The organism is Methylomusa anaerophila, from assembly GCF_003966895.1.
In the GTDB taxonomy this organism is placed as follows: Bacteria; Bacillota; Negativicutes; order Sporomusales; family Sporomusaceae; genus Methylomusa; species Methylomusa anaerophila.
The window spans coordinates 3,052,572-3,167,914 of the sequence record NZ_AP018449.1; the positions used below are offsets into that span (position 1 = coordinate 3,052,572).

The window sequence follows — 115,343 nt, forward strand, 5'->3', positions numbered from 1 at the left end:
TTACTGCGAGCTGTTGCCCAAATATGAAATCCGGATTTATCCTGCCATATATAATATCCCTCCGACCCACCGGAAGAAACCCGGGCAGGTTTACGGTTTACACCGGCTCTTCCCGGCTCAGCAAAAGTACTGCTTGTCAAGGCAATAAGCAATAGACCTATTAACGCGAGCACTAAGCTTTTTTTCTTCATAATCTAAATTAATACCATCCTTCGCCTTCCTAATTGTTGATATAATTCTATTTTAAGGGAAAAGTCGACAAATGCCAAGTCCCTGTAAGAAGCTGTTTTTCTTTGACACAGGGATTTGGTGACGAATTATCGCGATCAGCCAATTGCTAACACATTTAGCCAATAATTCATATTATGTTGTAAGCGATCTATTTTTTATTTAAGACCTCGGTATGCTTACCTGAGAGGACGCCTCTGCCGAAAATGACATTTATCCAAATTTGAGAACATGTTTGCAATCAATAAATACACAGGGGTGTATATAAAATGCCTAAAAGATTTATTTCATGGGAACCTCCCCAAATTGAAGACTGGGATGACAAATGGGAAGAGGAAAGGCAATATTGCCCACCTACTCTTTGTTTTCCTTATTGCCGGCCGCATTGCGGCCCTGACTGTCCTCCCGGCGCCGGTATCTGTCGCCCCCGAAGATCCCCTATTGTATGTCGACCTCAGATTTGTTATCCCGATTGTTATCCTAGATATAATTATTACCGATGAAGCTGCCTATTCTCGCGCCAACCTATACTGTTGGCGGGCGGACAGGCAGTGGATTGGATTTACCCTTTAAACCTAACAAAAAATGTTGTCCCGGTATTGCCTGTATCAAGGGTAATGGTGGCACCGTGGCGGTGGGCAATACTGTAGCAGATGGATAAGCCGAGGCCTGTTCCCTGTTCTTTGGTGGTGAGGAAGGGGGTGCCCAGCTTGGTCAGCATTTCTTGAGGGATGCCTGAGCCTTCATCTTGTACGGCCAGTACCACCGCACCCGTATCTTTGAAGGTGCGGATTGTCAGATGTCCACTGGTTTGCATGGCTTCCAGCCCGTTGCGGGCCAGGTTAAGAATTAGCTGTCGGATTTCCTTTTGGTCAATGCAAATATCCGGAATATCACCTAATTCCAGGTCGATCTGCTTATTGGTGACAATGGCGTCAGCCTGTAGCAGTGGATGCAGGACGCGGATAATATGATTAAGACTGGCTGTTTCCATTTGTACCGCCTTATTTTTAGCCATTGAGAGAAATTCGGTAATAATGGAGTTAGCTCTGTCCAGTTCCTCAATCATTACGTTATAGTGTTCCAAATTGGCGCTGTTTTCACTTCGCCGGCCTAATAATTGCAAAAAACCCCGCACCGTGGTCAGGGGATTCCGTATTTCGTGACCAATGTTGGCTGCCATTTCTCCTACCAGATTGAGACGGTCAAGGCGGGCCAGTTCCTGTTCGACTTTTTTACGCTCACTGATGTCACGGGCGATGGCCAAAGCCACCGGCAGGCCGTTTAGCCGGAAAAATTGCAAGCTTACTTCAACAGGGATAGTTGTGCCATCTTTTGCAACATGAATAGTTTCAAAAATAGTTTGATTGTTTACATTTGGATTAATTATGGAATAGGCGGGTAAAGCAGTGCCGGTACGTAATTTATAATCAATATCCGCAGGAGTCAGTTCCATGAGTTCTTCTTTGGCATAACCTAAACGCTCACAAGCTATATTATTAACTTCGATAAATTTTCCGGTAGTTATTTTGTCCCGGTCATCCCACTCATTTCTGTATATTTCATAGAGAAAAATGGCGTCGGTGGCGTTGTTGACCAACATACGGTATTTTTCCTCACTTTGCCGCAGCAAGGCCTCAGCCTGTTGGCGTTCAAAAATTTCTTGCTGAAGTTGGCGATTGAGGACTAATAAATTTTGGGTACGGTTTTTAACTGTCGTTTCAAGCTGTTGGCTATGGTTACTAATGGTCGCTGCCATTTGATTAAAAGTATCGCATAGTTCCTGCAACTCACGGGGGGCTGAGGCAAGCTGCTTGGCTATGAAAGACATACCGCCCGGTTTTTGCATTTGCCTGGTTCCCTCGATTAGACGGCCTATTGGGATTTTAATGTTGCGGGACATGACCAGTGACAAGGGCAGACTGAGCAGCAGGACGAGCAAAAAGCCCAGGAACATATGCAGTAATTGTTGATAAATAGGGGTTAGCACCTCAATGGCATTGATTTCACTGACTATGGCCCAATTGTGGGTTGACAGCCGGCGATAGGCGCCAAAAACCGGCTGTTTATCGTAACCGGTGTACACACTGGTGTCTGTATTACCTTCCAGGGCCTGATTGACAGCCAGGGTATTTATTTTATATTGCAACCTTGGTAACGGTAATGGCAGTGAAGCTGAATTTTCCCCATTCACATCTCCGGCGCCACTGAGGAATAAGCCGTCCTGATTAACCAGGTATGTCTTGCCTGTTTGGCTGAAAATAAATTCTTGCATCAAAGCATCTATAGCCGACAAGTTGGCGATACCGGCAAGCAGGCCTTGGAAATCGCCGCTGTAGCCATAGATTGGTGCGGAGAAGATAATTTTCGGCTGGTTATCGGTTTTAGTTTGGATAATATCCGATATATAATTTTGACCGGAGAGGGCTTTTTGAAAATAAGGCTGGTCGCCCCGATATAGTTCGGGGCCATGTTGCATGTCAATTTCAGTAAGACCGACTTGGTTTACATAAATAATATTGTCGAAATATTTATGGTTATGGAGAAAGGTGGTAAAATCGCTTACCATCATTTCTTTGTCTACTTTTTTGATAGAGTCTAAGTTAGCCAGGCTGTTGATATCTTCATGACAGATGTTGAACCATTTGTCAAGAGCATATTCCTGTCTGACAAGCGACTGTTCCATTTGTTGGAACGTTCTAGCTGTTTCACTGTTTACTTCCCGGACAGCAAAAATGATCATCAAAAGCAGGCTGGGCAGGCAAATTAGCAGAAATCCCCAAGTTCTCAAATAACTATCCAAACTTTTGGAGCCAAATATACGACTAGCATAAACTGATAGCTGTTTTACCATATATGCTGGGCACTCTCCTTACGGGTGACAGAAAGTTATGTAAAAATAGTGTTGTAAATGTAAACTGTTTCAACAGCTATTAAAAGATACCCTTCGGGAGTTTTGTCGAAATATAGTAGTCGTAAATAAAAATTTTTTGGCATTTTTTAGAGGAATAAGCGGATGGGTATAGGGAATTCTGCTTAAGCGCTATTTACTACCGCTGTTTGCCAAAGTTAATTTTACATAATACTCGATAATCTCTCGGCGGCGGATGATTCCGATAAAGATCTTGCTGTCATCTACTACCGGGACAAAGTTTTGAACGATAGCTAAGGACAATAGATCCTCCATTTCTGAACTAATTCGTACCGGAGTGTTGGTCACTCGCCGGGAAATTTCTCTAAGCATAATCTTCTCAGTACCGGCAAAGGTTAAGCCTTGCGTATTCTTCATTTTCCATAATAAATCTCCTTCAGTAATTGTTCCGGCGTATTTACCATGTTCGTCAATCAGGGGAACAGCCGTATAACGGTGGTATTCCATTTTCTCAAGCGCTTGCCGCATGGTACAATTCAGAGGCAAATAAACTACTTCCTTTTTAGGGATCAGGAAAAAAGAAATATTCATAAAGTTACTCCTCTCCAGTATCTTTCTAAAGAATCTTACAAGATAATCTATTTTTAGTTAAATTTTACAAATAAAATTCTATAAAGGGAGAAAATTATCCTCTTACAATATTAGCACAAATTTGAGACAAGTGACAAAGTGACAGTTATTACAGTTGGGCGTTCCAATAGGAGGGATGCCTAATACCCGGATATCAATTCTTTAACGCGACATAGATAGAATAATTAAAATAGAAAATTTGTAAGTTGTGACACCGTATAGCTTGCTTTTTTTATCAAGTTAGTGTATTCTAAGTTTGGGGACTACCACGAGTGGTGTCGTGGTAGGTGGATGGTGAAAGGTGGGCAAGAGCGAGAGCGGATCGGAATTGGCTCTCGCTTTTGTCTTTTATCAAGGGTGTCAAAGGGACGGTTTATATTCTGGCAAATAATAAACCCATATTTTTCGAGAGCAATTACAAGATTTGTATAATTGCCCGCTATTTTCCTGGGAATAATAATACTATACTATGTAAAAGTAACAAAAAAACAGTGTCAAGAGAGTAGCGATGAAAAAGGGGAACTATACACAATATGAATAAAAAATCCGTAGGTATTTTAGGGATAGGTTCATATGTACCGGCGAAGGTGGTCACTAATAAAGATATAGAAAAGATGGTGGATACTTCCGACGAATGGATTGTTGAGCGTACAGGTATCCGCGAACGGCATATCGCTGCCGCAGGCGAGGCCACGTCGGATTTAGCCGCTATAGCGGCCCAAAGGGCATTGGAGGATGCCGGAGTCGGTGCGGGAGAGATCGAACTGATCCTTGTTGCCACCGCTACCCCGGACATGTATTTCCCGGCTACTGCCTGTTTGGTGCAAAGCAGTCTGAAAGCAGTAAATGCGGCCGCTTTTGATCTTTCCGCTGTCTGCTCCGGTTTTGTGTACGGTCTCGTGACAGGCAGTCAGTTTATCATGGCAGGCACTTATCGTAAAGTTCTGGTTATCGGCGCGGAGACCTTTTCCAGAATCACTGACTGGACTGATCGTAGTACATGCGCAATATTCGGCGATGGGGCGGGAGCTGTTGTTTTGGGTGAAACCTCGCCCGGGTGTGGAGTTTTAGGCATACATTTAGGAGCGGATGGTGCCGGCGGCGATCTTTTAAAAGTACCTGCCGGTGGCTCACGGCAGCCTGCATCGGCCGAAACGATTTCCCAACGTTTGCATTTTGTCCACATGAACGGTAATGAGGTATACAAGTTCGCAGTCAAAATTATGGGTGAAGCCGCCAATAGAGCTCTCGAAAACGCCAATCTTTCGCCGGCGGATATAACGTATCTTGTACCGCATCAAGCTAATATCCGCATTTGTCAGGCAGCTGCTAAACGCCTTGGTTTGCCAATGGAAAAGGTTTTAGTCAATATTGATAAATACGGTAATACATCGGCGGCCTCCATTCCCATTGTTTTGGATGAGGCACTCAAAAGCGGCAGAGTTAAAAACGGCGATATACTTGTGCTAGTCGGATTCGGCGGCGGGTTGACTTGGGCAGCCAGTGTTGTCAAATGGTGTAAAGGATGATTCCTCTGGATAGTGCTGATCAAATAGAGCGTGGGTATAAATTAAACGAGGCTGTCTCACCTTTGAGACAGCCCCTGTTTTTCAAAAAAATTAAAATTTGTGATTAATGCCAAATCCTATTCCGTCAAATGTGGGTAGCCCATCCTGATCATAAGATTTATAGCCGAGATGAAGGGCAGTTTGTCCGTCCAGCTTATAGTTTACACCGGCTTGCCATTCAGTATAATTACTACTTGCCGTAACAGAAAGGTCCCCATCCAGGTTGGGGGCCAGGTTGGTGAGAGCTCCCAGACCGTAGAAAAATTTGCCGGAACCATTGTCAAAGTCCCGGTTGCCGGCAATGAGGCGGATATTTGGATCCAGCTTGTATTGAGCATATAGATCTGTCGTTTCAAGATCAGCGGTATTCCGTTCAATTCCCAGAATGAACTTAGCAGAAATTCCGTGTTCCAAATTAAAACTGTCATTTGTAACATCATGATTCAAGTTGTAGTGATTATACCCGATACTGGTCTGACCTTCTTGAACATCAGTGATTGGGGCGGCAAAACCAACGCTGCTAACCAACATAGCCCCGGCTAACACTGCCAAAATCTTATTTTTCATAATGGTATCTCCTCCTTGTAATTCCCCGTAATAATCGAAATGCTTTTTTCGAATTTCCCAAAAGATGGGTCTATATAAACGCTTGGCTATGCACCGGGTTATTTGCTTTAATGCTGTAAATTTTGTAATTATTGCCTATAATAACCGGTGCTGTGCCAAGCGGAATATATATTATAATATATAATAATCTTGATATGTTACAGAATTGTTACAGGAATTTAACGAAAATATAAATGATGTGGGCATAACAATCTATAGGGAATGGACGCATTCAAGAGTGGGCAGTTTTTTAATGCGACGTATATACTGCTCAAAAAGAAAAAACTTGTATACCTATTAACAAGCTTGCAGGATTTTCCTTAAGGAGAAAGAAAAATATCAAAATGAAAGTTCCTAAGCTAAATAATTAAAGGAAAGCGCGGCAATGAAAAAAACGTCTGTTATTTTGCTTGTTATTTCGGGTCTGGTGGTTTTGACAGGCTGGGCCATAACGCAATATTACTTTCAATCTTCCGCAGCAATCGGTCCGGAACCTGTGCCGGTAATAATTTCTTCCCCTCCTGCCAACAAGGCAGCGAATAGTCTGCCGGAGCCGAAAGATAGTCTTTCGGAGTCGAAAGAGGCCGAGCCTGCTTCCGGAACCCAAGTCTCAAAGGAAACATCAACGCCTTCTCAACATGTTGCAGTCGATAAGGTATTTACTATGGATGCCGAACCACCTAATCTTGCCGATTATAATTATTCGATAAAAAAGGATGAAAAAAAGGGTGTTGAAATTATACCAGGCGTGACGGTAGGGAATAAAGCGGTTGAAGTAAAATTGGACAAGGCCAGTGATAGGTCGCTTGAGATTGAACGAAACCCATCCAACTCCAATAATCAATATCAGGTAATGTGGAAGAGTAAGTATTAAAAGATCCGCCGCTTCCGTAGCTCATCGGAATAACGGCGGACTTTTTGTTTTTTCTTATGACGGCGAGAGTAAGTTCAGGGGCTGGTTTATATGATAAAATATAAGAATGATAGTCATTGGATTGCAGGACATTGGCTTGGAATGGACAAGATATAATAGTAGCCAAGCAGATACGAAGAGGAAAAGAATTTGTGGGATGGTTTGCTGGTGGTGACGGGAGCAGCCAATCCTAATTAGACCAGGTAAGGATTGAAATTATGACGGAAAAAAAATCCCCTAACGCGGCTAATCTTTTTTTAAAAGGAACGTTTATTTTGACGGTTGCGGGTTTGGTCGTCAAAGTCATCGGGTCTCTAAATTGGATTATTCTATCCCGGGTATTGGGCGGCGAGGGTATTGGAATTTATCAGATGGCCTTTCCCCTATACCTGTTGGCCCTGAGCATATCGTCAGCAGGCATTCCGGTTGCTATTTCCATTATTACGGCAGAAAAGATCGCTTTACAGGACTATCGAGGGGCTAATGGCGTTTTCCGGTTGTCGCTAATTCTGCTAACTTTTACTGGCATGGCCTTGAGTTTACTATTGTTTTTCGGCGCCGGCTGGCTGATCGATCACCGGATAATCCGGGATGCCCGGGCATATTACTCTTTAATTGCCCTTTCGCCGGCGATATTCCTCGTAACCATACTTTCAAGTTTTCGCGGCTATCTTCAGGGCTGGCAGACGATGACTCCTACGGCTATTTCGCAAATCATTGAGCAATTGTTTCGCGTGGCAACAATGCTTATTTTCGCCGCCGCTTTATTGCCGAGAGGGTTGGAATACGCTGCCGGCGGAGCAAGTCTGGGGGCGGGGGTGGGAGCCTTAGCGGCCTTAGCAGTGTTGGTTTACTATTATTGGCGGTTGAAAATAAATACTAAGCACGAGCAGTTTAGCCAGGGTGAGTCCCGTTACGAGTCCCGTTACGAGGAATCAAGCATCAGCATAATCCGCCGGATAACAAAACTATCTATCCCCATTTCTCTCAGCGGTATTATGCTGCCTTTAGTCGCGAATCTTGATTTGCTTGTCGTACCGGTAAGACTTGAAGATGCGGGTTATTCGGTGGAACAGGCGACGGAATTATTTGGCTACTTAACCGGTATGGCCGTACCGTTGGTTAATCTGGCCACTATCCTTACCGCTTCTTTGGCTACCAGTTTAGTACCGGCAATATCAAAGGCTTATTCGCTGGGTGAAAAACAGCAGATTTTACAACGGACGGCCGGAGCTATGAGGCTTGCCAATCTTACTGCCGTACCTTTTAGCGTACTTCTGTGGATACTGGCCGAGCCGATATTAAGCGTGGTGTATCATGCACCACGGGCGGCAGATATTACTAAGGTTCTGGCAATAGGAGTATTTCTTCTGGGGATTCACCAGGTCACGACAGGCGTACTGCAGGGATTGGGGCGCACCACAATTCCGGTCATTAATATGGGAGTGTCTGCTGTCGCTAAGGTGTTTCTAAACTGGACTCTTACGGCTATACCCGCATTTGGCATACAGGGGGCAGCATGGGCGACATTGGCGGATATTGGCCTGGCAGCAGTCCTGAACCTATATTTCGTTTACCGTTTTACCGGGTTTCATATAGATATCGGCGAAACATTGAAATATGCTGTGGCTGCAGTTGTTATGGGGGCAGTGATATATCTAAGCTATAACTGGCTATTGCTGGTAACGGGAAATGAACTTTTTGCTATGGCGCTGGCGATTTTGGGCGGCGGAGTTGTCTATGGGGGCATTTTGCTTGCTACCGGCGGTTTAAATAGGCGGGATATCGAAAGAATACCTTTAATTGGTATTTTTCTAAAAAAATCGTAACCTTGTTTCGTGAATGGTCCGTATGGGCTTCGCCAGGAGGAATCTGTGCCGCCAACTGATAAGCATGAACTATTTTGCACCGGCGGTTTCCCCGTGTACTGTGAACAGGTCATTGAGTGGTCGCCGCACTGCTTACAACAGTAGATGTAGCGGTAACAGAAATTACCGGGGAAAGGAGAGCGAAAAAATTTTTCGCTATTTCTTCAATATCCTTTGGTAATCCTAAATCTGTAAAACTATTTAGGCTGGCTGTTTGAAGCGCAAGTAAAAGGTCCGGCGAGATAACAAGCGTCTGAATCGTGCCGGTAGCAGTAGTGGGAGGAGTAGGAATAGGGACAGCGGAAACAACAATATTTATAGCATTACCTGGATTCATCAATACCGGCAGGTTTAAGTAAACAAACACTGTCAATACGTTTTCAAAATCCGGTTTTAAAGCCAAGCTATTCACTCCTTAATAATACTGTGAATTTATTATATGAGGATGAATTTCTTTTGTTCGAACAACCCGGAATTCGCCTATACCTTGCCTGTTGGAGAGCGCGAATTTAGGCCCCCTGCCTTATGAAAGTGAGGCAGGGGGCCTAAATAACAAGGGCAATAGCTGTTGCTGATTTTGTAAAACAAAAAAAACAGATAGCGCAGTGGTATCTATTCCTGGATTTTGCACACAATATATGCTGTAAGTTGAGAAACTTAGGAGGCCATAAGGGGGCGTCTTATAAATCAGGGGGCGATGTTATGGGTGGTAGAACTCTTGATCAATTTTATAGCCGGCAACAAGCTAGAGCAAAAAAAGTAAAAAACTCAAAAGACACTTCAGCTAAGGATCCGGATAACAAGCAAGAAAAATTATATGACCAGCAACCCCGGCCTGCACAAGACTAGCAGAACCAACCGCTAAACTGCTAACTGCCGTCCGAATTATCTTCATTATTTTCGGGCGGCAGTTTTATTGTGTATGCTTTTTGCAAGTAAGCTCGATTTGGTTTCTACACAGTTTTTCTCAACCGGTTTACAGCTTCTTTGACTCGTAATACTTTTCCCTTCAGCCGGTCATACATTTTCGCAAAAGTATAACCGCCAAATAACGGCAGGGCAAAAGCAATAGTCACTATCAAGCTAAACACAATGGTCAATGGATTGTGAATGCCTAAACCGGGAGCGGCAAGTAAAAAAGCCAAGATGACACTCGTAACGCTAAGTCCCGCAACAGCACCCCACAATACATCGAAAGGAAAATGCGCGCCGATATATACTCGTGTTAGCCCTATTAACCCGGCTAAAATGAAAAATAAATGGGTTAATCCTCCCCAGTGATAACTGAAGATCACTGCTAGACCGAAGGCCGTTGCCGTATGGCCGGACGGGAAAGAACCGTGGGTAAGCCGTTTGCCTACCACATTCACGTTGGGCAATACACATGCCGGTCTTGATTTGGGAAAATATTTTTTGATAATTTGGCAGACTACACCGGCAGCCAAAATGGAAGCAACAGATTGTGCGTACCATAAGCCAGTTATACCAAAGCCATAATGGACGGCGGTCATAAGTAAAAATATAACCCATCCTTCACCAAGTTGACTTAGGGCGAACATAAAAACATCAAGCTTTTTGCTGCGAAACGGGGTACTATTGATAACCGTAAACATTAAAAAATCAGCTTTTTCCATGGAGCACCTCCATCAAGTGTCGGCTACTATTTTACACTTATTCTATAGATGATTGCCATACCAAACAAGGCAGCTCAGGTTAATTTTTAGTTAAATAAATATTATTTTTAAACAATAGTACGCCAGTACACCGTACGTTAATTTAAGCAAACTATACTAAATTGTTATCTTTCGGCATACATTATAGCAATAGTCGGTTGAAGAATTTTGCTAACAGTATCAGCGCACCCCTTATTGCTCAAATTCAATGTTGCGAATTTTAAAAAAATTATTGACTAAATAGCAAAAAAGGTATATTGTGGAAATTAGAGTATGAGGTAATTGGAGAAAGGAGTAGCCGACCGACTCAAATGAACTGAATGTTAATAGTTCAATTTTAGGAGGTGCTTAATTTTGTCCGAAGATATCTCTAAAATCGCTGATCCCTCAACTATAGGCCTGGCATCATTTGGAATAGGATTATTTGTTTTGGCATTCGTAGTTGCAGGCATTGGAGGAACAGTCCCCCTGGGAGTTATTGTTCCTCTGACCTTAGCCGTGGCGCTTGTCCACTTCTCTGCCGGTACGTTTGGCTACATCAAAGGGGAATTGTTTTCTGCCTTGGCCTTCAATCTTTACGGATTGTTTTGGTTTTCTTTCGGAATTTTGCAATTGGGCGTGGCATTGAAGTGGTGGGCGCCTGACCCGATTATTCTCCAGTGGTTCTATCTGGCCTGGACGATTTTTACCGCTTATGTTTTTATAGCCACTCTCGTCACCAACACAGCTTTAATACTGGCAATTGGTACATTGTTGATTGTCTTTGCCCTTTTATTCTTGTCTGCACTTTTGTCTTCCCAGTCGCTGGCGGTATACGCCGGCTATCTCGGAATTTACACCGCACTTAATGCTTTATATATCTCTGCAGCTGGACTGCTAAATACAATGTACGGGCGCACAGTGCTACCGGTGGGAACTCCCTGGAAAAGTCCCACACTCCCCACGGCCCAGACACGGTCGTTATAATACCGGTAATCCCGGATTGCCCAGTATTTAATTAGTCAATAGTTTTGCCTTTTTACCTCTTTATTGTGACCCTGGCTACATTTCTCCTTACCTCATACTTCTTTTTTTTTACCCATTTTCGTTTTTACCTGTATAGATCGCAGCAAAGAATTAACAGCGAATTGACAGCCGTTATTAAGAACTATCTATTCCAGATAGCACATATTCCAGATAGCGCTTGACGCTCGGTTTATTTACCTATATAATAATAAAGTAAATAAAAAGTAGGGCGATGGAGTTCGCCATAACCCCGCTTTGGCGGTGATGACTCCTACCATTTGTATGGTAGGAGTCCATTTTTTAGGTTTATTGTTTAATCCCATATTTGTGTGGGCGGACATAAAACACTGGGCGAATTCGCCTTGGAGCAGGAAGGGTGAAAGTGGAATGAGATTTTTAGCGGTTGCCACTGGCGGTTGTTTGGGAGCTTTAAGCCGCTACGGTATGGGACAGTGGTTTGCTCCCTTTGTCCGCGACACAGGCTTTCCCTGGGGAACGCTGGTAATAAATTTACTTGGGTGTTTTGTATTGGCGCTGTTTTTGACGGTGACAGTTGAACTGCTTGTTGTCAATCCGTATCTGCGGTTAGGTTTCTCCACCGGTTTTCTGGGTGCGTTTACTACCTTTTCTACTTTTACCATGGAAAGCATTCTTTTATGGCAAAACGGTCATATCTGGTATACAGCGATGTATATTTTTGCTAGCGTATTTTTGGGGATAGCAATGTCCTCCCTCGGGTTTATCGTTACCCGGGGCTTTGCAAAAATCAGGGCTAAGCAGGAATTAAGTGAGGCGGATGAGCTGGTTCTAGAAAAGCGGAGGGGATAATGATGGAGTTGTTGTTAATCGGAATAGGCGGTGTTTGCGGGGCAATAGCAAGATACACCATTGGCTTGGTTGTTGCCAAGCACTCCTCGCTGTCATTTCCGATAGGAACTTATATGATAAACCTAACGGGAGCCTTTCTGCTGGGAATGTCCACAGCCCATACCGCAGCGTTGCCTTTAGCGCAGACTGTTTTGGAACGCTATGGGTTACAAATCGGCTTCATAGGCGCTTATACAACTTTTTCCACATTTGGCTACGAAGCTATCCGTTTACTTGAAGACGGTGAATGGCGTTACTTTTTTAGCTACGTTGCCGGCAGTACCATATTAGGGTTGCTGGCCTGCGGTGCAGGCTACTCTATATTTGGCGGTTAGCATAAAGGAGGGGGCAGGGTATGATTTTACAGCCTGGTAAATACAAATTGTTAAAAATTTATGTCGGCGAAATGCAAAGTTTTGCCGGCAAGAGTCTGTATCATGCGTTGGTTTTAAAATTAAGGGAAGCAGGTATTGCCGGAGCAACTGTCAGTAGGGGCGTCGAGGCGTATGGCGCTGCCAGTATAATCAAAAAGGTGGGTATTCTGGACTTATCCGCCGATTTGCCGATGATTATTGAAGCAGTGGATACGGAAGAGAAGATCCAGGCAGTGCTGCCGGCTATCTCCGCTATGGTCAAGCAGGGTTTAATTTTTCTGGCTGACGCTGAGGTAATTAAACACGGGTAGAAATTCTATAAAATACGAACACTGCTGTTTACATACGATGGTAAATGGATAAACAGCAGTGTTTTTTATTGTACTCATAATATTCGCAAAAGGTAGCAGAATAAAGAATAAATAGCGGAGGTGCTTTAAGATGCTGCTGAATTGGATGATGATGAAGTTAATGGACCCGGCGATGGATGAAACAACAGTGAAACTACTGACGGAAGACTACCCCGACAATCCTTTTCTCATGGCGACAGTTGTGGAAAAGTTATCCCCACGGGCTTTGATAGAAGCTGCCATGCGGGCGGAGGCGGGTAAAGAACTTTCGCGGCCACTGGGAAGCCCTATCGTATTATCACCCTGGGATAAAATATTATTGAACCCCAGGCAATTGTTTAAGCTGCCTTCCCTGGATTATACGAAAGTAAATACTGAGACTATTATCGGGCCAAAGGCTAAAAGACCGTTAAAGCTGGAGATGCCGATAATGATTACAGGCATGTCGTATGGAGGATCACTAAGCTTGCCGATGAAGATGGCCTTGGCCAAAGGGGCGTCAACAGCCGGTACTGCAACCAATACCGGCGAATCGGCAGTTACCGACGAGGAGCGTGATTCAGCCAACTTGCTTATCGGCCAGTATCACCGTGGTGGGCAACTGAGTGGTCAAGAGCAATTAAGCCGCCTTGACGCTATTGAAATTCAACTGGGCCAGGGAGCCTGGGGCGGCGCCGTAGATGAACCGATACGGGGGGAACACATCGGGGACCATTTGCGAAAAGCTTGGCATCTCGATAAGGGACAGGATGCCACTGTTTATGCCCGCATGCCAGGAAAGAGCAGTACTCAGGATTATATCAAAATGGTCAATAATATGAAATCCCAGTATGATGTTCCGGTTGGTGTTAAAATCGCCGGCAGCGATTATATCGAATACGAATTGGCTGTGATTGCTCAGACTCAGGCCGATTATATTGTTGTTGACGGCTCGGAGGGCGGTACTGCAGCCGCCAATCCTACACTTCAGGACAATGTGGGTCTGCCCACTTTCCACACTTTGGTCAGAACAGTTGACTGGCTAACCAATAACAATCTAAGAGATCATTTCAATGTAATAGTGGCCGGAGGGATGACTACGCCGGGGCATTTCCTGAAAGCGTTAGCCCTCGGTGCGGATGCCGTCTATATTGGTTCAATCGCTTTGATGGCTGCCATGCATACCCAAGTGGTCAAAGTTCTGCCTCAGGCGCCGCCGTCGCAGCTGGCTCTCTACACCGGTAGAATGACAGACAAACTGGATATTAATAAAGCGGCCGGTCATTTGGCTAAATTCCTGACTTCCTGCATTGTCGAAATGCAGCTTGCCGTCCAAGCTGTCGGCAAAAACGCCCTTAAAGAATTGAACCGAGAGGACCTGGTTACAGTAGACAGGGATTTGGCCCAGTTCGCCGGCCTTCGTTACGCCGCAAGTCACCGGGAAGCGCCAAATATGAATATTGCACGGCACCCTCAGCCAACCGTGCAAAATATGCTGCAATAATCGCTGTTACTTAAACCTTTTCTAACTTGGGCAGTTTTACAGCTATTGAATCCAGTGGATGGGTGGTGCTTATCATGAATCAACCGCAGGTGAGAGCAGTAGGAACGGCTGTACCGCCATACGCCCTTGGTCAGCAAGATATCAAAAAGGCAGTATCGTTATTATTCCGGTCCATTGAGCACCTTGAACGGTTATTGCCTGTGTTTGAGAATGCCGCAATCAAAAGCCGGCATTTGGTTCAGCCGATTGAGTGGTACGCCGAGCAGCATTCTTTCGCCGAATCTAATAAAATATTCGAAAATACCGCCCTTGATTTGACGGAGAAGGCTTCAAGGCAGGCGATGGACAAAGCCGGTGTGAGTCCGGAAGACATTGGCATGGTTATTTTTGTATCATCGACAGGTATTACTACCCCAACGTTAGATTCCAAATTGGTTCAGAAATTAGGGCTTGCCCCTCACACCCACAGGTTGCCGATTTGGGGACTAGGCTGTGCCGGCGGAGTAGCGGGCTTGGCCCGTGCGGCTCAGCTTGCCGGCAGTTTGCAAGGCAAATTGGTCTTACTGGTAACTGTAGAACTTTGCAGTCTGACCTTCCAGCGTCATGACTATTCGAAGGCAAATCTCATCGGCACCAGCATTTTTGCTGACGGCGCGGCGGCAGCAATCGTTGGCCCTGATGGAAATGGTCCGGTACTTTACAATAGCTATAGTACATTATTTCCGGATACCGAAGATGTTATGGGCTGGGATTTGGTCGAATCGGGGCTGAAAGTGCGTTTTTCCCGTGATATTCCCAATATTGTGCGCAAGAAATTACCGGAATTGTTGGCCAAAGCTAAAAAAGAGTGGGGGATTGATCCCGGCTCTATCGGTCATTATGTGGTGCACCCGGGAGGCGCCAAGGTTCTGCAGGCATACAGTGAGAGTCTGGATATTCCGGACGATAAGTTAAAACATGCTTATGACATATTAGCCAATTACGGCAACATGTCCAGTTCATCGGTGCTGTTTGTACTGGATAAATTTATGACAGAGACCAAGCCCACAGGCGAATATGGAGTTATGTTAACTTTAGGCCCAGGATTCAGCGCCGAGCAGGTGTTATTTAAATGGTAAGCGAGGGTATATGGATACTGGCTGTTTTCATCATGCTTGAGCGCCTGATCGAACTTGTTATAGCCAGACGAAACCAGATGTTGGCTTTGGCAGCGGGAGCAAAGGAATATGGCGCTAAACATTACCCTCTTTTTTTTTTATTACATAGCGGCTGGCTATTGGGCTGGATCGTAGAAGGCCATATACGGGGAAGATTATCCGAACTCTGGTACCTCTGGTTCGGGGCCTATCTGTTAGCCCAAGGTCTACGATACTGGTGTATAACAAGCTTGGGAACACATTGGAACACCCGCATTCTCGTCATTCCCAACGGTAAAAATATCCGGCATGGCCCGTACCGATACCTTAAACACCCCAATTATCTGGCTGTGGCCATCGAACTTATCAGTGTGCCAATGATATTCGAAGCAGTCATAACCGCCCTGTTCGCCACCCTCGCCAACGCATTTCTATTGCTACGTATTAGGATACCCACAGAAGAAAAAGCACTAAAACTATTGAAGTAAATCACAGCAACATTTAGGGCTGTCTCGCTCCATACCGAGACAGCCCTAAAAAAACGCTTCTTGTATTTACTCAGTTTATCAAAAGCCACGAACTGCTTAGAAATCGTCAGATACCGTTGCATATGAAAAATACTTATTGCAATGAAATTTGCTAATTACAGATCGACTATCATAGTCAGACCGACTAGGCGCGACGACGATTCTGATTTCGTTAGCTATGCATAATAGTTTGTGCGAGGACCGGAACGGAAGCGTACTGGTTGTACGCTGGAGTGAGGACCGCAGAAGCACGATTCTGATTTCGTTAGTGTTATCAACGCGGGTTAATTTGTCGCAGATAACAGCAACGCAGATGGTGCGGCGCCGCAGATGGCGGTTTATAAGCAGTTCCCCACTTAATGCTGATATCTACGCTTTTAAATGACTCGGATAGGTAGAACATAACACAACACAGTTATAAAGAAGGAAGCGCTACCGGCAAGAACAAACAGATGCCATATTGCATGACTGTAGGGAATTCGGCGGGCAAGGTAAAATATAGTTCCTACCGTGTATAAAATTCCGCCGGCAATTACCCATACCAGGCCGGCTGTAGGTAAGGCGGCTACGAGCGGTTTTATGGCGATAACCATAAACCATCCCAAAATAAGGTAACAAATGGTGGAAAGAAGCTTAAACCGTCTGGCGAAAAAGAGCTGAAAAACTATGCCGATGCAAGCCAACGCCCAAACAGCGCCGAAGATAGTCCACCCTAAATTTCCATGAAGGACTATAAGGGTAAAGGGAGTGTACGTACCTGCAATCAATAAGTAAATTGCCGCATGATCAAACACTTTGAAGATATACTTTAATTTTTCGTTTACAGCACTATGATAAAGTGTCGAAGCGAGAAATAACAGAACCAAGGAGGCACCATATACACTAAAACTTAGCAGATGCCAAATGCTGCCACTCTGATAAGCCTTTACAGTAAGCGCAATAAGCCCGGCTATAGCTAAAATGGTTCCTGTCCCATGGGTAACTGCATTAAGTCTTTCTTCCATGTGAATTCCTCCTTACTTAGGATATTTTGCCGCTTAGATAAAGTTCCATGAAATACGATACTAGCTTAACCAATATTAGTTTTGCTATGTAATCATCCCTGCTATCCAGCCATTACGATTTTAAGCAATAGTTGCATAATTAAGTTTCGGTCAAATAATTCAAAGAATTAAAGAACTCGAAATTGACAAAGTAAGTATAACAAAATTTGCCAATCTATACAATTAAGGAATTCTAAAATTTTCATTTTGTGGGGTTTGTTGAAAAAATAACACCCGCTTCAGAGGAGGCGGGTATTTGTTTTAGGATTGAATAACGATACGGTGGTAATTCTTTTTACCTTTTCTCACCAAGAGGCCATTATCTTCAAACATATCTGGACTTAGAAGGGTTTCGGTGTCGGTAATTTTATTGTTGCCGATATAAAGACCGCCCTGAATAATCAGGCGGCGTCCTTCACTTTTTGAAGTGACGATACCGGTAAAGGCAAGAACGTCAAGAAGCTTGGTGCTAATTAAAGCCGGCTCAATTGTGACGGTAGGCGCGTTATCCAGGGCGCCGGCGCCGCCAAATAAGGCCTCGGCGGCCTGTTGAGACTTAAAGGCTGCCTCTTCGCCGTGAATGAGCTTGGTGACTTCAAAAGCCAGAATTTTTTTAGCGATATTGACCTCTTTGTCGGTAAGCGATCCCAAACGTCTTACCTCATCCATGGGCAGGAAGGTTAACAGGGCGAGGCATTTTTCCACATCGGCGTCATCAATGTTGCGCCAATATTGATAAAAATCGTAGGGCGAGGTTTTTTCCGCATCAAGCCATACGGCGCCTTTTTCCGTTTTGCCCATTTTCCTGCCGTCACTGGTAGTTAAAAGAGTAAAGGTCAGGCCGTAAGCCGGGTTGCTTTCCTTACGGCGGATAAGGTCTACGCCTTGCAGAATGTTGGACCATTGGTCATCGCCGCCTAGTTGCATTGCGCAATTGTAGCGACGGTGGAGTTCTAAAAAGTCGTAAGCTTGCATCAGCATATAGTTAAATTCGAGGAAAGACAGGCCCCTTTCCAAACGCTGCTTGAAGCATTCGGCAGTAAGCATCCGGTTAACGGAAAAGTGGACCCCAATTTCCCTTAGAAATTGCACATAGTTAAGTTCCATTAGCCACTCAGCATTGTTAGCCATTATGGCTTTACCATCGGAGAAATCAATAAAGCGCTGCAACTGTTTTTTGAAGCGTTCGCCGTTATGACGGATATCGTCCTCTGTCAGCATTTTGCGCATATCGCTCTTGCCGCTGGGATCACCGACCATGGCGGTGCCGCCGCCGATGAGACAGATAGGGCGATGCCCCGCGCGCTGCATGTGAGCCATGGACATCATGGCCAAAAAGTGTCCGACATGCAAACTGTCAGCGGTTGGGTCAAAACCGACGTAAAATGTAATTTTCTCTTTTGCCAGAAGCTCCTTGATTTCTTCTTCATGGGTTAATTGCTGGATAAAACCCCGTTCTTGCAATGTGTCAACGACTGACATTTCCTTTAGCCTCCCGATATATTAATGTAAATATAGCAGTAGACGGGAGAGTTGTCAATATTGGGCATTCACGAGATTCGGGACTATTAACCGGCAGGGAAAGACCGTTAATGTACCGAATTACTAATTTCCACACAAAAATTATATTTGACGATATTTGGCGGGCCTGTTGACTTGGAAGACGAATGGTCAAACTGGCCAGGGGGAAAATAAATACAGTTTAAACAACTAACAACTAACAACTGACAACTGACAACTAAATTAACTAAATAATTATCAGATATGAGGCAAATTAATTATGGAAAAACATATGAGATTTCTAATTATTCGCTTAAGCTCAATCGGCGATGTATTGCATTCCACTCCCGTTGCCAGGGCGCTGAAAACAGCATTACCGGCATGCCATATTACCTGGCTGGTGGGAGAAGTGCCGGCGGAATTGCTGTTTTACAATCCTTTCATTGATGATGTATATGTCTGGCCCAGAGAACGATGGGAGAAGGCTCTGCGTTCCGGAGATTTTGGCGAAGCCTGGCGATTATGGCGACAACTTCAGGTTGATTTGCGGGGCAAGAATTTTGACGCGGTTCTTGATATTCATGGTTTGTTCCTGACAGGTATGATCGCAGCAGCCAGCGGTGTCCGGCGGCGTATCGGCATGAGCGGCGCCAGGGAAATGAATTACCTGTTTATGAGTGAAACAGCAACTGGTACGGCGGACTCCCGGCATTTCATACTTCGCTACTTAAGTGTTTTAAAACCTTTAGGTATTCATACAACTGACGCCCAAATGAATTTGTTTTTATCCGCTGAAGCGGTTAGTTTTGCTGAAGAATTTCTCCAATTTAACGGCGTAAAAAAGAACAAATGCCTAATAACTATTAATCCGTCAACTACCTGGCCGGCGAAAAACTGGCCTGCAGAACACTTTGTGTCTGTTATCAACAGGCTTGGTGAGCAGGCTCAGGTGCTATTATGCGGCGGACCAAGCGACCGGAAGCTGGCTGATGAAATTATACGCCAGGTAGAAGTACCTTTAATTGATGCTGTCGGCAGGACCAACTTGCTTCAGATGGCGGCCCTCCTGTCACGGTCAACCATACTGCTGACAGGCGATACCGGACCGTTACATATGGCAGTTGCGTTAAATGTGCCGACAGTCAGCATTTTCGGCGCTACCGACCCGGCGGTGTATGGTCCGTTTACAGGCCCTCACGTTGTTCTCCGGGCAAGCACGGAATGCTCTCCGTGCAATAAACGTAAATGTCCCCGGCAGGATGTGGCCTGCATGCGGTCTGTATCCCCCGACTCGGTGATTCGGGAGATCGGAATTATATTGAAAAATTTGGCGTATAATGGGGCAGGAAGAATGTAACGGATTTTATCCTAACTTTACAAGAAGTTGACAGGAATAATTTATATGGCCGCGAATCAATAGCGTGAAGAAGTCTTGAGGGAGAGGGGACATGTTTTGAGTATGCCTAAATATCTATTTCTTGCCATGGCTATTATCCTGCTTTTGGTTACAGTTAAAGCGGAGGCAGCGCTGCAGAAAAGTTCGTTAGCTATTTATGTAGACGGCCGGCAGATAGAGACAAATACAGTGGCCTACGTAGACAATCACAAGGTATGGGTCGCCGCCGAAGCAATCGGCAAATTTGGCCGGGATAAAGTAAACCTCGATACTGCAGCCGGCAGAATACTTATTGATTTTTCCCGGCCTGATTTTCGGCTGGAAAACGAAGAATTGACCAACTTAGTACGCTCGGGAATCCGGCTTAATTTTCCGGTAAGAACAATTGGCGGTAAACCCTATATTAATCTACATAGTCTGGAACCGTTATTTGACATCAGTTATCACTATTATTCGGTTAACAATTTACCCGCGTTGACGGTTGGCCTCCAAACAACTTCGCTGGATGTTCAGCTTAACAAACCAAGAGTATCTAAAGCCATTCCCGGTAAAATAAACTTAGTCTGGGATTATATTTCCGATAATTCCCGCAACCTTGCCGAGGAGAAACACATTGAAGGGCTGGATGTCCTGTCCCCTACCTGGTTTGCCATTGTGGATGAAGACGGATTGGTTGCCAACAAAGCTGATCTAAAGTACGTGGAGGAAGCTCATGCCAAGAATTATCAAGTTTGGGCGCTTATTACCAACAGCTTCGACAAGGAATTGACCAAGGAAATTCTGGCAAACGATAAGGCGAAAGAGAATATTATTAAGCAGATGATTTTCTACTCTAGTTTGTATAATTTGGACGGAATCAATATTGACTTTGAGAATATTTACGATGATGACAAAGATAGCTTATCGGCTTTTGTTCAGGATCTGACCAAGGCATTAAAGAAACAAAATGTAACCGTTTCTTTAGATGTAACTGTTCCTTCTAATACATCCGACTGGTCCCGCTGTTATGACCGGGAAAAACTGGGGAGTATTGTGGATTATGTTATGGTAATGACGTACGATGAGCACTGGCGGACAAGCCCGGTAAGCGGGCCGGTAGCTTCCTTGGACTGGGTGGAAAAAGGCGTCGCCGCCACATTAAACTATGTTCCCAAAGAAAAATTGCTGCTCGGCATCCCGTTTTACACCCGGGAGTGGGAAGAAACCACGGAATACAGCAGAATTAAGGTAAAAGCCAGGACTTTGTCAATGGAGCAGGCCGAAAAACGGGTGAAAGAGATGAACGCACCTATGACATGGCTGGATGATAAGGGCCTCTATTATACCGAGTACAGTAAAGACGACAAGTTGTACCGTATTTGGCTGGAAGAAGAAAGGTCCGTCAGTTTAAAAGCCGGTCTTGTAAGCAAGTACGGGCTTGCCGGGGCGGCTTCCTGGCGGAAAGACTTTGAAATGCCGCAAATATGGGAAATATTGAAAACAGAATTAAAGCCTCAGGAACCGCAAGTTGAAAAAAAATCAAAGTCTTAGTTGATTTTTTATTAATTTAAAGTTTTTCAACTCCATTTCTTTTTGGCAGAAAATGTGATACCATAGGAGCGGAGTAAACTGGACTGCTACTAAAGTCGGTATTCGGCAGAAACTGAACTGGCGGAATTTCCGGTCTTACTCTAAATAATCGGCTTATATCCCATGCGGGAATAAGAACGGAGGGGACGACCATGGAAAAAACGGCGGCATTAAGAACCGGCAGCAAGTTTGGCAGCAGGCAAATCGCTATCATCGGCATGCTGTCGGCAGTTTCTATCATTTTAGGGCTGTCCGGTTACGGATTCATTCCATTGCCCACTGCTAAGGCCACCATAATGCATATCCCGGTAATAATCGGCGCTATTCTGGAAGGTCCGGCTGTAGGGGTCATGATTGGCTTAATCTTTGGCCTGTTTAGCATTGTACAGAGCCTCACTGCCCCCAATATTTTATCTTTCGCCTTTATTAATCCGCTAGTGTCTGTACTGCCGCGCATGCTTATCGGTATCACTGCTTATTATACTTATAAGTATGCTTGGGGAAAGCATGAAGGTTTTCGCATCGGTCTGGGCGCAGCCATAGGATCATTAACCAACACATTTGGCGTTCTGACAATGATTTATCTTTTATATGCCGCTGAATTCGCCGCCGCCCGGGGGATTGGATTTGATGCAGCTGCCAAAGTAATCTACGGGATTGCATTAGTTAACGGTTTACCGGAGGCGATTATTGCGGTGCTGATAAGTGTTCCCGTTGTGCTGGCTATTAGGAAAAGGAAAAGGGTATAAGACTGTGCCATTGCCCCGCCTGCCGGATATAATTTCCGCAGGCGGGGTTTCTTGACTAGGAATGCAAAAGAGCACTCTCCTGCGTAAAGGATAGTGCTTTAAATTTTTTTATTGTTCAGTGTTTAATTCATTTGCCGGCAAGGGTGTAATCAGTACTTTATCCACCCGAATATGGTCCATATCAACAATTTCGAATTTATAACCGTTCCATTCGAAGTATTCTCCCGTGGCGGGAATTTGCCCCAAATAGCAGGTAATAAAACCGCCTAATGTATTATATTCTTCTTCATCAGGCAACTCATCCAGACAGAAGATGCTCTTCAATTCATCAATGGCGATAAGTCCGTCCAACAGCCAGGAGCCATCTTCCCGCTTTACCATCTGCGGATTGGCTTGCTCGTCTTTAAAGGGTAGATCGCCGATAATTTCTGTAACGATATCATATATTGTGATGAATCCCAGTACCCCGCCATACTCGTCCAGGACGATGCCGTCGTGAGCGCCGGCGCTTTTAAACATCTCCAATATTTTTAAGGCGCCGGCGTATTTGGGTATGAAAAGCGGCGTCTGCACGCATTTTTCCAGATCAATGGTTCTGTGTTCCAGACTCTGAGCAAAAAGATCCTTTGTGTATACAACGCCAACAAAGTTATCAAGACTGCCCTTGGCTACAGGGAAGCGGGAATGTTTGCTTTCGGTAATGATTTTAAGATTCTCTGCCGCTGTGTCCTCCAAATCAAGCCAAACCATTTTGGTGCGGGGTGTCATCAGCGCATTGGCTTTGATCTCGCTGAGGCGAAATACCCGCTGCAGCATATCCTGTTCGGCCTTTTCAAACGTACCGGCTTCCGTACCCTGGTGAATTAAACTTTTAATTTCTTTTTCCGTTACCGGGGTTTCATCAAAAGGACGTGACCGTATGATTCGTGTGGCTGCACCTAGTGAGCCACTAAAAAAATGAATAACCGGGGTAGCCAGCCAGGAAAAAAAGCGTCTACCTATGTCACTCGTGTCCAATGTGTGAATATGCGCTCCTCTCATAAACAGAAATCTGAATTCTCCAAAAAAAACAACTTATCAGTATCCATTATATAGTATATTTATCCAAATAAGCAAAACAAATCTGCGCCCATTGCCCCGGGTATTAGCCTGAGACAGGCTAATGTATAAACTTTTTACCGAGTTTGCCGCTCATTGCGTCATGGACCTCGCTGACGGTAATGAAAGCTGCCCCCATAAGATGGGTCTGTTTAAAACATGTGCCGAATTACACCGCAGGCCAGCCGTTTCCCTGCTCCGCCTGCCGGCTGGGTCTGATAGTCGTCGGGACCTTGATGAATAATCACAGATTTTCCGATTACGTCTTCCACCCTGAATTTGTTGGTAAAAAATGCCATGCAGGCATAGCCGTTGTTAGAAAAGAGAACCGGGAAGTCGCCGGCGTGGTTGCCGTGAGGCTGTTTAGTGGGATTCCAATGTTCTCCCGCTGCCAGGAACGGGTTGGCCGGATCACCCACTTGGCAGCAGCCTTTTTGGTGAATATGAAAACCATGGGGTCCGATTTGGGGCTGGTTGCATTGAGCCGGCTCAAAGGGAGGAAGTCCATTTACTTTTACAAAAACTTCCGTACCGCCGGCTATGGAGGTAAAGATGACGGTGCCATTGATATCCGGCGCCAACGGTCCCCCTTTTACACGGGCGATGGCCACTGCAGCTTCGTCGCATTCAAAATAGCCGCAGGTATGGACGAAATTGCAGCAGGGGCAATTATAGTCACAGTCCCAATAATTGCAATTGCATTGCTTTCCCATAGTTACCTCTAGTTGCCTCCTTTCTGTTTTTTTTCACATAATATTTCTTAATTTATATTATGACTGTTGGTACGGACAGGTGACAAAACAGGATTATAAAGAAATATCAAACCGTCCGTCAAAAAGTGATTGACTAAACTTATGAGACCAGCATATAATATAACATATGAACAATTGTTCATATGTTTGAGGTGATTATATGAGAGAAGAAGAATGCGATGTATGCGAACAGCTTTGTGAGCATCCACAGAACATTTGCCTGGCTAAGGCGGAGATGCTTTCAGACGAACAGGCTCAGCAACTGGCTGAAGTTTTCAGGATTCTGGGCGATCACACTAGGGTGAAAATTCTTCACGCCTTGTCGCGGCGGGAACTTTGCGTATGTGATATCGCTGCAGTGGTTCAAATGGGGCAGTCGGCGGTATCGCACCATCTCCGGCTGCTGCGCAGTTTGCGGCTGGTGAAATACCGCAGGGAGGGCAAGATGGTCTGGTACTCACTGGATGACGATCATGTCTCCCTGCTGCTTTCCCAGGGCATCGAACACATAGAGCATCGATAGAGGAGGAAAAGATGGACAAAGATGGAATACAAGCGGCTTGTCCGGATAGCTGTTGTTGCGCTGCGACGGCAGCGGTGGTTCAGCCGCCAAACGTGTCAAGCAATGGGTGCAGTTGCGGTTGTTCGGGGGAAGTTATGGCTGGAGCTGCGGAGACGGCAGTAGCCGCTGACAGGACGCAGCGTGTCAGCAGCACCTTTGACCTGGACGGATTGGATTGCGGCGACTGCGCTGCCAAGCTGGAAAAGGGCATCAGCGGCATCAAGGGCGTCATTGATGTCAAAGTGAATTTCACCGCCGCCAAAATGAAGGTAATTTATGACGGATCGTTAATACAGCCCGGAGAATTGGTGAAGGCGATTGGCGGCTTTGGCTATCAGGCGACACTTGTCAAGGCAACTCAGGCAGGTGAGCAAGCCGCTTATAAAGCTGAACCGGGCGATAAAGCGGCTTACACGCCACCGGCTAAGGCAACGTGGTGGAAAACTCCCCGAACCCTTGCGACTGCAGGGTCGGGCGTACTGATAGCAGTTGCCATGATTCTGCAATGGACCGGTATGCAGGAACAGGTACCGACGTCTTTGTTTGCCTTGGCAGCAATCACCGGCGGTTATAATGTGGCCAAAATCGGCCTTTACGGACTACGCTCGCGGACACTGGATATGAACTTTCTCATGACGGTAGCCATCGCCGGTGCGGCAGTCATCGGGGAATGGAGTGAAGCCGCTGTTGTTGCCTTCCTTTTCTCCTTCGGCAATATGCTTCAGGCCTATACTATGGATAAAACCCGTCAATCAATCCGGGCCTTGATGGAACTGGCTCCTCCCACAGCGCTGGTGCGGCGCGACGGTCAGGAGCAAACCCTGCCGGTAGAAAATATTGTCATAGGTGACACGATTATTGTTAAACCGGGTGAGCGCATCGCCATGGACGGTATTGTACGCCGCGGCGCCTCGGCAGTCAACCAGGCGACAATTACCGGTGAGTCCTTTCCCGTTGATAAACAGGCTGGCGATAGCGTCTACTCCGGTACGGTAAACGGGCACGGGGTGCTGGAAATCGAGGTAACTAAGATTGCCGCCGATTCGACACTTGCCAAAATCATGCACTTGGTGGAAGAAGCCCAGGCCCAAAAGGCCCCGTCCCAGCAGTTTGTTGATGTGTTTGCCAAATATTATACACCGGCCGTCTTGCTGGCTGCCGCCGGCATCATGGTCCTACCGTGGCTTGCCTTCGCTCAGCCCTTTGCGCCTTGGTTCTATAAGGGACTGGTGTTGCTTGTTATATCCTGCCCCTGTGCCCTGGTCATTTCCACGCCGGTTTCCATCGTTGCCGCCATCGGTAATGCGTCCAGGCGCGGGGTATTGATAAAAGGCGGGGCTTATCTTGAACAAATGGGCGGCACCCAGGCGATTGCCTTTGACAAGACCGGAACCTTAACCATAGGCCATCCCGCCGTTACTGATATTGTGACAGCTAACGGCATGAGCGAAACAGACTTATTAACGCTTGCGGCGGCTATCGAAAGATGGTCGGAGCATCCGCTGGCCCTGGCTATTGTGAACAAGGCAAAAAACCTTAACCTCAAGCAGGTGACAAACTTCAAGGCGCTGATAGGACGCGGCGTTCAGGCCGACATTGAAGAACAGACGGTATACATCGGCAATCGCCGGTTATTTGCCGAGCTGGGCCATAGTCTCACCCGGTTTGAGCCTAAACTGGCGGAACTTGAAAGCCAAGGCAAGACTGTTATGCTGCTGGGTACGAAAGATACGGTTTACGGCATGATCGCCATAGCCGACACATTGCGCGATACCAGTAAAGGCGCCGTTCAGTCGCTGCGGGAAGCAGGCATGCAACATATTGCCATGCTGACGGGAGATAACAAGCGTGTCGCCGGGGCTATCGCCGAGAAACTTGATCTTGACGCCTTTTATAGTGAGCTTTTGCCTGCAGATAAAGTTTCGACTGTGAAAAGCATCGCCCGTAAATATGGCAATGTCGTAATGGTCGGCGACGGCGTTAACGATGCGCCGGCTCTCGCGGCAGCCAATGTAGGCGTTGCCATGGGGGTAGCCGGCTCCGACACCGCGCTTGAGACGGCAGATATTGCGCTGATGGCCGACGATCTGGGCAAGTTATCCTATGTAATCAAGCTTAGCCGCAAGACGGTAGCAATCATCAAGCAAAATATCAGCTTTTCAATCCTTATCAAAGGGGTATTTGTAGCAGCCACATTCTTGGGGATGGTAAACCTTTGGCTGGCGGTCCTGGCCGATACGGGCGCCGCCATCCTGGTAACACTGAACGGCATGCGGCTGATGCGCCGGTTATAATAACTTGCTAAAACAGCAGCGAGAGGGTTTTCCCTCTCGCTATTTTATTATCATCTGGAGACGGAAGGCACTGTCTCTGCTGTAAGACAGGAAGATTAATAAATTAAAAAATGAATAAAATTAGTTGCTTGTTCCTCCGCGTGTAGTTATAATTGAAAATGATATTTATTATCAATTATTATAAAAGGAGGCCATAGCAATAATGGAGTTTTTGTCCCAAGGTTTAAGTTTATTTCATAAAGGCGGGCCGGTCATGTACCTCCTGGCGGTGTGCTCCCTGGCGGTAGTAGCCATTACGGTGGAGCGGTTTCTGTATTTCCGGAGTCAGTCTGCCGATACGCAGGATTTTCTTGCTAAACTGGAGCCATTGCTGGAACGGCAGCGTCTAAGCGAGGCGGCGCAATTGTGCGAGCAAACGCCAGGAATTGTCGGTCAGGTGGCGGCACAAGGAATACAAACCTATCAGCGGGGCGGTAATATGGAAAGTGCGTTGGAAGGTGCAGCCACGCTGGCGGCGGCCCGTTTGCGCGAATATTTGAATTATCTTAGTGCTGTCGTCACTTTGTCACCGTTGCTGGGATTGCTGGGGACGGTCATCGGTATGATCAGTTCCTTCAGCGTCCTTAATGTGAAGTCCGGTCAGCCCATGGCCATCACCGGCGGGGTCGGTGAAGCACTGGTGGCGACGGCTGCCGGTTTAAGCGTAGCCGTTCTGGCTTTTATGGCTCACACCTATTTTACCCACCGTCTAGACCAGTTGGTAACAGACGTGGAACAAACGGGCATGAAAATAATCAACTGTTTAACCGCAAAAAAGCCGCTGCGGAGGGAAACTCATGAAATTGCGTAGTCTGCGGATAGACGGCCAGCCGCAATTGATGATTATTCCCATGATTGATATTATATTTTTTCTGCTGGTTTTCTTCATGATGAGTACGTTATATATGGTGGAGCAACATACCATCCCCGTAAATTTGCCGCAGGCATCAGCCGTCCAGCAAGATAAGCCGCGCAGCATCAACGTCACCGTCCTGCATGATGGACGGGTTATGTTCGACCAGGAAGAAATTCCGCTGCCGTTGCTGCAAAAACGCATCACTGCGGAGTTGGTTAAACAAGCGGATAATGTGTTTGTATTGCGGGCCGATAAACAGGCTGAGTATGGCAAGGTTATTGCGGTACTGGATGAACTGAAGCTGGCAGGGGCGCGCCGGGTGGCAGTGGCTACCGAATTGAAGGCGAGGTAGGCATATGAAACATGGATTCCGCTGGCGCCGGGCCGTAATGATCTCGGTTATTTTTCATATTTTCCTTTTGGCGGGTTCCGGCTATATGGCTGCCCGGTTGGTTACCATACCGGCAGTTATAGAACAATATATTGAATTGGATATAGCAAATGAACCTCAGATTGAAGAGCCCAGGCAGAATACGGTGGCAGCTGATCCTCAAACGCTGCCGGCCAGTGTAGCGCAGCCTGTCCCGCCTGCGTCTGCAATCCGGCAGGCCCGACCTGCAACTCCTGCGCCCCAGGCAGCGTCGGTAGCTGATACGTCCCCAGCGGCAGCCGAAACTCCGGCAGTGACCGGCGATAATGAAATACATAACGCGCCGGCAGTACCTGCCGGCAGCGGTAGCAGTACTGCCGGCAATACGGGCGGTGGCGGCAACGGCGGCGGGGTGAGTCCGCCTAGTATTTTAGCCAAAGTAGAGCCGGTTTACCCAAAATCAGCCCGCCAGGCCGGTATCGAAGGGACGGTAGTGGTTAAGGTGCAAATTCTGGAAAACGGCCGGCCGGGCAGTGTCGCGGTAGCCCGTTCGTCAGGATATGAAATGCTGGATGACGCGGCTATAGCCGCCGTACGGGAGTGGCGGTTTGTCCCGGCCAAAGACCGTGACAGCGGTCAGGCTGTAGTATGCTATACCACCATGCCGGTTTCCTTTCATTTAAATTGATGCCGGTTACCTGTCTGTTAGATCCGGACATCAGGTCATTGTTGCACAAAGATGAGACAATAGGAAGGAGTTTAGGGAAATGCGCATTAAAATCGCTGAGGTTTTGAGGAAATATCCTGGTAAAGTGCCGAGTAGTATTGCGGCTGAATTGGGGGTGTCAGAGATGGATGTAATCAGAGCTATGTCCTTCGAAGATGCCCAAGAAGTGTCGGCTGCCTGTTTTGACGAAATAATGACGGCCGTAGCAGACTGGGGAGTTGTCACCCTGCTTGTTGCCAACGAGGCGGCGATTCTTGAAGTGAAGGGACATATACCGCCTGGCAGTCATGGCTTTGGGTACTATAATTTTAAACATGGTCAATCGCCCATCGGGGGACATATCAAGGCGAGCGCCATCAAAAGCATTTTTTTTGTTAATCGGCCTTATCGGGGCCTTGAGTCCATGTCGATCCAGTTTTTCAACAGTGAAGGACAAGGGATATTCAAAATTTTTCTATCGCGGGATCAGAAACGCCGGATTATTCCGGAACAGCGGCAAAAATATGCTGAGTTAAGGGAAGTATTATTGGAACAAATGGATGAGACGATGCCGATTTCTGTGTAGTCAATGCATGATACGCCGTAATTGCGTCTCAATAAGATATATTTTCGTCCGATAGCGATATTGGTTTGATAACTTGTCTTGCCATACGTATTCACTTTCTTGACTCAAGGCAGGATTAGGTCTGTCTCATGGTTTTGCTCAGAGGTTAATTTCGCACAATTCACAATTAAGGAAGAGTGCTATGCATGGATGGAAGACGGAGAGACAAGGTAACAAAGAAATAGAAGAACACTGGTTGTTTTATAACAACAGGCCGTATTTGATGTATTCGCCCCCGCATAATATTAACTGTTCTCCCCTACCCCAACAATTTGGCAGCGGGCATGTGAAGCAACTGTTGGCCTGCCCTTTTGCCCAAATCAAAGACTCGGAACTTACGTTTTGCGATACTGTGTGCGGCGGCGCCAATTTTAGCATACCGCGTATCGTGCTATATTTTTGCCTGGCAGGGGAATTTGTTCTGGAGGAAAAAGAACTTGTTGTAGATACCTCTAATTTTGCCGCATTCAGTGCAACCAATCTAAGGCGTGTAATGTTCCCGCCCAATCTTCGGCATAGGATTGTCACTGTGGAAATCTATCCTGATAAGCTCAGGGATTTCAGCGGTGATTGTTTATCAGATGCAATGCGTAGTTTTCAAGCACCAAACACAGCTTTTTCCACACATAAACTGTCACCGGCTATGAAAACCGTTCTGCATCAACTGATCCATTGTCCATATCATGACTCGGTAGGAAAGATTTATATGGAAGGGAAGCTGCTTGAATTTATGGCAGTTTATCTAAATGAGATCATCTATCAAAAAGAAAGGATGCCAAGCCGTTGTCCAAACCTTTCCCGGCAGGATGTAAAAAGTATTTATGAAGCCAAGCAAATTTTAGATCAAAACGTTGTCTCGCCGCCAACCCTTGCCGGTTTGTCAAAACTGATTTGCCTGAATGAATTTAAATTGAAAAATGGTTTTAAGCAGTTATTCGGTCAAACCGTGCATGCTTATGTTGTAAACAAAAAGTTGGAACTGGCAAAGCAACTGTTTGAGGAAAAGAATATAAATGTGGGGGAAGCAGCTTCTTATATCGGCTATTCGAATGCCAGTTACTTCGCACTGGCATTTCGCAAAAAATTTGGCATTAGTCCGAGTGAATATCTATTGCAAAAGGAATAAATAAGAGTGTAATTTCGCGATTGTATCATTTTTGGATACAGTCGTTTTTTTATTAAGAAGATAAATACAAGCTAAATGGATAAAAAATCCGGTTACTGTTTATTAAATCCGTTTAGAGGTAGAGACGGCCTGGATATTTTAGTATGATTTTAAGTGAGAGAGATAATCATTATCAATATATGCAGATTTGTCAATGGGAGGTGAAATCAGTGGATGGTGCTATTGACTTTAAGGCATCCAAGCCTGATCCCAGAGTGTGGATGCTGCTGGTTGTTGTCGTATCCTTATTGACCTTCCTGGGCGGGAGCCGCGTTGAACTTTTTATTTTATTTGCCATACTAGCCGTGATCATGGCTTTTCAAAGGATGACAGTAACGACTATTTACTTTTTGGCATTGTATACGGCATTACTGGCCGTCAATGAATTTCTTTGGTTTATCCCAATCCAACCGGTCAGCATGCTGGTGGCGATGATTATTTTACTGCTGTGCAGGCTCATTCCTATTTATATGGCCTACATAATTCTGTTGGAAAAGACGCCTATGAATGAATTGATTATAGCATTGGAGCAGATGCGTGTTCCTAAGACGCTGATTATTCCGTTAGCTGTGGTCTACCGTTATATCCCCACAGTGAGGTGCGAAATAATGTATGTCAAAGACAGCTTGAAAATGAGAGGACTGAATCCATCCTTTGCCGGGATGCTTTTACACCCGGTAACGACGGTCGAAAAATTTATGATTCCTTTGCTTATTCGCAGCGGCAAACTGGCGGATGAGCTGGCGGCAGCGGCTCTGTGCAAAGGGCTGGACGCAGAACGCCGAAGGACATCCTGCACCGGGGTCCGGTTTGATAAGCAGGACGCCGTCTGCTGTGTTGCAGGCCTGGCAGTTGCCGCGGCATTCATTTTTTTACACTATCATAAATTCTTTGACCGTTTGGTTAGGTAGAAAGGAGAAGGCGACTTTGAAAAATAAAAGGCGGCTACCGGTGCGGGGAATGGGCTGGATAACACCGGGTCGAAAAAAACGGTGATTCAGTTCCGTAATGTGCATGTGACTTACCGGAACAGTAACCAGGAAAGTCTTACCGGTTTCAGCCTGAATGTACAGCAAGGCGAATTTGTGGTCTTAACCGGAAAAAGCGGCTGCGGCAAAACAACGGTTACCCGCTTAGTCAACAGTCTAATACCGAATTTCTTTGACGTTGAGTTAAAGGGGGAAGTATCCGTTGGCGGTCTGGACATAAAAACGGCTTCAATTCGCGAAATATCACGCAAGGTAGGTTCGGTTTTTCAGGACCCGCGATCCCAGTTTTTTACCTTGCATGTTAGGAGCGAACTTGCATTTCCCAGCGAAAACTATGGGGTTGAAAGGCATGCGATGCAGACGCAAATAAAGAAAACCGTTCAAGATTTAAGCCTTAATGGACTGCTGGCGAGATCCATCTTGGCGCTTTCCAGCGGCGAAAAACAAAAAGTAGCCGTGGCATCTGCCTATACATTGGAACCGGAAATTTATGTTTTAGATGAACCATCCGCCAATTTAGACGAAATAGGAACGGATCAACTTTGCGATATACTGAAAACACTCAAAGCCAAAGGGCGTACCGTCATTGTTTCTGAACATAAGCTTTCCTATTTAAAAGATTTGGCCGACCGTGTGGTTTTCATGGAAGACGGGAAGTGGAAGGAGGAATTTAGCGGCCGGGATTTTTTTGCAAAATCTAGCGGGTGGTTCCGGGACAGGGGACTGCGTTATTCTGATAAGACAGCCCTGCAACCGGCAGCCAATGCGTTCTGCCGTCAGGAAAACCCGACCCCTTTTCTGCAAGCAGTGAATTTATCCTTTGGCTATAAAAGAGGAAAACCCATTCTGGATAACATTTCGTTAAGCGCTTATCGGGGTGAAATTACCGGTATCATGGGAAAAAACGGCATTGGGAAGAGCACTCTGCTGCGAGTGCTGATGGGGCTGGAAAAACCAAAGGGGGGAGAGATACTTATTGAGGGAAAAAAGGCCGGGAGGGAGACGCGAATCCAAAATTCATTCTATGTTATGCAGGATGTGGATTACCAGCTTTTTGCCCCCAGCGTATGGGAGGAGATGTTGCTGGGATGTAAAGCGTTTCCCGATATAGCGGCGCAAGCAGAGAAATATCTTCGTTTTTTCCAGCTTGAAAACTATAAAGACACCCATCCCGCGTCTCTTTCCGGCGGGCAAAAACAGCGTCTCGCGATTGCGCTGGCCTGCATGCGAAACACGAAACTTTTGTTTCTGGATGAACCTACCAGCGGGCTGGATGGAGAAAATATGGCAAAAGTTAGCCGGATTATCAGAAAACTGGCGCAAGAAGGGCGGTGTATTTTTGTTATTTCACATGATTATGAATTTGCCGCGAATACCTTTGACAAAATTTTATATTTGGCGGCAGACGGCAGACTGACCAGAATGACCTGCAATAACCAAGAATAAAGGGGGAGTGCAATCATGGCGGCAACAAGGAATAACAACCAGACTGTCCGGCATTTGATCACCATTGGCATTTTTAATGCCTTGATCGTTGGCATCTTTATGCTGATGGGATTTACCATCGGACTAATTCCTTTGATTTTAATCTTTATGCCGGTTATTTTAGCCATTCCGGGAGGAATTATTTTTATGCTGATGATCGCAAAAGCGCCGATGCGCGGGGTTTTTGTCATCAGCGGCGCCCTAATGGGTTTGGTCTTTTTAAACATGGCGCCGGCCGGTGTGTTTGGAATGAGCATTTTTTTGGGGGGAGTTCTGGGAGAGATTGTATTTGGTTATATAGGCAGGGGGAAGTTTGTCGCGGCGGCAACCGGTTTTGCCTGCTACATGCTGGGATTTGCTGTGGGGGAAGGTTTTCCCCTTACCTTTATGAAGAACGCCTATGCAGCGCAACAGGCGGCAAATGGAACAGAGCAACTGGCTGTACTTCAAAAATGCCTGGATTTAATGAATCCGGCAATGCTTGCCGTGATCTGCCTGCTTACGGTGATTACGGCCTATTTGGGCAGCTTATGGGGAAAGCGGCTGCTGCTCTCGAATTTTGAAAAAGCCGGTATTGTATAACCGGTTAACCGGTGAAAGCTGCCGAAAGCAAAAGACTATTTGGCGGTTTTATCATAATGATGAGGTGATATTGTGAAGAAAAAGCAAAAACAACGTTTGGTCAGCGCACTGGTGAGCGGGGCTTTGTTACTGGCCGGATCAACGGTGTTTGCCGACGAACAGGAATTCAGCCTGGATGAGTACGTGGTGACTGCCAACCGGATGCCGGTAAAAAAGACGGAAACAGCAGCCAGCGTGACTGTCATTACCCGCGAAGAAATTGCCAGAAGCGGGGCGGCCAATGTACCGGATATTTTTAAAAAGACCAATGTAATGATGTCGGAAGACGCTACCGCCAGTATTCCCTCCATCAATGGCGACGACCGTGTGCTTATTTTGATCGACGGCCGCAAGCTCAACCAGGAAGGCGGTCAGCGTATGGGCCGATTCGGCGCGGATCTTTATTATTTACCCAGTGTGGATAGTATTGAACGGATCGAGATTGTCAAAGGGCCTGCTTCCGCACTATATGGCAGCGACGCAGTCGGTGGCGTGATTAATATTATCACCCGTAAAGGTTCCAAGCCGGATACTCATTACACCCTGGAAACCGGCAGCTGGGGCTTGCGCCGGTACAACCTGAATACGGAAAATAAAGTCGGTGATTTCAGCTACCGCATCAATTTCGAGCGAAAACACCAAGACGACTATCGCTATAAAAATTCCCGCAGCGGGGAAGTTGAGCGGGCTGTGAATACTGCCGTTGACCAGGATTCATTGAATATACGCCTGGATAAAGATCTGGGCAATAATCGTTCCGTTACCTTGACCGTCGATCATATCGACGGCCGGAAAGGATTTAATGTCATACCGGATCAGACGGTGCAGCCTTATTATTATTTCCCCAATGGGGTGAAAGCCTATGTGGAGAACGACGTTTCCCTGACTTACCGCTGGGAGCAAGGGGAAAAAACCGATAATTTTATCAAATTGTACCGCAACTATCTTACTTATAATTATGAAAATATGACCAATTTATATGGCATCGATGTAAACTGGGGCCGGTTTACCAATCAGACCGACGGAGCGGAATGGCAGCAAACCTGGAAGTTCAGTGACAATTATACATTGCTGGGCGGGGCTTCCTGGCGCCAGACCACGTACGATAATTCCGAACAGGGGATCAGCGACAAAAAAATAACCAACCGGGCCGGTTTTCTGGAAAATCACTGGCGGCTGCCCCAAAACTGGTCTGTGACGGCAGGGGTGCGGTATGACAGTTACAGCCTGTTCGGCAATAAATCCACTACCCGCATCACGGTAAACCGGGAAATCAACAATACCACTAATGTTTTTGCATCCTGGGGACAGGTTTTCAAAGTGCCGTTTATTGATGAAGTATATGGGAACGGCATCGTTGTTCCCAATCTGAATCTCCGGCCGGAAACCGGCGATGTGATCACGCTGGGGATGAACGCCAGACTGGCGAAAGAAACGGAACTTCAGGCCAGCGTGTTTACCAGCCGTGTTGAAGATGCGATAACCTATCAGAATCTGGGTACAACCGCTTTTCCTGTTTATCAGTATGCAAACGTGGCTGAGCAGAAAAGAAGCGGGCTGGACCTCAGTCTGAAGCGGCAATTATCCCCCCAGTGGCAAATAGCGGCCGGTTATTCTTATGTTAAAGTGGAAGAAAAAGAACATGGCGCCGGCAGTTATCAGGATGATATTAACAACAGTCAGCCGAATGGTTACCGGTTAAGCCTCCAATACGGGCAGGACAAATGGAATGCCGATCTTAGTCTCAGAGGGGCAACCGGGCGCAATCTGAAGGCGTTTTCCTCAGAAGATTACTGGGTGGTTGATCTGGGCGTAAACTATAAGATAAATCCGGATACCCGCGCTTATCTCAAAGTATATAACCTGGCGAACGAAGCTTATGAATTGCGTGGTTCCTACAAAACTTCCGATATTACGGGAGCCTATCCCATGCCGGCAAGGCAGTTCGTTTTTGGCATAGACCAGCGTATTTAGCCTATAACGCCGCTGTTGCCGCCCCCAGCAGCGGTGGTGAGGGACAATAAAAGATAATGAAAGAAATGAAAGATATAAAAAAAGACATGTTTGAACTGAGGAGTCGATAATGGAACCGCAAAAAATAGCCACTCCGTGGCTGCTTACTTCTCCTATGGTCAATGAGAAGCTTCGCCTTTTCTGTTTGCCTTATGCAGGCGGAGGCGCCTTGATTTACAAGGAATGGGCCAAGGCTTTTCCCGCTGATGTGGGAGTATATCCAATACAGCTTCCCGGCAGGGAAAACCGGCTGGCGGAACCGCCGTTCTATAAAATGAGCCAACTGGTGGAGGCAATTTCCGCCGCGATTGTTCCGTATTTGCAACGCCCGTTTATCTTTTTCGGTCACAGTTTAGGAGCGAGAATTGCTTTTGAACTGGCGCGGAATCTGCGGAAAAAATGGAATATTCGGCCCTGCCGCCTGCTGGTTTCAGGAAGCCGTGCGCCGCAAATAGCGGAACCCAAGCCCATTCATCATCTGCCGGATGATGAGTTTGTAAAGGAACTGCGCCGATTGTCGGGCACACCCGAGGCAATTTTGCAAAACAGAGAGCTTATGGAATTATTCATCCCGATTTTACGGGCGGACTTTACTGTTGACGAAACATATGTCTATTCGGAGGATGTGCCGCTTGCCTGTCCGATTTCGGCATTCGGCGGGAAAGAGGATATGGAGGCGAACCAAAAAGAGATTGAGGCCTGGGCGGGCCATACCTGCGGTGAGTTTACTCTTGAAATGATTGAAGGGAATCACTTTTTTCTGCAGACGCGAAAGGATATTCTTTTGCGGTCTGTCTCGCAAATTCTATTTCAACACTTAAATTTGACAGGCGCGTAACCAACTAATTCGAAAACGGGACGATAACAGACATTTTTATCGCCTATGCCGGACTGTAAAAGCCTCCAAAAGAAATTCAAGGAAAATTGGAAAATCGGAAAAACACCTATGATTATCGGGGGAGGGGACAGAATGAACGCAAACGAGGAATGGTTTGACAATGCTGTAAAAAAATACGAACAACTTGGTTATTGGGAACCATTAACGCTTGGACAACAATTAAGATTATGGGCTGAAAAATATCAAAACAGAGTCGCGCTTGTTGCCGATGATACCAGACTCACCTATTGGGAGCTTGACCGCAAGGTTGATGAACTTGCTGCCGGCTTTTTTGATATGGGAATAAAGAAAGGCGACAATGTGGTGGTGCAGCTCCCGAACCGTATATCTTTCGTCGTCACATGCTTTGCCCTGTTTCGTATGGGAGCTCTGCCGGTTCTTTCCCTGCCTGCCCACAGGGAGAGTGAACTTGACGGGGTTTTTGGACTTGCAAAACCGGTTGCTTATATTATACCGACAACATTTCTTGGCTTTGACTACAAAAAAATGGCAGATCAATTAGTGAAACAGCATCCCTGCGTCAAATTTATTATCACCGATGGTAAAAGCGAAGGCGGCATCAATCTTGCCGATATCAGCAGGCCGCCGGTAGACCTGGAATCACCTTCATACGGAGATATTGCCCTTTTGCTCTTATCCGGCGGGACGACCGGCACACCTAAGCTGATTCCAAGAACCCATGCCGATTACGCGTATAATGCAAAAGCTTCCGCCATACGCTGCAAACTGAACCCGCAAAGCGTCTATCTTGCCGTTTTACCGATTGCCCATAACTTTCCCCTTTGCTGCCCCGGAATCCTTGGGACACTGTCAGTCGGCGGCAAGGTGGTTTTGTGCAAAACCACCAGCTGCGATGAAGCCTTGCCGCTTATTGAGAAAGAGAGGGTGACAATAACCGCGCTTGTTCCTGCGATGGCAAATTTATGGCTGGAGGTGCTGGAGTGGGATACCTCAAGCGATATCTCAAGCCTTGAAGTCCTCCAGGTAGGCGGGGCTATGTTGGATGAAAATCTTGCGAAACGCATAATGCCGGAAATACAGTGCCGGCTTCAGCAGGTTTTCGGTATGGCGGAAGGCCTCATTTGCTCCACTTCCCTTGACGATCCTGATCATATCATCCACAGCTGCCAGGGGCATCCAATTTCGGATAGTGATGAAATAAGAATTATTGGTCCAGACGGAAACGATGTGGCGGCAGGAGAATATGGCGAACTTCTTGTGAGAGGTCCCTATACAATAAGCGGTTACTACCGGGCGCCCGAACAGAACCGCAAGGATTTTACCCCCGATGGTTTTTATCGTTCCGGGGATAAGGCAAGAATCACTCCGGATGGGAATTTACAAATCGGGGGGCGCATAAAAGAGCAAATCAACCGGGCCGGCGAAAAGATCATGCCGGCTGAAGTAGAGTCTTATCTATGCTTGCACCCGGATATAAAAGACGCCGCCTTGATTGGCCTTCCCGATGAAAATCTTGGCGAGAGAAGCTGCGCGTATTTGATAACCGACAAGGAAGAAATCAGCCTTACGGACATTCATAAATTTTTTAATGACATAGGGGTTGCGCGCTATAAAATGCCGGATCAAATCGAACTCATAGATTTCTGGCCGTTTACCAGCGTTGGCAAAGTCGATAAGACAAAACTTAAAGCGATGGCGGCGGAACTTGACCGTAAAGCAGAACATGACCTAACATCCTACAGCGAAGAAACAATTGATTTTGCAGGAGATGCCCATTATACGGCAGCACAGATTGTCGAGTCCGGCATCTTTGCAGACTATCTCCTTTACGAAAATAAGGAAGAATTGTCTTTGGGGATGGGAATTCATGCCTTGTTATCCGTCGATTCTGAATATACAACACTAAAAACAGAAAATAAAACGCTGCAGTTGGAAAATGGCATGTTAAGTGAAACCATTGCCAGAGTCTTCTTAGCGGTTCGGCTAAAAAACTGGCGTGCTTATGGAACTGCCAATTTCGGACTGTCCCGCTATAATCACAAACTGCCGCTTCTGTCTGAAGACAACTGCCTTCTGAAACTGTTTATTCCTGAAGTTGAAGTGCGGTTTATACAAGGCTCAATCCTTTTAAGAGCCTTGGGAGAGGACCGCTTTAAAGAGTTTGGCCAACTGGTGAGGAAGATATTGGATGCGGGACATAACAAAAGTATTGAAAATTGCCTTGCTAAACGAGTAAACAGGCGAAAATTGGAAGTACCGTGGGTAAATACCCATAACGCTGAAGAATACATGAAAATAGTGGCGGATGCTGTGGGGGAAATCCGGGAGCGTAAATATCAAAAAATAATTTTGGCCAGAAAAATCCCCCTTAATCAGGAACTGGATATGGTTGCCAGTTATATTGCGGGCAGAAAGGTCAATTCTCCCGCGCGATCCTTTCTTCTTAACCTCGGCAGTTTGAATGCGGCCGGGTTCAGTCCGGAAACGGTTGTCGAAGTTGACAGCCAAGGCTGGGTAAGCACCCAGCCCCTTGCGGGAACCCGCGCAAGCGGCGGCAGTGAGGAAGAGGGGAACAAGCTTAGAGATGAGCTCTTAAATGATCCCAAAGAGATTGCGGAGCATGCGGTTTCCGTAAAACTGGCGTTGGAAGAAATGAAAAGCATTTGTGATTCCGAAACCATTGCCGTGAGTGATTTCATGTCAGTTGCCAACAGAGGGACTGTTCAGCATATTGCTTCCAGATTAAAAGGAAAACTTAAACCCGGCTATAACTCATGGCATGCGTTTAATGCCCTTTTCCCTGCCGTTACGGCTTCAGGGATACCCAAAAAAGAGTCTATTGAGGCCATAGGAAGATTCGAGTCTCACCCCAGAAATCTCTACAGCGGCTGCGTAATGACTTTTGACAGCGACGGCGTAATGGATGCCGCCCTTGTTTTGCGGACTATTTTTCAGAAAAATAAGAACGCGTGGCTTCATACCGGCGCAGGCATAGTTGGCATGTCCATACCATCCAGGGAGTTGGAAGAGACCCGGGAAAAGCTAAGCAGTTATTCCAGACAGTTGGTGTGTCTCCAGTCGTAAAGCAGGATAACGGAGGCAAAGACAAGGCCAATATTAAGGGAGAGGAGTTAGGGGATGAAAAATCAGCCAGACAGCAAAAAATCTTCGTTTAATATATCTCCATTGAGCTATGAAGAGGTAAGGATGGAGATTACGGCCATGCTGCCCGCGCCTGTAAAGTTTGATGATGATCATAACTTGATCGAATTAGGCTTGGATTCATTACGGATTATGAGGATGGTAAACAAGTGGCGGCGGCGAGGAGCGGCAGTTACGTTTGCCGAATTGATTGCCGCACCCCGTCTGAGCGACTGGTGGTCTTTACTGAAAAAAGATGACACGGCGCTTTCGGCAGCTCATGCGTACGAAAAAGTGAATGAAGGGCATGAGGCTGTGAATGGACCCTTTCCGCTTACGGATGTCCAATATGCATACTGGATTGGACGACGGGACGATCAGCCCCTCGGCGGAGTAGGATGTCACGCTTACCTGGAGATAGACGGCAGGGATGTTAAGTCGGAGCGTCTGGAATCAGCCTGGGAACAATTACTGATGCATCATTCCATGCTCCGGGCAAGATTCCTGGCTGATGGGCAGCAAGAAGTACTGAATGAGCCTTTTACCAAAGCGCTATTGGTACATGACTTGCGTCTTTATCCGGAGGACGAACTCACATTGGAACTAAAGCGTATACGCGACCGCCTGTCCCATCGCCGTTTAGCCGTGGAACAGGGAGAGGTTGCCGGCCTTGAACTTAGTTTACGGCCAGGGGGGCATACGCGTATTCATTTTGATATTGATCTGCTGGTAGCGGACGTGCAAAGCCTGCAGATTATTTTACGGGATTTGGCTGCCGCCTATGCCCGTGGCTGCCGGCCCGCGGCACCGGTCAACTGGAGTTTTGCCGGCTATTTAAAACAAGAAGGGCAACGCCGGGTTTCAGACCAAAAAAGAGCCGCCGAATATTGGAGGCAGCGTTTGGCGACTCTGCCCGCGGCCCCTGGATTACCGTTAAGGGAAAAGCCGGAAACAATCAAGACTCCTGTTTTTAAGAGAAGAACTTATTTCGTAAAAGAAGCGGCTTGGACTCTTTTGCAAAAACGAGCCGCGGCTTGTCAAGTCACGCCGGCCATGGTGCTTTTAACCGCTTATGCGGAAATCCTTGACCGCTGGAGCACAAATTCGCGATTCCTCATTAATATGCCGTTGTTTGACCGTCAAACCGGGGAAGCCGGCATTAAAGATATTGAAAATATTGAAAATGTTGTTGCTGATTTTACAAACTTGCTTTTGCTCACTGTTGACTGCAGTTCCCGGCAATCGTTTTTGGACCGGGTACGAAGCATTCAGGCCCAGTTTCATACGGATGTGGCCAATGCGGCTTATTCCGGCATACAACTGCAACGCGATATGGCCCGTGTCCGCCAGGGGGAACGGGATTTTGCGCCTGTCGTTTTCGCGTGCAATTTAGGCACCCCGCTCATCAATGCTGAATGCCGCGAAACCCTGGGCAAACTTTCCTTTATGATCTCACAGACGCCTCAGGTATGGCTTGATTTTCAGACATATGAAATGGATGGCGGCCTTTTATTGGCGTGGGATGCCGTTGATCAATTGTTTCCCGAAGGTTTGATTGATCAAATGTTTGCCGCATATACCCGGCTTATTAACTGGTTGGTGGCGGATAACAATGACTGGCAAGCTTCGCCGGATATTTTTCCCGGTTTGGAACAGCAAAGACGGGACAGGGATGTTGAATGGTCCAGGCCGCAATCAAGCCAGTGCCTGCATACCTTATTTTTTGATTTGGCCGCCAGGAGTCCGCAAGAAACCGCACTGGTCGATAGTCGTTCCCATACGTATTTTTCCTACGGCGAACTATCCCGGTACGCCTTGCGGGTGGCGGCATTCCTCAAGGAAAAAGGCATAAAGGAAGGCGATCCTGTCGCCGTCACCCTGCCGCGGGGAATAGGACAAATTGCCGCGGTCCTTGGCATATTGGCAATGGGGGCTTGCTATGTGCCGGTCAGCATCGGGCAGCCGTATGCCCGTCGCGACCGTATTCATAAAAAAGCAGCAATTCGTTATGTACTTACCGATCATGAACAAGCGCAAACCATTGAGTGGCCTGCCGCTACCGTCGTACTTAATATCGCCGCAGCAGCGGACAACCCTCCCCTGGCTGCTCCCGTTGCAATATCGCCGGCGCGTTTGGCCTACATAATATTTACTTCCGGTTCCACAGGAGAACCTAAAGGGGTTGAAATTAGCCATTACGGGGCGTGGAATACAATTTTTGATATCAACCGGCGCTATAAGGTCGGCGCAGCCGACCGGATTTTAGCTGTTTCGTCCCTGGATTTCGATCTTTCCGTCTATGACATATTCGGGTTGCTGAGCGTGGGAGGCTCACTGGTGTTGATTGCGGAGGATGCGCGCCGTGATGCCGCCCACTGGTTGAACCTGCTGGACAAGTATCAGGTCACCGTATGGAATTCAGTGCCCGTTTTACTTGATATGTTGCTGGTAGCGGCGGCAAGCCAGCGGCAAAACAACTTGCCGCTGCGTCTGGCAATGCTTTCCGGCGACTGGATTGGCTTGGATTTGCCGTCACGGCTGAAAAGGGCGGCGGAGCATTGCCATCTGGTTGCAATGGGGGGAGCCACAGAGGCTTCCATCTGGTCCAATTTTTTTGATGTCAGCTTACCGCTGCCTGGGCATTGGACCTCCATTCCCTATGGTCGTCCATTGACCAACCAGGCGTACCGGGTGGTGGATGGCAAGGGGAGGGATTGCCCCGACTGGGTAGCCGGAGAATTATGGATTGGCGGGGCCGGCGTGGCGCAAGGATATCGGGGAGATCCCGAACTTACTGCGGAACGTTTTGTAAGCTGGCAGGGTTGCCGTTGGTATCGAACCGGCGACCGGGGGCGATATTGGCCGGACGGAAATATTGAATTTTTAGGGCGTGAGGATTTCCAGGTCAAAATCCGGGGTCACCGGATTGAGTTGGGCGAGATTGAAACGGCATTGAAGCAGCATCCGGATGTACGTGATGCCGCGGTCATAGCAGTAGGTGATCTTCAGGGAAATAAGCATCTTGCAGGCTATGTGGTTCCTGGCCGGGAAAACGGATCGTCACTTTTTGAAAGGGAAAGCGCTGAAGCGGAAAAACCCAAAGCGCTTTGGAACGCTTTGGTAAATGCGGGACGCGCGCAGACGCGGCAGGCTTTGCCCCCGGAGATCAAACCCGAAGATTTCCCTGTTTTTTGGGAGTATACGGAGTATTTGAGTATTCATTATATTTGCCGTGCCCTGGGAGAAGTAGGCGCTTTTCTTACGCCGGATGAGAAATACACGCTTGAAAGTTTGATGTATCATTGCGGAATTCAACCCCGTTACCGCGCGTTGGTGCAACAGTGGCTGAGAATACTGGCGGACAAAGGATTATTAAAAATGGACGAAACGGGCGCCTTTAGCAACACCCGGACTTTACCGGCAGAACTATCCGAAACTATAAAAGAAAACAGGGCATATCCGGCATGGGAAAAACATACCCGTGGTCTTTGGCGCTATTTGCATCAGATCGGCCAATATAACGCCGGCCTGTTGCAAGGTCATATTGACCCCCTGGAACTTTTCTTTTCCGAGGAGCTTTGCCTGTCTCCCGACGATCTTATGCAGACCCTTCCCGGGACGGATTACACAAACAGTATTGCCGGAAAAATCATGGAAACCGTCGTTCAAAATCCATCCGGAGCTGGACCGGTACGGGTGCTGGAAATAGGTGCCCGCTGCGGCAATCTGACCAAATCTTTGTTGTCTTTACTAACGCCGGACGAGGCAATTTATACTTGCACTGACCATTCCGCCTTCTTTACCAATACTGCTAAAAACAAATTCAAGAATTATTCCTTCGTTCAATACCAGGTGTTGGATATGGATCAAGATCCGCAAATTCAGGGATATGAGGCCCATAGCTATGATGTAATTATTGCGGCAAATTCCTTGCACCGGGCCCGGAATATCGAAACCACCCTGACGCATATGCGGTCTCTCCTGGCCCCCGGCGGCTTGCTGTTGTTGCTGGAGATGACCCGTAACAGCCGTTTGCAACAAATCAGCACGGGTTTCCTTGAGGAAGGCTTTACGCGTTTTGAAGATGAAAGACAGGAGGAACACTCGCCGCTTCTTTCCGTGGAAAAATGGCAGAACATTTTGCAGTCAAGAAATTTTGCTGAAGTTGCGATCTTCCCCGGGCAGGGCGAGCCGGCAAATATTTTCGGACAGCATGTCATAGTAGCTCAGGCGCCGCAGAATATCCAACGCTTCAACCCGGAAAAACTGTTCGGATTTTTGCGTCAAAAGCTGCCCGATTACATGGTTCCTTCTATTTTGCTACCCCTGAACGAACTGCCGCTTACCGCTAACGGCAAGGTGAACCGGCAGGCACTGCCGACGCCGGATAACCTTAAAAAGGCGAATCCGGAAAAGGTTTTTACAACTCCCCGGACGCCGGTTGAACGATCCCTTGCGGCTATCTGGAGCCAAATTCTTGCGATTGAGCAGATCGATATTACAGACAACTTTTTTCAACTGGGGGGTGATTCGTTACTTGCGACCAGGCTGAGCGCCATGGTGCGCAATAAGCTTGATGTCGAACTATCTTTGGGGACCATATTTGAAAGGCCGACCATTGCTGAACTGGCTAAATGTGTGCAGGCGCTTACGGAACAAAAGATAGAAAATTCCGATTCCGTTGCCCCCTTGCCGCAAATCATTCCGGTTCCGGATCAGTGGCACCTTCCCTTTCCTTTGACCGATATTCAGCAAGCATACTGGGTTGGCCGGAGCGGCGTCTATTCATTGGGAAACGTAGCCACCCATTGCTACTTTGAGATCGAAGGGGTTGATTTGGATATTGAACGGCTCAATAGAGCCTGGCAACGCCTGATTGACCATCACGGCATGCTGCGGGCTGTGGTTTTGCCCGACGGTCAGCATCAGAAAATTCTGGAACAGGTTCCTCCCTACCGCATCAAAATCCTAGATTTACGGGGAAAAGGGGCGGAAGCTGCCGAGGTTGGGTTGAAAAATATACGGGAAGAAATGTCTCACCAGGTTCTCGCTGCTGACAAGTGGCCCTTGTTTGATGTGCGGGCATCCCGTTTTGGCGAAAACCGTGTCCGGCTTCATATTGGCTTTGATAATTTGTTTCTTGACGGCTGGAGCATGTTTCACCTTCTTAGTGAATGGACCCGGCTCTATCATGATCTTGACGGTTCCCTGCCTTCTTTTGACTTGTCATTCCGCGATTATGTTTTGGCTTTGGAACGGCTCAAAGAATCAGAAGTATATCAACGTGCCCGGGAATATTGGTTTAACCGTCTTCCCGCCTTACCGCCGGCGCCGGAACTGCCTCTGGCGCAAAATCCAGATTCTGTTTCCCGGCAACGGTTCAGCCGTTTAGATGCCAGGCTAAATCGTGAAACCTGGCAAGAACTCAGGAAGCGCTCGGCCGAGGCGGGACTGACGCCTTCCGGAATACTGCTGGCCGCGTATGCCGAAGTACTCGGTGTTTGGAGCAAGTGCCCAAGGTTCACCATCAACCTGACCCAATTTAACCGGCTGCCCTTGCACCCGCAAGTAAATGACATCATCGGCGATTTCACATCGTTGACCTTGCTGGCTGTGGACAATTCATCCGGCAGGACATTCCTTGAACGGGGGCGTAACCTGCAGCAACAACTCTGGCGGGATTTGGATCACTCCTATGTTGGCGGTATACAAGTACAGCGTGAATTAGCGAAAAAACGCGGGGAGCATCAGGGGACGGCGATGCCGGTTGTCTTTACGAGCGCACTGGGTGTCGACCAGTGGGGCGGTGAGGATTCCGGCAAAAAGTGGCCGGGAAAACTCGTCTACAACATTACACAAACGCCGCAAGTCTGGTTGGATCATCAAGTGGTGGAACAAGAGGGGGAATTGCTCCTGATTTGGGACGCGGTAGCGGGGCTTTTCCCGGAGGGCCTTCTTGCCGACATGTTTGCAGCCTATTGCAATCTCTTGCAGCGTCTGGCCGGCGAAGAAACAGCGTGGCGGGAAACAGCGCCCAGCCTTGTTTCTGTTCCCCGGCTGGAAAAAAGAATGGAGGCTAACCGGACGGATGGGCCTGTATCTTTGGAAACGCTAACCAGCTTATTTGAAAAGCAGGTTGCCTGTCAGGCGAATTATCCGGCAGCCATTTCTTACGGTCGTACCTTGACCTATGAGGAACTGTCCTGCCGTTCCAATGCTGTGGGAAATCTCTTGCGGGAAAAGGGCGCCCGGCCCAATACACTGGTGGCAGTGGTAATGGAAAAAGGTTGGGAACAGGTTGTGGCGGTACTGGGGGTTCTTAAGTCCGGGGCTGCCTATCTGCCCATAGATCCGGCCAATCCTGATGAAAGACGCCGTCAGCTTCTGCGTGATGGGGATATCCGTATGGTTCTCACCCAGTCCTGGTTGGCAGGGAGACTGAACTGGCCTGAAGGTGTTGAGCTGTTGCTGATTGATCAGATGAAGCCGGGGGACAAGGAACTCACTTCGCCGGGGTTTGCGGGGAAGCCGGAAGATTTGGCCTACGTTATTTACACCTCGGGGTCGACGGGTTGCCCCAAAGGAGTCATGATCGACCACCGGGGGGCCGTCAACACCATTTTAGACGTGAACCGGCGTTTTTCCGTGGGGCCGGAAGACCGGGTACTGGCTCTTGCCAACTTGAATTTTGATCTTTCGGTATATGACATTTTCGGCATTCTTGCAGCCGGTGCAACCATAATCATGCCCGAAGCCGACAAAACCAAAGAGCCTTTCCATTGGCTTGAATTGATGAAGCAAGAGCAAGTCACGGTGTGGAATACGGTTCCGGCATTGCTGCAAATGCTTTTGGAATATGCTGCCGGCAGCGGTCAAACAATGCCGCAATCCCTTCGTTTGGTATTGCTCAGCGGTGACTGGATACCTTTGGATCTGCCGGACAAGGTTAAGGCTTATTTTCCCGGTGCCCGGGTGATCGGTTTGGGCGGGGCCACCGAGGCATCCATCTGGTCCAACCTGTATCCGATCCGGGAAATTGATCCCGACTGGAAGAGTATTCCTTATGGTCGTCCGCTGACCAATCAGCGCTATTATGTACTTAACGAACTTATGGCGGATTGTCCCGTCTGGGTGCCGGGTCAGCTTTACATTGGCGGAATTGGTCTTGCCAAAGGCTACTGGCATGATGAGGAAAAGACCAGAGATAAGTTTACCCATCATCCCCGCACAGGGGAACGTCTCTATTGCACAGGTGATTTAGGACGATATTGGCCGGATGGCAATATAGAGTTCCTGGGACGGGAAGACTTCCAGGTAAAAATCAGCGGCCACCGGATTGAACTGGGCGAGATCGAGGCTCTACTGAAGCGTCAGGACGGGATAAAAGATGCCGCGGTTGCCGTTGCCGGTCAATCGCACGAGGAAAAGCGCCTAGTGGGCTACGTGGTTCTTGACCGTGAAAAGGGAGCCGGTCTGTTTGAAACCGAGTATGCAAAGCCTGCCGTCTGCGCATCACGTTGGCAGGCAGTCCGGAGCGCAGGTCAGCTACAAGCGCCGCAAATCCCGCATTCCCTTGATATTGAGGCGATTTCAGCTTTTATGGATTATGCAGATCGTTTGAGTTATGCATTCATTTACAATACGTTGGATAATATGGGCATTTTTTCGGACGAAAGCGAAGGCTATTCCCTTGATGGGCTGATGCGCCGGTTTAAGATACATCCCCGCTACCAGACCTTGATTTTCCATTGGCTGAATGTACTTGTAGAGGAAGGGGTACTGAAAAGAAACGAAGCCGGTATTTATCGGAACAGCCGTTCTTTCCAGGAAGAACAGCCGGATATTCTTCAGGCGGGTAAGCTAAAATTGCCGCCAAGCGCAGCGAAAGAGGCATTGGCGCTTGACGCATTTTTCCAACGCGATGGTTCTTCCTATACGGGTCTGCTTCAAGGTGATATTGATCCAATCGAACTTTTTCTGCGGGAAGATTCCTTTTTGACACCCGAAGCATTGAGCCGGTTTAATCTTGCCCGGGAGTATTACACCGACCTTGCCCGCGAGGTGTTCGGCGCTATTGTGAATTCTTATCCGGCGGATAAAGAGGTGCGGGTGCTGGAAATCGGAACGAGGGCGGGAAGCCTGACGGGGACCCTTGTGTCTCTCTTGCCTGCCGGCCGGGGCAAGTACCTTTATACCGATGAGTCCTCTTTCTTTACAGACAGAGCAAGGCAAAAACTGGGGGCAGGGGCTCCTTTGGAATACGGTCTGTTTGATATGAACAAAACGCCGCTCCGGCAGGGATATGAGCCGCATTCTTTCCATGTGATTGTTGCGGACAATACTCTGCACCGTACCCGAAACATTGAAACGACATTGGCGTACTTGCAAGAAATGCTGGTACCCGGAGGGTTTCTTTTCTTCACCGAAGCAACCCGCAACAGGCGCTTGATGCTGACCACCGTAGGGTTTTTCGAGGATGGATTCAGCCATCTTGAAGATGAGAGGAAAACGGATTATCTTCTCTTAATTACCGCGGAAAAATGGGGCGATATTTTAGACAAGACGGGATTTTCCAGGGTTATGGTTTTTCCGGAAGGCGGGCAGGCCGCAGATGCATTCGGCCAGCACTTGCTGGTAGCCCAGGCGCCTGAAGCGGTCAGGGTATTCAAACCTGCTAATTTGGCCGCGGCAATGGGGCGAAAGCTGCCTGAGTACATGGTGCCCGCAACCTATGTGTTGCTGGCTGAACTGCCTCTTTCAGCCAATGGGAAAGTAGACCGGAAAGCACTTGCCGAGCTCGGCAGAGAAAAAGAGAGCTTGCCCAAAAAGGCGTACGTTGCCCCTTTCACTGAGGCGCAAGTAAAAGTAGCAAATGTCTGGAAAGAGGTGCTTGGTTGTAAAAATGTGGGAATCCACGACGGTTTCTTTGAATTGGGAGGAGATTCTTTGCGGGCGATTCAATGCATCAGTCTTCTGAAGGAGCGATACCAGGCGGATCTGACTTTGCAGAATCTTTTCGAAGCACCCAGCGTTGATCTGCTTGCACGGATAATCGAGGCAGGTGTGCCGGCAGCAGCAGAATTGGCAGAGCATTATGAGGAGGGAATGATATAGCGATATGAATTTGGCTAAGAAAACCATTGGGATCATGGGAGCCACCGGATATGTGGGCAGAGAAGCGGTTAAAACGCTTCTCGCTTTTACCGACCACAATATTATGCTTGGCGGCCGGGAGCCGGAAAAACTCCGCAGCATTTTCCCGGCGATGGAATCAAGGGGCGACTGCCTGCATGCAGATATTTACAACAGGGACCAGCTTTATTACTTTTGCAGTAAATGCGATTTAGTCATAAATTGTGCGGGACCTGCCAAACAAATTTTAGACAGGGTTGCAGCGGCAGCGATTGACCAGGGTGTTCATTACGTTGATGTTGCGGGCGACATCCATCTATACAAACAATTGCGGAAGAGAAATCAGGAAATAGCGGAGAAAAAACTGCTGTTTATTGTCTCTGCCGGGGTATATCCCGGTTTATCTGAGGTGGTCCCCGCTTACGTCGCTGAAACATATTTTGATGAAATCGATTTGCTGGCAGTATTTTTTGCCGGGCAAGGCGGATTTTCGCTGAATGCGGCTTACGACATTGTATGCAGTATTGAAGAAGATACCGGCCTGGGAATGACCTATTGCAAAAATGGTGCGGCTCAAAAAATAGAAGGTGCATTCCATAGCAGCTACGAACTGCCTTCCCCTGCCGGCAAAGTTGACGCGTATCCGGTTTTAAACCCGGAATTCAAACAAATAGCAGCGCGATATAAAATCAAATCGGCCTATTTTTATAACACCTACCCCAACAAGTCCGTATTGAACAAATTTGTCATGATTAAAGCTTTGGCGCAATATAAAACCGAAGAGCAGAAAAAAGCGTCGGCAAAAATTCTGGTGGAACAATACGCTGAAAAGAAAAAAGAAGCCGGTGATTTCACCATGCTTCATCTGATTGCCACAGGGAACAAAAACGGTAAATATTTAGAATTAGTTTCCAACCTCCTGTATAAAAACGACTGGAACACTTTATCCGGCATCGTTGCGGCAAATGCTGCCAGGCTGGTTGCGGAAGGGAATAGGGAAAGAGCCGGCTGTTTCTTTTTGACAGAAGGCGTAAACGCTGCCCAATTGCTAGAGCTGTTATCGGAGCGGAATGTTGGTTTGAGCATACATTTTTCACGGGGCGGAAGAGGGTGAAATATGAAGGAGAACAGGGGATTGCGGACTGTGGTGTGCGGTTCCAGGTTTGGACAGTTTTATCTTGAAGCCTTAAAATTGCTGCCGCAACAGTTTGAGGTGGCGGGCTTATTGGCAAAAGGCAGTGAACGTTCAAAAAAATGCGCCCAGCGCTACGGAATTAATCTATACACAGAGGTCGACCAGCTTCCCGATAACATCGACTTTGCCTGCGTAGTACTGCGATCCGGCGTCATGGGCGGCGACGGCACCCAGTTGTCGCTAAAGCTGCTGGCCCGCGGAATTCACGTAATGCAAGAGCAGCCGGTCCATCACAAGGATTTGGCCGTTTGTCTGCGAACGGCACGGCAAAATGGAGTACATTTCCTGACCGGGGATTTATACGTTCATTTGCCTGCTGTGCGCCGTTTTATCGCCTGCGCCCGGGTTATGCTGGAACAACAAGCTGCCCTTTACATTGATGCGGCCTGCGCCACTCAGGTTTCTTTTCCCATGATGCATATTCTGTTGGAAGCATTACCGGCTATTCGTCCCTGGAGAATCAGCAATGTGATTAAAGATGAGGGGCCGTTTCAAGTGTTGACCGGAACGATAGGAAGAATTCCCATTACATTGCGGGCCCACAATGAAGTCGACCCGGCCGATGCAGACAACCACCTTCATTTGTTGCACCGCTTAACTATTGGTGTTGAGGGAGGCAGCTTATCCCTTACAGATACCCATGGCCCTGTAATCTGGCAGCCTCGCTTGCACGTTCCCGTTCAGGATGACATTCCGGGCGGACTTTCAACGGCAACACCCGTCCACTTACTTGAAAACAGCGCCTATATACTGGGAACAGCGGTCCCCATCAGCTATAAAGAAATTCTTATGGAGCAATGGCCGCGGGCCATTGGACGCGACCTAACGGCGATGAGAGGAATGATTCAGGGAAATGCCGTGATGGATACGAGAGCGCAGCAAGAGCTTTTGTGCTCCCGCCAGTGGCAGGAATTGACCAATGCACTGGGATATCCGGTTTTGCGGACAAGCCGCGGTCATCAACCATTAGCGGTAAATATTTTAAAAGAAGCGGCGGCAAAAATTGCCGAAGATTCGGAAGAGTATTCCGGCCAAGTATCTCGGCCAAAGACGGGAAGCGCTGTTTTTGCCTGCACAGAGTATGCCGAAGATGAGGTTCAAGGTATTGATGCCGGGCAAGTGAAGGCGTGTGTGGAACGGCTGGATGAAGCGGCTTTGTCTTCCATGTTATTTGCGCTGCAGGCACAGGGGACACTGACAGTGACGGGACGGGAATATAGCGAGGCTGAAATTCTCTCCGCCCCGAAGGTGGCGCCCCGTCATCAACCCTTAATTTTGCGCTGGCTGCAGATACTTGCCGAACGCGGCTATCTTACTAAACACGGGAGAGATTTTCTCTGTACTGATCTGATTACGCTGGCGAGGGTACACCAATGTTGGGAGTTGGTAAAAGAAGCATGGAACGGTAAACTGGGTTCTCAGCGGATTATCGACTATCTCATAGCCAATGCTGAACAACTCCCGCAGTTAATCAGCGACAAACAGCAGGCGGCATTGATATTATTTCCTGAGGGCCGCATGGACGTCGCCAATTCTCTCTATCGTGACACGGTCATGGCGCGGTACCTGAATAAGTCGGCAGCAGAAGCAGTTATTCGTATTGCCGCCGGCAAGCAGGCTTCATCAAATGCTTCACCGGAAGATTCCCTGCGTATCTTAGAGATAGGTGCAGGAACAGGGGCAACTACCGATGCGGTGGTTCACAGATTAAAAACTGCTGTTTCCGAGCGGCTAAAGCCGGATTATTTGTTTACGGATATCTCTAATTTTTTTCTGGCACAAGCGCGTGAGCGTTTCAAAGATTGTCCCTGGATGCGTTTTCAAATTGTTGATATAGACAAAAACCTTATAGAGCAGGGTGTGAAACCCGCAAGTACAGATATCGTGATTGCGGCGGGTATGCTTAACAATGCCCGGGACACGGATAAGACGGTACAAGGTCTCATGCAGAGTCTCGTCCCCGGAGGGTGGATGTTAATAACGGAGCCGACGCGGGAATTCCTGGAAATGATAATTTCACAAGCTTTTATGATGACCCGTCCTGAAGATGACAGGAAAAATACTAAAACAACCTTTATGTCTGTGAAACAGTGGCTGGCTGTATTTCATCAGGCAGGTGGACAAGAAGTTGCAGCACTGCCTGATGAGGGACATCCGCTCGCTCCTCTTGGACAAAAACTATTTGTAGTGCGGAAGGGAGTGTAAATTATGTCACAAAACACGAAAACCAATCCTAATCAGTTGTTGGCGCGTTTTCGCCGCGAAGGAGTTTTTTTATGGGAACAGAATGGGCAACTGTGTTACAAAGCGCCGAAAGGAAGGCTTAAGGACAATGATTTACAGGCCCTAAAGGATAACAAAACGGATATCTTGGATTTATTGCAGGCTGAATCCAAACCGGTGACAGTCACACCCGATCCAGAGTCCCGCTTTGAACCTTTCCCGCTCACCGATATACAGTCCGCTTATTTGTTGGGGCGTCATAACTTATTTGGCTATGGCGGCTTATCCTGCCACATTTATCTGGAACTAAACTATCCGGAGCTCGACCCCAAACGGACCGAGGCGGTCTGGAACCGGCTCATATTGCGCCACGATATGCTTAGGACAACTATTGATCAAAAAGGATGCCAGCGTGTCAGGCAGAGCGTACCGCAACTGAAGGTGGCTTACACCGACACAAGCGGCTGGGAAGAACAGAAAGCAGAAGCCAAGCTTGCGGAAATTCGGGAGGAAATGGGGCATCGCCTTTATAATACGGATCATTGGCCGTTATTCGATATTGGTGTAACCAAAGCCCATAAGCGGGCTGTCTTACATTTTTCCATGGATTTTCTTATTGCCGATTGGGCGAGTATTTGGTTGCTTTTGTCAGAATTTGAGGCACTGTACGAAGAGCCGGGGCGGCAATTGCCTGACCTTGATTTAAGTTTCCGCGATTATCTGCTGGCTGAAAGCCGCTTGCGGGAGACGGCCACTTATTCCCGGGATAAAGATTATTGGCTGCGGCGGGTTGATACCTTACCTTCAGCGCCAGACCTGCCTCTGGCCGGACAACAGGATAATTCCGGAACGGCTCGCTTCCGCCGTCGTTTCCTGCAACTGGACAATCATACCTGGGAGGGCCTTAAACAACGCGCTCAAAAACTGGGTTTAACCCCAACCGCCGTAGTGATGACTGCTTATGCCGCTGTTATCAAGAGATGGAGCCGGAACGAAAAGTTTTGTCTGAATCTGACTTTACTGAACCGGTTGCCTTTGCATGCCCAGGTCAATGATATTGTCGGCGATTTTACATCTGTCAATTTGCTGGCTGTAGACTGGTGCGAGGAGTATTCGTTCAGTGAACAGGCCAGGACCTTACAAAAACAGTTGTTTGAAGATTTGGACCATCGCCTGTTTTCCGGGGTGGAAGTCTTGCGGGAAATAGCACGCCGGCGTGGGCGGGAAGCTGCTTTGATGCCGGTAGTGTTTACCAGTGCGATTGGTCTTGTTGAACCAACTGCCGGCAATCAGCGAAAAGGCAAAGTCAACGGACATGGAATCAGCCAGACACCCCAGGTCGTCATCGACTGCCAGGCTATGGACGGCTTAGCCGGCCTACAGGTCAACTGGGATGTGCGGGAAGGCGTCTTTCCTGACCGGATGGTTGACGATATGTTTGATGCCTTTGATGAATTACTGCGTTCTCTGGCCAGGACGGATCAAATCTGGGATACAAATGAAGCTGTAGCCTTGCCTGCCTGGCAGCTAACAGAACGACAGCAAATCAACGCTGTTAAAGCTCCTTTACCGGACCAGCAATTGCACCGGCAGGTACTGGCACAAGCAACGGCAACCCCGGATCTCCCTGCTGTTTTTGACAGTGAAGGACATGTCACATACAGGGAGTTGGCTCAACGGGCCGCAGCCGTGGCTGAAAAATTAAAAGAGTTAGGTTGTGTAACCCAGGACCGGGTTGCGATAGTTATGGATAAATGCGTTCATCAAGTTGCCGCAGTATTGGGGACTTTGTTAGTTGGAGCCGTTTACGTTCCCATTGACACGAAGCAGCCGGAATTGCGGCGATTGGCTATGCTGGAGCAGGCAAGTGTCCGTTTTGTCTTAACATGTTCAATAACGCCAATGCAGTGGCCGGACAAATTAAAAATAATTGAAGCAGACAAATTAAAGCCATATCGGGGAAATATCACCATAGCCGGGGGTAACCCGGACTTGCCTGCATACATCATTTACACCTCGGGTTCCACAGGGCAGCCGAAGGGAGTTGTCATTAGCCACCGGGCAGCTGCCAACACCATTGCGGATATTAATCGCCGCTTTAACATCAACCGGGGTGACAGAGTACTGGGGCTGGCCCAACTAAGCTTTGATCTGTCCGTCTATGACATCTTTGGTCCCTTATCCGTGGGTGGCGCTTTAGTCTATCCAAATGCCGGCAGGCTGACCGACCCGTCGCACTGGGCTGAGCTGATGGCCCAACAGGAAGTAACAGTATGGAATTCCGTACCGGCATTGATGCAAATGCTGGTCGCCTATTTAAACTCCGAGCAAAAAATAACCTTACCCCAATTGCGCTTGGCTTTGCTTTCCGGAGACTGGATTCCCCTGACGCTGCCGGATATGCTTGTCAGGCGCTTACCTGCCGTGCAGGTAATTAGTCTGGGCGGAGCTACAGAAGCATCAATTTGGTCTATCTATCACATCTATAAAGGTCTTAAGGCTGACTGGCGCAGCATTCCTTACGGCCGGCCGCTTGCAAACCAGGAATTCCGGGTGCTGGACGCACAGCTGCGGGCTTGTCCGGTGTGGGTTGCCGGGGAGTTGTATATTACCGGCTGTGGCTTGGCTGAGGGCTATTGGGGTGATAACAAAATCACGCAGGAGAGATTTTTCCTGCACCCTGTGGATGGGCAGCGGCTTTATCGCACCGGTGACCTGGGCCGTTACACGCCCGGCGGCGAAATTGAGTTTCTTGGGCGTGAAGATAATCAAGTCAAAATCAAGGGGCATCGGATCGAACTGGGGGAAATTGAAGCGACGCTGCTCAAACATCCCGCTGTTGCTGCCGCCGGGGTGGTGGTAGATGGTTCCGGTGATGATAAAGCGTTGTTTGCTGTCGTGGAAACAGCCCACAGGAAAGAGCGGAATCCAGACGAACAAAAAACGGAGTTTGACAGACTGGTAAACGGTATTGACGAACAGGCCGATGTTGAAGCTGCTGGACTCAGCAGGGAAGAAGTTGATTTGGCAGCAGCAAACCTGGAAAAAGCCGTTCTCCATTCCATGCTGCAGGCGCTACTCAAGGCGGGGCTGTTTGCCGACGATAATGATGAAAAGCACTCGGAAAAGCATTCCCATTCAATGGAAGAAATCCTGAAAAAAGATGAGATAGTGCCTGCATTTCACTGGTTGGTCAGGCGCTGGCTGGCAATGTTGACTGAAGCCGGGTTGCTGTTGGAACATCCTCCTCAACATTTTAGCTGCCCCCGGAAACCGGACGGGAAGGAAGTAAACGAGTATTGGCAGGCGGCCGAGGCGTCGTGGGTTGCAAAGATTAGTTCAACGGGATTCATAGCCTATGTGCGAAGCAATGCGGAAAAGTTGCCGCAATTGCTCAACGGACAACAGGATCCGGTTTCACTGCTTTTTCCCGAGGGGAGGTTCGACCATGTTCGCGCCTTGTACTTTGATCATGTCATGGCCAACTATCTCAATCATTGTATTTGTACCCTCCTAAAACGCATTGCCGGGAATCATTCAGGCAAACCTTTGCGGATTTTGGAGATTGGAGCCGGTACGGGGGCAACCACGGAAAGAGTGTTAAAATCCCTGGAAGGCTTTAATGTGGATTATTTATTTACAGATGTCACAGCATTTTTTATCCCCGGGGCAAAATCATCTTTGGGACAATTCCCGGGGATACGTTTCGGTATTTTTGATGTGGATGAGGATTACCGGACCCAGGGGTTGGCGCCGAATAGCTTTGATATTGTGCTGGCTGCCGGGGTATTGGAGAACGCCCGCGACATTCCGGCAAGCATGAACAGGTTAAAAGAGCTAATTTGTCCCGGCGGTTGGCTGGTATTTACTGAACCAACAAAGGAACACGCCTGGATATTGGCTTCGCAGGCGTTTATGATGACTGAACCGGGTGACGGTTTGCGCGTAGACATTTCCTATCTTGACCGGGACGGATGGATGCGGCTGTTAAAAGAATATGGGGATGAACCGGTTTTGTCTTTACCGGCAGCGAACCACAAACTATCCTCTCTCGGCGTGCATCTGTTTGCAAAGCGTTTTAAAGAGGACTGGTTGCCGGTAAGTGTGCCGGAGTTGACGGATTTTCTCGCCCTACGCCTGCCCTCTCATATGCTTCCTTCTCAGCTGCAAATTGCCGATGCCCTGCCGCTGACCGGCAATGGCAAGCTGGACCGGCACGAGTTGGCAAAATGGCGGCCTAAACCGATCATAGAGAATTCCGCCATAGAAATGGATGAGAAAAGCTCAGACCTGCTGGAAGCGCAGCTTGCCAAGCTATGGGCTGAAGCATTGGGTATTCCCGGCATTGGAAGATTACAAAGCTTTTACGACCATGGCGCGGATTCACTCATTATGGCGCAAGTGGCTGGGAAGCTGCGCGAAAAATGTGCTGCGGATCCTTCACCAAGAGAAATTCCTTATGATGCATTACTCCGGCAAATGCTCAACTATCCAACTGTCGCTGCCTTGGCGGAATTTATACGCTTTTACAGTCAGGCGGCAGGACGCACGCCGGATGCGCTTTTGCCGGAACTGCGAAGCACGTCGGGTAATGCCGTGGTCACTGCTTACGGAGGGGGTGGGACAGGACCGCTTCGGGTTGTTTTCCATGCCGGCCTGGGTACAATGAACAGCTTTCATTTACTCTTGGAGCATTTTAAATTGCACAATATAGGACCTGTCATTGGCATTACGGTAGCGGACCCTGAGACGTATTGCGAGTTTGAACCATCCGGTCTTATTGAGCAAATTGCAGATGATTATGCCCGGTGCCTGTGGGCGAGTGGCCACACGCAAATGCAGCTCATCGGCTATAGCCTGGGCGGATTTATTGCTGTTGAAGTTGCAAGGCGTCTGGTTGAGCAGGGCCTACATGTGTCCGATCTGGTTTTGATTGACAGTCACCCGGTGCTTTTTGATGTTGACGATGATCTGGTCATTGAATTATTGTTTATTCCCAATCTGCATATTACCCTTGAACAGGCAGGTTTTGGCGGCGTAGATAGCGCTGATTTGGTACGGGGGTTATTACATATCTTCGAAAGCAACAACAAAAGTGTGCCAAAAGGATCTTCGTGCACAATCGGGGGCGATGAGGGCCTGGATAAAGTGGGCAAGTTATTTCGAAGACTGGCATCTCTCAGTATGAGGGAACGATTCAAAGCTTATAGCGATGCAGTTGCAAAAATCACCGGCGAGCAAATGCCGGTTGAGATGGCCGAGGGCCTGTATAAAGTCTATCGCCAAAGCTTTAAGGCTGCCCGGTTTACACCCCCGCCCTATATGGGGAATATCCGTTTCTTGCTGGCACTTGAGCCATTTAGTATTTTACCCGATACCGCTGAAATGACACTTGATTTTTGGCGGGAAGTCTGTCTTGATGAATTTGAAGTTACAGAAATTAGGGGAAATCACTTAAGTTGCATTGAAGAAGAACCAAATGCAACCAATCTTGCCAAGCTGATATCTGCGCCGCTTATCAAGAATTGAACGTTCCGCGGCAAGCCTTAGAGCAATTAAACCCGCAGCAACCCGGGGATAGGAGGATGAAGATGAAAGAACGGGAGACGGACCTGAAAGACCCGGTAACGAAGGCCATTCAGCGAAGAGTGTCTGTACTGCAACTGGCCGAAGTTCTGGGGAATGTTTCGGAAGCCTGCAGATGTTCCGGTATGAACCGGACCAGTTTCTATGAATGGAAAAAGCGGTTTCAAACCCAGGGAATAGAAGGCTTGAAAAATCTGCCGCCGATTCACAGGACACACCCGCAGAGGACACCGCCCGCAGTTGAGGCGAAAGTGATCGCGGCCAGTTTGGATCATCCCGACTGGGGTTGTTTGAAACTGGAAGCTTGTGTGAAATCACAGGGCATTCATGTCAGTTCAACCACCATCCAAAAAATCTTGCTTTGTCATAATCTGGGTTCCCGGCCCCAACGTTGGTTAAGACTGGAAAAAAAGTATCTAATGGAAGGGTTGCCGCTTAATTCTGAAGCGGTCAGGAAAATTGAACAATATAATCCTTGTTTTAAGGAGCGCTATACGGCAGTGAACCGCCCCGGCGAATTGTTGGCGCAAGACTCTTTTTATGTGGGCACCCTCTCAGATCTAGGCCAGATTTATCTGCATGCCGTGGTCGATATGTATAATTCCTTTGCCTTTGGGCTGCTTTATGCCGGCAGAGCGCCCAAATGCGCCGTGGCTGTGCTTCGTAACCAGGTGCTGCCGTTCTTCCGGGAGAAAAAAATTCCGGTAGGTGCTGTTGTCACAGACAACGGACGGGAGTTTTACGGTAAAGAAACGCATTATGAGAATTTCCTGGCGCTTAACGGCGTGAAACACCGGCGCCCGCAGGGACGGAATCCGAAAACCAATGGCTTTATTGAACGGTTTAAGCGTACGGTTCTGAAGGAGTTTTTCCTCATAGCCTTTCAAAACAAGTTCTATAACACTGTTGAAGGGTTGCAGGCGGATTTTGATGTTTGGCTGGCTGCTTACAACTATGAACGGCCGCACTTAGGCTATCGCAATTTTGGGAAGCGGCCTATTGATATGATTAATGATTAATGATTAACGACTTTAAATAAGGGCTGATGCCCCTGACCCTGCATGCCGTGTGGGCCACCATCCTGGGAGCGGTGAACAAAGGGGCTGCCTCTTATAGGTTTAAAAACCTTTTGAGACAGCCCCTTTTTATATTATAAACAATGAATATAATTTCTTGTCCCATGAACTACCGGCAACTGTCAGCGTCGCAAACGCCGCGAACAACCTTGCAGTATTTAGGAAATGCTAGAATGTCTGCAGCGATTTACCCGTTACCAGATCGATCACATTATTATTATCGGCCAGCAAGCTTTCTGTACCGATGGAAACCAGGTACTGGCCCATCATTCTGACGGTTGCATCGCTAGAAGAAGCCAGTGATTGGTAAATAGACCTGGTTTGAGAGTCGGGATTTTCGTCACCTTGGTAATGGGCGATCATAGCGGCTATAAATATGTCGGATACAGTCAGAGAAGGAGTTATTTTGGTTGCTGCATAACCTGTTGCCATTGCAGTTAACTGAGCGTCAGTGTAAGTAGGGTAAGATCCCCTTAATAGGATTGCCAAATATTGAATCAGCAAATCTTTCATATTATTGGCGGTAAAATTTTTGGCGTAGGTCTGGAAGTCAACATTGCCTGTATTGTAAGCAGTGGTTGTTACTCTCTGAGAAATCGTTCTCAGTTTCTTTCTATCGGGAGAAAACTCCACGTAACGGTAAGGAATAGGGTAGGTAACTAGTGATCCCGTTTCCACATCGATGAGGAAATCGCCGTTGGCGCCAGTAATTTGTTTCTCCGCTATATCCTGAGCGTGGAAGTGTCCCGTAAACACTATCTTCATTCCGAGACTGCTTAATTCTTTTGCCACTTGATCATAATTTTCTACAACATATTCTCCCCAAAACTGTGGTTGGGCGGAGAAGTGGGGTACGATACCATGATGCATCATGCCGATTACTGTTTTGCCTTCAGCAACGGACGCTTTAATTTGGTTTTTTATCCAATTTAATCGGTCTGTTGTGAAGCTGCCCCTGGTTGCCCCATACACACAAGAGTCCATAGCGACCAGGCGAAGGCCCTTAGCCGGTTCGACAACATAACTCAGTGAGTTGGGGTCTACGGCAATAGCCTTATTGTAACCACATTCGTTATAAATACGCTTAAATTCGCTGCCGGAGGTATTTGGTACCCTCGTTTTGGTGCTGCCGCTGTAGCTATAGGCATTAGGGCAATCGATGTCGTGGTTTCCATTAATGACATACACCGGTTTTCCCGCTTGGGCAAGTTCGCGCATGTAGTCGGCAAACTTCTGGTGACAAAGGTATTCCCCGTCTTTTGTCAAGTCGCCGCACACGATGACAAACTGGGCGTCACTTTTCTTTATGGCGTTGATGACGCTTTCAAGGGTTGTCTTGCTTTCGGCCAGCATCTTTCTATCTTGCGCGAGATAGGCTTCAAAGGCCGGGCCTGTTGTGCCAAGGCTGGGATCATAATAATGGGTATCGGAGAGAACGACAAATTTGACATTGTCTAAATACTTGCCGACAGGAAGAGCAGCGAAAGCTGTTGCTGGGTCGAATGCCATTGCCGCCGCGGTCCCCAGAGCCAGCTGCAAAAAACTTCTGCGGCTCAGAATATGTATGGAACCGGTTTTATCCTTCATATAAGTGCCTCCTTATTTGTCATTTTGTGAACCTGGCCAAGAGGGTTAGAATTTAAATGTCACGCCATAGCCAAAGCCTTTGGCGGTGAAATCCGATTGACCATTGCCATCTTTCCAGGATAAGTTTTTATACTGACTGTTAGTGTAGAAGGCGTCTAAATCGACGTTTTGGGCCAAAGCATAACTGACTCCCAATTTACAGGCGTTCATGTTGTTGCCAAAGGCGACAGTTGCATAAAGGTTGGTTTTGTCCATAACAGGGAGTATGCCAGTCAAGCCAAGTTGCCAGTAGCTTTTCCAGTCCGTGCTGGTGCTACCGCCTTCTATGAAGCCATCACCGCTTGAAGATATTTCTTGTGTTGCTTTTACTTGGGAAAAACCGGTAAAAGCGACAGCGTTTTCGTTTAATTGATAAAGAAGGTTATACTCTTTTACATCCAATTTGGTGTTAAAGGTTAATAAATTATTGAAATTGGTGTCTTTGGATTTAGGTGCGGATTGTTTGTACTGTAGGGCAATCTTGTTCCCAAGACCGGCAGTTAAATCAAAGCCTACGGTGCTTTTGCCATCAGCATCGGGAATGCTGCCTCCGGCATCATGGTAGGTTTCTGATATCTTAGGAGACTGGAATGTCACGTCGAGAGCCATTTTCCCCTGGGAAAAATCGGTTAAGGGGCCGGCGAAAGCAGTATTAGCTATCGCCATGATTCCGAAAATAACAATACATGTTTTGCGTTTCATGGACGGCAACTCCTCCTGTTCACGAATCAATTGAATTGATTGATAATTATCTATTATCTAACATAAATTATAGCAAACGTTGGAAAATGAAAATATTACAATTGTGTTAAGAGGTTGTTATTTTTTTGAATGAACAATATGATCAATTAAAATAATGAAAGGACAAATGAGAACAGCTTATCCAATGATATCCATGCTTTTATCATTGGATAAGCTGTTTTTGCAGTTTTGACGTTCCTATTATTTATTTTGCCCTGTTTTCCCGATATAGGTGATAGGTGAGAGGATCTTCATCTACAATCATCCGGCCGGCGGTTACATCGCCTATAAACAAAGTATGGGTTCCGACATCAACACTTTTTTCGGGAAGAATTGTTCCTTCCACATACGCTACCCCGTTTTTCAATATGGGACAGCCATTTTTTCCGGCTATATACTCTATATCCTTAAACTTATTTACATTGCGTCCGGACTGATAGCCAAAATGCCGGACCATATCCAACTGATTAGTACTCAGCATGGATATGGCGAATACCGCGCTGGCCATTATATATTCATGGGTTAGATTTTCTTTGTTAAGACAGACGGCCAGCCGCGTCGGCTGGTCGGTTAGCTGGAAAGCGGTGTTACAGCATTGGCCGTTCAATTGGCCGGCATTAACGGAAGTAATAATATATAGTCCATAGCTGACTTTATTAAGGGCCGATCTGGCGGTGCCCAGTCCGGCAGCGGCGATTGCCTCGGCAGTAAGGGATTGAGCGTCATCACTTAAGAGGACGAACGCGTCAGATCCAGCGCCGCATAACGGGCAGACATCAGGCGGGGTTTCGCCCACATGAACGTAATCGCACACAGTACACTTCCAACGTTTGGCAGGAATCGGCCGGGCTGTTGCGACAGTAGTTTCGCCAACAGATGAAAACTCTTCCGGACCGACTCCGCAGATGGGACATTCCGCCGGAGGTTTCTCTCCCTCATACACATATCCGCAGACATTGCAGCGCCATTTGCTCATCCAACACCCTCCTAATAAGCACATTGCATAATATAAACACAGAAAAAAATCATTTAACAACAAATTTCGTTTGATTAACATTTTCCTGCAAATTTATTTATTTGTCAATAATACAATGAAATATTCCATGATAAAAAAACAAAACCGCCATCCTTACCGGATGACGATTCCTGGTGTGGTACGCAGTTTAGCGGCTCCAGCTGGCAGGCCAGTTTTTCGGTATGTACATCTTGTTTTCTATCGTCGTCTTAGGGTGATTATTATGTGTGGGTGTGGGTTGGCTGCTATGAGTCGAATTTGTATTGGATAAAGCGGGCAACCGGGGAACTTCTGTAATTGTTCCGGTATGTTTTGCATGAATGCAATTAACGTTCAAATTTACCACCTCTAATTTTTATTAATAACTTTTCAGGAAGATATATGCAGTCGATATATGATAACCATCTTTATTCGCTAGCGGGCAGCGGACGCAAGTTTTGCCCCCAGTTCCTTGCACTTAGCCTCTCCGGCATCGTCCGGAGTACTTTGGATAATCAGCCCGTTGTCCACCAGGGCGGCGCCCTGATTTTTCATTCGTTCCGTCCAATCCCGCATCCACTGACCGTCGCCCCAATCATAAGAGCCGAATAAGGCCAATGGTTTTCCGGCCAGGTTTTCTCCCTCCAGGGAATGAATGAAAGGTTCCATTTCTTCTTCTTCCAAGGCCTCATCTCCCATGGACGGGCAACCAAGAGCCAAGGCATTTGAGTTAAGTACATCCTCGTGCGAAGCTTTGTCGACGGAAATTAAGCTTACGGCAACCCCATCCAAGCTTGCGCCTTCGGCAATTGCTTCAGCCATTTTTTGTGTATTTCCTGTCCCGCTCCAGTAAATAACCGATACTTTTTTCATAGGCTCATCCCTCCTGATAATGATAATTATTATCAATTAATGACCTATTCATATCATACCATTAATCCAATTAGCTGTCAATAAAAAGAAAAGCTCCCGCCAGGAGCTTTTTTACGTAAAGGTACAACTTTTCTATAAAAACAGTCATTATGCACTTTGCCACTTCATTAGACGAGCGGAATTGGCTATTACCAGCACTGAACCGGCGTTATGGACTAATGCTCCGAGAATTGGCCCCATAATACCAAGGGAAGCTAGAACTATTGCAACGAAATTAATCAGCATGGACAATAAAATATTGAAATTAATTGTTCGCAAAGTTTGCCGGCTTAAATTTATCAATTGCGATATTTTGCCAATGTCGTTAGACATAAGGGCGATATCGGCCGTTTGAACAGCTACATCCGTTCCGGTAGCACCCATGGCAATTCCTATATCGGCTAATGCCAGGGCCGGCGCGTCATTGATGCCATCGCCGACCATCGCTACCTGGTAACCCTGTTCTTTCAATCTATTGACTACTTTGCCTTTTTGTTCCGGCAACTGTTCAGCAACATAGCGGGTAATATTAGTTGCTGCCGCGATGGCTGCCGCGGTGCGGGGATTATCCCCGGTCAGCAGCCAAATTTCCCGGATACCGTCTTCTTGCAGTCGTTTCACCGCCTCAGCTGATTCTTCCCTAACCGGATCAGCCACTGTTATAACTCCGGCCAGGCTGCCGCCTACCGCCAATAGCAGGGCGGTTTGTCCTTTTTCTTCAGCTTGCGTGATAAAAATTTCGATCTCATGCGCCAATGGTATGGATTCTTGTTTCATCAGTTTACGATTACCGATGAGTATTAATGAACCACTATAATTTGCCTCTAGCCCATGACCCAATCGTACTTTAAATGAATCAGGGTCCGGGACAGTTAAATTTTCCTCATAGGCCTTTTTGATGATAGCTTGGGACAAAGGATGCTCAGAAAATTTTTCCGCAATAGCTGCTAATTGCAGTAATTTTTGTTCACTTAAGGCATTAAATGCTTTTATCTCAGTAACCATTGGTTTTCCTTTGGTTAAAGTGCCGGTTTTATCAAAAATTACGGCAGTAATTTTGCCGCTGACCTCCATAGCTTGCCCGCTTTTGACCAGGATACCGGTTTTCGCTGCCTGGCCGATGCCGGCCATCATGGCGGTAGGAGTGGCCAAACAGAGGGCGCAAGGGCAAAAAACAATCAGGATGGTCACCGCCCGGATAATATCAGCGGTAAAAACATAGACCAGTATGGCTGTGAGCAGGGCTGCCGGCACCATCCATGCCGCCCAGCGGTCAGCCGTACGGATTATAGGGGCTTTGCTTTTTTCAGCTTCTTCCACCAGTTTGATCACCTTAGCCAGAGTGGTGTCTTCGCCTACTTTAGTAGCCTTTATCCCTAAGGATCCTAACTGATTTAACGAACCTATATAGACTTCATCACCAGGCAGCTTATCCACGGGCATAGACTCTCCTGTAACTGCAGCCTGGTTTACCGCAGATTGGCCGGAAGCAACTATTCCGTCTACCGGAATATATTCGCCGGGCTTCACCAAAACCATATCGCCGACCTGAACTTTTTCGGCAGGAATATTAATTTCCTGACCGTCACGGCGAACCCTTGCCGTGGGGGGAACAACACTAATCAGATCTTTAATACCGGCTTTAGCCTTGGATACCGTTCTCTCTTCCAATAACTCGCCAAGCATCATAATAAAGGCTACTTCACCGGCGGCAAAATATTCCCCGACAAACACCGCGGCAATTAATGCTATGCTGATAAGTACGCCGGCTTTAATATCTCTATTGACGAACAACCCAATGACCGCACCTTTTAAAATAGGTGTGCCGCTGATAATAATGCTTATCCAGGCCAGGTCAAAACCCGCTTGCTCTTTAAACAGGCCGAACCAGCTCAATATCAAAAATAAACCGGAAATACCGGTAAGCCCATAAGTCCAAAATTCTGCCGGCAGACTTGAGAAAAAACTGCTTTTTTTCTTGGCCGGCGATTTGGGCATTACTAATTCTTCCACAATACCGCGTCCTTTCTTTAAAAAATCTCGGCATTAACCTTTTTTAATATTGCTAACATTTGCGCGCTCTCTTCTGCCGAGAGAATAGACAACACTTGTTCGGTCAGAGTGTTATGGTATTTATGATGTTCGGCAAAAGCCTTTTTGCCTTTGTCAGTCAGAGTTATCAAGTAAACCCGGCGGTCTTCCTTCACCGACTCCCGTTGGGCGTACCCTTCTTTTTCCAGGCGGTCAACGGTAACGGTGGTAGTCCCTGTGGTAACGCCTAATTTTTGCGCGAGATTTTTCATGTTTATTGGACCATATGTGCCGAGTATTTCAACGGCGTGAGCTTCGGCCACCGTTAAATTGCCGGCCCGTATTACCGAATTTTCCCAGGAAGCAAATCCATTGAAAAAAATAAACAATTCATGGGTAAATTCATCAACCACAGGCATGTATCACTCCTTATAATTTGAATTTATAAATATTCTATTATAGAATTGTTTGATTGTCAAATATATTTTATATTTTACTGCGAAATTATCTTGACACACATTTCCCAGTCGCGTGAGAAAATACATAAATTTTTCCGGAAAATACAAAATCGCCGAATCAATGTCCGGCGATTCAGAAGTTTCAGTGGTTATGACGATCTTTTAGTTAATCTTTTTTTCTTACAGTGGCTTTGCCGTCGATTACTACGGTCCCTGCTTGATTGGTTACAGTAGTTTTTAAAATCAAGCGGCTTTTCCCTTCGATTTTTTCCATGACTTCTACGGTAGCGGTAACGGTATCACCAATTTTGACCGGGGCCTTGAAAGACAGTTCCTGGCCAAGATAGATGGTATTGGCGCCGGGAAGGACAGTCCCCAGGACAGCGGAGATAAAACCTGCCGACAGCATGCCGTGAGCGATAGGTTCTTTGAATACAGTGGTTTTGGCATAGTCAGCGTCAGTATGCAAGGGGTTGAGGTCGCCGGTCAGATTTGCATAAGTGTAGACGTCATGGGCTGTTATGGTTTTAGACATGCTGGCTTTATCGCCGATTTTTATATCAGCGAACTTGATGTTTCTTACCATTTTTACCATAGTCAAGCAATCCCTTTAATCTTTTTGAATTCGGTTATAAGGGCCGGAATGACTTCCATCACGTCCCCTACAATGCCGTAATCGGCCACTTTGAAAATTGGCGCGTCGGCGTCTTTATTGATGGCAATAACAATGTCGGAGGAGGACATACCGGCCAGATGCTGGATGGCGCCGGAAATACCGCAAGCAAAGTAAATTTTAGGGCCAACGGTTTTACCGGTTTGCCCCACCTGATGCAAGGCCGGTTTCCAGCCGGCGTCGACAGCCGCGCGGGACGCGCCGACAGCTGCGCCCAGGACATTGGCCAACTCTTCAATGAGGGTGAAGTTTTCAGGCTTACACATGCCACGCCCTCCGGAAACAATAATTTCGGCTTCTTCCAGGTTGCAGGCGGCTGTACAGGATTGAATCACGCCGAGAAGTTTGGTCCGGATATCTTCCGGGCGAACTTTGCTTTGAACCCGGATGATTTCACCGCTCTTAGAGAAGTCCTGTTCCGGACGCTTGAATACTTTCGGGCGGACTGTGCCCATTTGCGGGCGATGGTCAGGACACAGAATGGTAGCCATAATATTGCCGCCAAAGGCCGGACGAGTCCAGGCGACTAAACCGGTTTCTTCGTCAATGCCCAGATTGGTGCAATCGGCGGTAAGCCCGGTGCCCACCCGGCAGGCCACCCGCGGACCCAGATCGCGGCCGTCATTGGTAGCTCCCATGAGGATAACCGATGGACGATAGGTCTCAATCAGATGGGTAAGGGTAATGGTGTAAGCGTCGGTGGAATAGTGATTAAATTCAGGCCCCTCAACCAGATAAACCTTATCCGCGCCGCTGGCAAATATTTCTTTTGCCAGGCTTTCCACATTTTCGCCGATGAGAATACCGGCCAGTTCCTGGCCCATAGTGTCAGCCAGTCTGCGGCCTTCGCCCAGGAGTTCATGGGAGACATTGCGGATATGTCCGGCTACTTGCTCAATATACACCCAAACGCCTTTATACAGGCTCTTGTCCATAGCTGCCGATTTTTCTTCCGCTTCGCGGATAATTGCGCCGGCAGGACATACATCGATACAGGCGCCGCAGGCGGTGCACGCCTCAGTAATTACTATTTTATTATCCGCCATTATGATTGCGCCGAACGGGCAACTACTGATACAAGCGCCGCAGGCGGTACACTGATCTTTAATTTCCTTGACAGCCATATTATTACCCCCTAGATAATCTTGGCATCAGCCAGTTTTTGGATTAACAGGGCCGCTGATTCCCGCGCCGAATCAGTCTGGATAATTTCACCCTGGGTACGCTGTTTGGGGGAGAAGATACGTCGCACTTGCGTAGGTGATCCTTTGAGTCCGATCTTGTCCGGACTAACCTCTACATCGTTTGCCGTCCAGACGGGAATTGCCTTGCGGTTGGCCTTCATTGTCCCTTTGACGCTGGGGTAACGGGGTTCATTGATGGATTTGACAACAGTTAACATAACAGGAGTAGCTGCCTCAATTATTTCATATCCTTCCTCTTGCTCCCGCTCGACTTTCAACTTATTGCCCCCAGCCTCAATTTTGGAAACATAGGTAACTTGCGCGATTCCTAAGTGTTCGGCAATTTCCGGGCCAACCTGGGCAGTATCGCCGTCAATTGCCTGCTTGCCGCAAAGGATAACATCCACGTTGCCTAGTTTTTTAATTCCGGCGGCCAGGGTATGGCTTGTAGCCAAAGTATCGGCGCCGCCGAAAGCGCGGTCGCTTATTAAGACGGCCTCATCGGCGCCCATGGCAATACATTCTTTCAGGGCTTCAGCGGCTTGGGGCGGTCCCATGGAGATAACGGTAACCTTGCCGCCATGTTTTTCCTTAAGTTGTAAGGCAGCTTCCAGCGCATTTTTGTCAAAGGGATTGACAATGCTGGGTACACCTTGCCGGATAAGAGTATTGGTCGCTGGGTCAATTTTTACTTCGGTGGTGTCAGGCACTTGCTTGACACATACAACGATTTCCATCAACTGTATCCTCCTGCTCAGTAAATATGAGTTATAACGGTAATAAAGTACCCATTTTGCGCTTTTTTTTTCCAAAAGTAATCCAGCATACTTTTTTCGAGACCGGAAACCGAAATTCCTTTTATTTCTTCGAATTTATGTGGTTTTAACAAAATATCATAAACTCCGGCTATAAGTCTAATCCGGCGTTGCCGGGGGGTTTAGCACCAGAACTATTTTTATAGTATTATATACAAAATTATGAAAAATTGTAAAAAATAGATTGAACCCATTTGCGGGTGAACCAGTAAAAAAGTCATGAGAAAAGCCCCTTTAGGGGCTGAATAAAAAGGTTATGCAGCTGGCGGACTTTTTCAGCGAGTCTTGAGACTCGGCTAGTACTATGTCGTTATAGGGCGTAATCAAGCCACCCGTTTTACGGGTGGTCATGACTACTATTAGGCTAAACCTAAGAAACGAGCCGATTGGGCTACAATGAAACATACGGCGAAAGCAATTGCTGTTGGGATGAGGAAGGACAGGAAGGTCCATTTGTAGCTGCCGGACTCTTTGTATACTGAAAGCAATGTGGTGGTGCACGGCCAGTGCAGCAGGCAGAAGAGCATTGCGCTGACGGCAGTCAGCCAGGTCCAGCCGTGGTTGAGTAATATTTGGCGAAGTTCTTCCAGACTATCGAATTCAACCATTTGGCCTGTGGACAAATAACTCATGAGCAGGATTGGAACCACGATCTCATTTGCGGGGAGGCCAAGGATGAAGGCCAGGAGAATGAACCCGTCAAGGCCGATAGAATAGCCGAGAGGCTGCAGCCAGCCGGCAAGGTGGCCGATTATGCTCATGTCTCCTATGTAGACATTGCCGAGTATCCAGGTGATAGCCCCTGCCGGAGCGGCCATGATTACAGCCCGCTTTAATACGAAGAGCGTGCGGTCGATTATGGAACGGTAAATGATGGCGCCAATCTGCGGCGGGCGGTAAGGCGGCAATTCTAGGATCAGGGATGAGGGTTCACCCTTAAGGATGGTATGGGATAGTGTCCAGGATACAGCGAATGTTGTGGCAATGCCTAACAGAACAACTGCGGTTATCGCCAGCGCGGCAACTAACGGCTCATATCCGGCCGCGAATGCGCCGCCGACAAAGATGGCGGCAATAGCGATGAGGGTGGGAAAACGCCCGTTGCAGGGAACGAAATTGTTGGTCAGCATGGCGATGAGCCGTTCCCGCGGCGAGTCAATAATCCGGCAGGATACGATACCGGCGGCATTGCAGCCAAAGCCCATGCACATGGTTAAAGCCTGTTTGCCGCATGCCTTGCATTTTTTGAAGAAATTATCCATGTTAAAAGCGACTCGCGGCAAATAACCCAGGTCTTCCAGCAGGGTAAACAAGGGAAAAAAGATGGCCATTGGCGGCAGCATAACCGATACCACCCAGGCTAAGCCTCTATACAGACCTAAAACAAGTACCCCGTGCAGCCATGCCGGGGCGCCTGCGAGCTCAAACCATGCAGTAAGCTGATCCTGGACGGCGAACAGGGCATCGGCAATCATCCCGGAGGGCACGTTGGCGCCTTCAATGGTGATCCAAAAGATCATCCCTAATAGCGCCAGCATGATCGGGTAACCCAACAAACGGGAGGTAAGGATATCATCAAGTTTAGCATCCCAGGAGGATTTTGCTTGTGCTTTACGGCTGATTACTTTATGCGCTATCTGTTCCGCGTTGGCGTAAATGTCGGATACAATACTATCACCCAGCGTATTGCCGGAACTGAGGCGAATTTTATCCGCCTCAGCACAGACATCCGCCAGCGTCGTCATCGGCTTCAGAATTCCGCTCATATTACTGCTGCCTCCTGGAGCATTTCAGATTTGGTCTGAAGATCCAGATGCAGGCGGATGCTTTCAACAAATGCCTTATCCCCGTCTAATAGCCGGAGAGCAACCCAGCGGGGGTTTAGCTTGTGGTCGACGAGGCGCTGAATATTCGGGAGAAGCTTTTCCACTGCCGCTTCTACAGGCGGCGAATAAACAAGTTGCCGGGGATTGCCTTTACGGGCGCCGGTGCTGACTTGATACAGGGTCTCCCGGAGAGTATCCAAGCCTTCCCCGTTACGGGCGGCGGCAGCCACGACAGGCGTACCCAGCTCTTTTTCCAACGCCGGGAAATCAATGCTGATATTTTTCTTTCTGGCTTCGTCTATGAGATTGACACACACAATGACATTCGGGGTGATTTCCATGACCTGCAGGGCAAGGTTCAGATTCCGTTCCAGGCAGGTGGCATCCAGAACCACAAGGGTGGCATCCGGCTGACCAAAGCAGATAAAGTCACGGGCGACCTGTTCTTCCACAGTGTGCGCCAGTATGGAATATGTTCCTGGCAGGTCCACCAGCAGGAAGGGCTTCTGCCGATAAGTAAAGGTGCCTTGGGCGTTATCTACCGTTTTGCCGGGCCAGTTGCCGGTGTGCTGGCGTAGACCTGTCAGGGCGTTAAATACAGTGCTTTTGCCAACATTGGGGTTGCCGGCCAGGGCAATTACGTATTGTCCTGCCTCCGGGACTATGCCGAAATGTTCGCGCAGTACCCGGCTGCGGTTTTCTCCTGGCATATTCATTCTCATCGCCTCCACATTTAAATGGGGTACACCTTAATCAGACTGGCGTCATTACTGCGCAGCGCTATGGTAGTGCCGCGCACGCTGAAGGCTATGGGGTCGCCTGCCGGACTTTTGCGGACGCACTGCACCGAAGTTCCCGGTAGAATACCCAGGTCCAGAATTCGCCGCCTGAGCAGGCCGTCAAGCTCTACGGACGATATTTTGCCGGTTGTGCCTACCGTAAGATCTGCCAGAGATAGTAGTTTTTCAGGGCTTTGCATTCAATAAACCTCCTTTTATTTGCCATGGCTAAGTTTTATTCCGAAAATAAAGGTTAGCTACAGCTAACACGCGGTCGAAAAAAAACGGTTAGCGGAAGCTAACACCGTATTCTCAGCCCTCTGCTATATGATATGGGCAGCAGTGAGAAGTGCTACTGTTGATGTACATAGTTTTTGTCGTATTCCCAATAGAAATAATTGACAGTGGATTGCGGTTCAAAACATGATAACCGTTCAGATTCCAGTTTCTTCGAGTTTACATAATTAAGATATTGTGGTATTATACTGAAGTAACCCTTAACAGAGGGTTTTTCTTATAAACCACGTAAAGGAGGTTGCTGATGAGAATCTATAAATTTCATGTGACCCTGATCGCTCTCCTGACCTTTTGCGTCACGCTCATCACCCCAATCTCACCTGCAGCTGCGTTTTCGCTAACCGATGTTTTGCCGCAAGCCGCCCAAACTGATACTTCTTCCGACGGCGGCAATATGCTGATGAATATTCTGCTGGGCTTATTGCTGGGGAACTTTGTCAACAAGTTTGCCAACGTTCAATCTAAACTTCCCGACGATATTTCGAAAGTATTAGGCGTTGCCACCGGTTCCGGCACAACCTCCGGCAGCGCTAAGGGCGCTCAAGTTGTGGAAACCGCCAAAACGCTTATGGGCGTACCTTATGTTTTCGGCGGTAACAGCGTTACCCGCGGCCTGGACTGCTCCAGCTTTACCCAGTATGTAATGAAACAAAACGGAATAAGACTTCCCCGTACGGCTGCCGAGCAATTTGCCGGCGGTACGCCGGTGAATAAGACTGACCTGCGGATTGGCGACCTGGTATTCTTCACCACTTATAAGCCGGGAGCATCCCATGTAGGATTTTACATGGGCGACGGGAATTTCATTCACGCCAGCTCGGCCCAGGGGCAGGTAGGCATCAGTTCACTTAGCGACGCCTATTATACTCAGCAATATATCGGCGCACGCCGCTATATCAAGTAGTTAAGAAGATCTTCGGGCTTTGTCGAAGAGAATGATGCAGCAAATAAGAGGTCGTTTGAAAGCCTTAGGCTTTCAGACGACCTCTTTAGCTTGATTTATAAATATTGATAGCTGCCATAGCAATTGGACCGTAATAACAGTTACTTCGGATTGTACATACCTTTGCTTTGCATGTATTGGAAGATGCCTTCACCGTGTTTTTGCTCTTCTTTTTGGATATGGTTGAGAGCTTGACGCACGTTGGTGTCGGTAAATTCAAAAATGGCCGTATCGTAGGCGCCGGAGACAAATTTTTCGGTCATTAGCATATCGTTGCAAAGAACACTATCACTTTGATTGTTTGTTGTTCCTTGCGGCGATGGCTGGACTGCGCTTTGCGCACCGCTTTGGGCAGTTTGTTGGCCTTGTTGTGATGACATGACCGGCACCTGGCCGTTTAATATTTGCGTTAGGGTATTTAAGTGTTGCTGCTCTTGGCTGGCATAGGAACCGAATAATTGTTTCAATTGGGGGTCTTGCGCTTGCGATGCATAGGCTTGATATTTTTGCACACAAATCCCCTCATGGCTTTGTTGATCTTGCAAAAGCAACTTTTCCTTTTGCGTTAATGCTATTGACATTAGATAACACCTCCTACCCATTATTTTGCCTAAAGGCTGCTGTTATATGCCAAATTAATATTGAAAAGTAAAAAGTAATATGTATGATACGCTGCTGTAACTGTTAAAGTATGGATTGACATATTTTTTGTAACGTGCTAACATTTAAATTAAATTATATCCATATCATGCCATATCGTGACAATTTAATATTTTTTGAGACAGGTGCCCTACGGGGCTTAATAGGGAAGACCGGTGTGATACCGGCGCGGTCCCGCCACTGTAATGGGGAGCGAACCCAAAGAGGATGCCACTGGGATGAAAATCCTGGGAAGGTTTGGGTAAGCATTGATCCAGAGCCAGGATAACTGCCTGTCTGAAATCACCGTTTGACCTACGAGCGATAGGGAGGGGATTATTTGAGTAATCTTTCCTTCCCGGCTATTTTTTGCCGGGATTTTTATTTGGCAAGATTGCTAGGCATAAACCCCCCTTGTTTAGACAAGGGGGGTTTATGCTTTATGGTAAAAAAAAGATAGGACGGCCCCGGAAAATACTAGACAGGAAGGGCGAAGCATATGACAGGCTGGCATAAAAACAAAGCTGTTTTATTTACATTTATGGGTGTATTATTAGCCGGTGCCATATTGTTGTCGCTGGCTTGGGGGCAGGTGTACGTGCCTGCCCAGTCCATGCTGGCGGTCATTGGCAAGCAATTGAATTTCCCCGGATTGCAGGGGGTGGGCCTGACCCAGGAACAGACGGCGGTTGTCTGGCACATCCGGATGCCGCGCACCCTGGTGGGGCTGTTGGTGGGAGCGGCGCTGGGCGTATCCGGGGCGGTCCTGCAAGGTGTGTTTGGCAATCCCTTGGCTGATCCGGGAATTATCGGGGTATCCAGCGGGGCGGCATTGGGGGCGGTTATCGCCATAGCTTTGGGGGTTACGGCGAACGGCATCTTTTATATGCCGTTCTTTGCGCTGTCCGGCGCTTTACTGGCGGTGGGAATAACCGTGTCTCTGGCCCAGCGGGAGGGGAAAATACCGGTAATGGTGTTATTATTGGCAGGCGTGGCGGTGAGTATGCTGCTGGCGGCGCTGACAAACGGCATTTTGACCTTTATGAACGAATACCGGCTGCGGGAGTTTTTGTTCTGGATGGTGGGCGGCTTGGATTACCGCCGCTGGGATCACGTGTATCTGATTGCCGTGCCGGTTCTTGCCGGCATCAGTATATTATGTCTGCTGGCCAGACATCTCAATATTTTGGTGCTGGGCGAGCAGGAAGCCCGGTCGGTAGGAGTGCCGGCGGCTGCTTTCCGCCTGTTGCTGCTGTTCGTGGCGGCGGTGACCACTGCCACGGCCGTATGCGTTAGCGGTGCCATCGGTTTTGTCGGTTTGATTGTGCCGCATATTATGCGGCTGTTGATCGGGGCGGAGCATCGCACGCTGCTGCCGGCTTGCGCCCTGGCGGGCGGCCTGTTTTTAGTCGGTTGCGACACTTTGGGGCGGATGCTGGTTCCGCCGGCGGAAATTCGTGTGGGGATTATGACCGCCTTAATGGGAGCGCCGTACTTTCTCTATCTGTTGCGCCGGGCGCAGAAAGGAGGGGGACTGTTGTGAATATGACCGCACAGCAGGCGCTTACAGCCGAAAATGTAAGTATCAGCATCGGGGTGAAACCTATTTTGCGGGATATTACTTTCACGGTTAGGCCGGGAGAGTTTGTCGGCATAATCGGTCCCAACGGCGCGGGGAAAAGTACGCTGCTGCGCGGTTTGCGCGGTCTCACTCCTATGGCGGCGGGAAAGGTAAAAGTATTGGAACAGCCAATACGCAATCTGGGTGACAAGCAAATGGCGCGCGTTGCCGCCTATATGCAGCAGGAAGTCAACGTAGGCTTCGGGTTTACGGCGCTGGAAGTGGTGCTGGCCGGACGCTATCCCTATTTGAAATGGTGGCAGAATGAGCGGGGCGAGGACTACCGGATTGCCCACAAGTACATGGCTTTTACCGGCGTGGAACAGTTGGCGGATCGGCCGGTGCAACAGGTATCGGGCGGCGAACGGCAGCGGATTTTGCTGGCCAAAGTGCTGACCCAGGAGACGCCGCTCATTTTTCTCGACGAGCCGACGGCAAGTCTCGACCTTTTATATCAGGAAGAAATTTTCCGGTATTGCCAGGTGATGTGCCGGCAGGGCAAGACGGTACTCATCATTGCTCATGATATAAAGCTGGCCGCCAAATTTTGTTCCCGGCTGATTTTATTGGCCGGCGGCGCGATCGTTGCCGACGGAACGCCGGCGGAAGTCATTACGGTGGAAAATCTGGAAAAGGCCTACGGTCTGCATTCGGCTGTTTTCATTAACAAAGTGACCGGCAATCTGGATATTCACACTTATGCGGCGGCCACTGACACTGCCGGGCGGCAGACCGTCCACATCATCGGCGGCGGCGGTTCAGCCGGAAATATAATCCGGGTATTGCATGAAAAATCCTATAGTTTGACCGGCGGTGTTTTTCAGTCCGGTGACACGGATACGGACGTAGCGCTGGCTTTTGGGATGGATGCCGTGCTGGGACAGCCATTTTCCCCCATTGATGCAGGGCAAGGCGAGCAAAACCGGGAAAAAATCGTCAATGCCGATTGGGCGGTCCTGACCAATCTTTATTACGGCGAGCAAAATTTGGATAATCTTGATGCCGCTTTTGCTGCCAGGAAGCTTATCGTGATCGAGGATACACCCATCGAACAGCGGGATTTTACCGGCGGCAAGGCGGTTCGTATATACCGCCAGCTGATAGAACGGCCGCAAGTCACCGTCATGACGGCGGCGCAATTTGTGGCGGGAATAGACGGACGGCATAATGCCGATCAACTGGAAGAGGAGAGAAAAAAATGGGACGCATACTGTTTTTGACTAATATCGACCGTCAGTACATCATGATGGACCAGGCCCGGGATTACCTGGAAAAAGAAGGCCGCCTGCCGGGGGGCAGCCAGGTCCTGTTGTTGAATGATGCCAGTAACTGGGGACCGGATTGTCCCCAAATGTTTAGCGGGAGTGACCTGGTGTTGTTTTCCTGGATGGGAACCAGCCACGACACTCATTTCTTGAAGAAGGCGACCGCCTTCTTGCGGGAACAAGGCATTATCCATACCCTGCTGGCAACCGACCCTGATCCGGAAGACACCGTCCACGGCGTCACGCCGGCGGAGCGGGAGATAATGCGTACCTATCTGCTCTACAGCGGTATGGAAAATTACCGGAATCTCTGGCTGTGGCTGGCTTGCACCTACAGCAATGCAGACCTGGCATACCAAAAGCCGCAGCCTTTGTTGTGGAACGGTATTTTCCATCCCCAGGCCGATACGCCGTTTACCAACGGCAGGGAGCACCACCGCCGGTACTGCCGTCCGGACCGGCCGACAATCGGCATCTTGTTTCCCCGCGATGAGTGGGTGTGGGCGGACTTGGCATACCAGACAGCGCTGGTGGCGGAGATCGAACGGCAAGGCATGAACGCGATGGCGGTGTTCAGCCATTGGGCGCGCAACCCGGAAGTTAACGCGCCGGGCGTGGATGATACCGTACAAGCTTACTTTTATGTGGACGGCATGCCGGTCATTGATGTGTTGCTTAATACCTTTAAATTTTCTTTGACGGTAGGCCGGCCGGTTGACCAGGAGTTTCTGCACCGTCTGGATGTGCCGGTCCTGCAGGCGTATGGCCTTTTGCAGCCTTGCCAGGACTGGCAGGACAGCATTGAGGGCATGACGCCCATGGAAGTATCCTGCAGTATTTCCATGCCGGAATTTGACGGCATCATTCATGGGGTGCCGGTAGCCGCCAAAGAAAATCTGCCGGACGGGACCAGAAGATATCTGCCCATTCCCGACCGGCTGGCCGCGGTGGTGCGTAAAGCCGGCAAATGGGCCAGGCTGCGCCGCAAAGCCAACAGTGAAAAGAAGATCGCCATTATTTTTCATAATTATCCGGCCACCAATTCCAATATCGGCAGCGCCCAGGGCATGGATTCGCCGGCTAGCATCAGACTGCTGCTGCAACATATGGCGGCGAGGGGTTACCGTGTGGATCACATTCCGGCCGACAGCCAGACGCTGATGAATGAATTGCTGGCTCAGGCTACCAATGACCGGCGCTTTTTAACCGACGAACAAATTGAAAATGCTCCCGGGAAGGTAAGCGAAGTGCAATACCGGCAATGGTTCGGCGAATTGGCGGCGGAAAATCAGGAGCAGCTGCGGCGGGAATGGGGAGCGCCTCCCGGTGATGTTTTTTATTATGACGGTGAATTACTGGTTCCCGGTATGCTGAACGGCAATATCTTCATTACCGTGCAACCGCCGCGGGGGTTTGGCGAAGATCCCGGGAAAATACTGCATTCGCCGGACTGCGCACCAACGCATCATTATTTGGCTTATTACCACTGGGTACGGGATATCTGGCAGGCGGACGCGGTGGTGCACGTGGGCACTCATGGGACGTTGGAATGGCTGCCCGGCAAAGGGATGGGACTGTCGCGGCAATGCTATCCTGATTTGGCCATCGGTGATTTGCCTAATGTGTATCCGTATCTGATTACCATAGTCGGCGAAGGCATCCAGGCCAAGCGCCGCGGCGCCGCCTGCCTGATCGGGCATTTGCCGCCGCCCATGAGCCATGCCGATATCTATGAGGAATTAGCTGAGCTGGAAAAGCTGCTGGATGAGTATGCCCATTTCAAATTGAACCAACCCGGCAATACAGAAGTCGTGGCCAACCTGATTCGGGAAAAAGTACTTGCCGCCAATTTGAGCGAAGACCTTCCCGAACAGCCCTTTGACGAATATGTCCAGCGTCTGCACGCCTACGTTACCGATATAAAAAACATGCAAATCCGGGTGGGACTGCACGTATTGGGCTGCCCGCCGCAAAATGACATGCTGGCGGAATATTTGCTGGCCCTTACCCGTATGGACAACGGGGATATTCCGTCGTTGCCCAAAACCATTGCCGCCGTCTATGGGTATGACTATTACGAACTCATTGAGCAAAGCGGCCAGCTGCTGCCGGACGGCAGTAAGACCTGCGGGGCGCTGCTGGATGATATCCGGGATCACTGCCGTCAAGTGGTGACCCTCCTGGCAGAGTGTGATTTCTCTATCGCTGAAACGGAGCGGATCCTGAACCTGCCGTGGGCGGTCCAGGCTCAACAACCGCTGCGGGAACAATTGCGGCAGGTCACACGGTATATCTGCGAAAAATTGGTCCCCAGCGTGGGGCAAACCGACCAGGAGATAACCAATTTACTGCGGGCGCTGGAAAGCCGCTACATTGAACCGGGTCCGGCCGGCTCGCCCACCAGCGGCATGGCGGACATTCTGCCGACAGGACGCAACTTTTACGGCGTTGACCCGCGTACGCTGCCCTCCCCGGCCGCCTGGGAAATCGGCAAGACTTTGGGCGACGGCGTCATTGAGCGCTATATCAGGGAAGAGGGCCGGTATCCGGAAAATATCGGCATGGTGATATGGTGCGGCGCCAATATGCGCAGCCATGGCCAGTGTATCGCCGAATTTTTATATTTACTGGGGGTTAAGCCGGTATGGCAGAAAGGCAGTCTGCGGGTGGTGGATTTGGAAATTATTCCGGCGCCTGAACTGAAACGGCCGCGGATTGATGTGATGGCCCGCATCAGCGGGCTGCTGCGCGATGCTATGCCCACGGCCGCTGCCTGGATGGACAAGGCGGTCGGCTTGGTTGCCCAATTGGACGAAAGCCCGGAAGTTAATTACGTGCGCAAGCATGTGCTCAATGATGCGAAGCAATTGGCGGCAGAAGGCGTCGACAGTTGCCAGGCCTGGGAACAAGCCTGTTATCGCGTGTTTGGCTGTCCGCCGGGAGCTTACGGAGCCGGCGTCGGGCATCTTTTGGAAGAAAAAAATTGGGAGACGGTGGACGATCTGGCGAAAGTATATGTACGCTGGGGAGCCCACGCCTATGGCAGCAAGGTTAACGGCGCGTTTGTACCCCAGTTGTTCAGCAAGCGTCTGGGCAGTCTGGACGTTACCGTCAAAAACGAGGACAACCGGGAAGTGCATATGCTCAATTCCGATGATTTTAACGCCTACCACGGCGGCATGATTGCCGCGGTGCGCAGTCTAAAAGGCGAGGCGCCCCGTTCCTACTGCGGTGACAGTTCCGACAGGCAGCATGTGGCGCTGCGCAGTTTGGCGGAAGAGTTTAAACGCTTGTTCCGGGGGGAAGTAATGAACCCGAAATATATTGAAGGAATGAAACAGCACGGCTATAAAGGAGCGGCCGATTTGGCCGGCGTGGTGGCCCATTGCTACGAGTGGGATGCCACCAGTGACGTGATGGAAGATTGGATGTACGACGGTTTGGCGCAAAAATACGCCCTCGATGGGGAGATGCGCCAGTGGATGCAAGAAGTTAATCCCTGGGCGCTGCAGCGTATCGCCGACAAACTGCTGGAAGCCGAGCAGCGTGGTTTGTGGCAGGCGGATAACGAGACCAAGCAGGAGCTGCAGCGGCTCTATCTGGCTATCGAAGGGGAACTGGAAGAACGTGGTGATGAAAATTTGAAGGAGAAATGCAATGAAACTATGTACCTTGTCAACCGGTGATGATGTCTACCGGTATTATAAAAGCATTGTCCTTATGTTTGCCGCCGAGCGTAAAGTCCTCAGCACGGCGGTGCTGAACGGCGGCTACCAGGAAAATTTGACGGCTGTATTTAATCATGATGTCAATCCCGGCGCGGGGATGGCCTGCACATTGCGCGCGCCCACTTATGAGGGGCATATGCGGCTGATAGCGCAGGAAGCAGGGCTTGATCCCGATACGGTGTCCGGTATGGGGACAGCCGCTTCCATGGAAAATGTGTCCATAAAGACTGAAAGCTATCAAACCCTGACAGTAACTGCCCTGGTAACCGGCGGCGTGGAGGTGAACGGCGGCCGGGTAGGCGATCCGGCCACCCATTTTCAACCCGTCGACAAAAGCGTTATCTATAAACCGGGGACCATCAACATCATGCTGGTAATTGACGCCGACATGCCGCCCGGTACACTGGCCAGGGCGCTGGTCACCTGTACCGAAGCCAAAACAGCGGCGCTGCAGGAACTCATGGCCGGCAGCAATTATTCCAATGGTTTGGCCACAGGGTCGGGAACCGATCAAAGCATTGTTATCGCCAATCCGGCTTCGCCTTTGTATCTGGAGAGTGCGGGCAAGCATTCCAAATTAGGGGAACTGATCGGCCGCGCAGTCAAGCAAGCTGTTAAAGAGGCCTTACTGCGCCAGACCGGACTGTCGCCGGCGCAGCAGCACAGCGTACTTCAGCGCATCAAACGCTTCGGCGTAAAGGAAGAAAACTTGTGGCAGGAATATGCGGCGGACAATGGGGGAAATGTCATTAAACCGCGGTTTTTGGAGCACTTGTATCAGTTGGATACAGACCCGCAGCTGGTTACCTACACGTCCCTGTATGTTCATTTGCTGGATCAATTCCTCTGGGAATTGTTGTCCGGCGAGGAAATCAGGCCGGCCGGCAACGAATTGCTGGCCCTGGTTGCCGGTAAGTTCGGTGTCCCGGCGCCGGTGATTGCCGGACCGGAACTTGAAGACTGCCTTCAGGCCTGGACGAGGTTGGTGATTCGTATTGTGAGGGAAAAATACAGTTGCTAAACATAAGGAGTGAAAAGAATTTTGCAACAACATACAGCCGTTTATCCGTTTACAGCCATTGTCGGTCAGGAGGACATGAAACTGGCACTTATTTTAAATGTAATTAATCCCGCCCTGGGCGGAGTACTGATCAAGGGAGAAAAAGGCACGGCCAAATCAACCGCCGTGCGGGCGCTGGCCGATTTATTGCCGGCAATGGAAGCCGTGCAGGACTGCCCGTTTAACTGTGATCCCGGCGATAGCAACCGCCTGTGTGAAGGATGTCTGGCCAAAAGGCCCCAATCTTTTACCACCCGTTCAGTGAAAATGAGGGTGGTCGAACTACCGGTCAGCGCCACGGAAGACCGGGTGGTCGGTACGCTGGATATTGAACATGCCATTAAACACGGGGAAAAAAAGTTTGAACCCGGCATTTTAGCCCAGGCCAACCGTAACATTCTGTATGTGGATGAAGTGAACTTATTGGACGACCATGTGGTGGATGTGCTTTTGGACGCAGCCGCCATGGGCGTCAATACGGTAGAACGGGAAGGAGTGTCCTATTCCCATCCGGCCCGGTTCGTGCTGGTGGGGACCATGAATCCGGAAGAAGGTGACATCAGGCCGCAGCTTTTGGACCGGTTCGGGTTGTCAGTTTTAGTGGCCGGCGAGCACCGGCCCGAGCAGCGGGTGGAAGTCGTCAAACGCCGGCTGGCCTATGAACAGGACGCGGTCGGCTTTGCGATTGGGTATGAAGAAGAACAGCACCAGTTGGGCAGCGGCATTATCGAGGCGCGCCGGTTGTTGCCGCAGGTTACCATTGACGACGATTTGCTGCTGCTGGTGGCGAAAATAGCTGTTGAACTGGATGTTGACGGTCACCGGGCGGATATCACCGTCATCAAAACGGCGCTGACGCTGGCAGCCTTCGCCGGCCGGGAAAAGGCGGCGCCGGAAGATGTGAAAAAAGCCGCCTGGCTGGCTTTGCCCCACCGCATGCGCCGCCGTCCCTTCGAAGAAGGGGCGCTTGACTGGGAAAAGGTCGAGGCATTCTTTGATGCAACTATTCACCTCAAGTAGGGAACTGCTTATAAACCGCCATCTGCGTCGTTGCTCTTGCGGTCCTCACTCCAGCCGTTCTGGCCTAGTTAGCCTTTTTCTAAGTAGTCTGTGCGGACCCCCAGTACGCTTCCGCTCCGGTCCTCGCACAAACTATTATGCTAAGCAAACGAAATCAGAATCGTCGTCGCGCCTAGTCGGTCTGACTATGATAGTCGATCTGTAATTAGCAAATTTCATTGCAATAAGTATTTTTCACATGCAACGGTACCTGACGATTTCTAAGCAGTCCGTGGCATTTGATAACTTGAGTAAGATTTATTTAATAATAATGACGGTTAAGGAGGGAATAAAATGGCGCACCGGGTGTTATTTCCGTTTGCGGCGGTAGTTGGTCAGGATGAGGTTAAGCGGGCCTTGCTGATTGCGATGGTCAATCCCAAGGCCGGCGGCGTGCTGGTTGCCGGGGAAAAGGGAGCGGCCAAGTCGACCCTCGTGCGTGGTCTGGCCGACATTATTCCTGCTGATACCTGGCTGGTGGAATTGCCGCTGAACGCCACCGAAGATATGGTGTTTGGCAGCCTGGACATGGAGTATGCTGTCGTAAACGGGCAGCGGCGTTTCTGCCCCGGAATTTTGGCCAAAGCCCACGGCAATGTATTATACATTGATGAGATCAATTTGCTGCGCCGCGATTTAGTCACCGCCATCCTGGATACCGCCGCGTCAGGCGTAAATGTGGTGGAGCGGGAAGGAATCTCCTACCGGCATGAGGCTGTCTATACCATCATCGGTACTATGAATCCGGAAGAGGGCACATTGCCGCCGGCGGTATTGGACCGTTTCGGCCTGTATGCGGCTGTAAACCGGGAAAAAGACGCCGGCGCCAGGGCGTTGATAGTGCGGCGCATACTGGCTTATGACCGGGAGCCGGATATATTCATGGCGCAATACCGGGAAGAAACTAAAACTATAATGGGCCATGTTGCCGCGGCCCGGGGAAAAATAAAAAATTTGGAAGTAGCCGACGCCATGATTCAGTTGGCGGCTCAAATGTGCGCTCAGGCCCGTTCTGCCGGGCACCGGGCGGAACTGTATCTTTTGGAGGCAGCCAAAGCCATTGCCGCGTTGGCCGGACGCGAATATCTGCTGCCGGCCGATGTGGAGGAAGCGGCCCGCTTTGTCCTGCCTCATCGTGTGCGCCAGGAAGAACAGCCGCCGGCGGACAGCCGGCAGCAGTCCGGCGGGCAGCAAGACCGGGAACGGCAGCCGCCGCCTCCGCCGGAACAGCAGCCCAATGAAGGGGAAGATCAGCCGCCGCCGGCAGGGGACGATCAGCAGCCGGATGAACCGGCGGACGGACAGCAGGAACAGCAAGCCGTCAATGATGCTGAGGCTAAGGAGCAGACAGCCGATATTGACAGGACTTTTCCGCTGACCAATGTGGTGGTTTCGCTGCCGCAGGATCGTCAGGTCCGGCGCGGCAACGGCAAACGCAATCTTACCCGTACCGACACCCGGCAGGGAAGATACGTGCGAGCCGGTTTACCCTGCGGTCCGGTCACAGACCTGGCTTTCGACGCCACTTTACGGGCTGCGGCTCCCTATCAGCGGTCAAGGGGAAAAGGCAGGTGCTGTATCACTGTACAGCGGGAAGACCTACGGCAAAAAGTCCGTGAAAAACGTATCGGCAATACCTTTTTGTTTGTAGTAGACGCCAGCGGGTCCATGGGGGCGCGTGAACGGATGCGGGCCGTTAAAGGAGCTATTTTCGCCATGTTGCAGGACGCCTACCAAAAGCGGGATCAAGTTGGCTTAATCGCCTTTCGGCGGCAAACGGCGGAAGTGCTGCTGCCGGTTACCCGTAGTGTGGACTTAGCCCAAAAATGTTTGCAGCATTTGCCCACAGGAGGGAAAACACCGCTGGCGGAAGGACTGTCCACCGCTCTTAACGTACTCAAGGCCATGCAAAAAAAGGAAAAGGAAATGCAGCCCATTTTAGTGTTGGTTACGGACGGCAGAGCCAATATCGGCGACAACAGTAACAACGATGCCGTAGCGGCTGCCCTTAAGACTGCCGGAAAAATCGGCATAAACGGCTTTCACAGTGTGGTTATCGACACGGAGGCCGACTTTGTCAGACTGGGAGTTGCCCGGGCAGTGGCGCGGGAGATGGGATCTATATACTATAGTCTGCAAGAACTGTCGGATGAAAATATTATGCGCATTGTAAAAAGCGTGCACTGATTATCCGTAAATAACAAACCATATGGAGGAAACAAAATGGATTTTTTCTGGGAATGTTTTGTCGTATTTCAAAAAGGCGGGCCGGTCATGTATCTGATATTGGCCTGCTCGCTGATCGTGGCGGCCATTGGGGTGGAACGTTATCTGTATTACCGGCAAATGAAGGGCGACATGCCTGACCTGGTAGCCAAGATAACGCCGGCGCTGGAACGCCGGGACTGGGAATCCTCCCTGGAAATCTGCCGGCAGACAGGGGGCGTCGCGGCCATGGTGGCCGCAAAGGGCATCCAGTATTTTCAACGGGGCGCCTGGCATGTGGAAAGCGTGCTGGAAGGAGAGGCGTCACTGGCGGTAGCCGGACTAAAGGCAAACCTAAGCCACTTGGACACCATCGTCACCATAGCGCCCCTGCTGGGTCTGCTGGGAACCGTCATCGGCATGATCGGCTCCTTCAGCGTAATGAATATCAAATCCGGCCAGCCGCTGGCCATTACCGGCGGGGTGGGGGAAGCGCTGGTGGCTACCGCCTCCGGCCTCTGCGTGGCCACATTCGCCATGGTTGTGTACAGTTACTTCAATCACCGGCTGGACAGCATGATAACCGACATCGAAAAAATCTGCGTGCTGCTCCTCGGACAGGTAAGGCAGGAAAAGCATCATGAAACTGCGTAGCCTCCGCAATGAAAGGCAACCCCGCCTGATGATAATTCCCATGATTGATATTATCTTTTTCCTGTTGGTATTCTTCATGATGAGCACCTTGTACATGGTAGAGCAGCAGATCATTCCGGTCAACCTGCCGCAGGCGGCATCGGCCCAGACCGACCGGCCGCGCAGCGTTTCCGTCCTGGTCACCAAGGAAGGGCGGATCCTGTTGGAACAGGAAGATATTCCGCTGGAACTGTTAAAACAGCGGGTGCAAGCGGAATTAAGCAAGCAAAACGACATCGTGTTCATCCTACGTTCGGATAAACAGGCGGAATACGGGAAAGTTGTGGCTGTGCTGGACGAACTTAAGCTGGCAGGCGTGCAGCGGGTGGCCATTGCGACGGAAAAGAAAGGGAGGTAACGAAATGGAAACTCAGATCCGCTGGCGGAAAGCCTTGGTCATTTCGCTGCTCTTCCACAGCATAGTGCTGATTGGCGTCGGCTGGATGACGGCCAGGCTCTTTACCGCAACGGAACCTCCGGAACAATATTTGGAACTGGAACTGGCCACGGAAGCGGAAGATCCCAGGGCAACGGCCGGCGGGAATCCGGCGCCGGAACCCGCCGCCGTACAGGACAACCGGCCGGTAATTGCGGCTGAGGCGAAACCTACGCCGGCGCCGGTTCGCCAAGCGCCGGCCGTAGTGGAAGAAACTGCGGCGGCTGTACCGGCGACAGACGCCGGCAGGTCTGAGGAATCGTCTGAACCAGGCGGCAATGCCAGCACTGCCGGCAGCGAGGGAGGCGGTGCGGAAAACGGAGCGGAAAGCGGTGCTGCTGGTTCCGGCAACGGCGGTACGGGCAGCACGGGAAAATCAGGCCAAGGCGGCGTCATCCCGCCGAGCATTCTGTCGCGGGTGGAGCCGGCTTATCCGGAACCGGACCGGCAAGCCGGCCGGGAAGGGACGGTGGTGCTGAAAATTCAAATATTGGCCAATGGCCGCCCGGGCAGTATCACCGTGCATAACTCCAGCGGCTTTGCCCTATTGGATGAAGCGGCGGTGGCCGCGGTACGGCAGTGGCAATTTATTCCGGCCAGGGAACGGGAAACCGGCCAGGCAATAACCTGTTATACCACCATGCCGGTGGTGTTCAGGCTGAAAGTTTGATCAGCTTATTGTCAATTTTAGAAAAAGAGGTCAAGTGAAACCTGAGAATTACCAGAGAAAGAGGATGAAAATGGGCTACACGGAAGATTTTCCCGAACCTTGCTGCGGGGTGCGATTGGCAGGCTTAACCAAGGTATATGAACAGCATAAGGTAGTGGACGATCTATCGCTGACAGTGACGGCAGGTGAGGTATTTGGCCTGCTGGGACCCAACGGCGCCGGCAAAACGACGGTGATGAAAGTGATCGCCGGACTGGTGCGACCTACCAATGGCTTAGTATTGATTTTCGGCTTTGATACGGTGTTCAGATCGGCTGCGGTTAAACAACTGGTAGGTTTTGTGCCGCAGGACAACAATCTGGAACGGGAACTGACGGTGGAAGAAGTTTTGTTTATTTACGGGCGGCTTTTCGCTGTTCCCAACCTCAAACAGCGGGTGGAAAAAACGCTGCAGGAGTTTTCCCTGGCTGAAATCAGGCACCAAAAAGTGGGACTATTGTCGGGAGGAACGGCGCGGCGGACGCTTATTGCCAGGGCGCTTTTACCCCAGCCCCGGCTGCTGTTGCTGGATGAGCCGACAGTGGGACTCGACCCTGATGTTCGCCAGGAGATCTGGAATATTGTACGGCGACTTGCCGGTGAAGGCAAAACGGTGGTGCTGACCACCCACTATATGGAAGAAGCGGAAAAACTGTGCCATAGGGTGGCCATGCTAAGGACCGGGCGCCTGGCGCTCCTTGATACGCCGGAGGGAATAAAGGAACGGCTGGGAGTTACGGACAGTGCGGCAGCGGCACTGGAAACTGTCTTTATCCAATTGGCCAGGAAAGGCGGCAACTGATGGGCTGGTATGCTGTATATGACCGCGAAATGATAATCTTATGGAAAAAAATCGGCAGGATGGGGTATGTTTTTTCCTCGGTGATTTTCCCTTTTATTTATCTTTTTGCCTTTGGCTTGGGGCTGGGGAGCAGGGTAAATGTGGACGGCGGCTATTTGCCTTTCCTTACCAACGGCATCATCGGCGTTACAGTCCTGTTGAACGCTTTTCAACAAACGTCGTCGTCGGTCAGTGTGGGACGTTTGTACTACCATAGTTTTCAAAGCGTTGTTATTAGTCCGGTGCCAACCTGGGAGGTAGTTCTGGGGATCGTTCTGGCCGGTGCGGTACGGGGTGTGTTGTTTGGCGGCCTGGTTTTTGCGGTTGCCTGGGTGGTATTCGGAGTGTGGGGATTAAGCATAACGGCGGTTTTCGGGATTTTGCTGGGTGCTTTCTGTTTCGCCGCGATGGGTACGGTCGTAGGAATGGTTGTAAAAAACCCCGATGATGTTTCTTTGATGAATAATTTCTTCATCACCCCGATGATTTTTTTTGGCGGATCTTTTTTTCCACTGCAGAATTTGCCATCCTGGCTGGCCGCCATAGCCAAAATATTACCTATTGGCACTCTTAATACACTATTGCGGGCGTCGGTTTGGAATACCGATTCTTTTTGGGCGGCAAGCACACTGGCAATGCTGTCAGGCTGTTTTTTCGGGTGGAGTGTGTGGCTTTACAGCCGGTACAGCGAGTAAAAGTGCAGTTGGAATTAATAACAAAACAGCAAAGGAGGTGTTTTGAATAATTCGCATATGGCAGAAGTTAATTCAGCATAAAAAAGGACTGATGCTGTTTTTGGTCATAGCGGCCGCAGTTATTGCCGGATTATCGCATCTTGACCGGACCAAACCGGTCGCCAGTGTCAACACTGTCCCGGTGAAACGGGCTGATATTGCGGCCGTAGTGTCGGCGACAGGCACCATCAACCCGGTGAACATGGTCAGTGTCAGTTCCAAGGTTACCGGCTTGATCAAGGAGGTTAAGGTCAATGAAAATGACCGGGTGGCGATTGGTCAGGTCCTGATTACCCTTGACGATACCAGGACGCGGGCCCAGGTTAACCAGGCGCGGGCTAAGCTAGTGAACGCCGAAGCCGATTGCCAGCGTATCGAGCGGCTGGCCGCCGCTGGTGCGGTTGCCGCCCAGCAGTTGGATGCGGCCCGCATGGATTACAACGTAGCCCAGGCAACCTATGATGATGTTGTATCTCAGCTTGACGATACCGTCATCCGGGCGCCCATCGATGGTGTTGTTATCGGCAAACCGGTGCCGGCCGGCCAGACGGTGGCTCCGGGTATTTCAACACCCATGGTGCTGCTGACTATTGCCGATATGTCGAGGATGCAGATTGAAACCCAGATCGACGAATCGGATATCGGCAACGTCCAGGTAAATCAAAAGGCGGCCTTCACGGTTGACGGTTACCCCGGTAAGACGTTTACCGGCACTGTTGTCAATGTTTCCGCGAAGGCCAATATTCAGCAGAACGTGGTATATTACCCTGTCATTATTGATATTGATCCTGACACTGCCGGCAATCTCTTAAAACCGACGATGACCGCCAGGGTGTCGATCAATATCGGTGAAAGCCGGAATACTCTGACCATCCCGCTGGTGGCGTTGAAAGACAATCAAGGGCAATCCTACGTGCAGGTGATGAACAACGGCCAGATAAAGGCGACCAACGTGACAACCGGGCTAATGACTGATGAACAGGTGGAAATTACCGGGGGCCTAACAGAACACCAACAGGTTGTTGTGCCTCAGAACAGACAGCCGGGCGCCGGCGGTTCAAGCAGTATGCAATCCAGTCCCCTACAGAAAGTCATGGGCCGATGACAGGAGGATCATCTTATGATCATATCACTAACCGATGTAACCAAAGTATATAAAATGGGGAGCAATCAGGTTCAGGCCCTTGCCGGTGTCTCCATCGCCATCGGCGCCGGGGAGCTTACGGCTATCGTAGGTCCTTCGGGTTCGGGCAAATCGACGCTGATGAACATCCTGGGATGCCTGGACCGGCCGACTGCCGGATCTTATAAGCTGGAAGGCCAGGAAGTTGCCACTCTGGGCGACGATGCCCTTGCCGCGACCCGTAACCGGAAAATTGGCTTTGTCTTTCAGACCTTTAATCTGTTGCCGCGCATGACGGCGCTGCAGAATGTTACTTTGCCGCTAATTTATACCGGTCTAAAAAAGAAAGAACGCTATGAACGCGCCGGTCAGGCTTTGGAACTGGTAGGTCTTGGCAACCGTATGCGACATCATCCCAACGAGCTGTCCGGCGGCCAGCGTCAGCGGGTAGCCGTTGCCCGAGCGCTGGTCAACGACCCCAGCATCATCCTGGCTGATGAACCGACAGGCAACCTTGACACTAAATCAGGTAATGAAATCATGACCGTCTTTGGTGAACTTAACCGCCAAGGGCGAACGATTATTTTGGTCACCCACGAACCGGACATCGCCAACCAGACCCGTCGTGTCGTTTACGTTCGGGACGGCATTATCGTTCGTGACGAAACAAGACAGGGGTGATCTTAGATGATATGGGAAAGTCTGCTGATTGCCCTGGAAAGTCTTAAAGCCAACAAGCTTCGTTCCACTCTCACCATGTTGGGTATAATTATCGGCGTCGGCGCTGTTATTGCCATGGTGTCCATCGGTATGGGCGTGCGGGAGAATGTCCAAAAGTCCCTTGCCGGACTGGGCAGCAATCTTCTGATGGTTTCACCCGGCGCCACATCTCCAACCGGGGTGCGCATGGCCGCCGGCTCGAACATCAGCCTGACGCTCAGGGACTCCCAGGCCATTGCCCGGGAAATACCGGGAGTGGGATTGGTGGCGCCAGGCGTTTTCCGCCAGTACCAGGTGGTGTACGGCAACAAGAACTGGGTGACCTTGGTGCAAGGGACGACGCCTGAATTTATTGGTGTGAGGAATTTTAACCTGGAAAAGGGAACTTTTTTTACTTTCAAGGATGTGGATACCCGGGCGCGGGTGATGGTTCTCGGCAAAGTAGCGGCCGACAATTTGTTTGGCGAGATTAATCCGGTAGGTAAGACGGTGCGCATCAACAAAGCGCCCTTTCGGGTGATCGGTGTGCTGGAAGCTAAGGGACAATCGCCTTCCGGGCATGATTTGGACGACTTAGCGGTTATTCCGATTACCACCGCCCAGGAACGGGTGATGGGCATTACGTATTTGAACAGTATCAGCGTTACAGCCGCCGGCGCCGATGTTATCGACCAGGTGCAGGCTGACATTACCGGCCTGTTGCGCACGCGCCACCGTATCGCCGCCAACACGACCGATGATTTTACCGTCCGCAACCTGACGTCGATTATGGCGACGGCGGATGAGACTTCCAAAACGATAACGCTGCTCTTGGGAAACATTGCCGCCATCTCGCTGTTGGTGGGCGGTATTGGCATTATGAACATTATGCTGGTATCAGTTACCGAACGTACCCGGGAGATTGGCATCCGCAAAGCTCTTGGCGCCACTTATCGCAACATCCTGTTCCAGTTCTTAATCGAGGCGGGAGTCATCGGCGTGACCGGCGGCATTATGGGCATTGGCCTGGGTATTGCCGGTTCCCGTATCATTGCCGCCGTCGCCCACTGGAACACTGTAATTTCATTTGCTTCGATTTTTCTGGCTTTTGGCTTCTCTGTCGGCATCGGCTTATTCTTTGGCCTTTATCCGGCGCGGAAAGCCGCTCTTTTGGACCCGATTGAGGCGCTGCGATATGAATAAGAACAAGGAGGCAGTATGTTTGAAACATTCCATAGGGGATAAATGCGCAAAGAGGAATTGAATTTTAGTTAGGTGGGAGAAACAAAATGAGAAAGCTGTACATATTGCTGATATTGATTTTTTATTGCAGTGTTGTTCCTTGTGCCGGCAATGAAAGAATAGAATTATATACTTTATCAACAGGTGATCCGGTTTACCGGCAGAATACCTGCGTCGTCATTGCTTTTAAACAGCCCCGCACGGTTCTTGGCACTTCGGTAATAAACGGAGGATACCGTGAAGACTTAAAAGCAATATTTAATCATGACATGAAGGACGCCGTTATGAACGCGGATTCCTATCCGGAGTATATGCAGGGAGTGGCAAGGAATTTGGGACTTGACCCTGACAGGGTGTCCGGCATGGGAACGGGCGCATCCATGGACAATGTCGCCATTCAGTCGGCAAGCTACCAAACACTAACCGTAACCGCCATAGCGACCGGCGGGGTGGAAGAAAACGGCGGCCGGGTAGGTGATCCGGCTGAGTATTTTAATCCGGGACAAAAAACCCGGCTGCATAAACCGGGTACCATCAACATCATGCTGGTAATTGACGCCGATATACCGCCCGGTACATTGGCCAGAGCGCTGGTTACCTGTACCGAAGCCAAAACGGCGGCGCTGCAGGAATTAATGGCCGGCAGCAAGTATTCCAGCGGACTGGCGACAGGTTCGGGGACCGACCAAACAATAATAATTGCCAATCCGGGTTCGCCACTATATTTGGAGGATGCCGGCAAACATTCCAAATTAGGTGAACTGATCGGCCGCACCGTAAAGCAGGCAGTCAAAGAAGCCTTGTTCCGGCAAACCGGATTATCACCCCAAAAACAGCATAGCGTGCTTAGGCGCATGAACCGGTTCGGCCTGACGGAAGAAACACTGTATCAGGAATATTTGCAAAAAAATGGCTATCTAGAAAAACAACGGTTTTTAGACTGCTTGCAACAGTTGGACAAGGACCCCCGGTTGGTGACATATACATCCCTGTATGTTCATTTACTGGATCAGTTTAACTGGCAATTGTTGTCCGGCGACGAAACCGTGGCCGCCGGTAATGAGTTGCTGCTGCTGTCTGCCGGTAAATTCGGTGTTTTGCCGCGGGCAATCGCCGCCGAGGCGAAACTGGAAAACTGTATTCAGGCATGGTCCGGCCTGGTTGTCGATATATTAAGAGCAAAACTGGCCGGTTCTCAAGGGGACTGAGGAGTGCTATTGACTATATGACCACTATATGGAGTAATATATAAAAAGATAATTTTAATGAGGTGAGAATAATGATGAATGAAAAGAAACATCCTGAACATCCTGAATTTCAACTTCCCGATGATCCACATGCGAAGCACCGTTATGAAAGTGCAATGAAACACGTTCAATTTGCGAAAGAAGCAGGGAAATCTTCAGAAAAAATTCATGAGATTTTTCGAAAAGTAATGAATTTTGACACTAAAGACATTGAAAAAATTCCTCAGGATGAAGCACACAAAAAATACCGTTCTGCCGTAATTCATGCCCAGAAAGCAATCGAAAACGGCAAATCTTCCGAAGAAGCTCATGAAATATTTGCGAATATTGTCTCTGGAAAGACTGAAGGACAGTGTCATCATTGCAAATAGCTTATTATTAACATGTTTACTTAAACTGCATAGTGAAAAAAGTTAGGTGTCTGAAAGGACTTAATAGGGAAGTCCGGTGCAATGCCGGCGCGGTCCCGCCACTGTAACGGGGAGCAAGCTTAAGATATGCCACTGAGATCTGCCATCTTGGGAAGGTTTAGGTAAGCCATGATCCGGAGCCAGGAGAACTGCCTAACTGATAATCACCGTTGTACCCACGAGCGATGGGGAGGGGGATTACCGTGAAAGATCTCTTGACTTAGAAGGGCTCTGTGTCAAGGATTTATTCATGCTGAATTTAACTCTCCTGGTCTTATGACCAGGAGTTTTCATTTGGTATGATACTGTACATAACTATATTTTAAGGAGGCGCATTATGGAATATATCATGGATCCTGGTTTGATTGAAACCCGCAGTATGGAAATTATAGGTTCCTATTTGGATGAACTGGGACTGGAACTTTCACCGGCGGCTGTTAAGGTGTATTCCCGTATTATTCATGCGGCAGGTGATCCTGATTACGCCAAACACATCAGGATTCATCCTGACGCAATCACCGCCGGGTGTGCTGCTTTGGCAGCAGGACGGGATATTTATTGTGATGTGGAAATGGTCCGTACAGGAATTAATAAGCGGCTTTCATCCTATGGCGGTAAGGTGTACTGTTTAATTGGCAGCGAAGAAACCGCTCGGCTTGCCAAAAGCGTCATTACCCGGGCGATGTCCGCCGCCATTAGGCAGTTTGGCGGGCAATTAGACGGTGTTATTGTTGCCATTGGCAATGCGCCGGCCGCGTTGTTTGAACTTTCAACCCTAATGGAACGAACCGGTATCCGGCCGGCGCTGGTAATCGGCGTGCCTGCCGGCTTTGTCGGGGCGGCAGAATCAAAAGCTTTGCTGCACGCAGCTTCGCCTGTGCCTTATATTACTGTTTTAGGTAACAAGGGAGGCAGCCCTATTGCCGTAGCAGCCTTGGACGCCCTTTGGTACATGACAGAAACAGTATCCAATAATGTTATATAGGAGAAAACGCATGATGAATGACGCTTGGGCGAGGGACTCAAGGTGCTGGTTGTGCAATTCATAAAGGGCAATCGGAAGAATATTATGAACAGTATAAAAAATAAAAACTGTATAAAAAATCCATCATTCTGGCGCTGGCTTTGGGGACGAGCGTCACTGTAAGCGTGTTCTCGGTGTGGCCCAGGCAGCGTAGCCGCAGTTGTTCAGCCAGGAATACAAGAAGGTTATTGAGACTTGATATTATACTTTGAAAGGGAGATAAAAATGGCGTTTAGAACCAAGATTATTAAAAAAATAAAAAACATTAAAAATATTAATAAGAAGGCAATAATCCCAATCGCTGCGCTTACTTCGTGCACAATGGCCATTGCCGGCATGACTATCAGCAATGCCGCAGCGCCGGAAGAGGAACAGGAGTTTAACTTTGAACAGGTAATGGTAACTGCCCAACGATATCAGAAGAGCGATATCGATACCCCGGCTTCGACCAGTGTCTATACATATGAAGATCTTAAGTCAACAGGGGCCCGGAATGTGGCGGAAGCGTTAAAACAAGCGGCAGGACTTACATATTCTTCTTTTGGCCCCAGCGGGGCCTCTATGACTACCATGACGACCAAGATAATAATACGGGGTGTTTCAACAGGCACCCTTGTTCTTGTCAATGGCACACCGCTTAATCTGCGTGGGTTGTATAATCTGGAAGACATACCTGTCGAGAACATCGAAAGGATTGAAATTGTCAAAGGCGGCGGTTCAGTACTATACGGCAGCGAGGCTACCGGCGGGGTCATCAACATTATTACCAAGAAAAACCTGCAAAACTCTGTGAAAATTTCCGGCGGCAATTATGGGCAGCAAGACCATAGTTTTACTCTTCAGGCAGGAAAGCTGGGATTAAATTATAATTTTGAAAAATGGGGCGACTTGGGAAATATTTCTAAATCAATAGCAAACGGCAAAGAGATGAACATGTTTTTTCCCGGGCTGGAGCGCAATAATCAGACGCTTTCTTACCAGTTTAGTAAAGCCGTATCGTTGCTATACAGCCATAATAGCTCAGAGTCGCTTTACGACTATAAGTTCGGGACAGGCTATGCTGCGAATCTGATTGGCAAGACAAGATACAGCAGGGTATATACGGATGAAAAGGATTTTGTCCAGCTGCAGTATGACCAGGATCATATAAAGGGATCGCTGTATTATAACTATAAAACGATGAACACCTTAGGGACAGACTACTATTCTTCATCAGGCTCCGCCGCCGGGTATCCTAAAAAAACAAGTGAAACAAGCAGAAGCAGCACTTACGGCTTTGATCTTCAAAAAGACTGGATGATTCATGCCAATAAATTATTGCTGGGTGTTACTTACCAAAATGAGTATTATGACCCTAATATCAGCAATACCCTGGATTATCAGCGGGACAACTATTCGGTATACGGACAGTGGGAACAGCCTGCAGGCAAGGCTGATACAATAATCCTGAGCGGGAGGGAAACCTGGACGGCAAACGCGCCTAACGGGAGAAATTATGATAATTTTAGCGGGCAGGCTCAATTTCTTCACAAGCTGAATGATAACGAATCTATTTATACCAGTGTCGGACAGTCTTTCGTAATGCCGACCTTTGCCCAAATGTACAGCAGCAACGATGACCGGCGGCTTGGCAACCCTAATCTAAAGCCTCAGACCGGCCTGCATTACGAAGCGGGCTGGAAAAGAAACAGCGGCAATCATAACTGGCGATTGGCAGTTTTTAGTTTTACAATCAAAGACAATATTTCTTCCACTTATAATCAGGCAGACGGCACCTATTCCTATAAGAATGAAGATATGAAAAATACCGGTGTGGAGTTGACTTGCCAGGTTGACGGGCCTAAGGATTGGACATTCAACTGGGGCGTCACTTATGGCGATGCTTTAACGAAAAGCACGGATAAGCCTTACTGGGATCGCAACTTTGGGCGCTGGCAGGTGAATGGCGGCGCAACTTATCAACATGACCGCTGGAAGGTTACACTCACCGGCAATTATCTGGCTGATCGGGTCATGACGCCAAGTACTGCAAAATCATATGATGTCAAGCCATATTTACTAACCAGTTTGAGTGTGAATTATACCCTCGGCAAGCAGCAGGAAATTATCCTTACAGCTCAGAATGTATTGAACCGGAAAGACATAATTTCCCATTCTACTTCGGAATATTACTATACTCCCTTTAATTTCAGCTTAGGTTATAAAAGTAAATTTTAAAAGGCGAGTAATAATCAGCAACAACCGGACATTCAGTATCAATTCTAAGGAGATTTAAGATGAGAGTCGCTTTTTTACATTTGGATTTAAGCGGGGGACCGGAAGCCCGCAATTTGGAACTGCTGCATCAGGCCATTGATTTGGCGGCTCAGCAGGGAGCGAAATGGGTCGTTACTCCGGAAACAGCGGTACAGGGATATTTCTTTAAACTTAAGGCTGAGGCGGCCCGGGAGCCATTAAACATACCTGTGCAGCCTTGTCCCGGTCTGGATGGCATCCGTTGCCTGGCCGCAAAGCGCGGCCTTACCGTATTCTTAGGCTGCGCCGAACAGGATGAAGCCACCGGCAACTATTTCAATAGTTGCCTGGTGATCGGCCCAGGCGGGGAAATACTTGGCAGACACCGTAAACTTCGGGCGCATGGGACAGGCGCCGAAGGCTGGGCGGCCAGGGGCAAGCAACTGGAACCCGTTGATTGCCGGGAAATGAAAGCCGGAGTTTTGGTGTGCGCCGATCTTTGGTACCCTGAACACGCCCAGGTGTTGCAAGCCAAAGGTGCCCGGGTTATCGTAGCCTTGGCTGCCTGGCCGCCGGGAAAATGCGGCCCGGGGGACAGTTGGGAACAGGCATCCGCAGCCAGCGGTCTGCCGGTATGGGTGTGCAATCAGACCGGCAACGGTGAACATCTGGATTTTAGCCAGGCAACAAGCGCTGTGGCGGCAGAAGGAAGATTGCAATTAACCTACAAAGGCCTGGCGCCGGCCGTGCTGCTGTTTGACTGGGATGAGAGCGAACAGCGCTTGTTGTCGTCTGAGTTTACCGTAGTAAAACTATAATAAAGAAACTAAAAGGATGCGGTTTTTTCTTCCATTAGGCAAAAAATCAGCCGGGTCGCATAAAATATAATAGTTACCTGTTGGTGAGAATGACTTTCACTGTGTTGCGAAATGAAGCCGGAGGTGAACTTATGCTGTCACCCAGTCTGGAAGATTATTTAGAGGAAATCTACAGATTCTCAGTCAGCAATGATATAGTGCGAGTTACCGACATCAGCCAGAAATTGAATGTTAAGCTTCCTTCAGTAACCAAGGCGCTGGGAAAACTCCGCGCGGGAGGTTATATTACCTACCAGAAATACGGCATGATGGGGCTGACTGACAAAGGCCGGCAGATGGGTTGTTACCTCGTGGAAAGAAACACACTCCTGCAGGATTTTCTCAGGACAATCTGTGCCGACTGCGATGTTGCCGCTGAAGCCGAAGCAATGGAACATTACCTGTCAAAATCAACCATATCTTCAATAAAGCGTTTGATGGGATTTATGAAAGAGAACACGGAAGTCTATCAGCGGTTTGTGGAGTATGTGCAAACAACTGCCTATAGACACAAAGGATAAAGATAAACGTAACTATAGTGTATACTGCACGTTTTTGCCGTATGTTGGTATCCTATCAACAAACTATACATAATGAAGAAAGAAGAGACATTGAGACAGCCAACAGCATCCTTTGTCCGCTATGGCCTCAATACGCCGGATGCGAAATAAAACAAAACTATTTATAATAAGAAGTGGATAGTTACTATCCAAAAACAAAGTTACATAAGGAGGAGAACGATTGAAGAATTTCAAAAGACTCGTCGCCATCACTTTAGCTGCTTTGTTTTTAGGAACATTCGCAGTACCTCCGGCTAATGCTGCCACTTATTATTATTTTTCTCGTTCTGTCCCGATCGGCACAACTGTAAAGGCTTCGGATTGCCCAACTGCAAAGACTCCGGCTGGTTCAACCGTAAAGACTCCCACTGGTCCGACTGTAAAGACTCCGACCGGTCCAATTGTACGGACTCCCGGAACCACTAAGCCCGCCACTCCGGCTTCTCCGGCTCCGGCTACCGGTAATGTATCCGCTCCGCTCTCCGCAGATGAACAAACAATGGTCAATTTGGTTAACAGAGAACGGACTAGCCGCGGCTTAGCACCACTGCAAGTGGATATGCGGCTGGTAAAAGTAGCCCGCATGAAGAGCCTTGATATGATTAAAAACAACTACTTCTCCCATCAGTCGCCTACGTACGGCTCTCCCTTTGACCTGATGAGGTCCCAGGGGATTACATATCGGGCTGCTGGAGAAAATTTGGCAGGAGCGAGCTCGGTTACACAGGCTCATACCAATCTCATGAACTCCTCCGGACACCGGGCTAACATTCTGAACGCCAATTACAACCGTATCGGCATCGGCATCGTCAAAGGCGGTCCGTACGGAATGATGATTAGCCAGGAGTTTATTGGAATCTAATTGCATACGTTAACAAAGGCTGCAGATTAACAACATGTTAACTGCAGCCTTTGTTTATTATTTAACGCTTTTAACAAGTGCTGCATATCATGGAGCATGTGAAACAGCTCCGGAGGTGGCACGATGAAAATATGTGTGATTGGGACAGGGTATGTCGGCGATAACATGCTGGAAGCAGCCAGAGGGGTTGACGCTCTCCTCCTGGTTACTGAGTGGTGTCAGTTTTGCCAAGTGGATTTCGATCAAATTAAGCACCTGATGCACAGGCCAATAGTTTTTGACGGCAGAAACCAGTACGATCCCCAACGGATGCTCCGCCTTGGTTTTGAATACTACTGCAGCGGGAGGGGTTTAAGTGTCTGCTGAAAAACGAGTGCTTGTTACCGGCGGCGCCGGCTTTATCGGCTCCCATCTTTGCCGCCGACTGCTTGCAGAGGGTGCGTACGTTATTTGCTTGGATAATTTTTACACCGGTTCCCGGAATAATATTGCCGAATTAATGAAACATCCCCGGTTTGAACTGCTATATCATGACGTGGTGGAACCCTTCACGACGGAAGTTGATGAAATTTTCAATTTGGCTTGTCCCGCCAGTCCGGTGCACTATCAGGCAGACCCGGTCAAAACCGTTAAAACCAGTGTGCTGGGGGTAATTCATGTCCTGGAACTGGCCCGCAAGCTGCAGGCGAAAGTATTACATACTTCAACTTCTGAAGTGTACGGAGACCCGCTATTGCATCCTCAGCCCGAGACCTATTGGGGAAATGTTAATCCTAACGGTTTAAGGAGCTGCTATGACGAAGGCAAGCGGTGCGCCGAGACCCTGTGTTTCGATTATTCCCGTCAATATGGTCTTGATCTCAAAGTCGTTCGTATTTTTAATACCTATGGCCCCAACATGCGACCGGATGACGGCCGGGTTGTCAGCAACTTCATTATTCAAGCGCTGCGAGGGAACGAGCTTACGGTATACGGCGACGGCAGCCAAACCCGTTCATTTTGCTATATTGATGATTTGGTCGAGGGAATTATCGGCATGATGCAAACAAGCGAAGGTTTTCATGGGCCAGTTAACTTAGGCAATCCGGACGAATTTACAATTTTAGAGCTGGCAGAGCAGGTTATCCGGCTGACAGGGGCATGTACCCAAATTGCATATCGACCGCTGCCGGCGGATGATCCCCGCCAGCGTCGTCCGGACATCTCATTGGCGAAAACGAAATTGGATTGGGAACCACAGGTTCAGCTTGAGATAGGACTGATAAAGACTATTGCTTATTTTCGAGAACTGGCTGAACAGAATAAAAGGTAGTCATTCGTTATTTCTATTGGCCGTCACGCGGCAGGAGAAAAAGCGCCGTTGCGCGAAAATAAAAAATGTTTGGCCAGTCGAGAAAAATAAGAAAAACGCTAACGCGTCTTCACGGCTTTTGTTCCTGACATTTGTAGGAGGGTTGACACAATGTATACTAAAATTGTAACAATAAGCAATAAAACCGGTCTCCATGCCAGACCAGCCAGTTCGTTTGTCCAGACGGCAGCAAAATTTCAGTCTGAGATTAGGGTGCAAAAAGAGGACAATATCGCCGACGCAAAATCAATTTTGAAATTAATGGCACTGGGGATAACCAAAGGCACAGAAATAGCTATTGCCGCCGAAGGCCCTGATGAAAAAGCTGCCGTTGAGGCACTTGTCGAACTTATTGAAAGCAATTTTGGGGAGTAAACATAGGTTAAAATAAGGAGAAACCTAATATGAATTTTGATTTTTATAAATATCATGCTTTAGGTAACGATTATATTGTTATTGATCCCAACAAGACCAAAGTTAACTTGTCTGAGGAGAATATCCGGCTGATTTGCCACCGTAATTTCGGTGTCGGTTCGGACGGTATTTTGTACGGACCTTTGTTTCAGGACAAGTCCATTTATTTTAGAATACTGAATCCGGACGGGAGCGAGGCCGAGAAAAGCGGCAATGGAATTAGAATATTCTCCCGGTTTCTTGTTGATGCCGAGTATGTTACCGATAAAGAATTTAATTTAGGGACTTTAGGCGGCAACGTTCGCGTGGAACTCTTAGACGATAACGGCAGGCGAATTCGGGTGGATATGGGAACGGTAACCTTTCAAAGCCGGCAGATTCCTGTGGCCGGACCGGCGCGGGAAGTGGTGAATGAGGAGTTGGTGGTTAATAACCAAAGGCTCTTTATTACGTGTCTATCCATCGGCAATCCCCATTGTGTGGTGCCTTGCGATGAACTCGGGCGGGAAACGGCTTCTGGCCTGGGGGCAGCCATTGAAAGCCATGAGCTTTTTCCCAACCGGATTAATGTTCAGTTTCTAAAGATATTAAACCGAAACAACATTCAAATCGAGATTTGGGAACGGGGGGCGGGCTATACGCTGGCTTCCGGCAGCAGCAGCTGTGCAGCAGCCAGTGCAGCTTACAAAATGGGGCTGGCCGGCAATGAGATAAACGTACATATGCCGGGTGGTATTATTAGGGTAGATATTCAAAATGATGGACATGTCTTTATGACGGGCTCTGTCACGCAGGTGGCTCAAGGAGTGTTTTCGGAGGATTTGTGGAGGCAAATTCAGGGATAACAGGCCAAATCTGTAACCAATGAATGACATAGTATGGGTAGAAGATTCAATTATTCACCTTTAGGGAGGAAGACTTCATCTGTTGATGAGTCTTCTTTTTTCAGTATTATAGGGGAACGCATTAAAGAATTGAAACCCGGCTTATCCTAGTGGTCTGTAATACAGACCACTAGTTACCTGGATGTCAATTCTTAATGCGACCTATCGGCATATATAAAAAACTGATTTATTAACGAAATTGTAACAATTCCGTTAACTTTTCATTATAATTTTAGATTACAATTTTTTTGAAGGAAACAACGCAAAAAAAAAGAAAATATTAAAAAAAGTCCATGTTTTGAATGCAAAAAATTATTTTTAAAAGGGGGACACTCTCTTTGGAAAGGCTTAAAAGGCGTATTGCCAAACTATTAGTATCTATTCTTACTTTATTCGCATTTAGTCATCCGGTGCTGGCGGCGCCGATTGAATTGACACTTGCTGATAGCATTTCGCTGGCTCTTAAAAATAACAAGGATATAAAAATCTCCACATTAGCCAGAGATAAGGCAGTCTGGGTGATAAAACAAGAAGAAGCGGGCAAGGGGGTTAGCCTGAATCTGAATCATTCTGCCAGACGTTCTGACTCGGCAGGCGGTGACCCCGCCACGAATTTTAGCAATAATGTGTCGCTTAGCGTGCCCATTTATTCCGGCGGTAAATTGGAAAGTCAAATTGACCAGGCTAAGCTTGAACTCAAAATTGCGGATCTTGGTCTTGACGCAACAATGCAGCAAACCAAACAGAATGTCACTACATACTATTTTAATGTGCTGCAATATCGAAATGAGGCGCAAATAAACCGGGAGACGGTTGATAACTATACCGCCCACCTGAAAGATGTGCAAGCAAAATATGAAATTGGCACAGTGGCTAAGACCGATGTGCTGGCAAGCCAAGTCTCGCTGGCCACAGCTCAGGATGACCTGATTAAAGCTGAGAACAATTATAATGTTGCCGTAGCAACGCTCAACAATGCCATCGGCTTGTCCCTGGACAGTGAGTTAACCCTTAAAGAAGGTCTCAAGTATGAGAAAAATTCTCTCACCCTTGAAGATTGCGTCAAATACGCATTGGCCAACCATCCGGAAATAGCTGAGTACCAAACGAAAATAGCCAGCGCCGAAGATGACGTCAAAATCGCTAAAAGCGGCGATAAGCCGACAGTTGACTTTGCTGTGGGGCAAAGCTGGTATGACAAGGATTTTCCCGGCGCCAATAACAGTAACTGGCAGGCGACCATTACCGCCTCGTTTAATCTGTTTGATTCGGGCCTGAATAAATCCAGGGTCCAACAGTCTCAATACAGTTTGGCCACAGCCCAGGAAGCAGCCGATCAGAAACGCGACACCGTATTATTGGATGTGCGCCAGTATTATTTAAGCATGCGGGAAGCTGAGAAGCGGATTGATACCAATCAGGTGGCAGTGAACCAGGCCCAGGAAAACCTGAAGATCCAGGAGGCCCGTTATAGTGCAGGGGTGGGAACCAATCTGGATGTTCTCGACGCCGTATTGCATTTGAACCAAACTAAGATTAACGATATTCAAGCCTTGTACGATTATAATACCAGCAAGGCGCAATTGGATAAAGCTATGGGTGTGCCGGTCCAATAAGATACACAGAAGAAGTGAGGTTAAATTATGCAGGCAATTGGTAAAAGAATTAGGCAATATAAAGGATGGCTGATTCTCTTGCTGGTAGTCGCGCTGCTGGCGACAGGGGGAGCAATCTATTTCAAAAAAGGCAGCACTCCTGTTGTTAATGAGACTACGGTTACCGTAGGGCGCGGCGACATTGCGGAGACAGCCTCCGCGACCGGAACTATTTCAGCAGTAAACTCAGTTGATATTAGTTCCCGCGTGACAGGTCTAATCAGAGAACTTAACGTAAAGGAAAATGATATTGTAAAGGCCGGACAGGTTTTGGTAGTTTTGGATGATACCAGCTTAAGAGCACAACTTGCCCAATATGAAGCCCAGTTGGAAAATTATGCCGCCATCTATGAGCGCAGCCAAAAAATGGCAGCTATTGGCGGCGAGTCGCTCCAACAACTGGATACCGACCGTACAAACTACCTCGTGTCCCAGTCCACATATAACAACTACGCATCGCAACTGGAATACTATGTAATTAAGGCCCCTATCGACGGTGTCGTGGTCGGCAAGCCCACACCCGCCGGACAGACGGTAGCACAGGGTATCTCCAGTCCCCAGGTAATAATGACGATTGCCGATATGTCACAAATGCAGATTAAGGTAATGGTAGATGAGACGGATGTCGGCAAAGTGCAGGTGGGGCAAAAGGTTTCTTTCACCGTGGACGCTTATACAGACAAAACTTTTACCGGCACGGTAACGAACATTTCCAAAAGTGCCACCACTTCGTCCAATGTGGTGTATTATCCGGTATATGTTGATGTGGATTCGCCGGCAGGCCTGTTATATCCCACCATGACCGCCAGGGTAACTGTCAATATCGGTGAGAGCAAAAATGCGCTGGTTGTGCCGCTGTCGGCCCTCAAGGAAGATAAAGGAGAACAGTATGTACAGCTGAAGGAAAACGGCGAATTACGGAGGACCCCGGTCCAAATTGGTCTAAGAGATGATACCAAGGTGGAAATCCTGAGCGGCCTTAGTGAAGGCGACAATGTTGTCATACCTGCGGCTGCGGCTAAGTCGGCAACTACTACTAACACTCGGCAGAGACAGGGACCATCGCTGTTCTAGGAGGGATATCATGGCGATTGCGCTAACGGATGTAACCAAAGTATATCATATGGGTGATACCACTGTGTATGCACTGGCAGGTGTGACACTATCCGTCAATAACGGGGACTTTGCCGCCATCACTGGTCCGTCGGGATCAGGCAAGTCAACTCTGATGAATATTATTGGCTGCCTTGACCGGCCGACCGGCGGCTCGTACCGGCTAGGCGGAGAGGAAGTTGCGACTTTGACTGATGATCAGTTGGCTTTGACCCGCAATAAAAAGATCGGTTTCGTATTTCAAAACTTCAATCTGCTGCCACGGATGTCAGCCTTGCAAAATGTTGCTTTGCCGCTTGTTTACGCCAAAATAGATAGACAAACACGACTGGAAAAGGCTAAACAAACATTGGCGATTGTCGGTCTTGAGGAGCGTAAAGACCATCGTCCCAATGAGCTTTCCGGCGGCCAGCGGCAGCGGGTAGCCATCGCCAGGGCATTGGTTAATGACCCGGAGATTATTATTGCTGATGAACCGACTGGAAATCTTGACACCAAATCCAGCAATGAGATAATGGAGATTTTTTGCAGGTTGAATCAACAGGGGCGGACGGTAATTATGGTCACCCATGAACCGGATATTGCAGCCTATGCCCGGCGGGTTATCCTGGTCCGGGATGGAAATATTATTAAAGATGAGGTCAGGCAGGAGGTAGCGGAATGTTCTGGGAAAGTGTCCTGATCGCTTTTGAAGGGCTAAAGGCGAATAAGCTCCGGGCTCTCCTTACCATGTTAGGGATTATTATTGGTGTCGGCGCCGTTATTGCCATGGTTTCCATTGGCTTGGGCGTACAGCAAAAAGTGCAAAGTTCCATTGCCAGTTTGGGCAGCAATCTGCTGATTGTTATGCCGGGAGCTAACTCGCCTTCAGGTGGTGTGCGTTTGGCGGCGGGATCGAATATTACCCTGACCAGAAAGGATGCCGAGGCCATTGGGGAAATTTCCGGTGTCAATTATGTAGCACCTGCCGTCAGCCAGTCGTTTCAAATCATCTATGGCAACCAGAATTGGGTAGCCAGTGTCTCAGGAACTACAGCGGAATATTTGTCGATACGAAATTTCAGTGTAGCGTCCGGTACTTTTTTCAGTGATAGTGACGACAATGCCCGCAGCCGGGTAGCAGTACTCGGGCAAACCGTGGTTACTAATTTATTCGGCGATGTCAGCCCGTTAGGTCAGACGATCCGTATTGGTCAGGCGCCGTTTCGGGTCATCGGGGTGCTGGAAAGCAAAGGGCAATCGGCTAATGGGCAGGATCAGGACGATATCGTCCTGGTACCCCTGTCCACCGCCCAAGACCGGCTTATGGGAATAACCCATGTTAACAATATCAGCATACAGGCGGCGAGCGCTGAGGTAATTGACAAGGTTCAGTCGGACGTCACGACTTTATTGAGAACACGTCATCGTCTGGCGGCAAATGTGGAAGATGATTTTTCGGTGCGCAATCTAACGGCGCTTATGGCTACCGTGCAAGAAACTACCGGCACCCTTACAATGTTTTTGGGCGCTATTGCCGCTATTTCCCTGGTGGTTGGCGGCATCGGGATTATGAACATCATGCTGGTTTCAGTAACTGAGCGGACCCGGGAAATCGGCATCCGCAAAGCGCTGGGCGCAACTTTTAGCAATATTCTGCTGCAATTTCTGATAGAAGCCATAGTCATTAGCGTTACCGGCGGTTTAGTTGGTATACTGGCGGGAGTGGCCAGTGCGAGAGTGATATCGCTGGTAGCCGGTTTGAACACAGTTGTTTCCTCCCTTGCCATCTTTGCGGCATTTAGCGTCACAATAATGATCGGCGTATTCTTCGGAATATACCCTGCCCGCAAAGCGGCATTGCTTGATCCGATAGATGCGCTACGCTATGAATAGGGGATTCTAAATTCGTAAACGATCATAAATAAGCACAATAAAACCGCAGGGCTGCGGGTTTATTGTGCTTATTTAGCATACCGCCTGTTGCAAGTCGTGATTGGTTGCGCCAATAACCCGGGCATCCACTACCCGGCATTTGTTGCCACCATACGTTAGGTGGAATAAAGGTATGTTCTGAAGCGTATAGTTAATTGACTTTTATGACATAAAAGGAGGTTTGTGCTTTGCCTTATCATTTTCGCAATTTGGTGTTTGAAGGCGGTGGTGTAAAAGGAGTAGCTTATGCAGGATCTTTGCAAGTTTTGCATGAAAAAGGAATTTTGGAGCAAATAAAGCGGGTCGGCGGCACTTCGGTTGGTTCAATAACAGCTTTGTTAGTTGGCTTAAATTATAGTATCGATGAAATTAACAACATTCTTAGCGGCTTGGATTTTCGCCGGTTTTTAGACGATTCCTGGGGTATTGTCAGGGATGTAGGCCGGCTGCTTACCCAATTTGGGTGGTATAAAGGCGATTTCTTTCACACGTGGGTAGAAAACTTAATTGCTGCCAAAACGGGAAAGACAAATGCAACTTTTGCTCAAGTATATAATCTGTCGGAGAATCATGAATTTAAAGATATATATTTTATTGGCACCAACCTTTCAACCGGTTTTTCCGAAGTATTTTCTTACGAGCATACACCTCAAATGGGCATTGCGGACGCCGTTCGAATATCGATATCGGTTCCGCTGATATTTGCCGCCCGGCGGAGCGACAGGGGCGATGTTTACATTGACGGCGGGGCTTTGAATAATTACCCGGTTAAGCTATTTGACCGGGAACGTTATGTTGAACAATTCTTGACATATCCCGACTATTACAGAGAATATAACCAAAAGTTATCTGATGAGGGAAAGATTATTAACCCTTATGCCTACAACCAGGAAACGTTAGGATTTAGGCTGGATTCAGCCGGTGAAATTGCTTGCTTTCATGATCATGCTGAACCGCCTCGGCATAACATCAATGATTTCTTTTCCTATACCTGGAGATTAATTGATACTATCCTGGAATGCCAGGAAAATCAACATCTACACAGCGATGATTGGCATCGTACTATCTATATTGATACGCTAGGTGTAAAAGCAATGGATTTTGGCATCGATAACAATACAAAGCAGGCACTGATAAACTCTGGGCGCGAGAACACGATAAAGTACCTTAAGTGGTTTGACAGTACAGAAAGTACGCCCTCTAATCGTCCATAAGAAAAATGATACCATTACCATTACCATTACCATTATCTATTATCTATGATGGAATACGGAGGCAGCAAGGTTCTCATTTCCCCTTTCGGGGTTCCAGGCACCTCAGACAAGTTTCTTAACCCCTTGAGTATTTGGACTCGCACTGTTTTGTCCAGCCAATCCTCCAGTTCTCGTTTCAGTTCGGTCAGCGTCGATATTTGTGCGTTTTTCTGGTCCGATGCCCGGCTCAAAGCTATCATTCTCTCAGCAATTGAAGACAGTTCTTCGTTAATAACGCTTTCTACTCCCTGACGGATGGCTGCCAATATTTGTTTATCTGATTCAATTTCACGGGTAAGCATAATGGCTATTTGCTCAACTTGCTTCGCCATAACTTTGGGCTTAAGCTGGCTGTTTTGAACAAAATTTTCATAGAGCTGTTTTTTGTCCGGCAAACTAAGTAGCAACTGATCGCTGTTTATTGTAATGAACTCTACATAAAGAGGAGTATTATCCGCTTGATAAATCGTGCTGCACTCATTAATTAACTTTTTTAAATTATTCAAATAAGCCTTGCAATGTCTTTGTCGTGACATTAATTTCTTACGCTCCTCTCTTCCTATGTTTTTAAAATATGTATTGTAATATATGTAATAACATCAGAATTTGTGAGATTTCTGTCCGCTGCTTTATTAATTTAGTCAGATTCATATGTAAACCTCCTACGCACCTAATACTGCTGCTTAACATAGTATATAACGTATTCAGTGGATCCATTATTACATTATTAAAATATCAAAATAGGAGGAGTTAAACATGGCTGACAAAAAACTTGATAAAAAATATGATGGAGGTAACTTCATCGAAGAAAAGTATGTGGACATCAAAACTAAGATTGACAGTGGTGTAAATGATGGTTTTTCTTTTGTCCACCTAATCGGGTTTATTGATGTTGAAAAAATTATTTCTTTGGATTGGAAGAAGTTCTTTCTTGAAAAGAAATATCCGTTCGCTGTCCTCATAGTTGCCCCCAATAAGCGCGATAAGCATGATTCTTCTAAGGATGATAAGGATGATAAAGATGATAAGTATGATGATTGTGACGACAAAGATAAAAAAGATTATGAAGATGATGAATATTATTAAAAACTAGCGACTGAGTACTTCGCCTTACCACAAAATCTACAAAAAGCCGCGAGATTCGCGGCTTTTTGGCTTAACAGAAAGTATAAGTACTTTCTGTTGATATAAGTGCAATCATTCTGTCATTCTATTGATACTTTTTGGGAAAGGTGATTAATAATTGCCCAAGTTTCTTTGGCATATTTGGGCAGGAAAGCCGGCGACAAGTCAAACGGCGGGCGAAAATGCCGGGCAAAAGACATGCCAAGTTCCTGCCAAGTGTTAGAATCGAGAGAATTCCTATGTTTTACATGCCGGGCAACGGGCGTTGTCACTTGCTTAACCGGTAACTTGCGCATTAACGGTGTCAGGACAATCCAGTAATCACACCAAGGCAGGCCTAAATACATGTCAAGGTGAGGATAATATTGGATAATGCTTTTATCAAAGAAAAAATAATCAAATCCGTTTTGATACATTTCTCCGTCCGGGGACGTCAGGTGTTCCACGTCAACTCTTGACCCGTATAGCATGGAACCGTCTGCTTCCCGCTGGATGTATTCATAGAAAGCATCCCTGGTTAGATGAATATCCGGACTGATTATGCCGCATATTTTTAAATCCCGGCTGCTGAAAAACTCTAAAAACTGATGAAAGGGAAGGTAGGAATTGCCATATTTGCTTGTTGCATTTTCCGCTGCCGCAATGAATTCTATATCCGGATACTTTGGCTTCAGTTTGGCAATGTCCCTTAATATATTGAGACTGGCGATATGAAATCCGGCGTTCAACCAGGTAGTCAAAGCTTTCTGCTGCAGTTCGGTATTGTTAATGGATAAGGAAGTTGCGACAGTAATCTTATTGGCGTTAAATTTCTTTGCTGAGTATTGGGCAACCGTTTCCGTTTGCCGCAAAGTCTCCTCATGAATTTTAATTAAGGCTTCTTCATAGGATCGCTGCGCTATTGGGCCATTGAACAGGACTTTTTTTACCCGGGCTTTAATCCTTGTGCTAAGGCGGCGGCGGAGCTTGGCGTCTTGCGCCAGTCTGACAGCCCAATCCACGTACTCCTCTTCGTTGGCGGCGATACCTTCAGTGATTCCTAAGGCCCGCAGCATTCCCGCCCCCCAGCGGCTGCGGGCCAATTCTCCTTCCTGGGTTACAATGGGCAGGCCCATATATAAAGCTTCCATGTTGGTAGTCCAGCCGCCGTAAGGGTAGGTGTCCAACTGCACATCCGCCAGGGATAAAATCCCCATAACATGTTGTGAGTGGCCAAGCGGCGGCAGAAGCAGCAACCGGTCTCCAACCCCCGCTACCTTAGCGGCGCCGGCAATTCGCCGGGAGTAAACACGATCAATGCTGGCGTGGGTAGCAAAAGGCTTTAACACAACCCAGGCATTGGGAGCTTTTTTCAGTATTTCTACAAACAGCCGATCACGCAGATGCCCATGCTTGATACCGTTGGCGCAGGAGATAAAGACTACCGCGTCTGCCGGTAATCCCAAATCCTCGCGGGTAAGTTTATCTTCCGGGTGGCTAGGCAGATATTGAGCAGCGCCCAGGTTGGGCAGTTTAACAATTTTTTCCCGATAATGGTGCCGGGCATTTGGCGGTTCAAAGTCACCGCTGATATAGTACTGGATGGTGGGCATACCTGTGGTTGTGCCATGGCCGACCAAGGCGCACTGGACCGGTGCAAGCTGTAGTCCGGAGAGAATGTATGTAACCGGGTCCATACCAATGTCGGGGTAAATTAAGATATCAAGCTTGCTGTTAATGATGTTTTGGATAATAGTGCTGAAGTCCATCATGTTTTCAATTCGCTCAAAATATTGGCAATTATTTTTAAAGAGATCGGAAATCTCATCATGATAGTCGCCTAACGCATATACATATACTTCAAATTTGTTGCGGTCATGGTGGATGACCCGGTTCACCATGTAGCAGCTTACCGCTTGCTTATAAAAATTACGGGATATGTAGCCGATGCGAAGCTTCTCTCCGCCTCCAAGCAGCTTTCGCGCCGGCTTGGGTTTGGGACAAGGCATAAATTTATTCATGACGTGACTGATAAAATCGCCAAATGCGGCAAGACCGTCGATATTATTGCCGCCGATATAGGAAGCGCGCCAAAAGCCGGTCATGACTTCCTGTACGAATGTCAAAAAGAAATTGGTGTTAATCATTGCCGGATGATTCTTGATAGCATGACATAAATCCGGAACGTAGCGCAATAGCTTCTGCCGATGTCTTTCCTCGGCATTAAAATAGGGGATATTTACCATCCAGTGCATGATTGAGGTTTTATAGCAAAAGGGTAGTGCGGACCGGACCAAGGCTTGGGCGTCAATTGCGTAATCGCCGGCAGCAAAAGGCTGATACATGCTGGCGATTATTAGCTGGCTATAGTAGTCGCAAGCGCCGGCGGTGAGTGATTGCACATTTATTTCCTCTTTTTTAAAAGATTTAAAAGAAGTCCAATACAGATTGAGCGCCGAAAAGGGTTCCAAAAATATTTGCCGCCAAATACTGATCATTAGTCTTTGCTGTTCAGCCGGTAGGCCGGTTATAGCAGCCGGCGGATTTTTGGCGAAAAATTTCTGGAGTTTTACGCGCATATTCACACAGAAATGGAGCAGGGATATTTTTTCAGCATCAGAAATTGCGCCGTTGCGCTGCTCCAGCTTGCGGTTTGTGAACCAACGGTAAAGAATTTCCCACAGCAGCTTGTAATCTTGGGTTGAAGAAATGCATTTCAGGCAATGGCCGAAAAACAAGTCGACATATAAGGTTTTTTCATTCGTGTTGTTAGTGCTGTTATTGCGGCTTTGGCAATCAAAACCGTTATGTATTTCGTCAAATTGCTTCCAGGCATGGTCCCAGCCAACTGTTTGAGCAGCTTGTATGGTTTCGGCTATTTTATATCTTTCTATAATCAAATCGAAAATACTATGAGTATCGGTATCGTCAGTACCGATCATGCTTTTCCCCCCAATCGAGATTCGTGCTTATGATCTGGTATCGGGTTATTGTATTCAAGCTGAGGTCAGCGTGTGAAATATAAAAACGCCTTGACTCATGCCAAGGCGTTTTTATAATATAGTTTTACGGGCCAGGACTCTTGAAAACCCGGGTTACAAAGTCGCCGCTGCGGAAGGTGTTGGGACTTGAGAATCTGTTATCCTCAGATACTGTGGTAGTGTAAACATAGATGCCGGGGACAACACCGGATACTGTAAGTTCATAATTGTCCAGGATGGGGCCACCGTTGTCCGGCGTATAAATGTTGAATTCTATATCATTGGAGCAATTGGGTTGTACCTGGAACACGGCTTCACAGAAACAGATTGCCGGGCAAATATCATGGTTCCAGACCGTCATGATAACATTCTGAGCAGCGGGTGAGGTATTAATTACCTTAAAGACCAAATTGCGGGAATCTCTGTCGCGTATAACTGCGCCGGTAGTAATATCATTTTCAATATTTTCAATGTTTCTGTTGCCAATTCCTTTTACTTCACTCTTAATATCATTTAACTCAAGCAGATTATTTGCCAAAATATTGTTAATGTCAATGATTTCTTGCTTGATGTCATTCAAACCAAAAAACTGGCTATTAATTGTGTCATTGATAATAAATACGGCGTTGCCAATGTCGTAGACTTCATTTTTAATTTTGTTAAGCCCGAAGTTTTCATTGTTGAGAATACGAGAGACGCGGCGAATGCCGTTTTCCGTACAACGGACTTCGTCTTTTATCTCGTTAAAACGCAAGTCTCCATTCGCTTCATTGTCCCGGTGGCCATGGGCTACAAGGCCGAGAATGCATTTGATGTCATCTTCTATACCGCATACTTCGTCTTTAATCTCTTTAAGGCCGTAGTTTTCATTGTTGAGAATATGAGCGACGCGCTCAATATCTTCTTCCACCTTGCATTTAATCCCGTAAAGCCCGAAGTCTTCATTGTTGAGAACGCAAAGGACTTTGTGGATATCGTTTTCTGCGCCGCGCACTTCGTTTTTGATCTCATTAAGCCCGAAGTCGCCATTTTTAAGAATGCGAATCACCCGGTGGATGTCATTTCCCACCCCGTATACTTCGCCCTTAATCTCTTTAAGCCCGAAGTCTTCGTCTTTGAGAATGCGAATCACCCGGTGAATGTCGTTTTCCATCCCGCGAAACTCAGTCTTAATTTCATTGACACCGGCGCCAAATTCTTCATTGTTCCGGTGGCTGTGGGTGAGAAGGCAAATGACACGTTGGATGTCGTCGTCGATACTGCCTACTTCGCTCTTAATCTCTTTTAAGCCAAAGTCTTCATTGTGAAGCGTGCGAAGGACGCGGCGGATACCATTTTCCACCCCGCGGACTTCAGTCTTAATTTCATGGAGTCCGAAATCCTCACTGTTAAGTAAGTCATTAATGCCGGTAATTTCGTTTTTAATCTCACTGAGACCGAAGTATTCGTTATTAATGCTGTCATTAATGCCGGCAATTTCATCGTTTATGTCGGTAACGGTTTCGTTAATCTCAATAACTTCCTTTTTGATTTCATTTAAGCCGAAAAACTGGTTATTGACGCTGTCATTGATATGAACAACCTGGTTTTCAATAAAGCGGATTTCTCCCTTGATTTCCCCAAGACCGAAGTTTTTGTTATTAAGTAAGTCATTTAGCTCGATTATCTCATGCTTGATTTCACTAAGGCCAAATAAATCATTGCCGAGACTGCTTTCAATATCGATAACTTCGTTTTTTATCTCTTTAAGACCAAAAACCGAGTTATTTACGATATCATTAATTTCAATAACTTCATCTTTAATTTCTTTAAGCCCAAATTTGGGATTATCAAGTTTCGCTTTGATCTTGCGAATTTCTTCCAACAGAACACAAAAAATAACTTTGTTTCTAAGATCATGGCTGCAGCGTCCATCCAGGCAGTCTACCACGCCGGCTACAGTTTTCCTTAAATCACATAGGCAGGATATTATGTTGGCAACCTCATCGCCGTCGCAGCAACCGGTGACCTTATCATGATCGCGGTCCCCCAAGTATATCTCCCCCCATAACATAATCTCAACATAGTATATACTATATACTATATGTTTTAGTGTGTTTTAGTTAACGCGGTTACTTGTCTAACTTGTTCAGATTAAAAATTTCTGCAATAAATAATCCTGTCATAATTTATGTAGGGAATATACAGATGGTGCAATTACAATGCATATAACGAAGAAAAGAAAAGAACCGCATCAGCGATTCTTTTCTAAAATAATCGAAGGGAATAAGTTTGGGGAATCCCAATCAGGGACATGAGATACTACTATGTTGGAGTTTTCGTCAACTCCAACAGCAAGTCGCCGGTTTCTATCGTTTCGTTGGGTTTGATGTGTATGTCTTTCACGACAGCGTCAAACGGCGCCAGAATTGTTGTTTCCATTTTCATGGCCTCGGTTACCAGGAGCGGTGTCCCTTTTTTTACCACATTCCCCTTGTCTACAAACAACTTGACTACTTTTCCCGATAATGTCGCGCCGATATGACTGGGGTTTTCTTCTTCCGCTTTTAAGCGGGTAATTACCGTGGCAACAATGCTATGGTCCTTGATGGCTACTTCCCGGGGTAGTCCGTTGAGTTCAAAATTAACGATTCTTTTTCCATTGGGCATAGGTTCCTCAATGGAAACCAGTTTTATTACCAAAGTTTTTCCCTCTTCAATATCTACCTGTATTTCCTCACGGGAGACAAGACCATAGAAAAATGTCGGCGTGTCTATTATACTGACATCACCGTAGGCGTTGGCGAAGTTAGTCCAGTCAGTAAAGACCTTGGGATATAAAGAGTAGGAAAGAACATCAGCAAAGGTAACCGGACGCTGCAACAGGTTATTTACCGTGTCGCGTATTTCTGTAAAGTTGATTGCTTCCATGGTTTCCCCCGGGCGGTTGGTCAATGGGGAACGCCCCTTAAGGATAATACGCTGTAATTCTTTCGGGAACCCTTGATAGGGCTGACCCAGGTGACCGGCAAAAAATTCCACAACCGAGTTGGGAAAGTTGAGGGTTTCGCCCCGCTCGTAAATATCATCTTCGGTCAAGTTATTTTCCACCATATACAAGGTCATGTCACCAACAACCTTTGAGGATGGGGTTACTTTTACGATATCTCCGAACATATAATTGACTTGGCGATAGACCTCCTTGATTTTGTCCCACTGATTTTCCAAGCCCAGGACTTTGGCCTGCTGTTTCAAATTACTAAACTGTCCACCCGGCATTTCATGCAGGTATACTTCCGGGTTAGGGAAAAACTGACTGCTTTCAAAATCTTTATAATAATTTCTGACATCCTGCCAGTAATGGGATAGTTCGTATAAGGCGGTAATGTCGACCTTGGGCTGGCGTTCGTTGTGCTCCAGGGCGTAATATAAAGTATTGGCACTGGGCTGAGAAGACATTCCTGCCAGCGAGGAAACCGCCGCGTCAACTATGTCCACACCCGCCTCAATGGCGCGGGCATAGGTATAGATACCGTTACCGCTGGTATCATGAGTGTGGAGATGGATGGGAATATTTACCGCCTCTTTTAAGGAAGATATCAGACGATAGGCAGCTTCCGGTTTTAGCAAGCCGGCCATGTCCTTGATGGCCAGAATGTGGGCTCCGGCCCGCTCTAATTCCTTGGCCATGTTTATATAGTAAGCCAGGTTATATTTGCTCCGCGACTGGTCGAGAATATCACCGGTGTAACACAACGCAGCTTCGGCAACTTTGCCGGATTCCCTGACGGCTTCGATGGCGACGGATATACCGGTAATCCAGTTCAGGCTATCAAAGATACGGAAAACATCAATCCCTGCTTCGGCGGAGTGGGCTACGAAGGACTTGATCAGGTTGTCGGGATAATTTGTATAGCCTACGGCATTGGACCCTCTTAAGAGCATCTGGAATAATATGTTGGGAACCTTTTGTCTCAGGCTGGCCAGTCGCTGCCAGGGGTCTTCCTTCAAGAACCGGTAGGCGACATCAAAAGTGGCGCCGCCCCACATTTCCAGAGAAAATAGATTTGGCAGCAGGCTGGCAGTGGACTCGCTTATATTTACTATATCACGAGTGCGTATCCGGGTGGCAAGCAGGGACTGGTGGCCGTCCCGCCAGGTGGTGTCCGTTAATAGTACTTCTTTTTGTTCTTTAATCCAGGCTACCAGTCCTGCCGGTCCCATTTGGTCCAGAATTTGTTTTGTTCCCGGTGGTATGTTTCCAGTAGTAGGTGTGCTGGGAAACCGCACCGGCGGGAATTCAGGTTTGGGGGACTTTTTTATTCCTGCGAAGCCGTTGACCGAAACATCGCCCAGGTAGGTTAACAGTTTCGTGGCCCGGTCCCTGGGGATAGGGAGTACGAAAAGTTCGGGCGATGTGTCAATAAAGGTGGTGTCATAAGTCCCGTGTAAGAATTTTTCGTGATTTACTACATTGTATAGAAAAGCAATATTGGTTTTAATGCCCCGGATACGAAATTCACCCAAACAGCGTTTCATTTTGGCGATGGCGCTTTTGTGCGTCAGCCCCCAGGTAGACACTTTTACCAGCAGGGAATCGTAAAAAGGCGTGATAACCGACCCGGCATAGGCATTGCCTGCATCCAGCCGTACTCCGGGGCCGCCGGCACTGCGATAGACGCTGATTTTGCCGGTGTCCGGCATAAATTGGTTAGACGGATCTTCGGTAGTAATCCGGCACTGAATGGCGTGACCGTTACAGCGGATGTTTTCTTGCTGCGGGATGCCCACTTCCTCGTCATAAAGGCGGTAGCCATCGGCAATAAGAAGCTGTGCCTGCACCATATCGATGCCTGTTACCATCTCGGTAATGGTATGTTCTACCTGTATGCGGGGATTAACTTCAATGAAATAGAAGCTCTGATCCGAAGTGACGAGAAATTCCACAGTGCCGGCACTTATGTAGCCGACATGCCGCATGAGTTTGACAGCGGCATTGCAGATGGATAGCCGCAATTCGTTA

The 115,343-nt window shown here is 48.3% G+C and carries 92 protein-coding genes and 3 riboswitches (2 of these 95 cut by a window edge); of the genes, 65 read left to right on the forward strand and 27 right to left on the reverse strand.

What is annotated here, in order from left to right; genetic code table 11:
- On the reverse strand, window positions 1–191 hold the beginning of the coding sequence (locus MAMMFC1_RS13720; protein ID WP_126309042.1) for a hypothetical protein. The gene continues 391 nt to the left of window position 1, outside the view; only the first 191 of its 582 coding nucleotides appear in the window; it begins with the start codon at window positions 189–191; its stop codon lies off the left edge, out of view.
- A gap of 355 nt (window positions 192–546) precedes the next feature.
- Between MAMMFC1_RS13720 and MAMMFC1_RS13725 the strand changes: the two genes are divergently transcribed.
- Window positions 547–801, forward strand: coding sequence for a hypothetical protein (locus tag MAMMFC1_RS13725; protein WP_126309043.1), 255 nt, complete (start codon window positions 547–549; stop codon window positions 799–801).
- Here the strand turns inward: MAMMFC1_RS13725 and MAMMFC1_RS13730 are convergent.
- Window positions 791–2,971 carry a PAS domain-containing sensor histidine kinase gene (locus tag MAMMFC1_RS13730; RefSeq protein WP_158618776.1) on the reverse strand — a complete coding sequence of 727 codons (2,181 nt, stop codon included), beginning with the start codon at window positions 2,969–2,971 and terminating at the stop codon, window positions 791–793. The genes MAMMFC1_RS13725 and MAMMFC1_RS13730 overlap by 11 nt on opposite strands.
- A gap of 300 nt (window positions 2,972–3,271) precedes the next feature.
- On the reverse strand, window positions 3,272–3,691 hold the full coding sequence (locus MAMMFC1_RS13735; protein ID WP_126309045.1) for a CBS domain-containing protein: 420 nt from the start codon (window positions 3,689–3,691) through the stop codon (window positions 3,272–3,274).
- Window positions 3,692–4,263: 572 nt separating this feature from the next.
- Here MAMMFC1_RS13735 and MAMMFC1_RS13740 point away from each other — a divergent pair.
- A complete protein-coding gene (locus MAMMFC1_RS13740; protein ID WP_126309046.1) occupies window positions 4,264–5,259 on the forward strand; it encodes a beta-ketoacyl-ACP synthase III in 996 nt (331 codons plus the stop codon).
- Window positions 5,260–5,349: 90 nt separating this feature from the next.
- Here MAMMFC1_RS13740 and MAMMFC1_RS13745 read toward each other — a convergent pair whose 3' ends face one another.
- On the reverse strand, window positions 5,350–5,865 hold the full coding sequence (locus MAMMFC1_RS13745; protein ID WP_126309047.1) for a hypothetical protein: 516 nt from the start codon (window positions 5,863–5,865) through the stop codon (window positions 5,350–5,352).
- A gap of 424 nt (window positions 5,866–6,289) precedes the next feature.
- On the opposite strand from MAMMFC1_RS13745, the gene MAMMFC1_RS13750 reads away from it, so the two are divergent.
- Together MAMMFC1_RS13750 and MAMMFC1_RS13755 are read left to right on the forward strand one after the other, a co-directional pair.
- Window positions 6,290–6,778: a hypothetical protein gene (locus MAMMFC1_RS13750; RefSeq protein WP_126309048.1), complete on the forward strand. Its 489-nt coding sequence runs from the start codon at window positions 6,290–6,292 to the stop codon at window positions 6,776–6,778.
- 257 nt (window positions 6,779–7,035) lie between these two features.
- The gene (locus MAMMFC1_RS13755) at window positions 7,036–8,646 is read left to right on the forward strand and encodes a putative polysaccharide biosynthesis protein (RefSeq protein ID WP_126309049.1); all 1,611 of its coding nucleotides are present in this window, start codon (window positions 7,036–7,038) and stop codon (window positions 8,644–8,646) included.
- A gap of 109 nt (window positions 8,647–8,755) precedes the next feature.
- Here the strand turns inward: MAMMFC1_RS13755 and MAMMFC1_RS13760 are convergent, their stop codons facing one another.
- Window positions 8,756–9,088, reverse strand: a complete 333-nt coding sequence (locus MAMMFC1_RS13760; protein ID WP_126309050.1) for a hypothetical protein — start codon at window positions 9,086–9,088, stop codon at window positions 8,756–8,758.
- 299 nt (window positions 9,089–9,387) lie between these two features.
- Between MAMMFC1_RS13760 and MAMMFC1_RS21540 the strand changes: the two genes are divergently transcribed.
- On the forward strand, window positions 9,388–9,534 hold the full coding sequence (locus MAMMFC1_RS21540) for a hypothetical protein (protein ID WP_158618777.1): 147 nt from the start codon (window positions 9,388–9,390) through the stop codon (window positions 9,532–9,534).
- A 104-nt stretch (window positions 9,535–9,638) separates the two neighbouring features.
- Here the strand turns inward: MAMMFC1_RS21540 and MAMMFC1_RS13765 are convergent, their stop codons facing one another.
- A complete protein-coding gene (locus MAMMFC1_RS13765) occupies window positions 9,639–10,319 on the reverse strand; it encodes a phosphatase PAP2 family protein (RefSeq protein ID WP_126309051.1) in 681 nt (226 codons plus the stop codon).
- 393 nt (window positions 10,320–10,712) lie between these two features.
- On the opposite strand from MAMMFC1_RS13765, the gene MAMMFC1_RS13770 reads away from it, so the two are divergent.
- The 7 genes from MAMMFC1_RS13770 (at window position 10,713) to MAMMFC1_RS13800 (ending at window position 16,061) form a co-directional block, all read left to right on the forward strand.
- Complete coding sequence (locus tag MAMMFC1_RS13770) at window positions 10,713–11,324, forward strand: acetate uptake transporter (protein ID WP_158618778.1); 612 nt, start codon at window positions 10,713–10,715, stop codon at window positions 11,322–11,324.
- A gap of 258 nt (window positions 11,325–11,582) precedes the next feature.
- A riboswitch (Fluoride riboswitch) is annotated at window positions 11,583–11,644 on the forward strand.
- 106 nt (window positions 11,645–11,750) lie between these two features.
- Window positions 11,751–12,191 carry a fluoride efflux transporter CrcB gene (gene crcB / locus MAMMFC1_RS13775; RefSeq protein WP_158618779.1) on the forward strand — a complete coding sequence of 147 codons (441 nt, stop codon included), beginning with the start codon at window positions 11,751–11,753 and terminating at the stop codon, window positions 12,189–12,191.
- A gap of 2 nt (window positions 12,192–12,193) precedes the next feature.
- Window positions 12,194–12,565: a fluoride efflux transporter CrcB gene (gene crcB, locus MAMMFC1_RS13780; RefSeq protein ID WP_232035460.1), complete on the forward strand. Its 372-nt coding sequence runs from the start codon at window positions 12,194–12,196 to the stop codon at window positions 12,563–12,565.
- 20 nt (window positions 12,566–12,585) lie between these two features.
- The gene (locus tag MAMMFC1_RS13785; RefSeq protein WP_126309055.1) at window positions 12,586–12,915 is read left to right on the forward strand and encodes a DUF190 domain-containing protein; all 330 of its coding nucleotides are present in this window, start codon (window positions 12,586–12,588) and stop codon (window positions 12,913–12,915) included.
- A 130-nt stretch (window positions 12,916–13,045) separates the two neighbouring features.
- Window positions 13,046–14,437 carry an FMN-binding glutamate synthase family protein gene (locus MAMMFC1_RS13790; protein ID WP_126309056.1) on the forward strand — a complete coding sequence of 464 codons (1,392 nt, stop codon included), beginning with the start codon at window positions 13,046–13,048 and terminating at the stop codon, window positions 14,435–14,437.
- Between the two features lie 74 nt (window positions 14,438–14,511).
- Window positions 14,512–15,555 carry a type III polyketide synthase gene (locus MAMMFC1_RS13795; RefSeq protein ID WP_126309057.1) on the forward strand — a complete coding sequence of 348 codons (1,044 nt, stop codon included), beginning with the start codon at window positions 14,512–14,514 and terminating at the stop codon, window positions 15,553–15,555.
- Window positions 15,549–16,061 carry an isoprenylcysteine carboxyl methyltransferase family protein gene (locus MAMMFC1_RS13800; protein WP_126309058.1) on the forward strand — a complete coding sequence of 171 codons (513 nt, stop codon included), beginning with the start codon at window positions 15,549–15,551 and terminating at the stop codon, window positions 16,059–16,061. The genes MAMMFC1_RS13795 and MAMMFC1_RS13800 overlap by 7 nt, the downstream gene beginning before the upstream one ends.
- Window positions 16,062–16,477: 416 nt before the next feature.
- Here the strand turns inward: MAMMFC1_RS13800 and trhA are convergent, their stop codons facing one another.
- On the reverse strand, window positions 16,478–17,104 hold the full coding sequence (gene trhA / locus MAMMFC1_RS13805) for a PAQR family membrane homeostasis protein TrhA (protein ID WP_126309059.1): 627 nt from the start codon (window positions 17,102–17,104) through the stop codon (window positions 16,478–16,480).
- A gap of 300 nt (window positions 17,105–17,404) precedes the next feature.
- Window positions 17,405–18,625 carry a tyrosine--tRNA ligase gene (gene tyrS, locus MAMMFC1_RS13810; RefSeq protein ID WP_126309060.1) on the reverse strand — a complete coding sequence of 407 codons (1,221 nt, stop codon included), beginning with the start codon at window positions 18,623–18,625 and terminating at the stop codon, window positions 17,405–17,407.
- A 298-nt stretch (window positions 18,626–18,923) separates the two neighbouring features.
- Between tyrS and MAMMFC1_RS13815 the strand changes: the two genes are divergently transcribed.
- The 3 genes from MAMMFC1_RS13815 to MAMMFC1_RS13825 all read left to right on the forward strand — a co-directional run bounded on the left by MAMMFC1_RS13815 (window position 18,924) and on the right by MAMMFC1_RS13825 (window position 22,357).
- Complete coding sequence (locus MAMMFC1_RS13815; RefSeq protein WP_126309061.1) at window positions 18,924–20,000, forward strand: glycosyltransferase family 9 protein; 1,077 nt, start codon at window positions 18,924–18,926, stop codon at window positions 19,998–20,000.
- Between the two features lie 102 nt (window positions 20,001–20,102).
- Window positions 20,103–21,569 (forward strand): glycosyl hydrolase family 18 protein, encoded by a 1,467-nt coding sequence (locus MAMMFC1_RS13820; RefSeq protein ID WP_126309062.1) that lies wholly within the window; start codon window positions 20,103–20,105, stop codon window positions 21,567–21,569.
- Between the two features lie 191 nt (window positions 21,570–21,760).
- On the forward strand, window positions 21,761–22,357 hold the full coding sequence (locus MAMMFC1_RS13825; RefSeq protein ID WP_126309063.1) for an ECF transporter S component: 597 nt from the start codon (window positions 21,761–21,763) through the stop codon (window positions 22,355–22,357).
- Between the two features lie 108 nt (window positions 22,358–22,465).
- On the opposite strand, the gene MAMMFC1_RS13830 is transcribed toward MAMMFC1_RS13825, so the two are convergent.
- Both MAMMFC1_RS13830 and MAMMFC1_RS13835 read right to left on the reverse strand, forming a co-directional pair.
- The gene (locus MAMMFC1_RS13830) at window positions 22,466–23,398 is read right to left on the reverse strand and encodes a hemolysin family protein (protein ID WP_126309064.1); all 933 of its coding nucleotides are present in this window, start codon (window positions 23,396–23,398) and stop codon (window positions 22,466–22,468) included.
- Window positions 23,399–23,607: 209 nt separating this feature from the next.
- On the reverse strand, window positions 23,608–24,168 hold the full coding sequence (locus tag MAMMFC1_RS13835; RefSeq protein ID WP_126309065.1) for a superoxide dismutase family protein: 561 nt from the start codon (window positions 24,166–24,168) through the stop codon (window positions 23,608–23,610).
- Window positions 24,169–24,367: 199 nt separating this feature from the next.
- Between MAMMFC1_RS13835 and MAMMFC1_RS13840 the strand changes: the two genes are divergently transcribed.
- The 18 genes from MAMMFC1_RS13840 to MAMMFC1_RS13925 all read left to right on the forward strand — a co-directional run bounded on the left by MAMMFC1_RS13840 (window position 24,368) and on the right by MAMMFC1_RS13925 (window position 59,087).
- Window positions 24,368–24,730 (forward strand): ArsR/SmtB family transcription factor, encoded by a 363-nt coding sequence (locus MAMMFC1_RS13840; RefSeq protein WP_126309066.1) that lies wholly within the window; start codon window positions 24,368–24,370, stop codon window positions 24,728–24,730.
- Window positions 24,731–24,864: 134 nt separating this feature from the next.
- The gene (locus MAMMFC1_RS13845) at window positions 24,865–27,063 is read left to right on the forward strand and encodes a heavy metal translocating P-type ATPase (protein WP_324332202.1); all 2,199 of its coding nucleotides are present in this window, start codon (window positions 24,865–24,867) and stop codon (window positions 27,061–27,063) included.
- Between the two features lie 202 nt (window positions 27,064–27,265).
- Window positions 27,266–27,913 carry a MotA/TolQ/ExbB proton channel family protein gene (locus MAMMFC1_RS13850; RefSeq protein ID WP_126309068.1) on the forward strand — a complete coding sequence of 216 codons (648 nt, stop codon included), beginning with the start codon at window positions 27,266–27,268 and terminating at the stop codon, window positions 27,911–27,913.
- On the forward strand, window positions 27,900–28,310 hold the full coding sequence (locus tag MAMMFC1_RS13855; protein WP_126309069.1) for an ExbD/TolR family protein: 411 nt from the start codon (window positions 27,900–27,902) through the stop codon (window positions 28,308–28,310). The genes MAMMFC1_RS13850 and MAMMFC1_RS13855 overlap by 14 nt, the downstream gene beginning before the upstream one ends.
- Window positions 28,311–28,314: 4 nt before the next feature.
- Complete coding sequence (locus MAMMFC1_RS13860; RefSeq protein WP_126309070.1) at window positions 28,315–29,016, forward strand: energy transducer TonB; 702 nt, start codon at window positions 28,315–28,317, stop codon at window positions 29,014–29,016.
- Between the two features lie 79 nt (window positions 29,017–29,095).
- Window positions 29,096–29,620, forward strand: coding sequence for a heme utilization cystosolic carrier protein HutX (hutX, locus tag MAMMFC1_RS13865; protein ID WP_126309071.1), 525 nt, complete (start codon window positions 29,096–29,098; stop codon window positions 29,618–29,620).
- A 181-nt stretch (window positions 29,621–29,801) separates the two neighbouring features.
- Entirely contained in the window at window positions 29,802–30,785 is a 984-nt protein-coding gene (locus MAMMFC1_RS13870; RefSeq protein ID WP_126309072.1) for an AraC family transcriptional regulator, read from the forward strand.
- Between the two features lie 209 nt (window positions 30,786–30,994).
- Window positions 30,995–31,735: an energy-coupling factor transporter transmembrane component T gene (locus MAMMFC1_RS13875; protein WP_126309073.1), complete on the forward strand. Its 741-nt coding sequence runs from the start codon at window positions 30,995–30,997 to the stop codon at window positions 31,733–31,735.
- A gap of 81 nt (window positions 31,736–31,816) precedes the next feature.
- Window positions 31,817–33,259: an ABC transporter ATP-binding protein gene (locus MAMMFC1_RS13880; protein ID WP_232035461.1), complete on the forward strand. Its 1,443-nt coding sequence runs from the start codon at window positions 31,817–31,819 to the stop codon at window positions 33,257–33,259.
- 15 nt (window positions 33,260–33,274) lie between these two features.
- Window positions 33,275–33,880 (forward strand): MptD family putative ECF transporter S component, encoded by a 606-nt coding sequence (locus tag MAMMFC1_RS13885; protein WP_126309075.1) that lies wholly within the window; start codon window positions 33,275–33,277, stop codon window positions 33,878–33,880.
- A gap of 72 nt (window positions 33,881–33,952) precedes the next feature.
- A complete protein-coding gene (locus tag MAMMFC1_RS13890; RefSeq protein WP_126309076.1) occupies window positions 33,953–35,893 on the forward strand; it encodes a TonB-dependent receptor plug domain-containing protein in 1,941 nt (646 codons plus the stop codon).
- Between the two features lie 109 nt (window positions 35,894–36,002).
- Window positions 36,003–36,770: a thioesterase II family protein gene (locus MAMMFC1_RS13895; RefSeq protein WP_174234378.1), complete on the forward strand. Its 768-nt coding sequence runs from the start codon at window positions 36,003–36,005 to the stop codon at window positions 36,768–36,770.
- A 132-nt stretch (window positions 36,771–36,902) separates the two neighbouring features.
- The gene (locus MAMMFC1_RS22715) at window positions 36,903–39,875 is read left to right on the forward strand and encodes a salicylate synthase (protein ID WP_126309078.1); all 2,973 of its coding nucleotides are present in this window, start codon (window positions 36,903–36,905) and stop codon (window positions 39,873–39,875) included.
- 54 nt (window positions 39,876–39,929) lie between these two features.
- A complete protein-coding gene (locus tag MAMMFC1_RS13905) occupies window positions 39,930–49,046 on the forward strand; it encodes a non-ribosomal peptide synthetase (RefSeq protein ID WP_126309079.1) in 9,117 nt (3,038 codons plus the stop codon).
- A gap of 4 nt (window positions 49,047–49,050) precedes the next feature.
- Window positions 49,051–50,178, forward strand: coding sequence for a saccharopine dehydrogenase family protein (locus MAMMFC1_RS13910; protein WP_197723818.1), 1,128 nt, complete (start codon window positions 49,051–49,053; stop codon window positions 50,176–50,178).
- 3 nt (window positions 50,179–50,181) lie between these two features.
- Window positions 50,182–52,464: a bifunctional Gfo/Idh/MocA family oxidoreductase/class I SAM-dependent methyltransferase gene (locus MAMMFC1_RS13915; protein ID WP_126309080.1), complete on the forward strand. Its 2,283-nt coding sequence runs from the start codon at window positions 50,182–50,184 to the stop codon at window positions 52,462–52,464.
- A gap of 3 nt (window positions 52,465–52,467) precedes the next feature.
- Window positions 52,468–58,011 carry a non-ribosomal peptide synthetase gene (locus MAMMFC1_RS13920; protein WP_126309081.1) on the forward strand — a complete coding sequence of 1,848 codons (5,544 nt, stop codon included), beginning with the start codon at window positions 52,468–52,470 and terminating at the stop codon, window positions 58,009–58,011.
- A 62-nt stretch (window positions 58,012–58,073) separates the two neighbouring features.
- Window positions 58,074–59,087, forward strand: coding sequence for a helix-turn-helix domain-containing protein (locus MAMMFC1_RS13925; protein ID WP_232035462.1), 1,014 nt, complete (start codon window positions 58,074–58,076; stop codon window positions 59,085–59,087).
- Window positions 59,088–59,312: 225 nt separating this feature from the next.
- On the opposite strand, the gene MAMMFC1_RS13930 is transcribed toward MAMMFC1_RS13925, so the two are convergent.
- The 12 genes from MAMMFC1_RS13930 to MAMMFC1_RS13985 form a co-directional block, all read right to left on the reverse strand.
- A complete protein-coding gene (locus tag MAMMFC1_RS13930; RefSeq protein WP_126309083.1) occupies window positions 59,313–60,731 on the reverse strand; it encodes a metallophosphoesterase family protein in 1,419 nt (472 codons plus the stop codon).
- A 45-nt stretch (window positions 60,732–60,776) separates the two neighbouring features.
- Window positions 60,777–61,472: a hypothetical protein gene (locus MAMMFC1_RS13935; protein WP_126309084.1), complete on the reverse strand. Its 696-nt coding sequence runs from the start codon at window positions 61,470–61,472 to the stop codon at window positions 60,777–60,779.
- Window positions 61,473–61,716: 244 nt separating this feature from the next.
- Window positions 61,717–62,487 (reverse strand): flavin reductase, encoded by a 771-nt coding sequence (locus MAMMFC1_RS13940; RefSeq protein ID WP_126309085.1) that lies wholly within the window; start codon window positions 62,485–62,487, stop codon window positions 61,717–61,719.
- Between the two features lie 453 nt (window positions 62,488–62,940).
- Window positions 62,941–63,378, reverse strand: coding sequence for a flavodoxin (locus tag MAMMFC1_RS13945; RefSeq protein ID WP_126309086.1), 438 nt, complete (start codon window positions 63,376–63,378; stop codon window positions 62,941–62,943).
- Window positions 63,379–63,525: 147 nt separating this feature from the next.
- A complete protein-coding gene (locus MAMMFC1_RS13950) occupies window positions 63,526–65,430 on the reverse strand; it encodes a heavy metal translocating P-type ATPase (RefSeq protein WP_197723819.1) in 1,905 nt (634 codons plus the stop codon).
- A 17-nt stretch (window positions 65,431–65,447) separates the two neighbouring features.
- Window positions 65,448–65,867 carry a MarR family winged helix-turn-helix transcriptional regulator gene (locus tag MAMMFC1_RS13955; RefSeq protein WP_126309087.1) on the reverse strand — a complete coding sequence of 140 codons (420 nt, stop codon included), beginning with the start codon at window positions 65,865–65,867 and terminating at the stop codon, window positions 65,448–65,450.
- A gap of 205 nt (window positions 65,868–66,072) precedes the next feature.
- Window positions 66,073–66,501: a MaoC family dehydratase gene (locus MAMMFC1_RS13960; RefSeq protein WP_232035463.1), complete on the reverse strand. Its 429-nt coding sequence runs from the start codon at window positions 66,499–66,501 to the stop codon at window positions 66,073–66,075.
- A gap of 2 nt (window positions 66,502–66,503) precedes the next feature.
- On the reverse strand, window positions 66,504–67,703 hold the full coding sequence (locus MAMMFC1_RS13965; RefSeq protein WP_126309088.1) for an electron transfer flavoprotein subunit alpha: 1,200 nt from the start codon (window positions 67,701–67,703) through the stop codon (window positions 66,504–66,506).
- 11 nt (window positions 67,704–67,714) lie between these two features.
- A complete protein-coding gene (locus MAMMFC1_RS13970) occupies window positions 67,715–68,500 on the reverse strand; it encodes an electron transfer flavoprotein subunit beta/FixA family protein (protein ID WP_126309089.1) in 786 nt (261 codons plus the stop codon).
- Between the two features lie 437 nt (window positions 68,501–68,937).
- A complete protein-coding gene (locus tag MAMMFC1_RS13975) occupies window positions 68,938–70,344 on the reverse strand; it encodes a nucleoside recognition domain-containing protein (RefSeq protein WP_126309090.1) in 1,407 nt (468 codons plus the stop codon).
- Window positions 70,341–71,120: a FeoB small GTPase domain-containing protein gene (locus MAMMFC1_RS13980; RefSeq protein ID WP_126309091.1), complete on the reverse strand. Its 780-nt coding sequence runs from the start codon at window positions 71,118–71,120 to the stop codon at window positions 70,341–70,343. Before MAMMFC1_RS13980 ends, MAMMFC1_RS13975 begins: the two co-directional genes overlap by 4 nt.
- 17 nt (window positions 71,121–71,137) lie before the next feature.
- Window positions 71,138–71,383, reverse strand: coding sequence for a FeoA family protein (locus tag MAMMFC1_RS13985; RefSeq protein ID WP_126309092.1), 246 nt, complete (start codon window positions 71,381–71,383; stop codon window positions 71,138–71,140).
- Window positions 71,384–71,724: 341 nt separating this feature from the next.
- Here MAMMFC1_RS13985 and MAMMFC1_RS13990 point away from each other — a divergent pair, with 341 nt between their 5' ends.
- Window positions 71,725–72,384 carry a C40 family peptidase gene (locus MAMMFC1_RS13990; RefSeq protein WP_126309093.1) on the forward strand — a complete coding sequence of 220 codons (660 nt, stop codon included), beginning with the start codon at window positions 71,725–71,727 and terminating at the stop codon, window positions 72,382–72,384.
- Window positions 72,385–72,524: 140 nt separating this feature from the next.
- On the opposite strand, the gene MAMMFC1_RS13995 is transcribed toward MAMMFC1_RS13990, so the two are convergent.
- Window positions 72,525–73,004: a spore coat protein gene (locus tag MAMMFC1_RS13995; protein WP_126309094.1), complete on the reverse strand. Its 480-nt coding sequence runs from the start codon at window positions 73,002–73,004 to the stop codon at window positions 72,525–72,527.
- 185 nt (window positions 73,005–73,189) lie between these two features.
- Window positions 73,190–73,373, forward strand: a riboswitch (cobalamin riboswitch).
- Window positions 73,374–73,561: 188 nt separating this feature from the next.
- Here MAMMFC1_RS13995 and MAMMFC1_RS14000 point away from each other — a divergent pair.
- The 30 genes from MAMMFC1_RS14000 (at window position 73,562) to MAMMFC1_RS14145 (ending at window position 106,217) form a co-directional block, all read left to right on the forward strand.
- Window positions 73,562–74,605 carry a FecCD family ABC transporter permease gene (locus MAMMFC1_RS14000; protein ID WP_126309095.1) on the forward strand — a complete coding sequence of 348 codons (1,044 nt, stop codon included), beginning with the start codon at window positions 73,562–73,564 and terminating at the stop codon, window positions 74,603–74,605.
- A gap of 2 nt (window positions 74,606–74,607) precedes the next feature.
- Window positions 74,608–75,903, forward strand: a complete 1,296-nt coding sequence (locus MAMMFC1_RS14005) for an ABC transporter ATP-binding protein (RefSeq protein ID WP_126310620.1) — start codon at window positions 74,608–74,610, stop codon at window positions 75,901–75,903.
- Complete coding sequence (cobN, locus tag MAMMFC1_RS14010; protein ID WP_126309096.1) at window positions 75,882–79,634, forward strand: cobaltochelatase subunit CobN; 3,753 nt, start codon at window positions 75,882–75,884, stop codon at window positions 79,632–79,634. Before MAMMFC1_RS14005 ends, cobN begins: the two co-directional genes overlap by 22 nt.
- Window positions 79,606–80,697: an adenosylcobinamide amidohydrolase gene (locus MAMMFC1_RS14015; RefSeq protein ID WP_126309097.1), complete on the forward strand. Its 1,092-nt coding sequence runs from the start codon at window positions 79,606–79,608 to the stop codon at window positions 80,695–80,697. Before cobN ends, MAMMFC1_RS14015 begins: the two co-directional genes overlap by 29 nt.
- Window positions 80,698–80,772: 75 nt before the next feature.
- Window positions 80,773–81,756 carry an ATP-binding protein gene (locus MAMMFC1_RS14020; RefSeq protein ID WP_126310621.1) on the forward strand — a complete coding sequence of 328 codons (984 nt, stop codon included), beginning with the start codon at window positions 80,773–80,775 and terminating at the stop codon, window positions 81,754–81,756.
- A 333-nt stretch (window positions 81,757–82,089) separates the two neighbouring features.
- Window positions 82,090–83,982, forward strand: a complete 1,893-nt coding sequence (locus tag MAMMFC1_RS14025) for a VWA domain-containing protein (RefSeq protein WP_126309098.1) — start codon at window positions 82,090–82,092, stop codon at window positions 83,980–83,982.
- Window positions 83,983–84,018: 36 nt separating this feature from the next.
- Window positions 84,019–84,654 (forward strand): MotA/TolQ/ExbB proton channel family protein, encoded by a 636-nt coding sequence (locus MAMMFC1_RS14030; protein WP_126309099.1) that lies wholly within the window; start codon window positions 84,019–84,021, stop codon window positions 84,652–84,654.
- The gene (locus MAMMFC1_RS14035; RefSeq protein ID WP_126305568.1) at window positions 84,641–85,051 is read left to right on the forward strand and encodes an ExbD/TolR family protein; all 411 of its coding nucleotides are present in this window, start codon (window positions 84,641–84,643) and stop codon (window positions 85,049–85,051) included. Before MAMMFC1_RS14030 ends, MAMMFC1_RS14035 begins: the two co-directional genes overlap by 14 nt.
- Window positions 85,052–85,055: 4 nt before the next feature.
- Entirely contained in the window at window positions 85,056–85,799 is a 744-nt protein-coding gene (locus MAMMFC1_RS14040; protein ID WP_126309100.1) for an energy transducer TonB, read from the forward strand.
- 70 nt (window positions 85,800–85,869) lie between these two features.
- A complete protein-coding gene (locus tag MAMMFC1_RS14045) occupies window positions 85,870–86,640 on the forward strand; it encodes an ABC transporter ATP-binding protein (RefSeq protein WP_126309101.1) in 771 nt (256 codons plus the stop codon).
- Complete coding sequence (locus tag MAMMFC1_RS14050; RefSeq protein ID WP_126309102.1) at window positions 86,640–87,374, forward strand: ABC transporter permease; 735 nt, start codon at window positions 86,640–86,642, stop codon at window positions 87,372–87,374. The genes MAMMFC1_RS14045 and MAMMFC1_RS14050 overlap by 1 nt, the downstream gene beginning before the upstream one ends.
- 91 nt (window positions 87,375–87,465) lie before the next feature.
- Window positions 87,466–88,518: an efflux RND transporter periplasmic adaptor subunit gene (locus MAMMFC1_RS14055; RefSeq protein ID WP_126309103.1), complete on the forward strand. Its 1,053-nt coding sequence runs from the start codon at window positions 87,466–87,468 to the stop codon at window positions 88,516–88,518.
- Between the two features lie 15 nt (window positions 88,519–88,533).
- Complete coding sequence (locus tag MAMMFC1_RS14060; protein ID WP_126309104.1) at window positions 88,534–89,217, forward strand: ABC transporter ATP-binding protein; 684 nt, start codon at window positions 88,534–88,536, stop codon at window positions 89,215–89,217.
- Window positions 89,218–89,223: 6 nt separating this feature from the next.
- The gene (locus tag MAMMFC1_RS14065) at window positions 89,224–90,438 is read left to right on the forward strand and encodes an ABC transporter permease (protein WP_126309105.1); all 1,215 of its coding nucleotides are present in this window, start codon (window positions 89,224–89,226) and stop codon (window positions 90,436–90,438) included.
- Window positions 90,439–90,524: 86 nt separating this feature from the next.
- Window positions 90,525–91,685, forward strand: a complete 1,161-nt coding sequence (locus MAMMFC1_RS14070; protein WP_232035464.1) for an adenosylcobinamide amidohydrolase — start codon at window positions 90,525–90,527, stop codon at window positions 91,683–91,685.
- A gap of 71 nt (window positions 91,686–91,756) precedes the next feature.
- Entirely contained in the window at window positions 91,757–92,095 is a 339-nt protein-coding gene (locus MAMMFC1_RS14075) for a hypothetical protein (RefSeq protein WP_197723820.1), read from the forward strand.
- Between the two features lie 27 nt (window positions 92,096–92,122).
- Window positions 92,123–92,305: riboswitch (cobalamin riboswitch) on the forward strand.
- Window positions 92,306–92,471: 166 nt separating this feature from the next.
- Window positions 92,472–93,119, forward strand: coding sequence for a precorrin-8X methylmutase (locus tag MAMMFC1_RS14080; protein ID WP_126309106.1), 648 nt, complete (start codon window positions 92,472–92,474; stop codon window positions 93,117–93,119).
- A gap of 264 nt (window positions 93,120–93,383) precedes the next feature.
- Entirely contained in the window at window positions 93,384–95,375 is a 1,992-nt protein-coding gene (locus tag MAMMFC1_RS14085; protein ID WP_126309107.1) for a TonB-dependent receptor plug domain-containing protein, read from the forward strand.
- 59 nt (window positions 95,376–95,434) lie between these two features.
- Window positions 95,435–96,211: a carbon-nitrogen hydrolase family protein gene (locus tag MAMMFC1_RS14090; RefSeq protein WP_126309108.1), complete on the forward strand. Its 777-nt coding sequence runs from the start codon at window positions 95,435–95,437 to the stop codon at window positions 96,209–96,211.
- A 131-nt stretch (window positions 96,212–96,342) separates the two neighbouring features.
- Window positions 96,343–96,771, forward strand: a complete 429-nt coding sequence (locus tag MAMMFC1_RS14095; RefSeq protein WP_126309109.1) for a metal-dependent transcriptional regulator — start codon at window positions 96,343–96,345, stop codon at window positions 96,769–96,771.
- 220 nt (window positions 96,772–96,991) lie between these two features.
- A complete protein-coding gene (locus tag MAMMFC1_RS22030; protein WP_197723821.1) occupies window positions 96,992–97,672 on the forward strand; it encodes a CAP domain-containing protein in 681 nt (226 codons plus the stop codon).
- Window positions 97,673–97,795: 123 nt separating this feature from the next.
- Entirely contained in the window at window positions 97,796–98,038 is a 243-nt protein-coding gene (locus tag MAMMFC1_RS14105; protein ID WP_126309110.1) for a UDP binding domain-containing protein, read from the forward strand.
- Window positions 98,028–98,984 (forward strand): UDP-glucuronic acid decarboxylase family protein, encoded by a 957-nt coding sequence (locus MAMMFC1_RS14110; protein ID WP_126309111.1) that lies wholly within the window; start codon window positions 98,028–98,030, stop codon window positions 98,982–98,984. Before MAMMFC1_RS14105 ends, MAMMFC1_RS14110 begins: the two co-directional genes overlap by 11 nt.
- A 150-nt stretch (window positions 98,985–99,134) precedes the next feature.
- On the forward strand, window positions 99,135–99,398 hold the full coding sequence (locus tag MAMMFC1_RS14115) for an HPr family phosphocarrier protein (RefSeq protein ID WP_126309112.1): 264 nt from the start codon (window positions 99,135–99,137) through the stop codon (window positions 99,396–99,398).
- Window positions 99,399–99,427: 29 nt separating this feature from the next.
- Entirely contained in the window at window positions 99,428–100,282 is an 855-nt protein-coding gene (gene dapF / locus MAMMFC1_RS14120) for a diaminopimelate epimerase (protein ID WP_126309113.1), read from the forward strand.
- 377 nt (window positions 100,283–100,659) lie between these two features.
- Window positions 100,660–101,937, forward strand: a complete 1,278-nt coding sequence (locus tag MAMMFC1_RS14125) for a TolC family protein (protein ID WP_232035465.1) — start codon at window positions 100,660–100,662, stop codon at window positions 101,935–101,937.
- Window positions 101,938–101,964: 27 nt separating this feature from the next.
- Window positions 101,965–103,050 carry an efflux RND transporter periplasmic adaptor subunit gene (locus tag MAMMFC1_RS14130; RefSeq protein WP_126309115.1) on the forward strand — a complete coding sequence of 362 codons (1,086 nt, stop codon included), beginning with the start codon at window positions 101,965–101,967 and terminating at the stop codon, window positions 103,048–103,050.
- 10 nt (window positions 103,051–103,060) lie between these two features.
- Entirely contained in the window at window positions 103,061–103,771 is a 711-nt protein-coding gene (locus tag MAMMFC1_RS14135) for an ABC transporter ATP-binding protein (protein WP_126309116.1), read from the forward strand.
- Window positions 103,750–104,964: an ABC transporter permease gene (locus MAMMFC1_RS14140; protein WP_126309117.1), complete on the forward strand. Its 1,215-nt coding sequence runs from the start codon at window positions 103,750–103,752 to the stop codon at window positions 104,962–104,964. Before MAMMFC1_RS14135 ends, MAMMFC1_RS14140 begins: the two co-directional genes overlap by 22 nt.
- Before the next feature lie 227 nt (window positions 104,965–105,191).
- Window positions 105,192–106,217 carry a patatin-like phospholipase family protein gene (locus tag MAMMFC1_RS14145; protein ID WP_126309118.1) on the forward strand — a complete coding sequence of 342 codons (1,026 nt, stop codon included), beginning with the start codon at window positions 105,192–105,194 and terminating at the stop codon, window positions 106,215–106,217.
- 32 nt (window positions 106,218–106,249) lie between these two features.
- On the opposite strand, the gene MAMMFC1_RS14150 is transcribed toward MAMMFC1_RS14145, so the two are convergent.
- Window positions 106,250–106,762, reverse strand: a complete 513-nt coding sequence (locus tag MAMMFC1_RS14150) for a hypothetical protein (protein ID WP_145987646.1) — start codon at window positions 106,760–106,762, stop codon at window positions 106,250–106,252.
- Window positions 106,763–107,012: 250 nt separating this feature from the next.
- Here MAMMFC1_RS14150 and MAMMFC1_RS14155 point away from each other — a divergent pair, with 250 nt between their 5' ends.
- Window positions 107,013–107,342: a hypothetical protein gene (locus MAMMFC1_RS14155; protein ID WP_126309120.1), complete on the forward strand. Its 330-nt coding sequence runs from the start codon at window positions 107,013–107,015 to the stop codon at window positions 107,340–107,342.
- A gap of 119 nt (window positions 107,343–107,461) precedes the next feature.
- On the opposite strand, the gene MAMMFC1_RS14160 is transcribed toward MAMMFC1_RS14155, so the two are convergent.
- The 3 genes from MAMMFC1_RS14160 to pyc all read right to left on the reverse strand — a co-directional run.
- Window positions 107,462–110,302: an O-linked N-acetylglucosamine transferase, SPINDLY family protein gene (locus tag MAMMFC1_RS14160; protein WP_126309121.1), complete on the reverse strand. Its 2,841-nt coding sequence runs from the start codon at window positions 110,300–110,302 to the stop codon at window positions 107,462–107,464.
- Between the two features lie 124 nt (window positions 110,303–110,426).
- Window positions 110,427–112,373, reverse strand: a complete 1,947-nt coding sequence (locus MAMMFC1_RS14165) for a coiled-coil domain-containing protein (protein WP_126309122.1) — start codon at window positions 112,371–112,373, stop codon at window positions 110,427–110,429.
- A 272-nt stretch (window positions 112,374–112,645) separates the two neighbouring features.
- On the reverse strand, window positions 112,646–115,343 hold the 3' portion of the coding sequence (pyc, locus tag MAMMFC1_RS14170; RefSeq protein WP_126309123.1) for a pyruvate carboxylase. Its footprint extends 752 nt past the window's final position; only the last 2,698 of its 3,450 coding nucleotides appear in the window; its start codon lies beyond the right edge, outside the window — the gene reads right to left on this strand; its stop codon occupies window positions 112,646–112,648.

Bases quoted from the DNA above. Each gene is read 5' to 3' on its own strand.
- MAMMFC1_RS14060 (WP_126309104.1), top strand. From the start codon at position 88,534: ATGATCATATCACTAACCGATGTAACCAAAGTATATAAAATGGGGAGC.
- MAMMFC1_RS13830 (WP_126309064.1), bottom strand. From the start codon at position 23,398: ATGAGAGGAGCGCATATTCACACATTGGACACGAGTGACATAGGTAGA.
- MAMMFC1_RS14115 (WP_126309112.1), top strand. From the start codon at position 99,135: ATGTATACTAAAATTGTAACAATAAGCAATAAAACCGGTCTCCATGCC.
- MAMMFC1_RS13845 (WP_324332202.1), top strand. From the start codon at position 24,865: ATGGCTGGAGCTGCGGAGACGGCAGTAGCCGCTGACAGGACGCAGCGT.
- MAMMFC1_RS14140 (WP_126309117.1), top strand. From the start codon at position 103,750: ATGTTCTGGGAAAGTGTCCTGATCGCTTTTGAAGGGCTAAAGGCGAAT.
- crcB (WP_158618779.1), top strand. From the start codon at position 11,751: ATGAGATTTTTAGCGGTTGCCACTGGCGGTTGTTTGGGAGCTTTAAGC.
- MAMMFC1_RS14160 (WP_126309121.1), bottom strand. From the start codon at position 110,302: ATGATCGGTACTGACGATACCGATACTCATAGTATTTTCGATTTGATT.
- MAMMFC1_RS13855 (WP_126309069.1), top strand. From the start codon at position 27,900: ATGAAATTGCGTAGTCTGCGGATAGACGGCCAGCCGCAATTGATGATT.
- MAMMFC1_RS13915 (WP_126309080.1), top strand. From the start codon at position 50,182: ATGAAGGAGAACAGGGGATTGCGGACTGTGGTGTGCGGTTCCAGGTTT.
- MAMMFC1_RS13980 (WP_126309091.1), bottom strand. From the start codon at position 71,120: ATGAATATGCCAGGAGAAAACCGCAGCCGGGTACTGCGCGAACATTTC.
- MAMMFC1_RS14000 (WP_126309095.1), top strand. From the start codon at position 73,562: ATGACAGGCTGGCATAAAAACAAAGCTGTTTTATTTACATTTATGGGT.
- MAMMFC1_RS13930 (WP_126309083.1), bottom strand. From the start codon at position 60,731: ATGAAGGATAAAACCGGTTCCATACATATTCTGAGCCGCAGAAGTTTT.
- MAMMFC1_RS14155 (WP_126309120.1), top strand. From the start codon at position 107,013: ATGGCTGACAAAAAACTTGATAAAAAATATGATGGAGGTAACTTCATC.
- MAMMFC1_RS14070 (WP_232035464.1), top strand. From the start codon at position 90,525: ATGAGAAAGCTGTACATATTGCTGATATTGATTTTTTATTGCAGTGTT.
- MAMMFC1_RS13910 (WP_197723818.1), top strand. From the start codon at position 49,051: ATGAATTTGGCTAAGAAAACCATTGGGATCATGGGAGCCACCGGATAT.
- MAMMFC1_RS13895 (WP_174234378.1), top strand. From the start codon at position 36,003: ATGGAACCGCAAAAAATAGCCACTCCGTGGCTGCTTACTTCTCCTATG.
- MAMMFC1_RS13960 (WP_232035463.1), bottom strand. From the start codon at position 66,501: ATGGTAAAAATGGTAAGAAACATCAAGTTCGCTGATATAAAAATCGGC.
- MAMMFC1_RS13795 (WP_126309057.1), top strand. From the start codon at position 14,512: ATGAATCAACCGCAGGTGAGAGCAGTAGGAACGGCTGTACCGCCATAC.
- MAMMFC1_RS14035 (WP_126305568.1), top strand. From the start codon at position 84,641: ATGAAACTGCGTAGCCTCCGCAATGAAAGGCAACCCCGCCTGATGATA.
- MAMMFC1_RS14085 (WP_126309107.1), top strand. From the start codon at position 93,384: ATGGCGTTTAGAACCAAGATTATTAAAAAAATAAAAAACATTAAAAAT.
- MAMMFC1_RS14055 (WP_126309103.1), top strand. From the start codon at position 87,466: ATGCTGTTTTTGGTCATAGCGGCCGCAGTTATTGCCGGATTATCGCAT.
- MAMMFC1_RS13835 (WP_126309065.1), bottom strand. From the start codon at position 24,168: ATGGGAAAGCAATGCAATTGCAATTATTGGGACTGTGACTATAATTGC.
- MAMMFC1_RS13790 (WP_126309056.1), top strand. From the start codon at position 13,046: ATGCTGCTGAATTGGATGATGATGAAGTTAATGGACCCGGCGATGGAT.
- MAMMFC1_RS14090 (WP_126309108.1), top strand. From the start codon at position 95,435: ATGAGAGTCGCTTTTTTACATTTGGATTTAAGCGGGGGACCGGAAGCC.
- dapF (WP_126309113.1), top strand. From the start codon at position 99,428: ATGAATTTTGATTTTTATAAATATCATGCTTTAGGTAACGATTATATT.
- MAMMFC1_RS21540 (WP_158618777.1), top strand. From the start codon at position 9,388: ATGGGTGGTAGAACTCTTGATCAATTTTATAGCCGGCAACAAGCTAGA.
- crcB (WP_232035460.1), top strand. From the start codon at position 12,194: ATGGAGTTGTTGTTAATCGGAATAGGCGGTGTTTGCGGGGCAATAGCA.
- MAMMFC1_RS14130 (WP_126309115.1), top strand. From the start codon at position 101,965: ATGCAGGCAATTGGTAAAAGAATTAGGCAATATAAAGGATGGCTGATT.
- MAMMFC1_RS14095 (WP_126309109.1), top strand. From the start codon at position 96,343: ATGCTGTCACCCAGTCTGGAAGATTATTTAGAGGAAATCTACAGATTC.
- MAMMFC1_RS14135 (WP_126309116.1), top strand. From the start codon at position 103,061: ATGGCGATTGCGCTAACGGATGTAACCAAAGTATATCATATGGGTGAT.
- MAMMFC1_RS14075 (WP_197723820.1), top strand. From the start codon at position 91,757: ATGATGAATGAAAAGAAACATCCTGAACATCCTGAATTTCAACTTCCC.
- MAMMFC1_RS13985 (WP_126309092.1), bottom strand. From the start codon at position 71,383: ATGCAAAGCCCTGAAAAACTACTATCTCTGGCAGATCTTACGGTAGGC.
- MAMMFC1_RS14040 (WP_126309100.1), top strand. From the start codon at position 85,056: ATGGAAACTCAGATCCGCTGGCGGAAAGCCTTGGTCATTTCGCTGCTC.
- MAMMFC1_RS13735 (WP_126309045.1), bottom strand. From the start codon at position 3,691: ATGAATATTTCTTTTTTCCTGATCCCTAAAAAGGAAGTAGTTTATTTG.
- MAMMFC1_RS13765 (WP_126309051.1), bottom strand. From the start codon at position 10,319: ATGGAAAAAGCTGATTTTTTAATGTTTACGGTTATCAATAGTACCCCG.
- MAMMFC1_RS13730 (WP_158618776.1), bottom strand. From the start codon at position 2,971: ATGATCATTTTTGCTGTCCGGGAAGTAAACAGTGAAACAGCTAGAACG.
- MAMMFC1_RS22715 (WP_126309078.1), top strand. From the start codon at position 36,903: ATGAACGCAAACGAGGAATGGTTTGACAATGCTGTAAAAAAATACGAA.
- MAMMFC1_RS13945 (WP_126309086.1), bottom strand. From the start codon at position 63,378: ATGAAAAAAGTATCGGTTATTTACTGGAGCGGGACAGGAAATACACAA.
- hutX (WP_126309071.1), top strand. From the start codon at position 29,096: ATGCGCATTAAAATCGCTGAGGTTTTGAGGAAATATCCTGGTAAAGTG.
- MAMMFC1_RS14030 (WP_126309099.1), top strand. From the start codon at position 84,019: ATGGATTTTTTCTGGGAATGTTTTGTCGTATTTCAAAAAGGCGGGCCG.
- MAMMFC1_RS13965 (WP_126309088.1), bottom strand. From the start codon at position 67,703: ATGGCTGTCAAGGAAATTAAAGATCAGTGTACCGCCTGCGGCGCTTGT.
- MAMMFC1_RS14005 (WP_126310620.1), top strand. From the start codon at position 74,608: ATGACCGCACAGCAGGCGCTTACAGCCGAAAATGTAAGTATCAGCATC.
- MAMMFC1_RS13955 (WP_126309087.1), bottom strand. From the start codon at position 65,867: ATGCCTGTGGTTGATGAATTTACCCATGAATTGTTTATTTTTTTCAAT.
- MAMMFC1_RS13840 (WP_126309066.1), top strand. From the start codon at position 24,368: ATGAGAGAAGAAGAATGCGATGTATGCGAACAGCTTTGTGAGCATCCA.
- MAMMFC1_RS13925 (WP_232035462.1), top strand. From the start codon at position 58,074: ATGAAAGAACGGGAGACGGACCTGAAAGACCCGGTAACGAAGGCCATT.
- MAMMFC1_RS13755 (WP_126309049.1), top strand. From the start codon at position 7,036: ATGACGGAAAAAAAATCCCCTAACGCGGCTAATCTTTTTTTAAAAGGA.
- MAMMFC1_RS13860 (WP_126309070.1), top strand. From the start codon at position 28,315: ATGAAACATGGATTCCGCTGGCGCCGGGCCGTAATGATCTCGGTTATT.
- MAMMFC1_RS14045 (WP_126309101.1), top strand. From the start codon at position 85,870: ATGGGCTACACGGAAGATTTTCCCGAACCTTGCTGCGGGGTGCGATTG.
- MAMMFC1_RS13975 (WP_126309090.1), bottom strand. From the start codon at position 70,344: ATGAGCGGAATTCTGAAGCCGATGACGACGCTGGCGGATGTCTGTGCT.
- MAMMFC1_RS14080 (WP_126309106.1), top strand. From the start codon at position 92,472: ATGGAATATATCATGGATCCTGGTTTGATTGAAACCCGCAGTATGGAA.
- MAMMFC1_RS13820 (WP_126309062.1), top strand. From the start codon at position 20,103: ATGCCTAAATATCTATTTCTTGCCATGGCTATTATCCTGCTTTTGGTT.
- tyrS (WP_126309060.1), bottom strand. From the start codon at position 18,625: ATGTCAGTCGTTGACACATTGCAAGAACGGGGTTTTATCCAGCAATTA.
- MAMMFC1_RS13750 (WP_126309048.1), top strand. From the start codon at position 6,290: ATGAAAAAAACGTCTGTTATTTTGCTTGTTATTTCGGGTCTGGTGGTT.
- MAMMFC1_RS13990 (WP_126309093.1), top strand. From the start codon at position 71,725: ATGAGAATCTATAAATTTCATGTGACCCTGATCGCTCTCCTGACCTTT.
- MAMMFC1_RS14025 (WP_126309098.1), top strand. From the start codon at position 82,090: ATGGCGCACCGGGTGTTATTTCCGTTTGCGGCGGTAGTTGGTCAGGAT.
- MAMMFC1_RS13785 (WP_126309055.1), top strand. From the start codon at position 12,586: ATGATTTTACAGCCTGGTAAATACAAATTGTTAAAAATTTATGTCGGC.
- MAMMFC1_RS13940 (WP_126309085.1), bottom strand. From the start codon at position 62,487: ATGAGCAAATGGCGCTGCAATGTCTGCGGATATGTGTATGAGGGAGAG.
- MAMMFC1_RS14050 (WP_126309102.1), top strand. From the start codon at position 86,640: ATGGGCTGGTATGCTGTATATGACCGCGAAATGATAATCTTATGGAAA.
- MAMMFC1_RS13935 (WP_126309084.1), bottom strand. From the start codon at position 61,472: ATGAAACGCAAAACATGTATTGTTATTTTCGGAATCATGGCGATAGCT.
- MAMMFC1_RS13970 (WP_126309089.1), bottom strand. From the start codon at position 68,500: ATGGAAATCGTTGTATGTGTCAAGCAAGTGCCTGACACCACCGAAGTA.
- MAMMFC1_RS13725 (WP_126309043.1), top strand. From the start codon at position 547: ATGACAAATGGGAAGAGGAAAGGCAATATTGCCCACCTACTCTTTGTT.
- cobN (WP_126309096.1), top strand. From the start codon at position 75,882: ATGGGACGCATACTGTTTTTGACTAATATCGACCGTCAGTACATCATG.
- MAMMFC1_RS13920 (WP_126309081.1), top strand. From the start codon at position 52,468: ATGTCACAAAACACGAAAACCAATCCTAATCAGTTGTTGGCGCGTTTT.
- MAMMFC1_RS13825 (WP_126309063.1), top strand. From the start codon at position 21,761: ATGGAAAAAACGGCGGCATTAAGAACCGGCAGCAAGTTTGGCAGCAGG.
- MAMMFC1_RS13745 (WP_126309047.1), bottom strand. From the start codon at position 5,865: ATGAAAAATAAGATTTTGGCAGTGTTAGCCGGGGCTATGTTGGTTAGC.
- MAMMFC1_RS14020 (WP_126310621.1), top strand. From the start codon at position 80,773: ATGAAACTGGCACTTATTTTAAATGTAATTAATCCCGCCCTGGGCGGA.
- MAMMFC1_RS13905 (WP_126309079.1), top strand. From the start codon at position 39,930: ATGAAAAATCAGCCAGACAGCAAAAAATCTTCGTTTAATATATCTCCA.
- trhA (WP_126309059.1), bottom strand. From the start codon at position 17,104: ATGGAAGAAAGACTTAATGCAGTTACCCATGGGACAGGAACCATTTTA.
- MAMMFC1_RS13850 (WP_126309068.1), top strand. From the start codon at position 27,266: ATGGAGTTTTTGTCCCAAGGTTTAAGTTTATTTCATAAAGGCGGGCCG.
- MAMMFC1_RS13995 (WP_126309094.1), bottom strand. From the start codon at position 73,004: ATGTCAATAGCATTAACGCAAAAGGAAAAGTTGCTTTTGCAAGATCAA.
- MAMMFC1_RS14015 (WP_126309097.1), top strand. From the start codon at position 79,606: ATGAAACTATGTACCTTGTCAACCGGTGATGATGTCTACCGGTATTAT.
- MAMMFC1_RS13800 (WP_126309058.1), top strand. From the start codon at position 15,549: ATGGTAAGCGAGGGTATATGGATACTGGCTGTTTTCATCATGCTTGAG.
- MAMMFC1_RS13740 (WP_126309046.1), top strand. From the start codon at position 4,264: ATGAATAAAAAATCCGTAGGTATTTTAGGGATAGGTTCATATGTACCG.
- MAMMFC1_RS14065 (WP_126309105.1), top strand. From the start codon at position 89,224: ATGATATGGGAAAGTCTGCTGATTGCCCTGGAAAGTCTTAAAGCCAAC.
- MAMMFC1_RS14105 (WP_126309110.1), top strand. From the start codon at position 97,796: ATGAAAATATGTGTGATTGGGACAGGGTATGTCGGCGATAACATGCTG.
- MAMMFC1_RS13885 (WP_126309075.1), top strand. From the start codon at position 33,275: ATGGCGGCAACAAGGAATAACAACCAGACTGTCCGGCATTTGATCACC.
- MAMMFC1_RS13815 (WP_126309061.1), top strand. From the start codon at position 18,924: ATGGAAAAACATATGAGATTTCTAATTATTCGCTTAAGCTCAATCGGC.
- MAMMFC1_RS13870 (WP_126309072.1), top strand. From the start codon at position 29,802: ATGCATGGATGGAAGACGGAGAGACAAGGTAACAAAGAAATAGAAGAA.